Annotated in this window: 114 protein-coding genes, 2 tRNA genes and 1 pseudogene (2 of these 117 running past the window's edge); 43 read left to right on the top strand and 74 right to left on the bottom strand. The window is 52.6% G+C overall.

All coding sequences use genetic code 11. From position 1 onward, the window contains the following. The 4 genes in view from potA to potD are tightly spaced (each overlapping or abutting the next) and all read left to right on the top strand, a layout consistent with a single transcriptional unit that may run on beyond the window. On the top strand, positions 1–797 hold the 3' portion of the coding sequence (gene potA / locus AC07RN_RS01730; RefSeq protein WP_478335788.1) for a spermidine/putrescine ABC transporter ATP-binding protein PotA. The gene continues 304 nt to the left of window position 1, outside the view; the window shows 797 of its 1,101 coding nt (coding positions 305–1,101); the start codon falls outside the window, past its left edge; it ends in the stop codon at positions 795–797. Beyond that, on the top strand, positions 781–1,638 hold the full coding sequence (potB, locus tag AC07RN_RS01735) for a spermidine/putrescine ABC transporter permease PotB (protein ID WP_235135343.1): 858 nt from the start codon (positions 781–783) through the stop codon (positions 1,636–1,638). Before potA ends, potB begins: the two co-directional genes overlap by 17 nt. After that, positions 1,635–2,441: a spermidine/putrescine ABC transporter permease PotC gene (potC, locus tag AC07RN_RS01740; RefSeq protein ID WP_478335423.1), complete on the top strand. Its 807-nt coding sequence runs from the start codon at positions 1,635–1,637 to the stop codon at positions 2,439–2,441. The genes potB and potC overlap by 4 nt, the downstream gene beginning before the upstream one ends. Continuing rightward, positions 2,438–3,484, top strand: coding sequence for a spermidine/putrescine ABC transporter substrate-binding protein PotD (gene potD, locus AC07RN_RS01745; RefSeq protein ID WP_478335424.1), 1,047 nt, complete (start codon positions 2,438–2,440; stop codon positions 3,482–3,484). Before potC ends, potD begins: the two co-directional genes overlap by 4 nt. 46 nt (positions 3,485–3,530) lie before the next feature. Here the strand turns inward: potD and cobB are convergent, their stop codons facing one another. The 5 genes from cobB to lolC are packed head-to-tail and all read right to left on the bottom strand — an operon-like array spanning position 3,531 to position 8,464. After that, entirely contained in the window at positions 3,531–4,352 is an 822-nt protein-coding gene (cobB, locus tag AC07RN_RS01750) for a Sir2 family NAD+-dependent deacetylase (protein ID WP_235135340.1), read from the bottom strand. Between the two features lie 15 nt (positions 4,353–4,367). Next, positions 4,368–5,279 carry an N-acetylglucosamine kinase gene (gene nagK / locus AC07RN_RS01755; protein WP_478335425.1) on the bottom strand — a complete coding sequence of 304 codons (912 nt, stop codon included), beginning with the start codon at positions 5,277–5,279 and terminating at the stop codon, positions 4,368–4,370. A gap of 50 nt (positions 5,280–5,329) precedes the next feature. Continuing rightward, on the bottom strand, positions 5,330–6,571 hold the full coding sequence (gene lolE / locus AC07RN_RS01760; protein ID WP_478335426.1) for a lipoprotein-releasing ABC transporter permease subunit LolE: 1,242 nt from the start codon (positions 6,569–6,571) through the stop codon (positions 5,330–5,332). After that, positions 6,571–7,272, bottom strand: coding sequence for a lipoprotein-releasing ABC transporter ATP-binding protein LolD (gene lolD / locus AC07RN_RS01765; RefSeq protein WP_012017027.1), 702 nt, complete (start codon positions 7,270–7,272; stop codon positions 6,571–6,573). Before lolD ends, lolE begins: the two co-directional genes overlap by 1 nt. After that, positions 7,265–8,464: a lipoprotein-releasing ABC transporter permease subunit LolC gene (gene lolC, locus AC07RN_RS01770; RefSeq protein ID WP_449553480.1), complete on the bottom strand. Its 1,200-nt coding sequence runs from the start codon at positions 8,462–8,464 to the stop codon at positions 7,265–7,267. Before lolC ends, lolD begins: the two co-directional genes overlap by 8 nt. A gap of 268 nt (positions 8,465–8,732) precedes the next feature. On the opposite strand from lolC, the gene AC07RN_RS01775 reads away from it, so the two are divergent. From AC07RN_RS01775 to ldtC, 3 genes are all read left to right on the top strand, one after another. After that, a complete protein-coding gene (locus tag AC07RN_RS01775) occupies positions 8,733–9,806 on the top strand; it encodes an acyltransferase family protein (RefSeq protein WP_478335427.1) in 1,074 nt (357 codons plus the stop codon). 149 nt (positions 9,807–9,955) lie between these two features. Further along, positions 9,956–13,402, top strand: coding sequence for a transcription-repair coupling factor (mfd, locus tag AC07RN_RS01780; RefSeq protein ID WP_478335428.1), 3,447 nt, complete (start codon positions 9,956–9,958; stop codon positions 13,400–13,402). A gap of 153 nt (positions 13,403–13,555) precedes the next feature. Then, on the top strand, positions 13,556–14,512 hold the full coding sequence (gene ldtC, locus AC07RN_RS01785) for a L,D-transpeptidase LdtC (protein WP_419181524.1): 957 nt from the start codon (positions 13,556–13,558) through the stop codon (positions 14,510–14,512). 77 nt (positions 14,513–14,589) lie between these two features. Here the strand turns inward: ldtC and bhsA are convergent, their stop codons facing one another. Then, on the bottom strand, positions 14,590–14,847 hold the full coding sequence (bhsA, locus tag AC07RN_RS01790) for a multiple stress resistance protein BhsA (RefSeq protein ID WP_012017022.1): 258 nt from the start codon (positions 14,845–14,847) through the stop codon (positions 14,590–14,592). Between the two features lie 243 nt (positions 14,848–15,090). Between bhsA and comR the strand changes: the two genes are divergently transcribed. Continuing rightward, positions 15,091–15,726 (top strand): TetR family copper-responsive transcriptional repressor ComR, encoded by a 636-nt coding sequence (gene comR / locus AC07RN_RS01795; protein WP_235135336.1) that lies wholly within the window; start codon positions 15,091–15,093, stop codon positions 15,724–15,726. A 481-nt stretch (positions 15,727–16,207) separates the two neighbouring features. On the opposite strand, the gene AC07RN_RS01800 is transcribed toward comR, so the two are convergent. The 8 genes from AC07RN_RS01800 to hinT form a co-directional block, all read right to left on the bottom strand. Further along, positions 16,208–16,747, bottom strand: coding sequence for a glycine zipper 2TM domain-containing protein (locus tag AC07RN_RS01800; protein WP_041689373.1), 540 nt, complete (start codon positions 16,745–16,747; stop codon positions 16,208–16,210). Between the two features lie 191 nt (positions 16,748–16,938). After that, entirely contained in the window at positions 16,939–18,243 is a 1,305-nt protein-coding gene (locus AC07RN_RS01805; RefSeq protein ID WP_449553483.1) for an NAD(P)/FAD-dependent oxidoreductase, read from the bottom strand. Between the two features lie 235 nt (positions 18,244–18,478). Further along, positions 18,479–19,021: an alpha/beta hydrolase YcfP gene (gene ycfP / locus AC07RN_RS01810; protein WP_012017018.1), complete on the bottom strand. Its 543-nt coding sequence runs from the start codon at positions 19,019–19,021 to the stop codon at positions 18,479–18,481. 33 nt (positions 19,022–19,054) lie between these two features. Continuing rightward, complete coding sequence (gene nagZ, locus AC07RN_RS01815) at positions 19,055–20,080, bottom strand: beta-N-acetylhexosaminidase (protein WP_478335429.1); 1,026 nt, start codon at positions 20,078–20,080, stop codon at positions 19,055–19,057. 11 nt (positions 20,081–20,091) lie between these two features. Continuing rightward, positions 20,092–20,916 carry a thiamine kinase gene (gene thiK / locus AC07RN_RS01820; protein WP_478335430.1) on the bottom strand — a complete coding sequence of 275 codons (825 nt, stop codon included), beginning with the start codon at positions 20,914–20,916 and terminating at the stop codon, positions 20,092–20,094. Further along, complete coding sequence (gene lpoB / locus AC07RN_RS01825) at positions 20,897–21,544, bottom strand: penicillin-binding protein activator LpoB (RefSeq protein ID WP_478335789.1); 648 nt, start codon at positions 21,542–21,544, stop codon at positions 20,897–20,899. Before lpoB ends, thiK begins: the two co-directional genes overlap by 20 nt. Before the next feature lie 13 nt (positions 21,545–21,557). Next, positions 21,558–21,932: a YcfL family putative periplasmic lipoprotein gene (locus AC07RN_RS01830; protein ID WP_478335431.1), complete on the bottom strand. Its 375-nt coding sequence runs from the start codon at positions 21,930–21,932 to the stop codon at positions 21,558–21,560. 1 nt (position 21,933) lies between these two features. Beyond that, positions 21,934–22,293: a purine nucleoside phosphoramidase gene (gene hinT, locus AC07RN_RS01835; protein WP_133630532.1), complete on the bottom strand. Its 360-nt coding sequence runs from the start codon at positions 22,291–22,293 to the stop codon at positions 21,934–21,936. 353 nt (positions 22,294–22,646) lie between these two features. Between hinT and fhuE the strand changes: the two genes are divergently transcribed. Further along, positions 22,647–24,833 (top strand): ferric-rhodotorulic acid/ferric-coprogen receptor FhuE, encoded by a 2,187-nt coding sequence (gene fhuE, locus AC07RN_RS01840; RefSeq protein WP_478335790.1) that lies wholly within the window; start codon positions 22,647–22,649, stop codon positions 24,831–24,833. A 99-nt stretch (positions 24,834–24,932) separates the two neighbouring features. Here the strand turns inward: fhuE and ptsG are convergent, their stop codons facing one another. The 14 genes from ptsG to yceD form a co-directional block, all read right to left on the bottom strand. After that, entirely contained in the window at positions 24,933–26,366 is a 1,434-nt protein-coding gene (gene ptsG / locus AC07RN_RS01845; RefSeq protein WP_407436708.1) for a PTS glucose transporter subunit IIBC, read from the bottom strand. A 297-nt stretch (positions 26,367–26,663) separates the two neighbouring features. Further along, the gene (locus AC07RN_RS01850; RefSeq protein ID WP_478335432.1) at positions 26,664–27,458 is read right to left on the bottom strand and encodes a metal-dependent hydrolase; all 795 of its coding nucleotides are present in this window, start codon (positions 27,456–27,458) and stop codon (positions 26,664–26,666) included. Between the two features lie 10 nt (positions 27,459–27,468). After that, complete coding sequence (gene holB / locus AC07RN_RS01855) at positions 27,469–28,473, bottom strand: DNA polymerase III subunit delta' (protein WP_478335433.1); 1,005 nt, start codon at positions 28,471–28,473, stop codon at positions 27,469–27,471. Then, on the bottom strand, positions 28,470–29,111 hold the full coding sequence (tmk, locus tag AC07RN_RS01860; RefSeq protein WP_012017008.1) for a dTMP kinase: 642 nt from the start codon (positions 29,109–29,111) through the stop codon (positions 28,470–28,472). The genes holB and tmk overlap by 4 nt, the downstream gene beginning before the upstream one ends. Continuing rightward, a complete protein-coding gene (yceG, locus tag AC07RN_RS01865; RefSeq protein ID WP_478335434.1) occupies positions 29,101–30,123 on the bottom strand; it encodes a cell division protein YceG in 1,023 nt (340 codons plus the stop codon). Before yceG ends, tmk begins: the two co-directional genes overlap by 11 nt. Next, a complete protein-coding gene (gene pabC, locus AC07RN_RS01870) occupies positions 30,120–30,935 on the bottom strand; it encodes an aminodeoxychorismate lyase (protein ID WP_478335435.1) in 816 nt (271 codons plus the stop codon). Before pabC ends, yceG begins: the two co-directional genes overlap by 4 nt. Positions 30,936–31,058: 123 nt before the next feature. Further along, positions 31,059–32,300, bottom strand: a complete 1,242-nt coding sequence (fabF, locus tag AC07RN_RS01875) for a beta-ketoacyl-ACP synthase II (RefSeq protein ID WP_012017005.1) — start codon at positions 32,298–32,300, stop codon at positions 31,059–31,061. Between the two features lie 91 nt (positions 32,301–32,391). Then, on the bottom strand, positions 32,392–32,628 hold the full coding sequence (gene acpP / locus AC07RN_RS01880) for an acyl carrier protein (RefSeq protein ID WP_003857954.1): 237 nt from the start codon (positions 32,626–32,628) through the stop codon (positions 32,392–32,394). Between the two features lie 277 nt (positions 32,629–32,905). Next, positions 32,906–33,640 (bottom strand): 3-oxoacyl-ACP reductase FabG, encoded by a 735-nt coding sequence (gene fabG / locus AC07RN_RS01885; RefSeq protein WP_012017004.1) that lies wholly within the window; start codon positions 33,638–33,640, stop codon positions 32,906–32,908. A 12-nt stretch (positions 33,641–33,652) separates the two neighbouring features. Beyond that, positions 33,653–34,582 (bottom strand): ACP S-malonyltransferase, encoded by a 930-nt coding sequence (fabD, locus tag AC07RN_RS01890; RefSeq protein WP_012017003.1) that lies wholly within the window; start codon positions 34,580–34,582, stop codon positions 33,653–33,655. A gap of 13 nt (positions 34,583–34,595) precedes the next feature. Next, positions 34,596–35,549: a beta-ketoacyl-ACP synthase III gene (locus tag AC07RN_RS01895; protein WP_478335436.1), complete on the bottom strand. Its 954-nt coding sequence runs from the start codon at positions 35,547–35,549 to the stop codon at positions 34,596–34,598. Between the two features lie 6 nt (positions 35,550–35,555). Further along, on the bottom strand, positions 35,556–36,590 hold the full coding sequence (gene plsX / locus AC07RN_RS01900; RefSeq protein WP_190275375.1) for a phosphate acyltransferase PlsX: 1,035 nt from the start codon (positions 36,588–36,590) through the stop codon (positions 35,556–35,558). Positions 36,591–36,669: 79 nt separating this feature from the next. Then, positions 36,670–36,843, bottom strand: coding sequence for a 50S ribosomal protein L32 (gene rpmF, locus AC07RN_RS01905; protein ID WP_012017000.1), 174 nt, complete (start codon positions 36,841–36,843; stop codon positions 36,670–36,672). A gap of 16 nt (positions 36,844–36,859) precedes the next feature. Further along, positions 36,860–37,381, bottom strand: a complete 522-nt coding sequence (gene yceD / locus AC07RN_RS01910) for a 23S rRNA accumulation protein YceD (RefSeq protein WP_012016999.1) — start codon at positions 37,379–37,381, stop codon at positions 36,860–36,862. Between the two features lie 140 nt (positions 37,382–37,521). Between yceD and AC07RN_RS01915 the strand changes: the two genes are divergently transcribed. Further along, positions 37,522–38,106: a Maf family protein gene (locus tag AC07RN_RS01915; RefSeq protein ID WP_478335437.1), complete on the top strand. Its 585-nt coding sequence runs from the start codon at positions 37,522–37,524 to the stop codon at positions 38,104–38,106. 58 nt (positions 38,107–38,164) lie between these two features. Here AC07RN_RS01915 and rluC read toward each other — a convergent pair whose 3' ends face one another. Then, positions 38,165–39,112, bottom strand: coding sequence for a 23S rRNA pseudouridine(955/2504/2580) synthase RluC (gene rluC, locus AC07RN_RS01920; protein WP_012016997.1), 948 nt, complete (start codon positions 39,110–39,112; stop codon positions 38,165–38,167). Positions 39,113–39,681: 569 nt separating this feature from the next. On the opposite strand from rluC, the gene rne reads away from it, so the two are divergent. Next, entirely contained in the window at positions 39,682–42,837 is a 3,156-nt protein-coding gene (gene rne / locus AC07RN_RS01925) for a ribonuclease E (RefSeq protein WP_478335438.1), read from the top strand. 57 nt (positions 42,838–42,894) lie between these two features. On the opposite strand, the gene AC07RN_RS01930 is transcribed toward rne, so the two are convergent. Continuing rightward, positions 42,895–43,827 carry a LysR family transcriptional regulator gene (locus AC07RN_RS01930; RefSeq protein WP_478335439.1) on the bottom strand — a complete coding sequence of 311 codons (933 nt, stop codon included), beginning with the start codon at positions 43,825–43,827 and terminating at the stop codon, positions 42,895–42,897. A gap of 109 nt (positions 43,828–43,936) precedes the next feature. Between AC07RN_RS01930 and AC07RN_RS01935 the strand changes: the two genes are divergently transcribed. Then, on the top strand, positions 43,937–45,148 hold the full coding sequence (locus tag AC07RN_RS01935; protein WP_478335440.1) for an MFS transporter: 1,212 nt from the start codon (positions 43,937–43,939) through the stop codon (positions 45,146–45,148). Positions 45,149–45,228: 80 nt separating this feature from the next. Here the strand turns inward: AC07RN_RS01935 and flgL are convergent, their stop codons facing one another. From flgL to flgB, 11 genes are all read right to left on the bottom strand, one after another. Further along, positions 45,229–46,182 carry a flagellar hook-associated protein FlgL gene (gene flgL / locus AC07RN_RS01940; RefSeq protein ID WP_478335441.1) on the bottom strand — a complete coding sequence of 318 codons (954 nt, stop codon included), beginning with the start codon at positions 46,180–46,182 and terminating at the stop codon, positions 45,229–45,231. 14 nt (positions 46,183–46,196) lie between these two features. Further along, the gene (gene flgK, locus AC07RN_RS01945) at positions 46,197–47,837 is read right to left on the bottom strand and encodes a flagellar hook-associated protein FlgK (protein ID WP_478335442.1); all 1,641 of its coding nucleotides are present in this window, start codon (positions 47,835–47,837) and stop codon (positions 46,197–46,199) included. A 73-nt stretch (positions 47,838–47,910) separates the two neighbouring features. After that, a complete protein-coding gene (flgJ, locus tag AC07RN_RS01950) occupies positions 47,911–48,864 on the bottom strand; it encodes a flagellar assembly peptidoglycan hydrolase FlgJ (protein ID WP_235135321.1) in 954 nt (317 codons plus the stop codon). Beyond that, positions 48,864–49,961 carry a flagellar basal body P-ring protein FlgI gene (locus tag AC07RN_RS01955; RefSeq protein ID WP_059178320.1) on the bottom strand — a complete coding sequence of 366 codons (1,098 nt, stop codon included), beginning with the start codon at positions 49,959–49,961 and terminating at the stop codon, positions 48,864–48,866. The genes flgJ and AC07RN_RS01955 overlap by 1 nt, the downstream gene beginning before the upstream one ends. 12 nt (positions 49,962–49,973) lie before the next feature. Then, the gene (flgH, locus tag AC07RN_RS01960; protein ID WP_041689369.1) at positions 49,974–50,672 is read right to left on the bottom strand and encodes a flagellar basal body L-ring protein FlgH; all 699 of its coding nucleotides are present in this window, start codon (positions 50,670–50,672) and stop codon (positions 49,974–49,976) included. Between the two features lie 57 nt (positions 50,673–50,729). After that, a complete protein-coding gene (gene flgG / locus AC07RN_RS01965) occupies positions 50,730–51,512 on the bottom strand; it encodes a flagellar basal-body rod protein FlgG (RefSeq protein WP_012016988.1) in 783 nt (260 codons plus the stop codon). Positions 51,513–51,523: 11 nt separating this feature from the next. Beyond that, positions 51,524–52,279: a flagellar basal body rod protein FlgF gene (locus tag AC07RN_RS01970; protein WP_012016987.1), complete on the bottom strand. Its 756-nt coding sequence runs from the start codon at positions 52,277–52,279 to the stop codon at positions 51,524–51,526. Between the two features lie 20 nt (positions 52,280–52,299). Next, complete coding sequence (gene flgE, locus AC07RN_RS01975; protein WP_478335443.1) at positions 52,300–53,514, bottom strand: flagellar hook protein FlgE; 1,215 nt, start codon at positions 53,512–53,514, stop codon at positions 52,300–52,302. A 26-nt stretch (positions 53,515–53,540) separates the two neighbouring features. Next, complete coding sequence (gene flgD, locus AC07RN_RS01980) at positions 53,541–54,251, bottom strand: flagellar hook assembly protein FlgD (protein ID WP_478335444.1); 711 nt, start codon at positions 54,249–54,251, stop codon at positions 53,541–53,543. 11 nt (positions 54,252–54,262) lie between these two features. Continuing rightward, positions 54,263–54,667 (bottom strand): flagellar basal body rod protein FlgC, encoded by a 405-nt coding sequence (gene flgC / locus AC07RN_RS01985; RefSeq protein ID WP_059178325.1) that lies wholly within the window; start codon positions 54,665–54,667, stop codon positions 54,263–54,265. 3 nt (positions 54,668–54,670) lie between these two features. After that, a complete protein-coding gene (flgB, locus tag AC07RN_RS01990; RefSeq protein WP_478335445.1) occupies positions 54,671–55,087 on the bottom strand; it encodes a flagellar basal body rod protein FlgB in 417 nt (138 codons plus the stop codon). A 158-nt stretch (positions 55,088–55,245) separates the two neighbouring features. Here flgB and flgA point away from each other — a divergent pair, with 158 nt between their 5' ends. From flgA to flgN, 3 genes are all read left to right on the top strand, one after another. Continuing rightward, positions 55,246–55,905 (top strand): flagellar basal body P-ring formation chaperone FlgA, encoded by a 660-nt coding sequence (gene flgA / locus AC07RN_RS01995; protein WP_012016982.1) that lies wholly within the window; start codon positions 55,246–55,248, stop codon positions 55,903–55,905. A gap of 92 nt (positions 55,906–55,997) precedes the next feature. Continuing rightward, positions 55,998–56,297, top strand: coding sequence for a flagellar biosynthesis anti-sigma factor FlgM (flgM, locus tag AC07RN_RS02000; RefSeq protein WP_041689368.1), 300 nt, complete (start codon positions 55,998–56,000; stop codon positions 56,295–56,297). A 4-nt stretch (positions 56,298–56,301) separates the two neighbouring features. After that, positions 56,302–56,724 carry a flagella biosynthesis chaperone FlgN gene (gene flgN / locus AC07RN_RS02005; protein ID WP_012016980.1) on the top strand — a complete coding sequence of 141 codons (423 nt, stop codon included), beginning with the start codon at positions 56,302–56,304 and terminating at the stop codon, positions 56,722–56,724. Between the two features lie 59 nt (positions 56,725–56,783). Here the strand turns inward: flgN and murJ are convergent, their stop codons facing one another. The 4 genes from murJ to rimJ all read right to left on the bottom strand — a co-directional run bounded on the left by murJ (position 56,784) and on the right by rimJ (position 60,611). After that, positions 56,784–58,319 (bottom strand): murein biosynthesis integral membrane protein MurJ, encoded by a 1,536-nt coding sequence (gene murJ / locus AC07RN_RS02010; protein WP_012016979.1) that lies wholly within the window; start codon positions 58,317–58,319, stop codon positions 56,784–56,786. A 121-nt stretch (positions 58,320–58,440) separates the two neighbouring features. Next, positions 58,441–59,364: a Gfo/Idh/MocA family protein gene (locus tag AC07RN_RS02015; RefSeq protein WP_478335446.1), complete on the bottom strand. Its 924-nt coding sequence runs from the start codon at positions 59,362–59,364 to the stop codon at positions 58,441–58,443. Between the two features lie 2 nt (positions 59,365–59,366). After that, positions 59,367–60,017: a YceH family protein gene (locus AC07RN_RS02020; RefSeq protein WP_235135314.1), complete on the bottom strand. Its 651-nt coding sequence runs from the start codon at positions 60,015–60,017 to the stop codon at positions 59,367–59,369. Positions 60,018–60,026: 9 nt separating this feature from the next. Beyond that, positions 60,027–60,611, bottom strand: a complete 585-nt coding sequence (rimJ, locus tag AC07RN_RS02025) for a ribosomal protein S5-alanine N-acetyltransferase (RefSeq protein WP_012016976.1) — start codon at positions 60,609–60,611, stop codon at positions 60,027–60,029. A 307-nt stretch (positions 60,612–60,918) separates the two neighbouring features. Here rimJ and mdtH point away from each other — a divergent pair, with 307 nt between their 5' ends. From mdtH to AC07RN_RS02075, 10 genes are all read left to right on the top strand, one after another. Continuing rightward, positions 60,919–62,127: a multidrug efflux MFS transporter MdtH gene (gene mdtH / locus AC07RN_RS02030; RefSeq protein ID WP_449553502.1), complete on the top strand. Its 1,209-nt coding sequence runs from the start codon at positions 60,919–60,921 to the stop codon at positions 62,125–62,127. Positions 62,128–62,189: 62 nt separating this feature from the next. Then, entirely contained in the window at positions 62,190–62,837 is a 648-nt protein-coding gene (grxB, locus tag AC07RN_RS02035) for a glutaredoxin 2 (protein ID WP_012016974.1), read from the top strand. 126 nt (positions 62,838–62,963) lie between these two features. Next, a complete protein-coding gene (locus AC07RN_RS02040) occupies positions 62,964–63,524 on the top strand; it encodes a lipoprotein (protein WP_012016973.1) in 561 nt (186 codons plus the stop codon). A gap of 143 nt (positions 63,525–63,667) precedes the next feature. Next, the gene (pyrC, locus tag AC07RN_RS02045) at positions 63,668–64,714 is read left to right on the top strand and encodes a dihydroorotase (protein WP_478335447.1); all 1,047 of its coding nucleotides are present in this window, start codon (positions 63,668–63,670) and stop codon (positions 64,712–64,714) included. A gap of 74 nt (positions 64,715–64,788) precedes the next feature. Then, positions 64,789–65,034, top strand: a complete 246-nt coding sequence (dinI, locus tag AC07RN_RS02050) for a DNA damage-inducible protein I (RefSeq protein WP_186754099.1) — start codon at positions 64,789–64,791, stop codon at positions 65,032–65,034. A gap of 269 nt (positions 65,035–65,303) precedes the next feature. After that, positions 65,304–65,558: a biofilm formation regulator BssS gene (gene bssS / locus AC07RN_RS02055; RefSeq protein ID WP_012016970.1), complete on the top strand. Its 255-nt coding sequence runs from the start codon at positions 65,304–65,306 to the stop codon at positions 65,556–65,558. A gap of 115 nt (positions 65,559–65,673) precedes the next feature. Beyond that, positions 65,674–66,792, top strand: coding sequence for an N-methyl-L-tryptophan oxidase (gene solA / locus AC07RN_RS02060; RefSeq protein ID WP_478335448.1), 1,119 nt, complete (start codon positions 65,674–65,676; stop codon positions 66,790–66,792). A 58-nt stretch (positions 66,793–66,850) separates the two neighbouring features. Further along, positions 66,851–66,964 carry a YceO family protein gene (locus AC07RN_RS02065; RefSeq protein ID WP_012016968.1) on the top strand — a complete coding sequence of 38 codons (114 nt, stop codon included), beginning with the start codon at positions 66,851–66,853 and terminating at the stop codon, positions 66,962–66,964. Between the two features lie 261 nt (positions 66,965–67,225). Beyond that, positions 67,226–67,792 (top strand): cytochrome b, encoded by a 567-nt coding sequence (locus tag AC07RN_RS02070; RefSeq protein WP_478335449.1) that lies wholly within the window; start codon positions 67,226–67,228, stop codon positions 67,790–67,792. Position 67,793: 1 nt separating this feature from the next. Beyond that, a complete protein-coding gene (locus AC07RN_RS02075; RefSeq protein WP_012016966.1) occupies positions 67,794–68,372 on the top strand; it encodes a YceI family protein in 579 nt (192 codons plus the stop codon). Positions 68,373–68,414: 42 nt separating this feature from the next. Here AC07RN_RS02075 and trhO read toward each other — a convergent pair whose 3' ends face one another. Then, the gene (gene trhO / locus AC07RN_RS02080) at positions 68,415–69,464 is read right to left on the bottom strand and encodes an oxygen-dependent tRNA uridine(34) hydroxylase TrhO (RefSeq protein ID WP_012016965.1); all 1,050 of its coding nucleotides are present in this window, start codon (positions 69,462–69,464) and stop codon (positions 68,415–68,417) included. A 219-nt stretch (positions 69,465–69,683) separates the two neighbouring features. On the opposite strand from trhO, the gene AC07RN_RS02085 reads away from it, so the two are divergent. Both AC07RN_RS02085 and AC07RN_RS02090 read left to right on the top strand, forming a co-directional pair. Further along, complete coding sequence (locus AC07RN_RS02085) at positions 69,684–70,610, top strand: Kdo(2)-lipid IV(A) acyltransferase (protein WP_478335450.1); 927 nt, start codon at positions 69,684–69,686, stop codon at positions 70,608–70,610. 179 nt (positions 70,611–70,789) lie between these two features. Then, on the top strand, positions 70,790–71,164 hold the full coding sequence (locus AC07RN_RS02090; protein ID WP_012016963.1) for a MysB family protein: 375 nt from the start codon (positions 70,790–70,792) through the stop codon (positions 71,162–71,164). A gap of 7 nt (positions 71,165–71,171) precedes the next feature. Here the strand turns inward: AC07RN_RS02090 and AC07RN_RS02095 are convergent, their stop codons facing one another. The 3 genes from AC07RN_RS02095 to mdoG are packed head-to-tail and all read right to left on the bottom strand — an operon-like array spanning position 71,172 to position 75,511. Further along, on the bottom strand, positions 71,172–71,399 hold the full coding sequence (locus AC07RN_RS02095; RefSeq protein WP_012016962.1) for a YceK/YidQ family lipoprotein: 228 nt from the start codon (positions 71,397–71,399) through the stop codon (positions 71,172–71,174). A gap of 55 nt (positions 71,400–71,454) precedes the next feature. Continuing rightward, complete coding sequence (gene mdoH, locus AC07RN_RS02100; protein WP_012016961.1) at positions 71,455–73,983, bottom strand: glucans biosynthesis glucosyltransferase MdoH; 2,529 nt, start codon at positions 73,981–73,983, stop codon at positions 71,455–71,457. Continuing rightward, positions 73,976–75,511: a glucans biosynthesis protein MdoG gene (gene mdoG, locus AC07RN_RS02105; protein ID WP_150099567.1), complete on the bottom strand. Its 1,536-nt coding sequence runs from the start codon at positions 75,509–75,511 to the stop codon at positions 73,976–73,978. The genes mdoH and mdoG overlap by 8 nt, the downstream gene beginning before the upstream one ends. A gap of 273 nt (positions 75,512–75,784) precedes the next feature. Here mdoG and mdoC point away from each other — a divergent pair, with 273 nt between their 5' ends. Then, positions 75,785–76,942 (top strand): glucans biosynthesis protein MdoC, encoded by a 1,158-nt coding sequence (gene mdoC, locus AC07RN_RS02110; RefSeq protein WP_478335451.1) that lies wholly within the window; start codon positions 75,785–75,787, stop codon positions 76,940–76,942. Positions 76,943–76,970: 28 nt separating this feature from the next. Here the strand turns inward: mdoC and AC07RN_RS02115 are convergent, their stop codons facing one another. The 6 genes from AC07RN_RS02115 to csgB form a co-directional block, all read right to left on the bottom strand. Continuing rightward, a complete protein-coding gene (locus AC07RN_RS02115) occupies positions 76,971–78,455 on the bottom strand; it encodes a phospholipase D family protein (protein WP_478335791.1) in 1,485 nt (494 codons plus the stop codon). Next, positions 78,391–78,933, bottom strand: coding sequence for an O-acetyl-ADP-ribose deacetylase (gene ymdB, locus AC07RN_RS02120; RefSeq protein ID WP_235135304.1), 543 nt, complete (start codon positions 78,931–78,933; stop codon positions 78,391–78,393). Before ymdB ends, AC07RN_RS02115 begins: the two co-directional genes overlap by 65 nt. 104 nt (positions 78,934–79,037) lie before the next feature. Beyond that, positions 79,038–79,358 carry a type 1 fimbrial protein gene (locus AC07RN_RS02125; protein WP_478335452.1) on the bottom strand — a complete coding sequence of 107 codons (321 nt, stop codon included), beginning with the start codon at positions 79,356–79,358 and terminating at the stop codon, positions 79,038–79,040. Positions 79,359–79,474: 116 nt separating this feature from the next. Next, positions 79,475–79,798, bottom strand: a complete 324-nt coding sequence (csgC, locus tag AC07RN_RS02130) for a curli assembly chaperone CsgC (protein WP_235135302.1) — start codon at positions 79,796–79,798, stop codon at positions 79,475–79,477. 60 nt (positions 79,799–79,858) lie between these two features. After that, positions 79,859–80,308: a curli major subunit CsgA gene (gene csgA, locus AC07RN_RS02135; protein ID WP_012016954.1), complete on the bottom strand. Its 450-nt coding sequence runs from the start codon at positions 80,306–80,308 to the stop codon at positions 79,859–79,861. Positions 80,309–80,347: 39 nt separating this feature from the next. Continuing rightward, the gene (gene csgB / locus AC07RN_RS02140) at positions 80,348–80,803 is read right to left on the bottom strand and encodes a curli minor subunit CsgB (RefSeq protein ID WP_012016953.1); all 456 of its coding nucleotides are present in this window, start codon (positions 80,801–80,803) and stop codon (positions 80,348–80,350) included. Between the two features lie 743 nt (positions 80,804–81,546). Here csgB and csgD point away from each other — a divergent pair. From csgD to csgG, 4 genes are read left to right on the top strand one after another with little or no spacing between them, the layout of a single operon-like run. After that, the gene (csgD, locus tag AC07RN_RS02145; RefSeq protein ID WP_407436639.1) at positions 81,547–82,197 is read left to right on the top strand and encodes a biofilm master transcriptional regulator CsgD; all 651 of its coding nucleotides are present in this window, start codon (positions 81,547–81,549) and stop codon (positions 82,195–82,197) included. Between the two features lie 4 nt (positions 82,198–82,201). Beyond that, entirely contained in the window at positions 82,202–82,591 is a 390-nt protein-coding gene (gene csgE / locus AC07RN_RS02150; RefSeq protein ID WP_012016951.1) for a curli production assembly/transport protein CsgE, read from the top strand. 25 nt (positions 82,592–82,616) lie between these two features. Further along, complete coding sequence (csgF, locus tag AC07RN_RS02155) at positions 82,617–83,033, top strand: curli production assembly/transport protein CsgF (protein ID WP_478335453.1); 417 nt, start codon at positions 82,617–82,619, stop codon at positions 83,031–83,033. Between the two features lie 26 nt (positions 83,034–83,059). Continuing rightward, positions 83,060–83,893, top strand: coding sequence for a curli production assembly/transport protein CsgG (gene csgG, locus AC07RN_RS02160; RefSeq protein WP_012016949.1), 834 nt, complete (start codon positions 83,060–83,062; stop codon positions 83,891–83,893). A gap of 51 nt (positions 83,894–83,944) precedes the next feature. Here the strand turns inward: csgG and AC07RN_RS02165 are convergent, their stop codons facing one another. The 4 genes from AC07RN_RS02165 to ghrA all read right to left on the bottom strand — a co-directional run bounded on the left by AC07RN_RS02165 (position 83,945) and on the right by ghrA (position 86,870). After that, positions 83,945–84,427, bottom strand: coding sequence for a DUF1097 domain-containing protein (locus tag AC07RN_RS02165; RefSeq protein ID WP_478335454.1), 483 nt, complete (start codon positions 84,425–84,427; stop codon positions 83,945–83,947). A 96-nt stretch (positions 84,428–84,523) separates the two neighbouring features. Beyond that, positions 84,524–85,078 (bottom strand): TorD/DmsD family molecular chaperone, encoded by a 555-nt coding sequence (locus tag AC07RN_RS02170; RefSeq protein ID WP_012016947.1) that lies wholly within the window; start codon positions 85,076–85,078, stop codon positions 84,524–84,526. Positions 85,079–85,098: 20 nt separating this feature from the next. Beyond that, a complete protein-coding gene (locus tag AC07RN_RS02175) occupies positions 85,099–85,836 on the bottom strand; it encodes a PHP domain-containing protein (protein ID WP_478335455.1) in 738 nt (245 codons plus the stop codon). A 95-nt stretch (positions 85,837–85,931) separates the two neighbouring features. After that, positions 85,932–86,870 (bottom strand): glyoxylate/hydroxypyruvate reductase GhrA, encoded by a 939-nt coding sequence (gene ghrA, locus AC07RN_RS02180; RefSeq protein WP_478335456.1) that lies wholly within the window; start codon positions 86,868–86,870, stop codon positions 85,932–85,934. Positions 86,871–87,102: 232 nt separating this feature from the next. Here ghrA and AC07RN_RS02185 point away from each other — a divergent pair. Both AC07RN_RS02185 and AC07RN_RS02190 read left to right on the top strand, forming a co-directional pair. Further along, positions 87,103–87,190 (top strand) — tRNA-Ser (locus tag AC07RN_RS02185). A gap of 229 nt (positions 87,191–87,419) precedes the next feature. After that, positions 87,420–87,507: transfer RNA gene (locus AC07RN_RS02190), tRNA-Ser, on the top strand. Between the two features lie 130 nt (positions 87,508–87,637). On the opposite strand, the gene phoH is transcribed toward AC07RN_RS02190, so the two are convergent. From phoH to efeU, 4 genes are all read right to left on the bottom strand, one after another. Beyond that, positions 87,638–88,426, bottom strand: a complete 789-nt coding sequence (gene phoH, locus AC07RN_RS02195; RefSeq protein ID WP_041689363.1) for a phosphate starvation-inducible protein PhoH — start codon at positions 88,424–88,426, stop codon at positions 87,638–87,640. Positions 88,427–88,927: 501 nt separating this feature from the next. After that, positions 88,928–90,211, bottom strand: coding sequence for an iron uptake transporter deferrochelatase/peroxidase subunit (gene efeB, locus AC07RN_RS02200; protein ID WP_478335457.1), 1,284 nt, complete (start codon positions 90,209–90,211; stop codon positions 88,928–88,930). Between the two features lie 5 nt (positions 90,212–90,216). Further along, positions 90,217–91,344: an iron uptake system protein EfeO gene (gene efeO / locus AC07RN_RS02205; protein ID WP_449553512.1), complete on the bottom strand. Its 1,128-nt coding sequence runs from the start codon at positions 91,342–91,344 to the stop codon at positions 90,217–90,219. A 53-nt stretch (positions 91,345–91,397) separates the two neighbouring features. After that, positions 91,398–92,231, bottom strand: a complete 834-nt coding sequence (gene efeU, locus AC07RN_RS02210) for an iron uptake transporter permease EfeU (protein WP_012016941.1) — start codon at positions 92,229–92,231, stop codon at positions 91,398–91,400. Between the two features lie 251 nt (positions 92,232–92,482). On the opposite strand from efeU, the gene AC07RN_RS02215 reads away from it, so the two are divergent. Beyond that, positions 92,483–93,667, top strand: coding sequence for a NupC/NupG family nucleoside CNT transporter (locus AC07RN_RS02215; protein WP_012016940.1), 1,185 nt, complete (start codon positions 92,483–92,485; stop codon positions 93,665–93,667). Positions 93,668–93,697: 30 nt separating this feature from the next. Here AC07RN_RS02215 and AC07RN_RS02220 read toward each other — a convergent pair whose 3' ends face one another. After that, positions 93,698–94,117 carry a DUF3574 domain-containing protein gene (locus AC07RN_RS02220; RefSeq protein WP_478335458.1) on the bottom strand — a complete coding sequence of 140 codons (420 nt, stop codon included), beginning with the start codon at positions 94,115–94,117 and terminating at the stop codon, positions 93,698–93,700. A gap of 131 nt (positions 94,118–94,248) precedes the next feature. Further along, complete coding sequence (gene putP / locus AC07RN_RS02225; protein WP_235135293.1) at positions 94,249–95,757, bottom strand: sodium/proline symporter PutP; 1,509 nt, start codon at positions 95,755–95,757, stop codon at positions 94,249–94,251. A 423-nt stretch (positions 95,758–96,180) separates the two neighbouring features. Here putP and putA point away from each other — a divergent pair, with 423 nt between their 5' ends. After that, the gene (putA, locus tag AC07RN_RS02230) at positions 96,181–100,143 is read left to right on the top strand and encodes a trifunctional transcriptional regulator/proline dehydrogenase/L-glutamate gamma-semialdehyde dehydrogenase (protein WP_478335459.1); all 3,963 of its coding nucleotides are present in this window, start codon (positions 96,181–96,183) and stop codon (positions 100,141–100,143) included. Positions 100,144–100,193: 50 nt separating this feature from the next. Continuing rightward, positions 100,194–100,589: a lysozyme inhibitor LprI family protein gene (locus AC07RN_RS02235; RefSeq protein ID WP_012016936.1), complete on the top strand. Its 396-nt coding sequence runs from the start codon at positions 100,194–100,196 to the stop codon at positions 100,587–100,589. Here AC07RN_RS02235 and rutR read toward each other — a convergent pair. From rutR to AC07RN_RS02250, 3 genes are all read right to left on the bottom strand, one after another. Further along, positions 100,586–101,224: an HTH-type transcriptional regulator RutR gene (gene rutR / locus AC07RN_RS02240; protein WP_012016935.1), complete on the bottom strand. Its 639-nt coding sequence runs from the start codon at positions 101,222–101,224 to the stop codon at positions 100,586–100,588. The genes AC07RN_RS02235 and rutR overlap by 4 nt on opposite strands. 375 nt (positions 101,225–101,599) lie before the next feature. Next, entirely contained in the window at positions 101,600–102,094 is a 495-nt protein-coding gene (locus AC07RN_RS02245; RefSeq protein WP_235135291.1) for a surface-adhesin E family protein, read from the bottom strand. Then, positions 102,091–102,714: a hypothetical protein gene (locus AC07RN_RS02250; protein ID WP_041689362.1), complete on the bottom strand. Its 624-nt coding sequence runs from the start codon at positions 102,712–102,714 to the stop codon at positions 102,091–102,093. The genes AC07RN_RS02245 and AC07RN_RS02250 overlap by 4 nt, the downstream gene beginning before the upstream one ends. Positions 102,715–103,092: 378 nt before the next feature. Here AC07RN_RS02250 and AC07RN_RS02255 point away from each other — a divergent pair, with 378 nt between their 5' ends. The 3 genes from AC07RN_RS02255 (at position 103,093) to AC07RN_RS02265 (ending at position 106,383) form a co-directional block, all read left to right on the top strand. Next, entirely contained in the window at positions 103,093–103,539 is a 447-nt protein-coding gene (locus tag AC07RN_RS02255) for a hypothetical protein (protein ID WP_478335460.1), read from the top strand. 403 nt (positions 103,540–103,942) lie between these two features. Beyond that, positions 103,943–104,437 (top strand): putative pterin-binding protein, encoded by a 495-nt coding sequence (locus AC07RN_RS02260; RefSeq protein WP_012016931.1) that lies wholly within the window; start codon positions 103,943–103,945, stop codon positions 104,435–104,437. Positions 104,438–104,454: 17 nt separating this feature from the next. Further along, positions 104,455–106,383 (top strand): putative bifunctional diguanylate cyclase/phosphodiesterase, encoded by a 1,929-nt coding sequence (locus AC07RN_RS02265; RefSeq protein WP_478335461.1) that lies wholly within the window; start codon positions 104,455–104,457, stop codon positions 106,381–106,383. A gap of 177 nt (positions 106,384–106,560) precedes the next feature. Here AC07RN_RS02265 and catA read toward each other — a convergent pair whose 3' ends face one another. Both catA and AC07RN_RS02275 read right to left on the bottom strand, forming a co-directional pair. Continuing rightward, entirely contained in the window at positions 106,561–107,238 is a 678-nt protein-coding gene (gene catA, locus AC07RN_RS02270) for a type A chloramphenicol O-acetyltransferase (RefSeq protein WP_478335462.1), read from the bottom strand. Between the two features lie 255 nt (positions 107,239–107,493). Next, a complete protein-coding gene (locus AC07RN_RS02275; RefSeq protein WP_478335463.1) occupies positions 107,494–108,516 on the bottom strand; it encodes an AraC family transcriptional regulator in 1,023 nt (340 codons plus the stop codon). 61 nt (positions 108,517–108,577) lie between these two features. Here AC07RN_RS02275 and AC07RN_RS02280 point away from each other — a divergent pair, with 61 nt between their 5' ends. Beyond that, positions 108,578–109,780 (top strand): MFS transporter, encoded by a 1,203-nt coding sequence (locus AC07RN_RS02280; protein ID WP_478335464.1) that lies wholly within the window; start codon positions 108,578–108,580, stop codon positions 109,778–109,780. Between the two features lie 239 nt (positions 109,781–110,019). On the opposite strand, the gene AC07RN_RS02285 is transcribed toward AC07RN_RS02280, so the two are convergent. The 4 genes and pseudogenes from AC07RN_RS02285 to AC07RN_RS02300 all read right to left on the bottom strand — a co-directional run. Continuing rightward, positions 110,020–110,895: an SMP-30/gluconolactonase/LRE family protein gene (locus AC07RN_RS02285; RefSeq protein ID WP_478335465.1), complete on the bottom strand. Its 876-nt coding sequence runs from the start codon at positions 110,893–110,895 to the stop codon at positions 110,020–110,022. 1 nt (position 110,896) lies between these two features. Next, positions 110,897–111,736 (bottom strand): SDR family NAD(P)-dependent oxidoreductase, encoded by an 840-nt coding sequence (locus tag AC07RN_RS02290; RefSeq protein WP_478335792.1) that lies wholly within the window; start codon positions 111,734–111,736, stop codon positions 110,897–110,899. Positions 111,737–111,857: 121 nt separating this feature from the next. After that, the gene (locus AC07RN_RS02295; protein ID WP_478335466.1) at positions 111,858–112,769 is read right to left on the bottom strand and encodes a LysR family transcriptional regulator; all 912 of its coding nucleotides are present in this window, start codon (positions 112,767–112,769) and stop codon (positions 111,858–111,860) included. 156 nt (positions 112,770–112,925) lie between these two features. Beyond that, positions 112,926–113,417: pseudogene (locus tag AC07RN_RS02300) on the bottom strand (autotransporter outer membrane beta-barrel domain-containing protein); the annotation flags it as partial. Positions 113,418–113,786: 369 nt separating this feature from the next. On the opposite strand from AC07RN_RS02300, the gene rutA reads away from it, so the two are divergent. Next, complete coding sequence (gene rutA, locus AC07RN_RS02305) at positions 113,787–114,878, top strand: pyrimidine utilization protein A (RefSeq protein WP_449553526.1); 1,092 nt, start codon at positions 113,787–113,789, stop codon at positions 114,876–114,878. Further along, positions 114,878–115,343: the 5' portion of a pyrimidine utilization protein B gene (gene rutB, locus AC07RN_RS02310; RefSeq protein ID WP_012016921.1), read on the top strand. It continues 227 nt past the right edge of the window; the window shows 466 of its 693 coding nt (coding positions 1–466); its start codon is at positions 114,878–114,880; its stop codon lies off the right edge, out of view. The genes rutA and rutB overlap by 1 nt, the downstream gene beginning before the upstream one ends.

The following is a 115,343-nucleotide window of genomic DNA, read 5'->3' on the forward strand; positions in this document are numbered from 1 at the left end:
TGCGCATGCAAAAAACGCCAAACGAGCAGATTACCCCACGCGTCAACGATGCGCTGCGCATGGTTCAGCTAGACGAATTCGCCCAACGCAAACCCCATCAGCTCTCCGGCGGCCAGCAGCAGCGCGTGGCTATCGCTCGTGCGGTGGTGAATAAACCACGTCTTCTGCTGCTGGATGAATCCCTCTCCGCGCTGGATTACAAGCTGCGCAAACAGATGCAAAACGAACTCAAAGCGCTACAGCGCAAGCTTGGCATCACCTTTGTGTTTGTCACGCACGATCAGGAAGAAGCGCTGACCATGTCGGATCGGATCGTGGTGATGCGCGACGGCAAAATCGAGCAGGACGGCACCCCGCGTGAAATTTACGAAGAGCCTAAAAACCTGTTTGTCGCCAGTTTTATTGGTGAGATCAATATCTTTGATGCGACCGTCATTGAGCGTCTGGATGAGCAACGCGTCCGCGCCAACGTAGAAGGCCTCGCGTGCAATATCACCGTCAACTTCCCGGTGGAGAAAGGCCAGAAGCTGAACGTCATGTTGCGCCCGGAAGATCTGCGCGTAGATGAAATTCATGACAGCACTGACGTCGAAGGGCTTATCGGTTATATCCGCGAGCGCAACTACAAAGGCATGACGCTGGAATCGGTGGTTGAACTGGAAAGCGGCAAAATGGTGTTCGTCAGTGAATTCTTCAACGAAGACGATCCGGACTTTGACCACCCGCTCGATCAAAAAATGGTCGTGAACTGGGTAGAAAGCTGGGAGGTCGTACTGGCTGATGAAGAACACAAGTAAATTCCAGAATGTGGTGATCGCCACGATCGTGGGCTGGCTTGTGTTGTTTGTATTTCTGCCCAACCTGATGATCATCGCCACCAGTTTTTTGACCCGCGACGACACCGATTTTGTCAAACTGGTCTTTACGCTGGATAACTACGCGCGCCTGCTGGACCCACTCTATTTTGAAGTGTTGCTCCACTCGCTCAATATGGCGGTCATTGCTACGCTTGCCTGCCTGGCGCTGGGCTATCCCTTCGCCTGGTTTCTGGCGCGTTTACCGCAAAAAGTGCGTCCGCTGCTGCTGTTTTTGCTGATAGTTCCCTTCTGGACCAACTCGCTGATCCGCATTTATGGTCTGAAAATATTCCTGAGCACCAAAGGCTATCTGAACGAGTTTTTGCTGTGGTTGGGCGTGATTGATACGCCGATTCGCATCATGTTTACGCCCAGCGCGGTGATCATTGGCCTGGTCTATATCTTGCTGCCGTTCATGGTTATGCCACTCTATTCCAGCATTGAGAAACTCGACAGACCGCTGCTGGAGGCTGCGAAAGATTTAGGTGCCAACAAGTTTCAGACATTTATTCGCATCATCCTTCCGCTGACGATGCCGGGCATTATCGCGGGCTGTTTGCTGGTGATGCTGCCTGCGATGGGGCTGTTTTATGTTTCTGATCTGATGGGTGGCGCGAAAAATCTGCTGATCGGTAACGTGATAAAAAGCCAGTTCCTGAATATTCGCGACTGGCCGTTCGGTTCCGCCACCAGTATCACGCTGACGGTGGTGATGGGGCTTATGCTGCTGGTTTACTGGCGCGCGTCCCGCTGGCTGAACAAAAAGGGAGATCTTGAATGACCAGTCGTCTGCTGCGCGGCGGTTTTATGACCGTCATTTACGCGTATCTCTACATCCCGATTATCATTTTGATCGTTAACTCATTTAACAGTTCGCGTTTCGGCATTAACTGGCAGGGCTTTACGACAAAATGGTACAGCCTGCTGATGAACAACGACAGCCTGTTGCAGGCGGCGCAACACTCCCTGACGATGGCGATCGTCTCCGCGACCTTTGCGACGCTGATCGGATCGCTTACCGCCGTGGCGCTGTATCGCTACCGTTTTCGCGGCAAGCCTTTCGTCAGCGGCATGTTATTTGTGGTGATGATGTCGCCCGATATCGTCATGGCTATTTCACTGCTGGTGCTGTTTATGCTGCTCGGCGTCCAGCTTGGGTTCTGGTCGCTGCTGTTTTCTCACATCACTTTTTGCCTGCCGTTTGTGGTGGTGACGGTGTACTCACGGCTCAAAGGCTTTGATGTGCGGATGCTCGAAGCGGCCAAAGATCTGGGCGCGAGCGAACTCACCATTCTGCGCAAAATCATTCTGCCGCTGGCAATGCCTGCGGTGGCCGCCGGGTGGCTGCTGAGCTTCACCCTGTCGATGGACGACGTGGTGGTCTCTTCATTCGTCACCGGGCCGGGGTATGAAATTCTGCCGTTGAAAATCTATTCCATGGTCAAAGTCGGCGTCTCGCCCGAGGTGAACGCGCTGGCAACCATTCTGCTACTGTTATCGCTGGTTCTGGTCATCGCCAGTCAGCTCATTGCTCGTGATAAAACCAGGAGCTTTAAGGCTCACCACTCAGGGGACGTTAAATGATGAAATGGTCACGCCACCTGCTCGCGGCAGGCGCACTTGCCATGAGCATGAGCGCTGCGCATGCGGACGACAGCAAAACGCTCTACTTCTATAACTGGACTGAATACGTGCCGCCAGGTCTGCTGGAACAGTTCACCAAAGAGACCGGCATCAAGGTTATCTATTCGACCTACGAATCGAACGAAACCATGTATGCCAAGCTCAAAACCTATAAAGACGGCGCTTACGATCTGGTGGTGCCGTCGACCTATTTCGTCGACAAAATGCGCAAAGAGGGCATGATCCAGAAGATCGATAAAACGAAGCTCACCAACTTCAATAACCTCGATCCGGAGATGCTCAACAAACCGTTCGACCCGAACAATGACTACTCCATCCCGTATATCTGGGGTGCAACGGCAATCGGCGTGAACAGCGATGAGATTGACCCCAAAACGGTGACAAGCTGGGCCGATCTCTGGAAACCGGAATACAAAGGCAGCCTGCTGTTGACCGACGACGCTCGCGAAGTGTTCCAGATGGCGCTGCGTAAACTGGGTTTTTCCGGTAATACGACTGACCCGAAAGAGATCGACGCGGCGTATAACGAGCTGAAAAAGCTGATGCCAAACGTGGCGGCGTTTAACTCCGACAACCCGGCAAACCCGTACATGGAAGGCGAAGTGAATCTGGGGATGGTGTGGAACGGGTCGGCGTACGTTGCGCGTCAAGCCGGGACGCCGCTGCAGGTGGTGTGGCCGAAAGAAGGCGGGATCTTCTGGATGGACAGCTTGTCGATTCCGGCAAACGCTAAAAACGTCGACGGGGCGATGAAGTTAATTAACTTCCTGCTGCGCCCGGACGTAGCAAAACAGGTGGCAGAAACCATTGGTTATCCGACGCCAAACCTTGCCGCTCGCAAACTGCTTAGCCCGGAAGTGGCAAACGATAAGTCACTGTATCCCGACGCGGTGACTATCAAAAAAGGCGAATGGCAGAATGATGTGGGCGACGCGAGCCGCCTTTATGAAGACTATTATCAGAAGCTGAAGGCGGGCCGCTGAGGTAGCCACATTTTCCCTCTCCCAACCGGGAGAGGGAATTGCGTGTTCATAACCCTTTCAGCAACTTCTCTACAAAATCGGGCACCACTGCGCTCGCCAGACCGTATTGTTTTTCTTCAAATTCGCTGCCAACCTGACTCGGTTCCAGATTAAGCTCAACCGTGTGCGCCCCGTGCAGTTTCGCCTCATGCACAAACCCAGCCGCGGGATAGACATGCCCGGACGTGCCGATGGCAATGAAAATATCGGCCATCGCCAGCGCACTGTAGATATCGTCCATCCCCAACGGCATTTCGCCGAACCACACCACATGCGGGCGCAGCGGTGACGGGAACTGGCAGCAGTGACACTTGTCATCCGGCGTGATATCACCGGTCCAGTCAAGCACCTGCCCGCTCCACGCACAGCGGACTTTCAGCAGTTCACCGTGCATATGGATAATGTTGCGGTTACCGGCGCGCTCATGCAGGTTGTCGATATTCTGCGTGACCAACAGAAAACGATCGCCCAGCTCCTGCTCCAGTTTTGCCAGCGCCAAATGTGCCGCGTTTGGTGCAATCTCGGGCGACTGTAACTGACGGCGGCGAGCGTTATAAAACGCCTGCACCAGCGCGGGGTCGCGCGCGAAACCTTCCGGCGTCGCGACGTCTTCCACGCGGTGCTCTTCCCACAAACCGTCTGCAGCACGGAAAGTACGAATGCCGGACTCAGCGGAGATACCCGCGCCGGTCAGCACGACCACTCTTGGTTTTTCCATTCCTTCAGGCATCACTCTGTCTCTGAAAAAAATTCGCTGGCGTAAGCGCTCACGCAAGCGACGTTTAGTTTTGCGAAAACGGGTGAGTCGATGTGACCGGCGCGACAGCATAATAACCTCGTATAACTAGCGGGTGAGATGAAGGAACGCCGCACCGCGCATTCCCCCGGCGTCGCCATGACGCGCACGTTCAATACGTGGCACACGAGCCACCGGCAACAAATGCCGCGGCAAACGCCCGGACAGCTGCTCGGTGATCGCCGAAAAGTTGGATAATCCACCGCCTATCACCAGCAAATCGGGATCGACAATCGTCATAATATTGCCTAAACACACCGCCAGCAGATCCAGATAGCGCTCAACGTGTTCCCGCGCCTGTTCATCCCCCTGCTCCCACAGAGTGATGATTTCAGGAGCCTCAATTTTCTGATGATAGAAGTGTTCATATAGCCATGCAAACCCACGGCCCGAAAGATAATTCTCGATACACCCGTGTTGCCCGCAACCGCAGCGCGTTAGCGGGAAATCGCGCCCCACCACTTCCAGCGCATCCACCGGCAGGCGAATGTGACCAAACTCGCCGGTAATATAGCTGCGACCAGTAATCGGTTTGCCATCAACAATAATGCCACCGCCCACACCCGTGCCCAGGATCAATCCCATTACCAATGGATACGCGCGGAACTCATCGTCCCAGGCTTCTGAAAGGGCAAAACAGTTAGCGTCGTTGTCGAGCCGGACGTCTCGATCGAGAAGTGCAGACAGGTCGGCGCGCAGCGGTTTACCGCTGGCGGCAGGCACGTTGGCGGCATAAAGCGTGCCGTCATCGGTTTCTGGCATACCGGGAATGCCGATGCCAACCGAGCCCTTCACGCCAAAGCGGGTATCCGCTTGCGCCACCAGCGTGGCAATGGCAGTTAAAAATTCATCGTAGCTTTCGCGCGGTGTGGGAACGCGGGTTTCCCACTGCAATTTGAGATGTTCATCAAACACGCCGAGCGCAATTTTGGTGCCGCCAATATCAAATCCATAATACATAACGCATTCCTCTTTTGATCTGGCGGCAAAGCTCACCCGATCATGACAAATTACTGGCCACTTAATACCCTCGCCGGATCAATTCGGCTTGCGCGACGCGCCGGATACCAGCTTGCCAGCAGACTCAGTAAAAGTGCTGTAACCAGCACATAAATAACGTCCAGCCAATGCAATTCAGAAGGCAGGAAGTCAATAAAATAGATGTCGCCTGACAGGAACTGGTGTCCGATCAGCTTTTCGATGCCGTTGATAATCGGCGTCAGCTGTAGCGAAACGACCACACCAATCACCACGCCGCAAAGGCTACCAAACAGGCCCGCGAGCAGACCGTACCAGACGAAAATAGCGCGAATAAGACCGTCTTTTGCCCCCAGCGTACGCAGCACTGCGATATCGCTGCTCTTGTCTTTCACCGCCATCACCAGAGTGGACACGATGTTGAAGCAGGCAACGCCAATCACCAGCACCATCGCCAGATACATAATGGCGCGGATCATCTGGATATCGCGGTACATATAGCCGTAAGTGCCTATCCAGCTCTTGATGTAAACGTAGTTATTGGTGACGCCACCGGCATCGCGCACCAGTTTATTAGCGTTAAATACATCATTCACTTTGATGGCGATACCCGTCACGCTGTCGCCCATATCCAGATATTGACGCGCGTCATCCAGAGGCACCATGGCGAAACTGTGATCGAGCTGACCGCTCAACTGTAAAATACCGGTCACATGCAAACGCACACGTTTGGGCTGCTGGAGCTTATGGTCGGCGCTGGCGTTCGGGATCATGATTGACACCCAGTCGCCTTGCTTCACCTTCAGCGCATCGGCAACACCTTTACCGATAATGATTTGCTGATCGCCCGCCTTAAAGCCCGCCCATGCGCCGTTTTGCACAAACTGCGGCAACGCGCTCAGACGCTCTTCCTGCTGCGGATTCACGCCCTTGACCTGAATAGCGCGCAGGTTTGCCCCGCTCTCAACCAGTCCGGTGAAGTTGATGTAAGGCGCAGCGGCGGCAATGCCCGGCACTTTTTCAATTTTGGTCAGCGCGTCATTCCAGTTATTCCACGGCTGATTAACCGGCTCGATTTCACCGTGTGGAACGACGGCCAGAATGCGGTTATTAAGCTCACGCTCAAAGCCGTTCATCGCGCTTAAACCGACGATAAGCACCGCGACGCCCAAGGCAATGCCCACGGTAGAAATCACGGAAATCAACGACACCATGCCACCGCGACGGCCTCGGCTAAAGCGTAAACCGATCAGTAAGGATAACGACGACGCCATTACTCGGCTCCCATCAGGGTCATTTCCGTCGTCAGACGTCCGTCGCGCATCTCAAGCTGGCGACTCATCCGCCCTGCCAGTTGCAGGTCGTGCGTCACCACCAGAAATGCGGTGCCCTGCGACGCGTTCAGCTCGCCAAGCAGCTGGAAAATGCTGTCAGCATTACGCGCATCCAGGTTACCGGTCGGTTCATCGGCCAATACCAGACGCGGGTTATTGACCAGCGCACGGGCAATGGCGACGCGCTGACGTTCCCCGCCGGATAGCTCGGAAGGACGGTGATTCCCGCGGTGTGCAAGCCCCACGGCTTTCAGCATGTCGCTGGCGCGCGTGTTAATTTCAGCCGGTTTCTTTTTGCCAATCAGCAAAGGCATCGCGACGTTTTCCAGCGCGGTGAAGTCTGGTAGCAAATGGTGGAACTGATAGATAAAGCCCAGCTCACGGTTACGCAGATCGGCTTTCGCCGTCGAAGACATCGAACTCAACGGCGTACCGGAGAAAATCACATCGCCAGACGTCGGCGTATCCAGCCCGCCAAGCAGGTGCAGCAGCGTACTTTTGCCGGAGCCTGAGCTGCCAACAATCGCCATCATCTCGCCTTCGCCCACGCTGAAGCTGACTTCATGCAGCACGTCCGTCTGCACGTTGCCTTCCTGATAGCGTTTGGACAGGTTGTCGCATTGCAACAGGATCTTATTCATAACGTAAAGCCTCAGCGGGTTGAGTGGCGGCAGCGCGCCATGAAGGATAAAGCGTAGAAAGCAGCGCGATCGCCATAGCGACCAGCGCGATACCAACGACCTGCAACGGCTCGATAGCGACCGGCAGCGCCGCGCCGTCGAGCAGAATTCCGATAATCGGCATCAAATTATTTAACTGGCTGGCAAGCAGCGTCCCGAGCACCGCACCGAGCAGCGCACCGATAATCCCGGCACTCGCCCCCTGGACCATAAACACCGCCATAATCTGGCGCGGCGTTAGCCCTTGCGTTTGAAGAATCGCAACTTCGCCCTGTTTTTCCATCACCATCAGACCCAGCGAGGTGATGATATTAAACGCGGCGACGGCGACGATCAGGCTCAGCAGTAGCCCCATCATGTTCTTTTCCATGCGCACAGCCTGGAACAGCTCGCCTTTGCGCTCGCGCCAGTCCTGCCATTTGGTGCCTTCAGGTAATTTTTGCTCGCTCAGCACGTCCACTTTCAGCGGTTCGTTGAGCCACAGACGCCAGCCGGTGATGTTGCCCAGCGGATAACGCATCAGGCGCGACGCATCCTGAATGTTGACCAGCATCTGATAGCCATCGACTTCGCTGTTGGCGGCAAACGTGCCGATCACGTTGAACAAGCGTTGGCTTGGCAAGCGGCCCATCGGGGTAAACTGGCTGGCAGACGGCACCATCACGCGCAGCTGGTCGCCACGGTTGACGCCAAGCTGCCCGGCAAGCTGTTCGCCCAGAATCACGTTGTATTGACCCGGTGCCAGATCGGTCTGTTTGACGTTCACCAGATACGGCGTAAGCGGATCTTTTTGCGCCGGGTCGATGCCCAGCATCACGCCCACCGAGACGCTGCGCGCGCTTTGCAGCACCACATCGCCGGTCGTCAGCGGCGCAATACGATTCACGCCTTGCAGTTTCACCGCGCTTTCAGGTAACTGTTGCGGATTAATCGATCCGTTAGTCGAAGAGAGAACCGCCTGTGGCATCAGCCCCAGGATGTTGTTTTGCAGCTCGCGCTCGAAGCCATTCATTACGGAAAGTACCGTCACCAGCGCCATTACGCCAAGCGTAATGCCGATAGTGGAAAGCCAGGAGACAAAGCGACCGAAGCGGTCCGCGGCGCGCCCACGCATGTAACGTAAGCCTATGAAGAGTGCGACAGGTTGATACATGAAATCCGTCTGGTTGCTGATAGCAGACCCACGAGTATATAAGCGAATCCGTTAAGCGTAAATGACTGATACCGTAAGCTTTGGTAATGAATTTTCCGAAAAAACAAGAAAAATCAGAACGCTACTCGCAGATATGCACATCATTCCATCACCTTCACCCTCCACCTTTTCCGAAAATGACCCGGATACAGACTCTTACTGATTACATCCCCTGCCCGTTCGCCCAGGATCGACGTTTCGTTTATGGCAAAACAGGTATCCGTTACCGATGAAACAAAAAGCATTATGGATTAATCAGATAAAAGGATTGTGCATCTGTCTGGTCGTGATTTACCACTCGGTCATCACTTTTTACCCTCATCTCGACGGGCTGCAACATCCGCTCTCCGGCCTGCTCGCCAAATGCTGGGTCTACTTCAATCTCTATCTCGCGCCGTTTCGCATGCCGGTGTTTTTCTTTATTTCGGGTTATTTAATTCGCCGCTATATCGATGACGTTGGCTGGCGCACGAGCCTGGATAAAAGGATCTGGAGCATCGTCTGGGTGCTGGCCCTGTGGGGGATATTGCAATGGCAGGCGATAAGCCACATCAATGACTGGCTGGCGCCGGAGCGCGAGCTCTCGACGTCGTCCAACGCCGCCTACGCGGATTCGTTCGCCGGTTTTATTCGCGGCATGCTCACCGCCAGCACCAGTCTTTGGTATCTGTACGCGCTAATCGTCTACTTCACGCTGTGTAAAATGCTGAGCCGCTGGAAGCTGCCGATGCTCGCCCTGCTGGTGCTGGCAAGCGTGGCGATTAACTTCCTACCGCTGCCGTGGTGGGGAATGAACAGCGTGGTGCGCAATATGATCTACTACAGCCTGGGCGCATGGTATGGCGCGCAGCTGATGGCGTGGATGAAAGACATGACCATGCGTCGTTACTGGCTGCCCATTATGGCCTTTGGTGCCGTTTCGGTGGTGCTATGGTTTGCTAACGTTCCGCTGCTGCTTTCGTTGCTGTCGATTCTGCTGATCATGAAACTTTTCTACAGCCTTGAGCAGCGTTACGCCGTGCATCCCAATAATCTGCTGAATGTTGTCGGTTCAAACACGATTGCCATTTACGCTACGCATCGGATCCTGATTGAAATATTCAGCCTCGTGCTGATTGCCGAACTCAACGCCGCGTACTGGCCGGTGTGGGCAGAGCTGTCGCTTATTCTAGTGTATCCGTTTATCAGCCTGTTGGTGTGTACGCTGATTGGATTAGGTGCGCGCAAAGCCTCCAGCGCGCTGTTTGGTGATGTATTCTTCACGCCTCCGGCACGTCTCGCCCCCGCGCAACCCGCGCGCTAACGCCCTTCTGCCCCCTTCATCGGGGGCAAATTTTCGCTCTGTGCGGTTCCAGTTTGCTAATGTAAAACGATCAAGGATAATAAAGACATTGCGTATCAGTGATATGCCCCAATACTGTTGGTATATCCATAAGAGATCCTGAAAGAGCCATGCCTGAACAATATCGTTATTCCTTGCCCGGCAAAGCGGGCGACCAACGTCAGCTAGGTGAACTGACGGGTGCAGCCTGCGCCACGCTCGTGGCGGAGATCGCTGAGCGCCATGCGGGTCCGGTGGTCCTGGTAGCCCCGGATATGCAAAACGCATTGCGTCTGCACGACGAAATTCGCCAGTTTACCGACAGTCTGGTCTTTAACCTGGCCGACTGGGAAACGCTGCCTTACGACAGCTTCTCCCCGCACCAGGAGATCATCTCCTCGCGTCTGTCGACGCTGTATCAGTTGCCTACCATGCAGCGCGGCGTATTAATTGTCCCAGTGAATACGTTGATGCAGCGCGTGTGTCCGCACAGCTATCTGCACGGTCACGCGCTGGTGATGAAAAAAGGTGAACGGTTATCGCGCGACGCCCTGCGTTCGCAGCTGGATAGCGCCGGTTATCGCCATGTCGATCAGGTGATGGAGCACGGCGAATACGCCACGCGCGGTGCGCTGTTGGATCTGTATCCGATGGGCAGTGACCAGCCGTATCGCCTGGATTTCTTCGACGATGAAATCGACAGTCTGCGCGTGTTTGACGCCGATACCCAGCGCACGCTGGAGGAAGTCGATGCCATCAATTTACTGCCTGCGCATGAATTCCCAACGGATAAAACCGCCATCGAGCTGTTCCGCAGCCAGTGGCGCGACAAGTTTGATGTGAAGCGCGACGCCGAACATATTTACCAGCAGGTGAGCAAAGGCACGCTGCCTGCGGGGATTGAATACTGGCAGCCGCTGTTCTTTAGCGAGCCACTTCCCGCGCTGTTCAGCTATTTCCCGGCGAAAACGCTGATTGTGAACACCGGCGATCTGGAATCCAGTGCAACCCGTTTTGAAAACGAAACCCGTGCGCGATTCGAAAACCGTGGCGTTGATCCGATGCGCCCCCTGCTGCCACCGGAACAGCTTTGGCTACGCACCGACGCGCTGTTTTCAGAACTCAAAAAATGGCCGCGCGTGCAGCTCAAAACGGAAAATCTGCCTGAGAAAGCCGCCAATACCAATCTCGGATTCGAGAAACTGCCCGATCTTTCCGTTCAGGCGCAGCAAAAATCGCCGCTGGATAATCTGCGCAAGTTCCTGGAATCCTTCACCGGTCCGGTGATTTTCTCGGTCGAGAGTGAAGGCCGCCGTGAAGCGCTGGGCGAACTGCTCGCGCGAATCAAAGTGTCGCCAAAACGCATTTTACGCCTCGACGAAGCGACCGATGCCGGGCGCTACCTGATGATTGGTGCGGCTGAGCATGGATTCATCGACACGCTGAATAATCGCGCGCTGATTTGTGAAAGCGATCTGCTCGGCGAGCGCGTGGCGCGCCGTCGTCAGGACAGCCGTCGCACCATTAACCCGGATACGCTGATTCGCAACCTGGCGGAGCTGCACGTGGGCCAGCCGATCGTGCATCTCGAGCACGGCGTGGGGCGTTACGCGGGAATGACCACGCTGGAAACGGGCGGCATTACTGGCGAATACCTGATGCTCACCTATTCCGGCGATGCCAAACTCTATGTTCCGGTGTCTTCGCTGCATCTGATTAGCCGTTATGCGGGTGGTGCAGAAGAGAACGCCCCGCTGCACAGACTGGGCGGTGATGTCTGGGCGCGCGCGCGTCAGAAAGCTGCCGAAAAAGTCCGCGATGTGGCAGCAGAATTACTGGATATTTACGCCCAGCGTGCCGCGAAATCGGGCTACGCGTTCAAGCACGATAAAGAACAATATCAATTGTTCTGCGACAGTTTCCCGTTTGAAACCACGCCCGATCAAGCGCAGGCGATTAACGCCGTGCTGAGTGATATGTGCCAGCCGCTGGCGATGGATCGTCTGGTGTGCGGCGACGTGGGCTTCGGGAAAACCGAAGTCGCGATGCGCGCCACCTTCCTGGCGGTCGAAAATAACAAACAGGTCGCAGTGCTGGTGCCGACCACGCTGCTCGCCCAGCAGCACTACGACAACTTCCGCGATCGCTTCGCCAACTGGCCGGTGCGGATCGAGATGCTGTCACGTTTTCGCAGTGCCAAAGAGCAAACACAGATCCTGGAACAGGCCCGCGAAGGCAAAATCGATATCCTGATCGGCACCCATAAACTGCTGCAAAGCGACGTGAAGTGGAAAGATTTGGGCCTGCTGATCGTCGATGAAGAACACCGCTTCGGCGTGCGCCATAAAGAGCGCATCAAAGCGATGCGCGCGGACGTGGATATTCTGACCCTCACCGCGACGCCGATCCCGCGTACCCTGAATATGGCGATGAGCGGCATGCGCGATCTGTCGATTATCGCCACGCCACCGGCGCGTCGTCTGGCGGTGAAAACGTTTGTCCGCGAGTACGATAGCCTGGTGGTTCGCGAGGCTATTCTGCGTGAAGTGCTGCGTGGCGGGCAGGTTTATTATCTCTTTAACGATGTCGAAAACATTCAGAAAACCGCCGATAAACTGGCTGAACTGGTGCCGGAGGCCCGCATTGCCATCGGTCATGGGCAGATGCGCGAGCGCGAGCTGGAACGGGTGATGAACGATTTCCACCACCAGCGTTTTAACGTGCTGGTGTGTACCACGATTATTGAAACCGGCATCGACATTCCGACGGCGAACACCATCGTTATTGAACGTGCGGATCACTTCGGTCTGGCGCAGCTTCATCAGTTGCGCGGTCGCGTTGGGCGCTCGCATCATCAGGCCTACGCATGGCTGATGACCCCGCATCCGAAAGCGATGACCACCGATGCGCAAAAACGTCTTGAAGCCATCGCCTCGCTGGAAGATTTGGGAGCAGGTTTCGCGCTGGCGACACACGATCTCGAGATCCGTGGCGCAGGCGAATTGCTGGGTGAAGATCAGAGCGGATCCATGGAAACCATCGGTTTCTCGTTGTACATGGAGCTGCTGGAAAATGCCGTTGATGCGTTGAAAGCCGGACGCGAGCCGTCGCTTGAGGATCTCACGAGCCAGCAAACGGAGGTCGAACTGCGCATGCCATCCCTGTTGCCGGACGATTTTATCCCGGACGTCAACACGCGCCTGTCGTTCTATAAGCGAATTGCCAGCGCCAAAAAAGAGTCTGAGCTTGAAGAAATCAAGGTTGAGCTCATTGACCGCTTTGGTTTGCTGCCGGATCCGGCGCGTAACCTGCTCGACATCGCCCGACTGCGTCAGCAGGCGCAGAAGCTGGGTATCCGCAAGCTTGAAGGGAATGAGAAAGGCGGGACGGTTGAATTTGCTGAGAAAAACCATGTCGATCCGATGTGGCTGATCGGTTTGTTGCAGAAGCAACCACAGCATTTCCGCCTGGATGGCCCGACGCGTCTGAAGTTTATGCAGGAACTGGCCGACCGGAAAACCCGCATGGAATGGGTGCGCAACTTTATGCGTCAACTGGAAGAAAACACGGTAGCGTAGTGACGTTTATGCCCCGGTAACGCCAGTTATCGGGGCCTGATATTTACACAATCTTTGCAATCCCCCTGCGTTTCCCGACACATGCATTCGCCATAATTATCAATTAACTATTTCGCAACAATAGCCCTACTATTACTATGGATTTTGGTGATAATGATGACCTTGCGTTTAACTCGCTGGATAACCTTTTTTGCGCTGGCGGCGGCGGTGGCGATTGCCCTTCCCGCTCGCGCCAACACCTGGCCTTTACCGCCTGCCGGCAGCCGTTTGGTCGGTGAGAATAAATTTCACGTCGTGGAAAATGATGGTGGATCGCTTGAAGCGATTGCGAAAAAATATAACGTCGGCTTTCTGGCTTTGCTGCAGGCAAACCCAGGCGTTGATCCTTACGTGCCGCGCGCAGGCAGCGTGCTGACGATTCCGCTGCAAACGCTTTTGCCCGACGCGCCGCGTGAAGGGCTGGTGATCAACCTTGCGGAATTGCGCCTCTACTATTACCCGCCGGGTAAAAAAGAGGTGACGGTTTACCCGATCGGCATCGGTCAGTTAGGCGGCGATACCTTAACGCCAACCATGGTGACGACGGTGTCGGATAAACGCGCGAATCCAACCTGGACGCCGACGGCGAATATCCGTGCGCGCTATAAAGCACAGGGGATTGATTTGCCCGCTGTCGTGCCAGCAGGCCCCGACAATCCGATGGGCCATCATGCCATTCGTCTGGCGGCCTACGGCGGCGTCTATTTGCTGCACGGAACCAATGCTGATTTTGGGATTGGGATGCGCGTGAGCTCAGGCTGTATTCGCCTGCGCGATGGCGATATCGAAACCCTTTTCCGGGTGATTACGCCGGGGACGAAGGTCAATATTTTGAACACGCCGATTAAAGTGTCGGAAGAGCCGGGCGGAAAACGTCTGGTTGAAATCCACCAGCCGCTGTCAAAAAATATCGGTGACGATCCGCAAACGCTGCCGATTGTGCTGAACGCCGCTATGCAAACGTTCAAAGCCAGCGCCGATAGCGCGGTGATGGAAAGAGCGATGGAGATTCGCTCAGGAATGCCGGTGGATGTGACGCCACATCCCGGTATGACTCAGCAATCGCTTTAAAGAGCGAACAAAAAAAGGCCCCGCAGTGATGCGGGGCCTTTTTTATTGCAGTGGCAAATATGAGGGTTTCGCCAGGCTTATTTATAAATAACAGCAGTACCGTGCAGGGTGTTCGGGCCAGTCACTGACGTGATGCGGAAAGATTTCGCACCCATTTCTTCTGCTTTTTGCGCCAGTTGGTCTTCCAGTGAACCCAGGTTGGTCCCTGCGTTAGCAGAAATAGTGCCCACTTTTTGCTGGTCAACTGGAGTCGATTGCACTTCAACGGCCGCGAAGCTTGCGAAAGAGAGTGAGCTTAAGAAAGCAGCAGCAATCAGGGTTTTTACGTTTTTCATGATGAGTAGCCTTTAGCAGATGATTAGGAGGTCGTAAGTTAATTACTTAACGATCGATAGGTAAATGATAGATGTGATCTGCATCACACGTCAACACTATTTTATAATGATCGTTAAATTAATTTAAAACCTCATATTAATCATATTCATATGATTAATTTATTTTTATCAAATCAGTGCTGGTCGCCACTGGCTATTATTTTTATAATGGTCATTCAATAAACCAACCGAGGTACAACGGCTATGACAACCGACATCACGAGTTGCGCTAAAAAAAGCCGTGGCCGACCGAAGGTGTTCGACAGGGATGCGGCGCTTGATAAGGCCATGACACTTTTCTGGCAGCACGGCTATGAAGCCACGTCTTTATCCGATCTGGTCGAAGCCACTGGCGCGAAAGCCCCTACGCTGTACGCAGAATTTACGAATAAAGAAGGTCTGTTCCGTGCGGTGCTGGATCGCTATATCACCCGTTTTGCGGCCAAACATGAGGCACAGCTTTTCTGCGAAGAGAAGACGGTTGAACAGGCTTTAGAGGATTATTTCGCAACGGTGGCCGCATGCTTCACCAGCAAAGATACGCCAGCGGGTTGTTTTATGATCAACACTTCCGCCACGCTCGCGGCCTCCTCGAAAGAGATCGCCAATACCGTGAAGTCGCGCCATGCCATGCAGGAAGAGACGCTGGGTGCGTTTTTACGCCAACGTCAGGCGCGGGGCGAGATCCCCGCGCATTGTGATACGGCAGAATTGACTCAATTCCTGAGCTGTATTCTGCAGGGAATGTCGATCAGCGCACGTGAAGGCGCGGACATTGAAAAGCTGCAAAAAATCACTCATACCACGTTGCGGCTCTGGCCTGAGCTGCTCAAAAGCTGAATATATCGTCAGAAATCAGATTTGGCCTGTTGAACAATAGGTCAAATCTATCTCCAAAAACGCCTCGTTTGCTACGCTTAAATGGTGATTATTGTGCTGCTAATGATTAGCGGCCATTAAATGGAGAGTCGTTCACGTCATGAAGACGCTAATAACCGTAGCTATACCCTTTCCCAGCCGATGCGGCGGCACATTATTTTTGTCTATGACAAAGGCGCTTTCTGACTGTACACATGCGGAAGGAAAATAAAGATGATTTTGCTATTACCATTATTCAAAGTGCTAATAGTAATTACATTGTTATTTGGTCTGTGGATTGTATGTGGTGGTTCAGTGCTGTTTGCATTTATCTCAGTGCTGATTACAGGATTTTTGCTTCTGCGCCAGCATCATGAATTTGACCTTTAACAACTGTTTTTACAGCAAAAAAAGGCTCCTCAGCCTGAGCGCGTGAGGAGCCAAATTCAAAGAACTGCTTTTTTCACACCTTGTTATTCAAAACCAGCTGGCCATTGCCATCCAGTGGAATTTGGGTGCCGGGATCTTTATCCATTCGGATTTTGCCCTGCTGATCGCCAATCTTATAGGTCACATCGTAACCCAGCATTTTTTCTGACTTATCGTAGACAGTTTTACAACGCTGCTGCGTGGTGGTGTAGGTATCTCCGTCCTGCATCGCGCCCTGGACTTGATTCCCTGCATAACCGCCGCCTAATGCTCCGACGACCGTGGCAACATCTTTCCCGCGTCCCCCGCCAAACTGATGACCAATCACACCACCGGCAACAGCTCCCAGAACTGAACCTGCGATGCGGTTTTCATCCTGTACCGGACGACGATGAGTAACGGCCACGTTGCGGCACTCTTGACGAGGCGTTTTTACGGATTCTTTAATCGGTGTTGCTGAAACAACTTGTGCGTACTGCGGGCCACGCTCAAACACGTTAAGACTGGCAACCGCCGCCACGCCGAGCGCAGCAGCCACGCCAATCCCTATACCCGCCAACATTGATTTATTCACGGGACTTCCTCCTTTGTTGCTGTTAGTAACAATTTTGCAATCAAAGAAAGACTTCGCCAATCAGAATAAGGATCAAAAACAGAGGGGTTGAGCGACCAGGAATACGTTTCAGAGAACTCCTAGGCTCTCAGGGGGATATGACAGGACGATATGCTAAAAACCCCCTCCGGTGGGACCGAAGGGGGGTGAGATTAATGCAGCTTAAGACGGGGGCGAATCACGCGGTTAATGCTGCCCACCAGCATCATCAAGCCGGTTTTGAAATAACCGTGCAGCGCGACCTGATGCATGCGGTACAGCGAGATATACACGAAGCGCGCAATACGTCCTTCAACCATCATGGAGCCGCGCATCAGGTTACCCATCAGGCTGCCCACGGTTGAGAAGTTCGACAGGGAAACCAGCGAGCCATGGTCTTTGTAAACGTATGACTTCATGGCTTTGCCCTTCGTCTGCGCCAGGATGTTATGCAGCGCCAGGCTTGCCATCTGGTGAGCCGCCTGCGCACGCGGCGGTACAAATCCACCTTCAGGGCGGGCACAAGAGGCGCAGTCACCAATCGCAAAGATGTTCGGATCGCGCGTGGTTTGCAGCGTCGGTTCAACGACGAGCTGGTTGATGCGGTTCGTTTCCAGGCCACCAATCTCTTTCATAAAATCAGGCGCTTTGATACCCGCAGCCCAAACCATCAGATCCGCTTGAATGTATTCACCATCTTTGGTGTGCAGACCGCCAGCGTCAGCACTGGTGACCATGGTTTGCGTCAGAACACGCACGCCCATTTTGGTCAACTCGCTGTGCGCAGCGCCCGAAATACGCGGTGGCAATGCAGGCAGAATACGTTCGCCAGCTTCGACCAGCGTGACGTTCAGCGCATCATTGGTCAATCCTTTGTAACCATAGCTGTGCAGCTGTTTCACCGCATTGTGCAGTTCAGCAGACAGTTCAACGCCCGTCGCCCCGCCGCCCACAATGGCGATATTGACTTTGCCATTCGCGCCAAGGTTATTGGAGTATTTCAGGAACAGATTGAGCATTTCCTGGTGGAAACGACGCGCCTGATGCGGGTTGTCCAGGAAGATGCAGTGATCTTTCACACCCGGCGTATTGAAGTCGTTAGAGGTACTGCCCAGCGCCATCACCAGCGTGTCATAAGGCAGTTTGCGCTCAGGCACCAGCAGTTCACCTTTCTCATCACGCAGCTCAGCTAGAGTAATGGTTTTGCTCTCACGGTTGATATCCATCACCGAGCCCAATTGGAACTGGAAATCATGATTACGCGCGTGCGCCAGATAGCTTAGGGCATCCACACCTTCATCCAGTGAACCGGTTGCCACTTCGTGCAGCAGCGGTTTCCACAGATGGCTGTGGTTACGATCGACCAGCGTAATTTTGGCTTTTTTACCACGACCCAGCTTTTTACCGAGTTGTGTTGCCAGCTCCAGCCCACCTGCGCCGCCGCCTACAATCACTATCTTTTTCAATGGCGTAGTCAATGTGACCCCCTCAAATTATTAACCAATTGTTAATTAAAAGTTATAAAAATAACTCTTATTTAACAACAGGTTACAGCACTGAAACCATTCATCGGTATTGAGAATAACACGCAAGGCGCATTGGTCATACCAAAATTGATATGAATCAAGTTTTGCCGGTTTAAATTTGAACAATTGTAGCAAAGACAAAGCCCGGCAAGCTTGCGCCGCCGGGCCAGAGAATCTTCAGAAAGGGTTAACCCAGAGTCTTGAAGGCTTTGATACGCTGTAGATGCGGGGAGATGTTTTTGAATTTGTGGGTCTGCTCTTCATCCCACACAATTTCATAATAATGGTGCAAAAACTCTGCCGCGCGATGGCTGTTTAACGCCTCATCCTGTCGGGAGAGGATCGCAAGGCAGCGATCGCGGTTTTTCTCGCGGAAATTACTGACGCATTTTGTGGCGATATCCGCATACTCTTCAGGGCGGTCGATTTTACCTTCCATGTTCTCTTCAGGGAACAGATTCGGATTGAAGACGACCTGGCGAATATCGCAGAGAAAACCGATGCGTTCTGCCCAATAGCCGCCGAGACCGACACCACAAATCAGCGGGCGCTCGTCGACGTTGAGCTGCAGCATCTTGTCCACTTCTTTGAGCAAATGCTGCATGTCATGCTTCGGATGGCGCGTACTGTAGCTAATCAGCCGCACGTCCGGATCGATAAACTGCAGTTGCAGCACTTTCTCATGGTTACCAGGACTGTTCGAGTCAAAACCGTGCAAATAAATGATCATCGTTTCCTCGCCACACTACGTCTTCCGGGATGGTTATTGGCCCGCTTTGTGTGCCTGCCAGCGCTCATTGAGTGCTTCGAGCTGCGCATTCACCGCTTTCCAGCGAGCGCTGCTCATCAGCTCCTGACGGCTAAATGAACCTTTATGATACAATTGTGTAACACGTTCAGCATTGATCGGCGACAGGTTATCTAACACGCTCACCGCACCTTTACGATTATTGCAGACGAGGATCATATCGCAACCTGCATCCAGCGACGCTTGTCCGCGCTCCGCGTAGCTACCCATGATTGCCGCCCCTTCCATCGACAAATCGTCAGAGAAGATCACGCCGTTAAAACCCAGCTCTTTGCGCAGCACCGTTTGCAGCCAGTGCGATGAACCGCTGGCCGGGCGCGGATCGACATCACTGTAAATCACATGCGCTGGCATGATGGCATCGAGTTTGTTATCGGTAATCAGGGATCGGAACACCGACATATCTTTGGCGCGAATCTCCGCTTCCGGACGCGGATCGCGCGGGGTCTCTTTGTGCGAATCTGCGGTGACCGCACCGTGCCCAGGGAAATGCTTCCCGGTCGTTTTCATCCCGGCATCATGCATGCCGTCAATAAAGCGCGTCGCCATCGCCAGAGCGATATTCGGATCTTCATGATATGAACGCTCACCAATCGCGGCGCTGATATGACCCACATCCAGCACCGGCGCAAAGCTGATGTCGATGTCCATGGCAATCATTTCGCTCGCCATTAACCAGCCCGCGTCTTGTGCCAGATTGCCGCCCTCTTCTATTCCCATCAACGCAGCGAATGATTGCGCGGCAGGCAAGCGGGTAAATCCGTCACGAAAACGCTGCACGCGACCGCCTTCCTGATCTACTGCCACCACAAGGTGATTGCGCGATGCCGCGCGGATTTGGCGGACTAGTTCGCGCAACTGTTCTGGATCGTGATAGTTGCGGGTAAACAGAATCAAGCCACCCACCAGCGGATGCGCCAGAATCTCGCGCTCTTCCGCATCCAGTTCATACCCTTCGACATCCAACATTACTGGACCCACACGAACCTCTCTTATCCTTTAGTTTGTAACTGTCGCCAGGCATCATCTGCCAGCGCAATAAATGGTTTGTCGCCCGACTGGCTAAAGCGAAGTTCGTACCAGCCCGCCATCAGCATCAGTATCCAGGGCCGCCAGCGTTTCACCTGCTGCTCCAGCGCAGAGACGTGCATATTCGCTGTTTGCGCATAGGCTCGAATCAGCGCCAGCCGGGCATCTTCCGTGGGAGCCCAGACCGCTGCCAGCTCCAGCGCCACATCACCGTCACCGGCATACTCCCAGTCAATCAACCTTTCGCCCGTTCGGGTATGCACGATATTTCCGGCGTGAACATCCATATGCAATGGTGTCAACCGTAACGGCTGCGGTTCGCCGCACTTACGCAACCTCTTTAGCATTGCCAGCCAGAAAGGTGAATGCCTGCCAGGCGCCGCCTGCTGCCAGTAATAATCGAGCAGCGGCAAAAGCGATATACGCCAGCCCAGGCGCGGTTGACGATGCAGATGATACAGCATGCCCGCGAGCGTTGGTGCATCGGGAAGCGCTGATTTAATGTCACCCGCAAGATACTCAACGGCCATCCAGCCATGCTTGAAGAAGCATGGCTCCGGCACGACATCCGAGGGAAGCCGCTTCAGGGCACGATATTGACGACGAAATTGAAAAGCGGGCGCTGCCACATCATAATGCTGACGCAAAACCAGACGGTTTTCGCCCGCTTCGATAATGCAACTCGCGCCGCTAAACCCGGCGTGGGTTTGCGGCGCGATAAGGCGATACGGCGGGAAATAGCGCAAAATGAGGTCTTCGCGCGTGACGTTATTGTTGCGAAACGGCACCTTTACCTGACCAAATAATCTCACCTGTCTGAACCAGCATCAGCTGCATTTGCAGCGCTGGCGTATTCACGTTGCCAGTTGCGTTGGAATACAGAACATATTGAGCTCCAACGTTACGCGCGATACCTATTGCTTTGCTGCGCGAGCCCAGGCTGTCCTGTGGTGAAAGGCCCAGCTGCTGCTTCGCGACGGCCAGCTGCTGCGCGGACACCAGCGTAAATTTGCCGTTATTCGCCAGCGCATTGCGCAAGGTTTCGGTCGCTTCGCCCGCGTTGAGCGTGCCGTTGGTACGGTTATTCACGCTGTCCACCAGCAAGACGCTGCCTGCAGTTACACCCTGCGCCTGCAACATTTTGCCGACCATCGGCTGCATTGCGCCGTTCCAGTCATAATGACGTACGCGTGGCGCAGGCTGCGAGGTTTGATCAGGATGTTCGATCGGGCCTGGCTGCGCAGGCACTGTCGGTACGGACGGCACGGTCGGCACCGGCTGCGTCGGTTGCGCGGGCTGCTCAGTGCCCGGTTTGGCTTCATCGACCGGCGCGGGTTGCTGTTCTGTGCGGGTGATACAGCCCGACAGGAAGAGTGCAAAAGCGGTAACGAGCGCGTAACGGCTCAAATTTTTAATCAAGGTTTACCCCTTACAAATAAAGATACAGTCTGACCTTATGCGCACCCAGATAATTAGCGCTGCCATAAAGTGTAACAGAGGAATTTGCCGGAATAACGGCTATGCGCGGCGCTTCCAGCGGATGCATCTCCAGCCCTCTCACGTCATACCAGAAAAACCGGTAGTGGATGGTGACAGGCTCACGTCTTTCGTTATAGAGCGTGGAGGACGCCGACGGCTGGATTTCACTGAGCGTGAGCGACGGAGATTCTGCGGTGATTCCCGCAGCCAGTACCGACGACTCCATCACCAGCGTCTGTTCATCGCTGACCGGGATCGCGGGACGCGAGCTACAGCCCGCCAACACAATAGCCAATGCCAGAACAGCAATACGCCCTCTTTGCATGTCAAAGACCTTTATGCGCCAGCATCGATCCGAGCGGCCGACCGCCCAGCAGATGCATGTGAATATGATAAACTTCCTGCCCGCCATGACGATTACAGTTCATGATCAGACGGTAACCGTCTTCGGCAATGCCTTCCTGCTCAGCAATTTTCGCAGCTACCGTCAGCATACGGCCTAACGCCACTTCATGCTCGGTTTTCACGTCGTTGACGGTCGGAATCAGAATATTGGGAATAATAAGGATGTGTGTCGGTGCCTGTGGCGAAATGTCGCGGAAAGCCGTGACCAGTTCATCCTGATACACGATATCGGCCGGAATCTCGCGGCGGATAATTTTACTGAAAATGGTTTCTTCAGCCATGACGTTTTCCTTGTGTGTTTAGTCTGGTGTGGCAACCCCGGCAAGAGTCTTATGGCGACCTGTTGCTCTGTGGCACAACACAAGAGTATGAGCGACTTTCTCCTGTCCTTTCAACCTTATCCCTCGATTTCTTTCCTGAGTGCGAATTTACTGCTCGCCGAGTGACCTTTCCTGCCTTTCAGCAGGACTGAAACATAATTTCAAGTGAATTAGTTACATCTGTTTACATGGTGAATTCTAATGCGTATATTTCGCATTTGCATTTTCATGCGCATTTTTAACATAGAAATGACCTCCGACCGTTATCGGGACTGGGGCAGTAAATTCACACTTCACTCAGAAAGGGTTTGATGATGTCTTTCATTAATCACTCCAGGGATGGGCAACGTCAGCCTGTCGCAACACCTACGTTGCTGGCAGCCTGCATTGCTATGGCATTGATGCCTACCGCCAGTTTCGCCGCACCAAACACTGAAGATACGGTCATTGTGGACGGCTCTCAGTCTGGCTCCGCAAATGACGAGCAGGATTACAGCGTAAAAACGACCACCGTTGGCACCAAAATGCAGATGGTGCAGCGCGATATTCCTCAGTCTGTCACCATCGTTAGCGAACAGCGCATGGAAGATCAGCAATTACAAACGCTGGGTGATGTGATGGATAGCACCATGGGTATCAGCAAAAGCACCGCTGACTCCGACCGTAGCAGCTATTACTCACGTGGTTTCCAGATTGATAACTACATGGTTGATGGCATTCCTACCTATTTTGAATCGCGTTGGAACCTGGGCGACGCCCTTTCTGATACTGCGCTCTTTGAACGCGTCGAAGTGGTGCGTGGTGCGAATGGGTTGATGACCGGAACCGGTAACCCTTCTGCGGCGATCAACATGGTGCGTAAACATGCCACCAGCCGTGAGTTCAAAGGCAACGTTTCTGCAGAATACGGTAGCTGGAATAAACAGCGCTATGTCATGGATATGCAAAGCCCGTTGACCGACGATGGCAATGTTCGCGCGCGTATCGTGGCCGGTTATCAGGACAACGACTCCTGGCTTGACCGATACAATCAAAAGAAAACCTTCTTCTCGGGAATTGTTGACGCTGATTTAGGCGAGACAACGTCGTTGTCCGCAGGGTATGAATATCAACGTATCGACGTCAACAACCAGACCTGGGGCGGCTTGCCGCGCTGGAATACCGATGGCAGCGTCAGACATTACGATCGCGCGCACAGCACTGCACCGGACTGGGCTTACAACGATAAAGAATTCAACAAATTCTTTGCGACGGTAAAGCAGCGCTTTGCAGACAACTGGCAAGCCACGCTGAATGCGACCCATACCGAAGCGAAGTTCGACAGCAAAGCCATGTACCTTGACGCCTACGTGGATAAAAGTACCGGCATGCTGGCGGGTCCCTATGTCAATTACGGCCCAGACTATGCTTACGTCGGCGGTACAGGCTGGAACAGCGGCAAGCGTAAAGTTGACGCTGTGGATCTGTTCGCAGATGGTGGTTACGAGCTGTTAAGCCGTCAGCACACCGTGATGTTCGGCGGCAGCTACAGCCGTCAGACCAACCGTTACACCAACTCATGGGCGAACGTTTTCCCTGATGAGCTGGGGAGTTTCTATGATTACGACGGTAATTTCCCGGAGACAAACTGGGGATCACAGAATCTCGCCCAGGATGATAAAACGTACATGAAGTCGCTGTATGCCGCGACCCGTATCTCTCTGGCAGACCCGCTGCACTTGATCCTGGGCGCTCGCTACACCAACTGGCGTGTCGATACCATGACCTACGGCATGGAGAAAAATCACACCACGCCTTACGCTGGTCTGGTCTTCGACATTGACGATAACTGGTCGACTTACGCGAGCTACACCTCTATCTTCCAGCCACAAAATTACCGCGACAGCTCGGGCACATACCTTGCACCTATCACCGGTAATAACTATGAAGTCGGTTTGAAATCTGACTGGATGAACAGCCGTCTGACCACCACCCTGTCCGTGTTCCGCATTGAACAAGATAACGTGGCGCAAAGCACTGGCCGCATGATTCAGGGTTCAACCGATACGGCTTATAAAGGCGTTGATGGGACCGTCAGTAAAGGTGTGGAATTTGAAATCAACGGTGCCCTGACCGATAACTGGCAGATGACCTTTGGTGCAACGCGTTACGTCGCAGAAGATAGCGATGGCAATGCTGTTAACCCGAATCTGCCGCGCACGACGGTTAAACTCTTCACGAGCTACCGTCTGCCAGCACTGCCTGCATTGACCGTTGGCGGTGGAGTCAACTGGCAGAACAGTGTGTACAGCGATGTTGCAACCCCTTATGGCACATGGCGTGCAGAGCAAGGCAGCTACGCGCTGGTGGATTTGTTTACCCGCTACCAGGTCACGAAAAACCTGTCCGTTCAGGGTAATTTGAATAACCTGTTCGATAAAACGTACGATACTAACGTCGAAGGTGCGCTTGTGTATGGTGAGCCACGCAACTTTAGCGTAACGGCCAGCTATCAGTTCTAATCTGTAGAATGAATGCTAAGGGAGCCAATGGGCTCCCTTTTTATTTCGGGCAATAAAAAAGGCAGCCATTCGGCTGCCTTAGTCTCCCCAAATCACCACTTAGTTGCTGCGGATGTACTCATCCATTTCGGTTTTCAGGTTATCGGATTTAGTCCCGAAGATTGCCTGAACACCAGAACCTGCAACAACTACGCCCGCTGCGCCCAATTTCTTGAGACCAGGCTGGTCGACTTTAGCGATATCAGCAACACTGACACGCAGACGAGTGATACACGCGTCAAGGTTAGTGATGTTTTCTTTACCGCCAAATGCCGCAACGAGTGCTGGAGCCATTTCGCCGGTCGCAGTCGCTTTCACGTCGTCAGACGCATCTTCACGACCTGGCGTTTTCAGGTCCAGTGCTTTGATCAGCACACGGAAGATGGTGTAGTACGCCACTGCGTAGCACGCACCGACGATAGGGAACAGCCACAGCTTGCTGCTGTTACCAGACAGAACGATGAAGTCGATCAGACCGTGCGAGAACGAGGTACCGTCACGCATACCCAACAGGATACAGATTGGGAACGCCAGGCCAGCCAGAACCGCGTGGATGAAGTACAGGATCGGCGCAACGAACATGAAGGAGAACTCGATCGGCTCGGTGATACCGGTCAGGAACGAGGTCAACGCTGCGGAAATCATGATACCGCCCACTTTTGCACGGTTCTCTGGTTTAGCAGAGTGCCAGATAGCAATCGCAGCAGCCGGCAGACCGTACATTTTAAACAGGAAGCCGCCAGACAGTTTGCCTGCAGTTGGGTCACCTGCCATATAACGTGGGATATCGCCGTGGAATACCTGACCTGCAGCGTTGGTGTATTCACCAATCTGCATCTGGAAAGGAACGTTCCAGATGTGGTGCAGACCAAACGGCACCAGGCAGCGCTCAACGAAACCGTAGATACCGAACGCGACAACCGGGTTCTGGTATGCAGCCCACTGAGAGAAGGTCTGGATCGCGGAACCAATCGGTGGCCAGATGAAGGACAGGATCACACCGGTGAAAATCGCTGCCAGACCAGAAATGATTGGTACGAAACGCTTGCCCGCGAAGAAGCCCAGATATTCTGGCAGCTTGATGCGATAGAAACGGTTGAACATATAGGCTGCAATGGCACCCGAGATGATACCGCCGAGAACACCGGTATCAGCCAGGTGTTTCGCTGCGATTTCTTCAGCAGGTAAATGCAGTACCAGCGGCGCAACCACAGCCATGGTTTTCACCATAATGCCGTAAGCCACAACGGAGGCCAGAGCGGATACACCGTCGTTATTGGTGAAGCCCAGAGCGACACCGATCGCGAAGATCAGCGGCATGTTAGCAAAAACAGAACCGCCTGCTTCGGCCATCACGTGAGAGACTACGGCTGGCAGCCAGCTGAAGTTTGCAGAACCGACGCCCAGCAGGATACCTGCGATAGGCAGTACGGATACTGGCAGCATCAGCGATTTACCGACCTTTTGCAGGTTAGCAAATGCATTCTTAAACATATTGAGAGTGCTCCTGAGTATTTGTGCTTTTTTTTACGCTTTCACGCATGGACACGGGGGGAGAACCGCGCCGTGGACAGGACATCTAAGCGCCCTTTATTTATTACACAGGGTAAAATAAATCCCTGCGACTTTGTTTGACGGCTATCACGTTTCAGCTTATGACGATCGAAAAACTTGCAGTTATTTACAAAAAGCATGTCCAGATATGTCAAAAAACACTGTCACCGCCCCAAATAAGGCGGTGAACTTTACTCGCTTTGTTTATTAATTACGAGCCTAAAAAAAACAGGTGTTTCAACGAGATTGCAGGCGGGCGGGGTCGATGTGGAACAGGCTGGCAAAGTTGTCCGTAGTGGTGCGTGCCAGCTCTTCAAGGCTGACACCCTTCAGTACGGCCATATACTCAGCCACATCTCTCGTCATGGCTGGCTGATTTTCTTTACCGCGATGCGGCACTGGTGCCAGGTATGGAGAGTCTGTTTCCACCAGAATACGGTCGAGAGGCACATAACGCGCAGCATCACGCAGTTGCTCAGCGTTACGGAACGTCACGATGCCCGAAAACGAGATATAAAAACCTAAATCAAGCAGCTTACCCGCCGTTTCTCTGTCTTCTGTGAAACAGTGTAGTACGCCACCGCAATCCGTCACTTTTTCTTCCTGAAGGATAGCCAGTGTGTCTGCCCGCGCATCGCGGGTATGCACGATAACCGGTTTGTTCAACTCGCGTCCGATGCGGATGTGATGGCGAAACGACTCTTGCTGACGCGGTTTAGTTTCGGGCGTGTAAAAATAATCCAGCCCGGTTTCACCCATCGCCACCACGCCCTCTTCCGCGGCCATACGACGCAAGTCTTCTACGTCGTACTCTTCATCCTGATTCAACGGATGCACGCCGCAGGAGAAAACAACGTTATCGCGCTCGCCGACCAGATCGCGCATGGAGCGGTATCCTGGTAACGTGGTGGCGACCGCTAGACAAAATTTCACATCGCGAGCAGCGGCTTTTTCAAGCACGTCATCCACGTTTTTATGCAGCGATTGATAATCCAGGCCATCAAGATGGCAGTGTGAGTCGACTAAAAACATAATGTCTCTCTCAGAGATGGGAAGCAGGCAGCAGCGCGCCGGGTTGTAGGTAACGTTCGATACGCAGTAACAGATCGGTGAGCACCAATTCACGATTGAGCCCTGTGACCGTTAACAGCTGTTCGCGACACGCGCAAATGTCATGAAGAATGGCGCGCAATTTCGCACCAGGAAGTTGATTTGCCAGCGTGTTCACCAGCGGCCAGACATCGGCGTTGCTCAGAAGTGAGGCGCTTTGCTGGAGTTTTAGCGCGTCCAGAAGTAAGGATGCCAACCAGTGCAATCGCGCCGTGGCTTGATCGTGATTCAGGGTACTGGCGAGACTTAGCCAGTCACGGGTGTCCAGAGCATGGCTGAAGGCTTTACAGAGTTGCTCACGCTGGGCCCAGCTCTCTTTTTGCAGCAGTTCTAACGCCGCAGCGGGTGCGCCACTGCTCAATCTTAGCGCCGTTAATGCGGCATCTTGTGACACCGTCACTTCTCGCTCAAGCCAGGTCAATGCCCATGATTCTGAGGGGGCGGCAAGGTGATGCAGGCGGCAACGACTGCGAAGCGTTGCCAGCAATCGACCGGGTTCGCGGCATGACATAAAGAACCAGGTTTTTTCGGGCGGCTCTTCCAGCGTTTTTAACAACGCGTTTGCGGCCGCCTCGGTCAGCAAAGCCGCATCTTTGAGCCAGACGACTTTCGCACCGCTCAGCCTGGCGTGCTCGTAAAGTTTCTCGCTGACTTCACGCACGGCATCAATACCCAGCGAACTCTTACCCTTTTCAGGTTCCAGGGTGTAGTAATCTGGATGCGTGCCTGCCTGCATCAACTGGCAGCCACGGCACTTCCCACAGCTTTTATGCCCTTCTGGCTTCTGACACATTAAAAAACGCGTCAGCGCATAAATGAGGGCGTCGTCACCCATACCGGGTAACGCCTGAATCAGTAGCGCATGATGCCCCCGACCGGCCTGATAGCTGCTTATCAGCTGATCAAAGTGCGGACGCAACCATGGATACCATTTCATGCCTGTTGCTCCTGTAACCATGCGGTGATGGTTTCTCGAATAGAGCGCGTGACACCCTCAAGAGATTGCGTGGCGTCAATCGTACGAATCGAGTCATCCTGCGCGGCCAATTCTAAATAGCGCGCACGGGTGCGATTAAAGAAGTCCAAAGACTCCTGTTCGATACGATCCAGCTCACCGCGTGCACGGGCGCGCTTCAGACCCACTTCTGGGGTCACATCCAGATAAAGCGTCAGGTTTGGGCGGAAATCACCCAGCACGGCATTACGCAGTGTCGCCAGCATCTGTTGATCAATGCCCCGTCCACCGCCCTGATAAGCCTGCGTGGATAAATCATGGCGATCCCCAATCACCCACTGCCCTTCCGCCAGCGCGGGTTTAATCACCGTTTCAACCAGCTGTACGCGCGCAGCGTAAAACATCAGCACTTCGGCTTTCACATCGATCACTTCGTCGCCAACTGATTTGATATCCAGCACCAGGCTTCTGAGCTTCTCGGCCAGTTGAGTGCCACCCGGTTCGCGGGTGAAAACCATCTGCTCGATGCCGAGTTCTTTTAGTGTGTCCACCACCACATTACGTGCGGTAGTTTTCCCGGCGCCTTCCAGCCCCTCAATGACGATGTAATTACTGCGCATTTTTTTCCTTAAGTGCTTTCAGATAGTCCTGAACCGAGCGATTGTGACTCACCAGGTTGGTGTTAAAGGTGTGCCCACCTTTTCCATCGGCCACAAAGTAGAGATACGGTGTTTTTGCCGGATGCGCCGCTGCATCAAGAGATGCCTGGCTCGGCGTGGCAATCGGCCCAGGCGGTAAGCCGCTAATCACGTAAGTATTATACGCGGTTGGCGTCTCCAGATCCTTACGCGAGATCTTGCCCTTATAGTCTTCGCCCATACCATAAATCACCGTCGGGTCGGTTTGCAGACGCATGCCGATGCGCAGGCGATTGATAAACACCGACGCGACCTGATCGCGTTCACGTGCGACAGCGGTCTCTTTTTCAACGATTGACGCCATGGTCACAAACTGATTTTTATCCTGATATGGCAGCCCTTCCGCGCGCCCTTCCCAGGCTTTATCAACGGCCGTCACCATTTTGGCGTGCGCACGTTTCAGGATAGCCACATCGGTTGTTCCGGCGGTATACATCCAGGTGTCGGGCCAGAACCAGCCTTCAACCCATTCTGGATGTTCCAGTTTGAGGACCTCCGCAACCGTTGCGTAGCTGTCATCTTTCAGCGTATGGCTGATATAGGGCGCGTCGCGGAGCTGTTTCAGGTAGTCACTCAGACGCATACCTTCCACGAATCGCAGCGGGAATTGCGCCTCTTTTCCACTCTCCAGCAGTTCCAGCATGTCCCTGACCGTCATACCCGGCGTGAAGCGATAGGTCCCGGCCTTAAAGTGTGACAACTCCGGCTCAATACGCAGCAGCCACTGGAATACGCGCGGACGGTTAATCACTTTGTCGCTGTAAAGTTGCTCACCCAGCGCCAAACGCCCGGTTCCCGCTTTCAACGTGAATACCGTCTCTTCTTTAATCAGGATTTTGCTGTCCGCCATCTGACGAACCTTCCACATCCCTACCCCGCCTGCGATACCCAGCACAACGATAAGCAGGAGGACAAAGCGCAACATTTTTTTCATGACGATTTCACTTGCTCACACAGTGGGGCTAAGAATGAGTACAACTCACGCGACGACCAGTAGCGTTCACCGTAACCACGGACGGGTACGACGGGCATCAACGCATTGCAAATGACCACCTCGTCGGCGGCCAAAAGTGCTTCTACGCCTGCGTTAATTTCGACAACGCGAAAGCCAGCATATGCCAGCTGCTGCATACAATACTGCCGCATGATGCCATTGACGCCGGCCTGATCGACCTTCGGCGTCAGCACCTCATTCCCTTTGCGCCAGAGTAAATTGGCCGCACAGCATTCCGTAATGAACCCTTCACTGTCAAGAACCAGAGCTTCATCTGCCGCTGACTGTTCAAGATGAGTACGGATTAAGACCTGCTCAAGCCGATTGAGATGCTTGATTCCCGCCAGCATGGGATTACGACCGAGTCGCACAGGACTCAATGCTAAGGTGATGCCTTCCCGGCGCCAGGCGTCATAATGTGTAGGATAATCAGAAACTGAGAGAATACGCGTCGGCTGATGACAGCTGGCCCCGCTGTATCCACGTCCCCCGCTGCCGCGGCTAATAATCACTTTCAGAACACCCTGCTCATTTCCCAGGGCCATTTCACGTATTTCGTGCTGGAGTTCGGCCCACTGTTCGAAAGGGATCAGCAGTTTTTCACATGCGCTCTGCAAACGCTGGAGATGCGCGGCCAGAAAACAAACCTCACCGCTGACAATGCGCGCTGTCGTAAAACAGCCATCGCCAAACTGGATCGCCCTGTCGTTTGCGGGAAGATAATCCTGCTTGTGGCCATTAATGAAGAACATGGTCGCTCCTTTTGCATGACCAAATAGTTTGGCAGGACGAATAATGCAGAACAAGGGAAAAAAACCGAATAAAAAAGGCCCGACAAGCGGACCTTTTCATTTAACGCAATCGGGAAGCGGGCTTCAGATCTTTTTAAAGATCAGAGAGCCATTCGTGCCGCCGAATCCGAAGGAGTTACACAGCGTATACTCCAGGCCAGTAACCTGACGTGCTTCGTGCGGTACGAAATCCAGGTCGCAACCTTCATCTGGATTATCCAGGTTAATGGTTGGCGGAACAGCCTGATCGCGCAATGCCAGGATGGAGTAGATTGACTCTACCGCACCCGCTGCGCCCAACAGGTGACCGGTCATGGATTTGGTTGAGCTCACCATAATACGACTTGCTGCCTCACCAAAGACTGATTTAACCGCCTGCGTTTCGGCTTTATCGCCAGCAGGTGTCGAGGTGCCGTGAGCGTTCACATAGCCAATCTGGCCTGGTTCGATACCAGCATCGCGAATAGCATTAACCATTGCCAGGGCAGCACCTGCACCATCTTCCGGTGGTGAGGTCATGTGATAAGCATCACTGCTCATGCCGAAGCCAATGATCTCAGCATAAATTTTCGCGCCGCGCTTTTTCGCGTGTTCATACTCTTCGAGTACGATCATGCCAGCACCGTCACCCAGAACAAAACCATCACGGTCTTTGTCCCATGGACGACTTGCCGCCTGAGGATTATCGTTACGGGTAGACAGCGCACGCGCTGCACCGAAACCACCCACACCCAGCGGGGTACTCGCTTTTTCAGCACCACCCGCAACCATTGCGTCGGCATCACCGTAAGCGATGATACGCGCAGCCTGACCGATGTTATGCACACCAGAAGTACAGGCAGTTGCGATAGAAATGCTTGGGCCACGCAGGCCAAACATGATGGTCAGGTGACCAGCCACCATGTTAACAATCGTGGACGGAACGAAGAATGGGCTGATCTTACGTGGACCACCATTGACCAAAGAGGTATGGTTTTCCTCGATCAGACCAAGACCGCCAATCCCGGAGCCAATAGCGGCACCAATACGGGTAGCGTTCTCTTCCGTTATTTCAAGGCCAGAATCCTGCATGGCCTGAACGCCAGCGACAATTCCATATTGAATGAAGGCATCCATCTTGCGCTGTTCTTTGCGCGAGATAAATTCTTCACAGTTAAAATCCTTTACTAAGCCAGCAAATTTCGTTGCGTAGGCGCTAGTATCGAAATGGTCGATTAGGCTGATGCCGCTCTGACCGGCAAGGAGAGCTTTCCAGGTGGACTCTACGGTATTGCCGACAGGAGACAACATGCCAAGTCCGGTCACAACTACACGACGCTTAGACACGTATGTCCTCCAGGGAGGGATAAAAAAAGAGATTGGTGGGAATGAAAAAGATAAAACTCAGGCGGTCGAATGACCGCCTGGAGATGTTCACTTACGCCTGGTGACCGTTGATGTAATCAATGGCAGCCTGAACGGTGGTGATTTTCTCAGCTTCTTCGTCCGGAATCTCAGTATCAAACTCTTCTTCCAGAGCCATTACCAGCTCAACGGTGTCAAGAGAATCTGCGCCCAGGTCTTCAACAAAGGAAGCGGAGTTCACAACTTCTTCCTGCTTAACGCCCAGCTGCTCGCCGATAATTTTCTTAACGCGTTCTTCGATAGTGCTCATACTCTTAAATTTCCTATCAAAACTCGCTTTCGCGATGGTTTTCGTAGTGTATAAAATGTTGAAAAATTTGCAACTAAATCCCGGCAGGTCTTACCACGATTTTACGTTATTTTGCGGCCTTTCGCCCTAATAACGCAAATTTTTTTCTACACTTCTTCATTCAGGCCGGCTCTTAGTTGGCAGCGCCGTCTAATCCCGGTCACATCGTAATCTATGCACTTGGTCCTATCGGCCTTGCCGCCTTGATCCAACCTGAATGATTTTGTGTAGCTCGCGGTTAAACCATGTACATCCCGCCGTTGACGTGGAGGGTTTCACCAGTGATGTAACCCGCTTCGTCAGAGGCTAAAAATGCCACCGCACTGGCGATTTCATTTGGGGAGCCTAAACGCCCCGCAGGAACTGCCGCCAGCGTACCCGCACGCTGATCATCAGTCAGCGCACGCGTCATGTCCGTTTCAATAAAGCCCGGAGCAACAACGTTAACAGTAATGCCGCGAGACGCAATTTCGCGCGCCAACGACTTACTGAAACCAATCAGACCCGCTTTCGCCGCAGCGTAGTTGGCCTGACCAGCATTTCCCATGGTACCGACCACAGAACCAATAGTGATAATGCGACCATAACGCTTTTTCATCATAGCGCGCATTACCGCTTTTGACAGACGGAATACTGATGACAGGTTGGTTTCGATAATATCGTCCCACTCATCATCTTTCATTCGCATCAGAAGGTTGTCACGAGTGATACCGGCATTATTTACCAGAATATCAACTTCGCCAAACTCTGCGCGAATATTTCCCAGAACAGATTCGATAGATGCAGGATCGGTCACATTCAGTACCAGACCTTTACCATTTGCACCTAAGTATTCGCTGATGGCTTGAGCGCCATTTTCACTGGTGGCTGTACCAATGACTTTCGCGCCACGCGCGACAAGTGTTTCAGCAATTGCACGTCCGATACCGCGGCTTGCGCCCGTTACCAGCGCGATTTTTCCTTCAAAACTCATGGTGTTCCTCTTTTATTGCGAGAGTGCCGCTGACAGCGCTTCCGGCTCGTTAATAGCCGATGCAGTCATTGTATCAACAATACGTTTTGTCAGACCGGTCAGGACTTTGCCTGGACCAGCTTCAAAGAGATGCTCAACGCCCTGTGAGGCCATGAACTCAACAGTTTTGGTCCACTGCACTGGGCTATAAAGCTGGCGAACAAGCGCATCGCGAATCGCTTCGGGTGCTGTTTCGCATTTCACATCAACATTGTTCACAACAGGAACAGTAGGTGCGTTAAACGTTATTTTTTCGAGTTCTGCCGCCAGCTTAAAGGCAGCTGGCTTCATCAACGCGCAATGAGACGGAACGCTGACAGGCAATGGCAACGCACGCTTAGCGCCCGCAGCTTTACAAGCGGCGCCAGCGCGCTCAACAGCTTCTTTATTCCCGGCGATCACAACCTGGCCCGGCGAGTTAAAGTTCACCGGTGAAACAACCTGACCTTCTGCTGATTCTTCACACGCTTTAGCAATAGAAGCATCATCCAGACCGATAATCGCTGACATTGCGCCCGTGCCTTCCGGCACCGCTTCCTGCATGAATCTGCCACGCATTTCGACCAGACGTACGGCATCAGCAAACGCAATGACACCCGCACAAACCAGCGCGGAGTATTCACCCAAGCTATGACCCGCTAACAGCGCTGGGGTTTTACCGCCCTGCTGCTGCCATACACGCCATAACGCCACTGACGCTGTCAGTAACGCAGGTTGTGTTTGCCAGGTCTTATTCAGCTCTTCTGCTGGCCCTTGTTGAGTCAACGCCCAAAGATCATAACCCAGAGCATCAGAAGCTTCACGAAAAGTCTCTTCGATAACAGGGTTGCTTGCCGCTAAATCAGACAACATCCCAACCGCCTGAGAACCTTGGCCTGGGAACACAAAAGCAAATTGCGTCATTTTTAATCCTTAATTAGAAACGAACCAGCGCGGAGCCCCAGGTAAAACCGCCACCAAAAGCTTCAAGCAAGACCAGTTGGCCTCGTTTAATTCGTCCATCACGTACCGCTTCGTCAAATGCGCAAGGTACGGACGCCGCAGAGGTATTGCCGTGGCGATCGAGCGTCACAACAACATTATCCATCGACATGCCCAGCTTTTTGGCCGTGGCACTGATAATACGCAGGTTAGCCTGATGCGGAACCAGCCAGTCGAGCGCGGAACGTTCAAGATTGTTCGCCGCCAGCGTTTCATCGACAATGTGAGCCAGTTCCGTCACGGCAACCTTAAACACTTCATTGCCTGCCATCGTCAGGAAGATCGAATTGTCCGGGTTAACACGATCGGCATTTGGTAGCATCAGCAGCTCACCATAACTCCCGTCAGCATGTAAATGCGTCGAGATAATGCCCTGCTCTTCTGACTGACCCAGCAGGACTGCGCCCGCGCCATCGCCAAAAATAATAATCGTGCCGCGATCTTCTGGGTTGCAGGTCCGCGCCAGCACATCTGCGCCAATCACTAACGCATATTTTACTGCCCCCGATTTCACATACTGATCGGCGATACTGAGTGCATAAGTGAAGCCAGCACACGCGGCAGCCACGTCAAACGCAGGGCAGCCCTTGATGCCCATCATGCCCTGAATCTGGCACGCTGCGCTCGGGAAAGCGTGAGTCGAAGAGGTGGTCGCGACAATGATCAACCCGATCTCTTCTTTATCCACGCCGGCCATTTCCAGCGCACGAAGGCCAGCTTCATAGCCCATGGTGGAAACTGTTTCATCAGGCGCGGCGATACGGCGTTCACGGATACCTGTACGTGTGACAATCCACTCGTCAGAGGTATCGACCATTTTTTCCAGATCGGCGTTAGTTCGCACTTGTTTGGGCAGAAAACTGCCGGTACCTAAAATCTTCGTATACATGTACGCTCAGTCACTTTTTGCTAATACAGATTCCAGGCGAGCGGCAATCCGCTGTGGGACTTGTCGCTGCACCGCCTGCACTGCCTGTTCAATGGCGACGGTAAACGCTCGCTGATTGGCCGCACCGTGGCTCTTAATCACCGTGCCGCGCAATCCTAACAGACAGGCGCCATTATACTGGTCGGGGTTGAGGTGACTGAATCGCCGCGTCAGACTCTTTTGTAACCAACGCTTCAATAAAATCAGCCACCAGGCCGTTTTTTTCCCCTCCCCCTGCGATTTGAGCAGGGAAAGGAACATTCTCACGACCCCTTCCATCGTTTTTAACGTCACGTTGCCAGTGAACCCATCACACACCAGAACATCGGTCTTACCCGTCAATAATTCATTAGCTTCAAGATAGCCAATATAGTTAATCGACGGCGCGGATTTTAGCAATTCTGCGGCTTCACGAATGCTATCCAGACCTTTTGTTTCTTCTTCACCGATGTTCAGCAACGCGACTCGGGGATTCGAAATCCCCACAACTTCTTCCGCTAATACCGACCCCATGATGGCAAACTGGGCCAGCATTGTACTATCACAATCGACGTTGGCACCCAGATCGAGCACCACCGTTTTGCCCTTTTGCTGGTGGGGCAATACCGTCACCAACGCCGGACGCTCAATCCCCTGAATGGGCTTGAGCATTAATTTCGCCAGCCCCATTAGCGCACCGGTGTTACCCGCGCTAACACAGGCTTCTGCCCGCCCTTCTTTTACCAGCTCCAGCGCAATTCGCATTGACGTTCCGCGGCTGTTGCGGATCGCATGCGATGGCCGAGCATCACTGGCAATAACTGACTGCGCAGGAATAATCTGCAGACGTGAACGTTGTTCAAAGTCAGCTTTTGCAAGTAATGGCGTGATTGTGTCGGGATTACCGACTAAAAGAAGTGTGAGTTGCGAATTAGAGTTCAGTGCCTGCAATGCTGCAGGCACTGTCACGGAAGGCCCAAAATCTCCTCCCATGACATCTAACGCCAGGGTTAGACGTGTCAAGGTATCATCGCTGCCCGGTTTGGCGTTTCCCCAGTTTCCTGGGGAAATCCTCACTAAGCTTCATCACGCTTGCGCGTGATTACTTAGTGATAACCTTGCGGCCGCGGTAGAAACCGTCAGCAGTGATGTGGTGACGCAGGTGTTTCTCACCAGAAGTCTGGTCTACAGACAGGCTGGTAACTGCAGTCAGCGCGTCATGGGAACGACGCATGCCACGTTTGGAACGGGTTGGTTTATTCTGTTGTACGGCCATGGACCTTACTCCTTAATTACTTACGCTTTAAACTGGCTAATACGGCAAATGGGTTTGGCTTTTGCGCTTCATCAGGCAATTCACCAAAGACCATGTCCGCCTCGGACACTTCACAGTGTTCAGAATCATGCACCGGAACTACTGGCAAGGCGAGGATGATTTCATCTTCAACCAATGCAAGCAGATCGATTTCACCGAATTCGTTAACCTCAATCGGCTCATACGCTTCCGGGAGTGCTCCAGCCTGTTCGTCTGAACGAACCGGACTGAAACAATACGTTGTGTGAACATGACGTATAAACGGTTTCCCGCAACGCTGACATTCGAGCGTTACCGTTACCTTTGCATCACCGGTTAAAACGGCAAGGCGCTGGTTATCGATATCGAACGACATGGAGCATTCTACATCAGTATCCACACTGACCACAGATTCGGCGATACGCTCAGCCTGATCGGGGGTATAAATACCTTGGTAATCGAGGCGTTTTTGAGCCGTACGAACCGGATCAAGAGTCAGGGGTAATTTTACCTTTTGCATAGGGCGCGCATATTAACTTTGTAACGTCATAGAGTCAAAGAAAAAGGCAACCACAGCTGCCTTTTGCCAATTATTCGCACACATTGCGGCCTGTAGTTTAAAATGGCTGGCATCGATACGCTATATCTGGTGAAAAAAATATGCAGAATCTCGTACTTGCTTCCACTTCGCCTTACCGACGTGCGCTGCTTGAAAAGCTGGGTGTTCCCTTCGAGTGTGCGGCGCCTGTCACTGACGAAACGCCACAACCTGCTGAATCGCCACGCCATTTGGTTTTGCGTCTGGCGCAGGAAAAAGCGCAAAGTCTCGCCATGCGCTATCCCAATCATCTGATTATAGGTTCCGATCAGGTTTGCGTGTTGGACGGTGAAATTACCGGTAAACCCCACACCGAAGAAAACGCCCGCCTGCAATTAATGAAAGCACGCGGAACTATTGTCACCTTTTATACTGGCCTGGCACTCTACAACTCTGCCACCGGCCATCTGCAGACAGAATGCGAACCTTTCGATGTGCATTTCCGCCATCTGAGCGAACAAGAAATCGAGGATTATGTCCGCAGAGAGCGCCCGTTGAATTGCGCTGGGAGTTTCAAAAGTGAAGGCTTAGGGATTGCGCTATTTGAAAAACTGGATGGTCGCGACCCGAATGCGTTGATTGGCTTACCGCTGATTGCGCTTTGCCAGATGCTGCGACGTGAGGATGCTAACCCGTTGATGGCGTGATAGGGCAAGTGGCGCTGCACTGTTACTTGAAAAACAGCGTAGCGCCACCGGCATGATACTACCCGCGCAGAATCTTTAGACAACGCTTGAGCTGATTGTCAAGCGGCGCTTCTACGCGCATCTCTTCGCCCGTGCCTGGATGGGTGAATTTCAACGCGGCAGCGTGAAGGAACAAACGCGATAATCCGGTGCCAGCCAGTTGTTTATCAAACTCACGATCGCCATAACGATCGTCAAACGCGATCGGATGACCGGCATGAAGAGTATGCACGCGAATCTGGTGCGTACGCCCCGTGACAGGACTGCAGCGTACCAGAGTGCAAAATTCGTAACGCTCTTCGACTTTAAAACGTGTTTCCGAGGGCTTGCCTTCGCTGTTGACGCGAACGATACGCTCACCGCTTTGCAAAATATTTTTCAGCAGCGGCGCTTGCACCACTTTCACATGGGACTGCCATTGGCCACGCACCAGCGCCAGATAATCTTTTTGCATCCCTTTCTCACGCAGTTGCTCATGCAACGAACGTAACGCGGAACGTTTTTTCGCCACCAGCAACACGCCAGATGTATCGCGATCAAGGCGATGGACCAGTTCCAGGAAACGGGCTTCCGGTCGCAACGCGCGCAAACCTTCAATAACGCCAAAGCTTAACCCGCTACCGCCGTGTACCGCTGTACCCGAAGGTTTGTTCAGCACCAGGATATGGTCGTCTTCATATAAAATGGCATTAGTCAGCGCCGCCACTTTATTGAGATGCGGCGATACCGCTTCTTCTTCGCGTTCAGCGACACGCACTGGCGGGATACGCACTTCATCACCGGCTTCCAGTTTGTATTCCGGCTTCACGCGTTTTTTGTTCACTCGCACCTCGCCTTTGCGCAGGATGCGATAAATCATACTCTTTGGCACACCTTTCAACTGGGTGCGTAAAAAGTTATCGATTCGTTGCCCCGCTTCGTCATCAGCGATAGCAACCATTTTTACGGATGGAGTCTCTGTTTTCATGGTTGGCGATTCTAAATATCGTCAGGCATTAGCGCCACTCATTTTTATGTGCTTATATTTACTTTTAATCAGCCTGCTCTCTCTCGACGCAATCGATTTGGTGGTTATTAAACCAATCATCACTTTGAAGTGAAGAAACTGTGAGTAACCGGGTGATAATTGGTAAAAGTCATCTTGCTATAACTGGGTTAGCAATGGAATAATGAAGTCGTTTTCCGTGTTAAATCCGGGTTTTGTAAGGATAACGACGGAATGACCAATTTTGTCTGACCGATCATCAACGCAGCAATGGCGTAAGACGTATTGATCTTTCAGACAGTTAGCGGGCTGCGGGTTGCAGTACTTACCGGTAAATGGAATCTTCTCTGGAGAGTTCTCCCAGGCTGTTCCCCTGATAATTGCGCTGTATTTCCTTATGAAAAACAGGCAACCGACACTTTGCGCCTCTTAAACGAGCGACAACCGTGAGGTTGGCGACGTCACAGTCACGAGGCCATCGGTTCATACCCCGGAAAGCGTCACCTTGCCCGCAGCTTAGTCGTCAATGTAAGAATAATGAGTAAGTTACGATGAAAAGAATGTTAATCAACGCAACTCAGCAAGAAGAGCTGCGTGTCGCCCTTGTGGATGGGCAGCGCCTGTACGATCTGGATATCGAAAGTCCTGGACACGAACAGAAAAAAGCGAACATTTACAAAGGCAAAATCACCCGTATTGAACCAAGCCTGGAGGCCGCTTTCGTCGATTACGGCGCTGAGCGTCACGGTTTCCTTCCTCTGAAAGAAATTGCCCGCGAATATTTCCCTGCCAACTATAACTCCCACGGTCGTCCGAACATCAAAGATGTGCTGCGCGAAGGCCAGGAAGTCATTGTTCAGATTGATAAAGAAGAACGCGGCAACAAAGGTGCTGCGCTGACAACCTTTATCAGTCTGGCGGGTAGTTATCTGGTACTGATGCCAAACAACCCGCGAGCGGGTGGTATCTCTCGCCGTATTGAAGGCGACGATCGTACCGAGCTGAAAGAAGCGTTGGCCAGTCTTGAATTGCCTGATGGCATGGGTCTGATTGTCCGTACTGCGGGTGTCGGTAAATCTGCCGAAGCGTTGCAGTGGGACTTAGGATTCCGTCTGAAGCACTGGGAAGCCATCCAGAAAGCTGCAGAAAGCCGTCCGGCTCCGTTCCTGATTCACCAGGAAAGTAACGTTATCGTTCGTGCTTTCCGTGATTATCTGCGTCAGGACATCGGTGAGATTCTGATTGATAACCCGAAAGTGCTTGAGCTGGCTCGCCAGCACATCGCCGCACTGGGTCGTCCAGATTTCACCAGCAAAATCAAACTGTACACGGGTGAAATCCCGCTGTTCAGCCACTACCAGATCGAATCGCAGATTGAGTCCGCCTTCCAGCGTGAAGTGCGCCTTCCTTCTGGCGGTTCCATCGTTATCGATTCGACCGAAGCACTGACCGCTATCGATATCAACTCCGCACGCGCAACTCGCGGCGGCGATATCGAAGAAACCGCGTTCAACACCAACCTTGAAGCAGCAGATGAAATTGCACGTCAACTTCGTCTGCGCGACCTCGGTGGCCTGATCGTTATCGACTTCATCGACATGACGCCAGTGCGCCACCAACGCGCTGTAGAAAACCGTCTGCGTGATGCGGTTCGTCAGGATCGCGCCCGTATCCAGATCAGCCATATTTCTCGCTTTGGTCTTCTGGAGATGTCACGTCAGCGCCTGAGTCCTTCGCTGGGTGAATCAAGCCACCACGTCTGCCCGCGCTGTAGCGGTACAGGCACCGTGCGTGACAACGAATCACTTGCACTCTCCATTCTGCGTCTCATCGAAGAAGAAGCGCTGAAAGAGAACACCAAAGAAGTTCACGCTATTGTTCCGGTTCCTGTGGCCTCTTACCTGCTGAACGAAAAACGCGAAGCAGTCAGTGCCATTGAATCCCGCCAGGCTGGCGTGCGTTGCATCATCGTTCCAAACGATCAGATGCAAACTCCACACTACTCCGTGCTTCGCGTACGCAAAGGTGAAGAGACATCGACGCTGAGCTACCTGCTGCCGAAACTGCACGAAGAAGAGATGGCGATGCCTTCTGATGAAGAGCCAGCGGAGCGTAAACTCCCTGAGCAGCCAGCATTGGCCACCTTCATCATGCCGGAAGCACCTCCGGCACCTTCTGAGCAGGAAGCGACCGTTAAACCTGCAGTGCAGAAATCTGAAACTGAAGCTCGCGTGACGTCTTCAGAACCGGGTCTGCTGGGTCGTATCTTCAGCGCGCTGAAGAAAATGTTCGCGGGTGAAGAAGCTCAGCCTGAAGAGCCGAAAGCGGCTCCGAAAGAAGAGAAACAAGAGCGTCCGCAGCAGGACCGTCGTAAGCGTCAGAACAATCGCCGCGATCGTAACGACCGCCGTGACAACCGCGATAATCGTGATAACCGCGACAACCGCGACAACCGTGATAATCGTTCTGAAAACAACGAAGGTCGTGAAGCGCGCGAAGACAATCGTCGCAACCGTCGCGAAAAACCGCAACAGAATGCGGAAGATCGTGAAATCCGCCAGCCAGCGGGCGATGAGTCTGAAAAATCCAGACAGCGTGACGAGCAGCAGCCACGTCGTGAGCGTAACCGTCGTCGTAATGACGATAAGCGCCAGGCGCAGCAGGAAGTTAAAGCCGTTACTCTTGAAGAGCCAGTTGTCCAGGAAGCTGAGCAGGAAGAACGCGTCCAGGTCATGCCGCGTCGTAAGCAGCGCCAACTGTCGCAGAAAGTTCGTTTCGAATCTGAACAAACTGAAGCTGCAACGACCGCTGTGAGCGAACCTGCTGTTGAAGAAACGCAGAACACGCAACTGGCAAAACTGGATCTTCCTGCTGTCGTTGAACCAACACATGAGCAAGACGATAGTGCGGAAGCCCGTGATAACAATGGTATGCCACGTCGTTCCCGTCGCTCTCCGCGCCACCTGCGCGTGAGCGGTCAGCGTCGTCGTCGCTATCGTGACGAGCGTTACCCGACGCAGTCACCGATGCCAATGACCGTTGCCTGCGTGTCGCCAGAAATGGCTTCCGGTAAAGTGTGGATCCGCTATCCGATTGCCCGTCCTCAGGATCAGCAATTTGAAGAGCAGACTGCAGTTGAAACCGTTGAGCCAATGGTCGCTGCGCCAGTTGCAGTTGAAGAAGTGCAACACGTCGTGGCTGAGCCGCAGACGGTTGAAACGGTTGAAGTTGAAACCACGCATCCGGAAGTGATCGCAGCGCCGGTTGATGCTCAACCTCAGGTTATCGCGCAAGAAGATACTGCTGTTGCTGAGCAAATCGCTGAAGCCGCTGAACCTGCAACGCCAACTGACACGTTTGTGGAACAGCCTGCTGTTGCCGAAGTGAAAGCAGAGGTAGTGGCAGACGTGGAAGCTGAAGCCGTGGCAGATGTTGTCGCTGAAGCTGAACAACCTGCGCCTGCCGTCGTTGCAGAGCAGTCTGTTGTTGAAGTGAAGCCACAGCCAGCTGCACCTGCTGTTGTCGGTAATCACTACGCGACAGCGCCGATGACGCGTGCTCCGGCACCGGAATATCAGCCAGAAGCGCCACGTCAGAGTGACTGGGTGCGTCCTGCGTTCGATTTCGAAGGTAAAGGTTCTGCGGGTGGCCATAGCGCTACTCATCAGGCAACGGCGCCGGCAACGCGTCCGCAGTCTGCTGAGTAATTCGCAGCCCTAATGAAAAGCCGACCTCATGGTCGGCTTTTTTATTGCCTGAAACGGCTAAGCGAGTGGTTTTCGCATACCCGCCATCTGTGGCATGACCTCTCGCATCATCTCCAGAAATCGTCTTAATCGTGCCGGATAATAACGCGACCACGGATAAACCAGGTGCACCGGCAAAGGGGCGGGTTGCCAGTCAGGCAAAAGATGAACCAGCCTTCCCTGGCGAATATCCTCTTCCACCGTCCAGCTTGACACCGCTGCCACACCCAGTCCCATCAGCGCAGTGTTTCGCGCGACATACAAGCTGTCGGTGCTCAGGCGAGGCGAAATAGCGACGCGCGTCGGCTCTATAACCCCTCCTTTGAATAGCTCAATATGCTGATGATAAAAAGTGCTGAGCGCCACCCACGGCAACGCGCTGAGATCGTCGGGATGCACTGGCGTAGCAAACTGCGCCAGCAGCGCTGGAGACACAACAACGCTTCGGGGAACTTCGGCTAGCAAGACGGATACCGTGGCAGGATCGACTTCGGCTCCCACGCGAATCGCACAGTCGATATCATCGCTGAGAAAATCAACCGATCTGTCATTGAGTTTCCACTCGATTGAGAGCTGTGGGTAGCGGGTCAAAAACTGCATTAACGGTGGCAACAGCTGTTCCTGACCAAACGCATGCGGCGCGCGTACGCGTAAAACCCCCACCGGCTCATCTTCGGCTTGACCCACTTCATCTTCCAGCGCCAGCCAGCTGTCGAGCACCCGCCTTGCATGGTGATAGCAGCGCTCGCCGTCGTCGGTTAATTTCATTGCGTGGGTGGTGCGAAGCAACAGGCGGACGCCGAGCAGCGTTTCCAGGGACTGCAAGCGCCGACTGACGGTCGCCTGTGTGGTGTCGAGCTGTCTTGCCGCAGCCGAAAGCGAACCCGACTCCACAATGCGAATAAATGTACGCATCAGCTCCACTCTATCTATACGCTCAGTTCTTTTCATTTTGTTCGTGGCTATACGTTATACGTATAAATGTTTTACCACCCTACTGGCTACCGCCTCAAGCGGGATTGCGCAAAAATAGCCTCATTCCATGAATGAGGTACACCCAATGAACGCAGCCATCGCTACACAGACCAGCCGCTGGACTATTTTTATCCTCGCCATCGGCGCAGGTTTCAGCGTCGCATCAATTTACTATGCACAACCGCTTTTGCCTCTGATGGGGGCAGATCTCCATCTGAGTATCGCTGGCATGGGGCTGGTCCCCACATTAACGCAAGCGGGCTACGCGCTGGGTATTCTGTTCCTGCTTCCCCTTGGCGACAGACACGACCGCCGCGCATTAATCCTTTTCAAAAGTGCGGCGCTGACGCTGTTTCTTCTCGGATGCAGCCTGACTGAACAGCTTCACTCGTTACTGTTCACCAGCTTGCTGATCGGCATGGCCGCGACTATGGCGCAAGATATCGTTCCTGCGGCAGCCATTCTCGCACCGGAAGGGAAGCAGGGTAAAACTGTCGGTACCGTGATGACCGGTTTACTCCTGGGCATTCTCCTGTCTCGTACCGTCAGCGGTGTGGTTGGTGAAGCGTTCGGCTGGCGCGTGATGTATCAGCTGGCGGCAGGGAGCATCGCGATTATCGGCGTAGTGATGTGGGCTGTCTTACCGCGCTTTGCGATTCATTCCACGCTGAGCTACCCGGCATTGCTGCGTTCGATGGAACATCTGTGGCGTCGCTATCCTGCCCTGCGTCGTGCCGCACTTGCACAAGGATTTTTGTCGATTGCCTTTAGCGCTTTCTGGTCAACGCTGGCGGTCATGCTGTTAGATCGCTATCACCTTGGTAGCGCGGTGGCCGGTGGATACGGGATTGCAGGCGCAGCAGGTGCGTTAGCCGCTCCCTTGGCGGGCGGTCTGGCGGACAGACTCGGTGCGGGCAAAGTGACGCAACTGGGCGCGGCGCTGGTGACCGTATCCTTCGCACTGATGTTTTTAATGCCAGCGCTGGGTACCAGCGGACAGTTAATCCTGATTGCGGTCTCCGCCGTAGGCTTTGATCTCGGTCTGCAGTCAAGCCTGGTTGCACACCAGAATCTGGTTTACAGCCTCGAACCGCAGGCCCGTGGACGTCTCAATGCACTGTTGTTCACGGTTATCTTTATCGGCATGGCGCTTGGCTCAGCGCTAGGAAGCAAAGTGTACGCGATGGTAGGCTGGCCCGGCGTGGTAGCACTGGCAACGGCGTGTGGCGCAGTAGCACTGCTGATCCGCTTGATTGAAAGTGCGCGAGTGGTTGCTGTTCAGGCACAAAATAGATAAAAAAAAGCCCAATCCGGAGTTCCGGGTTGGGCAGACAAAACATGTCCAGTTTCAAGACATGTTCTAAGAGGTCAATTTTGTTATCTGTTCAGCTGGAACAGAGACATTCCCTGCATATCCGTAAACGCTTTATACGAAGCCTGGAGCGCCGCTTGCTGCATGGTGTAAGACGAAATCGCCGCGTTCCAGTCAACATCAACCAGGTCGCTCATCTGCTTCGTCTGACCCAGCGCACGATCTACACCCAATGAATCCAGCGTATCGAGTTCATTTAGCTTCGTTCCGACGTCTGCAACGACAGTCAGCACGTTATTCTGGGTGTTTTTAATTCCGACAGCGGCGGTATCCAGCGCCAGTTTCTGCGTGGCAGCGGCACCTGAATCCGTGTCAACTGGCACCTTCAACGCGGCAATAGCGCTGTCGAGAATTTTAAACATATTTGGCTCACCATAACCGCCGCCCGGGACTTCCTGCGCGTTACTGGTGATGCTTTCGAAGATTTGATTACCGGTATGGCTGATAGCCATGGTGCGTGCCGAATCCACTTGCTGTGTGATGGATTCAGTTCCGCCGGTGTACATCCCCGTCGCCGAGTCGAACGGTGCAGTTTCCGTCTTGTAGCCCGCGAAAATAAAACGACCGTTACCGTCAGTCGAGTTAGCCAGGTTCATCAGCTGGTCGCGGATACCCTGCAAATCGGCCGCCAAAGAAAGACGGTCATCATCGCTCAGCGTACCGTTACCGGCATAAACGATTTTTTCCTGGGCACTGGAGATCGCCGTGTTGACCTGACCTAACACGTTATCTTCCAGGGAGACCTTCTGTTTCGCAAAGGTACGTCCGAGTTTGTACTGTTCGTTTTGCGATTGCGCCTGAGAAAGCACGATGGCCTGCGAGGAGGCAATCGCATCGTCCGAAGGACGGTTAACGCGTTTACCGGTGGACATTTGTTCACCGTAGTTCAGCCACTTGCTCTGGGATTCTGTAATCCCACGCATGTTCTGCTGATACATCATTTGGGTGCTAATGCGCATTGTTTACCTCGGCCTTAGCGAATATTAATAATGGCGTCGAAAAGCGTGCTCGCCGTTTGCAGAACCTGGGCATTCGCCAGGTAATACTGCTGGAAACGCTGCAAATTGCCGTACTCTTCATCAAGATTCACGCCAGAAATCGACTGCTGTTGATTGCTAAGCTGTGTCACCACGTTGGCTTTAGTCGCGCTGCTGGTCTTCAGTGAAGCCGTCTGGCTACCCACTGTACTGACCAACGAGGCATAGGCATCGTTAAAGCTTTTATTCCCACCAACAGTCTTGCTGTTTTGCAGTTCAAGCAGCGCCTTACCGTTACGGTTATCACTCTCACCCGCCGTCGCGTCAGAAGCCATAGCCAGTTTGGATTCATCTTTGATCAGAAGTTCCATATTGACGATGGTGTCGACGACCGGCTTAACCACAAAGCTGTCTTTATTAGCCGCTGCACCGCTGACGTTAATTTTAACGCCATCAAATGTCATATCGCCGCTACCATCTGGCGTTGCGGTGAAGGTGGTTTTGTCTGACAGACGCGTCACGGTCCAGTTGGAACCGTTGTATTCCAGTTTGTAGTCGGTCGCCTGAACCTTGGAGCTGTCATCAATGGTGGCTGTAACGGCCGCACTTCCGGTGTTTTTGGCATTTTCCATGACGGCTGGCGAGCCGAAGTTGAACAGTTTTCCGCCTGCATCATGATTGGCATCAAACCCTTTCTCATGCTGCTGGTTCATGGCATCGGCAAACGCAAGCGCCATCTGATTAAGGTTATTACGCGTCTTATCCAGATCTTCATTACGGAAAGTAATCAAGCCGCCCAACGAGCCGGTATTCAGCGCTTTATCAGGGATCTCAACATTACCTGCCGCGGGATCGACATACGCCACGGTCATGCGTGAAGGATCGGCACTTGATGGAATAGCCGCCAGCTTATTGGCCGCGCTACCCTGTACCAGGGTGTAGCCGTTACCGAATGAAACGTTGTAAGTGCCACTGTCCTGCACCGCGACTTCAACACCAACAATCTGGTTCAGCTCGCTGACCAGTTGATCGCGCTGATCGAGCAGATTGTTCGGAGAAGCCCCTGCGCCCACACCGGTCAGACGTGAAATCTGGTCGTTGAGGTTAGCAATCTGCGTCGCGTAGGAGTTGATCTGATCAACGCTGGTCGCAATCGCAGTGTTAACCTGCTTATCCTGGTCGCGCAGATATTGATCGGTCACCTTAAACTGATTGACCAGACCATCGGCTTTTCCAAGCACAGTCTGGCGCGCAGCGGGATCTTCTGCGTTGCTGACCAGCGTTTGCAGGCTGGTAAAGAAGCTCTGCAACGTCGCAGAAAGGGAGTTCGTGGTATCAGACAACACGTCGTCAATTTTTGACATCTGCTGATAACGCGTGGTCAACCCGCTGCCTTGGTTCTGCGCAGCGCGCAGCTGATTGGTGATGAACGCATCGTATTCACGCTGCACGCCGTTAACGTACACGCCATTACCGACCCAACCGCCGCCCGTCAACGTACTGTTTGCTGCACCCAGCACGGTGGTCTGACGGGTATAACCTGCCACGTTATAGCTGGAAATGTTATTACTGACTGTATTCAGTGAGGCCTGAGCCGCACTGAGGCCACTCATAGCGCTGTTAATCAAACTGGACATTGAGGTTCCTTTTAAACTTTCAGACACGGGTCCTGATAAGGATTATCGACAGCCGTAGCACAAACTTGAGTCTTTAGAATAAATTTTCGAGATCGTTGCTATAGGCTTTGCTGACCTTCTCGCCCATGGATTTAAGCTGTTGAATCATGTTCGTCAGTTTATGGGCATATTGCGGATCGGTCGCATAGCCTGCGTTTTGCAATGCCTGTGCGCCCTGCTCTGCCGTTGCGGCGTTGGTGACGGCCGCATAGCGCGGATTTCGGCTCAACATACTCACATAATCTGATAAAGCTTCGAGATAAGAGCTGTAGACGCGGAATTTGGCTTTGATCTTAACCGCCGCGCCGTTTTCATATTCTGTCGTCGTGATTTCTGTCGTCGGGCCTTTCCAGCCAGAAGAGGCTTTAACACCAAAAATGTTAAAGCTCGGCTCGCCATTTTCGCGGCGAATCTGTCGCTGGCCCCATCCGGATTCGAGCGCTGCCTGCGCCAGAATCAGGTGATGTGGAACCCCACTCTGTTCACTGGCCAGACGCGCTGGTAGCGACAGTTGGGCGAGGAAATCTTTACTGTCGCCGGAGAGCGCCTCATCGTTACTTTCTGCAGGCTTCGGCATCGCCTTACGCACCATCTGCGTGAGCGCCTGGTTCTGATAGGTTGTCACCGTTTCCAGGTCAAACTTCATCGGAACCTGCTGCGCCTGCTCTTCGGGTTGAATCCCCTGAGCCGCCTGCATCTGTTTCACAATCATATCGGCGAGGCCAAGCCCCTTCCCGGACGTCATTTGCTGAGCAACCTGCTGGTCATACATGCTGGTGTAGAGGCGCGTTGAATCGCTGCTGAACATCCCGTCTTTGGGTAACGTTTCGCGCATGCTTTTCAACATCATCTGCACAAACATCCCTTCCACCTGGCGGGCTACCGGGCGGAGGTTAGCCGCCTGGTCTTGTCCTGCTTTGGTTTTCAGTTCGTTGAGCGACTGGGCATCCCAGGCCGCACTTGCCATAAGTTTGCTATCGCTCAGCATTAGATGATTTCCAGTTTGGCGCGCAGACAGCCCGCACTTTGCATGGACTGCAAAATCGACATCAAATCCATCGGTGTCGCACCCAGCGCATTCAGGGCACGCACAACGTTGTTCAGATTGGCGCTCGAACGCACGGTTTGCAGTGAACCACCGCTCTGGCGCATATCAATCTGCGTTTGTGGCGTGACGACAGTCTGTCCACCACCAAATGGCGTATCCGGCTGGCTGACTTGCGCCGAACGGTTCACGCTGATGGAGAGGTTACCCTGCGCCACGGCACAGCTATCCAGCGTCACTTCGCGGTTCATCACCACCGAACCCGTACGCGAGTTGATGATCACTTTGGCATCCTGAAGCGGAACGTTAACTTCCATATTCTGGATATCCGCCAGCATGCGCACCTGATTGCTGCTGCCGCTGGAGGTACGGATCTGCACGGTACGCGCATCCAGCGCCGTCGCGCTGCCGTAGCCACGGCTGCGGTTGATAGTGTCGGCAATCTGCTGCGCCATCGTGAAGTCTTCATTATTCAGTTGAAGATTGATGGTGTCGCCTGCGCCAAACTGGGTCGGCAGTTCACGTTCGATAATCGCACCGTTCGTGATACGACCGCCGTTCAGCTGGTTGACCTGCACGCTGCTGCCGCCTGCTGATGCACCCGCACCGCCGACAAGAATGTTGCCCTGCGCCAGTGCATAAACCTGGCTATCGACCCCTTTCAAAGGGGTCATCAGCAACGTCCCGCCGCGCAGACTTTTCGCGTTACCCATAGAGGAAACCACCACATCGATGGTTTGGCCCTGTCGGGCAAACGCCGGGTAAGAGGCGGTGATCATAACGGCCGCTACGTTTTTCAGCTGCATGTTTGTCCCGGTCGGTACCGTAATACCGAGCTGGGAAAGCATGTTATTCAAACTTTGCGTGGTGAAAGGCGTCTGGGTGGTCTGATCGCCCGTGCCGTCCAGGCCGACGACCAGGCCGTAGCCGATCAGTGAGTTTGCTCGTACGCCCTGTACACTGGTGAGATCGCGAATGCGGTCGGCCTGGGCGAACGTCGCCACGAGTACCAACACCATTCCGAAAAGGGATTTAAACATAGGTCACCTTGCTTACATCGGCGATAAATTAAGGAAGAAACGTTGCAGCCAGCCCATATTCTGCGCTTCATTGATATAGCCGTTTCCGACGTACTCAATACGCGCATCCGCCACCTGAGTGGACGGCACGGTGTTGCTGCCACTGATGGTGCGAGGGTTAACCACACCGGAGAAGCGAATGAACTCAGTGCCCTGATTGATGGCGATCTGTTTTTCACCCACAACATGTAAATTGCCGTTAGCCAGAACCTGGTCAACTGTTACAGTCAGCGTTCCGCTGAAGGTATTGCTGGCATTTGCGCCACCTTTACCATTAAAGCTATTGCCGCCAGATGCTTCGACATCGGCGCGGGCATTACCAAACAGGCCCTGCAGATAGCGTGGAACGGTATCAAAGCCAAAATTGGTTTTTCCATCGCGGCTGGCGTTTGCCGAGGAGCTTTTGCTCGCACTAACGTTTTCCTGCAGCTGGATTGTCAACGTATCGCCAATGTTACGTGGGCGGCGATCTTCAAACAGCGGCTGGTAGCCATAGTTAATAGGCTGTGCGGTCTGGAAAATAGAACCGTTCACCACAGGCGTAGGGCCTGGGATCGGTTGGGCGGTAGTCGCACCCTGCACCAAAGGTTTCGACGGGATCAAGGCGCAACCGCTGAGGGTTACGGCCAGAACAGTCACTATTGGATAACGAAACGCCGCGTTTTTTTGCATTACCTTCATCTTCGAAAACAGGGGTCCGATGCAGCGTTTACCGCACCGGACTACCCCTTAGAGTTGCGTCAGTTTCTGCAGCATCTGGTCGGTCGTCGACACTGCTTTACTGTTAATTTCATACGCGCGTTGAACCTGGATCATATTCACCAGCTCTTCCGCCACGTTGACGTTAGACGTTTCTACATAACCCTGATACAGCAAACCTGAGCCGTTCAGGCCAGGCGTACTTTCGTTAGGTGCACCCGAGGACTGGGTTTCTGTGTAGAGGTTTTCACCAATGCTTTCCAGACCGGTGTCGTTCATAAAGGTCGTCAGGTTAAGCTGGCCAACCTGAACAGGCGCAGCCTGCCCCTGTTGCGTCACGCTCACCACGCCATCACGTCCGATGGTAATGCTCAGGGAGTTAGCCGGAATGGTGATCGCAGGCTGAACCTGGAAGCCGCCCGCCGTCACCAGCTGACCATTCTGATCGACCTGGAAAGAACCGTCGCGCGTATACGCCGAGGTGCCATCAGGCAACTGCACCTGGAAGAAACCCTGGCCTTTAATGGCAACGTCTTTGCTGTTGTTGGTCTGAGAGAGGTTACCCTGGCTGTGCAGACGTTCGGTCGCAACCGGACGCACGCCTGTACCAATCTGCAGGCCTGACGGCAGCGTTGTCTGCTCAGACGACTGCGCGCCCGGCTGACGAATGGTTTGATAAAGCAAATCTTCGAACACGGCACGCTGACGCTTGAAACCATTGGTGCTGACGTTCGCCAGGTTGTTGGCGATGACATCCATGTTGGTTTGCTGTGCATCAAGACCCGTTTTCGCGATCCATAAAGAGCTGATCATAAGAAATCCTGTTAACTCATAGACAGCAGTTGGTTAGCACGTCCGGCGTTTTCATCAACGCTGGTGATAACCTTCATTTGCATTTCGAAACGACGCGCGCTGGCAATCATATCGGTCATGGCGGCAACCGGTTTAACGTTACTGCCTTCCAGAACGCCAGACATGATGCGGATGCTCGGATCGGGCTGCAATGTCGCACCACGTGCGGCCAGTGCCGAAGCGCTGGTACGGAACAGTCCGTCATCACCGCGCGTCACTTCATTGCCTTCCGCTTTCACCAGCTTCAGTTTGCCAACCGGTGCCACGGTATTCGGCGGATCGCCTGGGTTCAGGGCTGAAATGGTCCCGTCTGCCGCGATGGTAATTTCCGAACCTTCCGGCACCGTCAGTGGACCCGACTCGCCAATGACTGGGTGACCCTGAATCGTCAACTGTCCGGTGGAATCGACCTGGATATTACCGTTACGGGTATACCCTTCCGAACCGTCAGCCGCTTGCACCGCCAGCCAACCATCCTGCTGGAGCGCCACGTCCAGCGGCCGTGAGGTGTAATCCATTTGGCCAGGCGTCATATCGGCACCCGGCGTAGAGGCGATAACCAACGTACGCGTTGGCAGCGTCAGCCCTTCGACCGGGACCGCGCGCATCGCATTAAGCTGCGCACGGAAGCCCGGTGTAGAGGCATTCGCCAGGTTACTGGCGGTCACAGCCTGCTGATTCAGCGTCTGACTGGCTGCGCCCATCGCGGTATATATTGCGTGATCCATTACATCATCCCGTTAGACGATTAACGCAGGTTGACCAGCGTGTTGAGGATCTGATCCTGGGTTTTGATGGTCTGCGCGTTCGACTGGTAGTTACGCTGCGCGACAATCATGTTCACCAGTTCTTTACTCAGATCCACGTTCGACGCTTCCAGTGCACCGTTGGTCAACGAACCAAAGTTACCGGTTCCTGCTGTACCCAGCAGCGCCACGCCGGAAGACTGCGTTGCCGTCCAGACGTTATCACCTTCGGATTTCAGGCCTTCGTTGTTGGCGAAGTTTGCCAGCACGATCTGACCCAGAACCTGATTCTGTTCGTTAGAGTAGTTACCCATCACGGTGCCGTCATCGTTGATCTGGTAGCTCACCAGATCGCCCGGCTTGTAGCCGTTCTGGTTGGTTGCCACGATGTTGTTCGCACCGGTGTTCTGCTGCATAGAGTTAGCAAAGCTCAGTGCAAATGTCGCAGGGGTGGCACCTGGAATGGTCCCCGTTGTCACGTTAATCTGACCGCCTGCAGTCAACACACCGCTAGCATTGAAGGTCAACGTGGTTGCCAGTGTTGCTGCGCTACCCGGTACGCTCGCATCCTGGGAGTAAACCTTCCAGCTGTTCGCGGCAGTGTCTTTGACATAGAACAGATTCATGTTGTGCGCATTACCCTGGCTATCATAGACAGTCACGGTGCCTTTCTTGTTGTAAGAATCCGGGTCGGAGGTATCTGCAACATTAAAGGCTTTTGACGGAGCGGCATCCGTTGAGTTCAGGTTAATCTGCTGCGAAGCGGTGGTGGTGGACTTTGCCGCCATCAGCGTATTCGGAATAGAAATTGCCTGTGGGTTTGCGCCGGTCTGGATGGTCGGTGGCGTACCTGCAACCGGATAGCCCGTTAACTGCAGGCCCTGCATGTTGACGATGTTACGGTTTTCGTCCAGCTTGAACTGGCCGTTACGGCTGTAAAAAACAGAACCGTTGGCATCAACCATACGGAAGAAACCGTTCTGGCTGATGGCAACGTCCAGTCCACGACCGGTATTGGTCGTTGTGCCGTCGTTAAAGTCCTGGGTGATACCTGCAACTTTTACACCCAGACCGACTTTGGAACCGGCGAACATATCGGCGAAAGACGCAGTACCGGATTTGAAACCATAGGTCGCGGAGTTGGCAATGTTGTTGCCAATGACGTCCAGGTTGGTGGCTGCGGCATTCAGGCCGCTGACCGCTTGTGAAAAGGCCATGAGTTACTCCTGATAAGTATTAAGGCTTAAATAATCTGCCGAACTTCGTCGAGCGTAGTGGTACCAGAAGTACCCAAATCCAGTTTGTTGCCGTCACTGCCGCGCGTCACGCCCTGAACCAGCGCGAACTTGAGCGGCTGAGCCACGAGCTGATTTGCACCATTGCTGGCGGAAATGGCAACGCTGTAAGAACCGTTTGGCGCGGTGGTACCGTCAGTCAATTTGCCATCCCAACTAAAGGTATGGACGCCAGCTTTAAGCTCACCGATATCGATGACGCGAACAGCGACGCCATCTTTGTTAGTGATTGTGGCGGTGACTTTATCGGCAGTCTGCTGCAACTCAACGCCAAACGGCGTTGTAGTGGTGACGCTGTTGCCTTCGGTGGTGCTGGTCCCTGCCAGGATAGTGGTCCCTGGGATCATCACACCGTGGCCAATCAGGTTACTGGCTTGCAGTGACTGGCTATCATTAAGCTGACCCGACACTGAGCCGAGCGTGGTGTTTAGCTTCTCGATACCACTCACGGTACTGATCTGCGCAAGCTGCGTGGTCAGTTCGTTATTTTGCATCGGGTTGGTCGGATCCTGGTTCTTCAGCTGTGCAACCAGCAGCGTCAAAAAGCTGCCTTGCAGATCGGATGCGCTGTTTCCCGTCAGGGATTTAGAACCGCTGGTACTGCTGGTGCCTGCGACGCCGGAGTTAGTCGGGTCATTCACGTTGACGGCAATGGACATTCGTGTCTCCTTTACTGGCCGAGAGTGAGCGTTTTGAGCATCATGCTCTTGACGGTATTGAGCACTTCGACGTTCGCCTGATAGCTGCGGGAAGCGGACATGGTGTTCACCATCTCGCCGACGACGTCGACGTTTGGCATTTTGACGTAACCGTTCGCATCAGCCAGCGGATTGCCCGGCTCATACACCAGTTTGTCCGGTGCCTGACTCTCAACCACACTGGAGACTTTCACGCCACCGGTTGCCGCGCCCGGCGCAGCATCGACCTGAAAGACGACCTGTTTCGCACGATAAGGCTGACCATCTGGTCCGGTCACGCTGTCGGCGTTCGCCATGTTACTGGCGGCAACGTTCAGACGCTGGGACTGGGCGGTCAACGCCGAACCGGCGATATCAAAAATATTCAGTAAGGCCATGAATTAGTTGCCTCCCTGCAGAACGCTCTGCATGCTTCTAATCTGTCCGCCGAGAACGGTCAGGCCCGTCTGATATTTCAGGCTGTTATCGGCAAACTGGGTGCGTTCCCGGTCCATATCAACGGTGTTGCCGTCAAGGGATGGCTGATCGGGAATGCGGTAAAGTAAATCGGTAGATGGGGCAGTCATTGCCTGAGCGGGGATATGACGCGAAGACGTCAATGCCAGGGCAACACCGGTCCCTTCCGCGCGGCCACGATCCATCACTTTTTTAAGCTCACTGGAAAAATCCATATCGCGCGCCTGATACCCTGGGGTATCCGCGTTCGCGATGTTGCTGGCCAACACTTCTTGCCGCTGAGCGCGCAGGTTGAGCGCTTCCTGTTGAAAACGTAACGAGGCGTCGAGTTTATCGAGCATGTCTTCTCCGCTGATGGCGAAATTTCAGCATGTAGCTTAAAACTCAACCCGTACACCTTATCGACGGAATACACGCAAAATGCGTCGCTATTTGTCGCGTTGAAGAAAAAGCGTACGGGGTAGAATCGTCTCAAATCCAGGAACCGTGGGAATGTGTGATGCTGTCGTTCAAAAGTGGCTTAGCCGCGACCCTCTTACTTTTAAGTCCTCTGACGCAGGCTCAGGATCTGAATGCCCAGTTAACGGCGTTTTTTGCCCAGCGTCTGGCCGGCTTTAGTGATGAGGTAACGGTGACCGTCCGCACGCAGCCCAATCTCCTGCCCTCCTGCGATCAGCCTGCACTCAGCATCAGTGGCACCACAAAACTGTGGGGCAATGTGAACGTGCTGGCGCGCTGTAACAATGAAAAACGCTTTTTACAGGTGAACGTGCAGGCGACAGGCAACTATGTCGTCGCCGCCCAGCCCATTGCCCGCGGTAGCGTGTTGCAGACGACCAGCGTGGAATTAAAACGCGGTCGACTGGATCAGCTCCCGCCGCGCACTATGCTTGATATTAATCAGGCGCAAGACTCCGTTAGCCTGCGCGATTTAGCGCCAGGACAAGCGATACAACTGTCGATGTTGCGTCAGGCATGGCGCGTAAAAGCAGGACAACGCGTCATGGTGATCGCCAACGGAGACGGGTTTAGTGTCAACAGCGAAGGCCAGGCGTTGAACAACGCAGCCGTCGCTCAAAATGCTCGCGTGAGGATGTCCTCTGGTCAGGTTGTAAGCGGAACCGTCGGATCTGATGGGATTATTCTGATTAACCTATAATCTTTTTAAAGATTTCACGGCACCTGCCGATAAATAATTTACAAATGATAATGTCAGGCGCCAACGCCGCGAACCTCTATGAGGACAACACTATGAGCATTGATCGTACATCGCCCCTGAAACCGGTTAGCACTGTACAACCTCGTGAAACGAATGACGCGCCAGTACTGAAAGCACGCGCCGAAAAATCGTCCACGGCGAGCAGCACCAGCGCCAGCGTCACCCTGAGTGATGGGCAGTCAAAACTGATGCAGCCTGCGACAAATGATATCAACGTCGAACGTGTCGAATCGCTGAAAGCGGCTATTCGTAACGGCGAATTGAAGATGGACACCAGCAAAATTGCTGATGCATTGCTTCAGGAAACGCAGAGCTTCTTACAGAGTAAATAACCGTATGAGTCGACTGTCAGAAATATTGGATCAGATGACGGTAGTCCTGAACGATCTGAAGACGGTAATGGATGCCGAACAGCAGCAGCTGTCCATGGGACATTTTACCGGTAGCGCTTTGCAGCGTATTACTGAAGATAAAAGCTCGCTGTTGGCCACCCTGGATTACCTGGAACAACAGCGTCGTGCGGAGCAAGACCCGCGACGTAGCGCGAATGATGATATCGCTGAGCGCTGGCAGACTATTACTGAGAAAACTCAGCACCTTCGCGATCTCAACCAGCATAACGGCTGGTTGTTGGAGGGGCAGATTGAACGCAATCAGCAGGCGCTCGAGGTGTTAAAACCTCATCAGGAGCCTGGACTGTATGGCGCTAATGGCCAGACGGCCAGCTCGCGCGGCGGTGGTAAAAAGATTTCGATTTAATCGCCATCGCGATTAGACAGACGACGGGGAGCACCAGCAGGTGACTCCCCTTTCGTCGCTTATACTGTTCGGCGGGCGAACTCTTTCACTTTAAAACCGAGTACCGCCAGCGTGGCGAAATAGGCCGCCATTCCCACCACCACCACCGCCATCAGGCGCAGCAGACGGAACAGCATGGTGCCATTTGACCATTCAGGCATCACGTACATCATCCCCACTAGCGCTGCAGCCATCACCAGAACCGCAATCACCAGACGAATCAGGAAGCTCATCCAGCCCGGCTGCGGCGTGAAGATGTTTTGCTTACGCAATTGCCAGTACAGCAAACCTGCGTTCAGGCATGCGCCAAGACCAATCGACAGCGACAAACCGGCGTGTTTCAGCGGACCGATAAAGATCAGGTTCATCACCTGCGTCAGGATAAGCGTCACGATGGCGATTTTGACCGGCGTTTTAATGTCCTGACGGGAGTAGAAGCCCGGGGCTAACACTTTCACGACGATCAGCCCCATCAGACCCACGGAATACGCCACTAATGCGCGCTGGGTCATCAGGGCATCAAACGCGCTGAATTTCCCATACTGGAATAATGAGACGGTCAGCGGTTTTGCCAAGATGCCCAGCGCGACCGCACTGGGCAACGCCAGCAAAAAGCACAGGCGTAAGCCCCAGTCCATCAGGCGGCAATACTCATCATGATTTCCGCTGGCAAAGCTTCGGGAAAGCGACGGCAGTAAAATGGTTCCCAGCGCCACGCCCAGCACACCAGACGGAAACTCCATCAGACGGTCGGCGTAATACATCCATGACACCGAACCCGACACCAGGAACGAGGCAAAAATGGTGTTGATAATCAGGGAAATCTGGCTCACAGAAACGCCGAGAATCGCCGGTCCCATCTGCTTGATAACGCGCATCGCACCTGCATCGCGGAAGTTAATGCGCGGCAGCACCAGCATGCCGATTTTTTTCAGATGCGGAAGTTGATAAGCCAGCTGCAGCACACCGCCGACAGTAACCGCCCACGCTAGCGCCAGCACGGGAGGGTTAAAGTGCGGTGCGGCAAACAGGGCAAAACCAATCATGCTGACGTTCAAAAACGTCGGCGCGAACGCCGGGACTGAAAATCGGTTCCAGGTGTTGAGGATCGCTCCCACCAGCGAGGCCAGTGAAATCAGCAGAATATAAGGAAAGGTGATGCGCAACAGTTGCGAGGTCAGGGCAAATTTATCCGCCGTGTCGGCAAAGCCTGGCGCAGTCACCATGATGACCCACGGAGCAGCCAGCATCCCGACGACCGTCACGATCGCCAGCGCCAGCGTCAGCAAGCCCGAAACATAGGAGACAAACACGCGAGTGGCGTCTTCACCCTGCTTGCTTTTGTACTCTGCCAGGATCGGGACAAACGCCTGGGAAAATGCGCCTTCTGCGAAAATACGGCGCAGAAGATTGGGTAATTTGAATGCCACAAAAAAGGCGTCGGTTGCCATGCCTGCACCAAAGACCCTTGCCACTATCGCGTCGCGGGCAAAACCCAGTACGCGAGAAAACATGGTCATCGAGCTGACGGCTGCCAGCGATTTTAATAAGTTCATTAACGTGAATTTCCACTACCACACGGCAAAACGCCTGCAAAGCAGGCGTTAAAAGAAGCGCTTAGTCTACCCGTATTTATGCGAATTACTATCCGCAGATGTGACGGGGATTAAACCGTTTTCATTCGGTCATTGCCTCGCGCCAGAGCTTTTCAATGATGCGCTGGGCCATGATCGCCTGTTCACCCGAGGTTTCAGGAACCGTCTGATTTTGTACGCACTCAATGAAGTGACGCGCACATCCGGCGAAGCCGCGCTGCTCGAGCGTACTTTGCCAGCTGGCAGTTGGACGGGTTATCACGCCGCTGCCCTTTTCTTCACGCCATTCCCGCATATCGGTGATGTCATACAACGCACCATCCGTTACGGCCTGCACCGATTCACACTGGCTGCCCGCGCGACGATGCATGCTGGTCGTCACCTGCACATGGTCAACAGAAAAATGGTGTTCGGCATAAACCATCGCACCGTGCCCGTTGGTTTGCAGCGTGCCGCTGTTGAGTTGGGCGTTACCGCCCGCCAGCCACAGCGCGGTGTCGATCACATGAAGATAGTCGTCCAGCAGCGTAAAGCGCATATCATTCGGACCGATACTGTCGGTGCGATGCTTATCCATACGCAGCGACGCAGCGCTGCCCAACTGCGCTTTCAAATCCTGATAGACCGGCGAGAAACGACGGTTAAACCCGACCATGAGCGTCAGGTTTTTACGCGCGGCCAGCTCAATGAGGCGCTCTGCGTCCGACACATTTTCCGCCAGTGGCTTATCCACGCAAACATGCACGCCTGCGTTTAACAGTGCAGTGACCACCTGATAATGCGAAGCTGTCGAGGTGTGGACAAACACCGCATCGCACTCGCGCGCCAGATCGAGCAGAGAAACGGCGTAGGGCATCCGCCAGGTCTCACAAATTTGCAGGGCTTTCACCCGCGTGGGAGACCATGCTCCCGCCAGCGTCCAGTCCGATGCGGCACCCAAAACGGGTAGCCACGCTTTTTGCGCGATTCCGCCCAGCCCGACAACGCCAATGCGTAGTTTTGTCATGGTTATTCTCCTAAATGTGCCAGCAAGGAATCCAGGCGCTGTTTTAGCTCAGCGACTTCCGTTTCGAGCGCGTCAACGCGGGCGGCCAGCGATTCGTCCTCTACGGGTGACACGGCTTCCGCCACGTTGATCAACGTTTCAACATCGCCACTAAATAAATGCATAAAGCGACTTTCACGTTTACCCGGCTCGCGTGGCAGACGCATGACAAACGGGCCGTCTTCGCGCGAGGCGAGATTTTCCAGCGTCTGTTCCACCTCCTGCATATCGCTAAATTCATGCATTCGCGAGGCGCGAGATCGCAATTCACCCGGCGTTTGTGCGCCGCGTAACAGTAACGTGGTGACGATCGCGACTTCAGCGGAACTGAACTTGAGGTCGCCAAACTCGGAATTACAAAAACGCTGCTCGTATTTGGTGACGCGATTGCCGAATCCGCTGACGGTGCGCAGATAATGGCGTTTTACCAGCGCATCCAGATGATCCTGGACATCGTGTTCGCTCAGGTTGAGCACCGGCTCGCGGTTGGATTTTTGATTACAAGCCAGGGTGACGGCATTTACCGACAGCGGATATTGCTCCGGTGTCGTCACCTGTTTTTCCAGCAGACAGCCAATGACGCGCGCTTCCGTAGCAGTTAACTGATATTTCATCTTTTATCCTTATCGACCTGCGGTCCATTCTTTGGTGGTTAACGCCGTCAGCACGTGGTCACGCCACTCGCCGTCGATCAGCAAATACGATTTTGCGTACCCTTCTTTTTCAAATCCCAGACGCGCCAGCAGATCGCCGCTGCGCTGATTGTGCGGCATGTAATTGGCCATAATGCGATGAATATGCTGGGTTCGCTGCATGTAGCGAATGGCGGAGGTTAGCGCTTCAAACATCAGTCCCTGCCCTTGCCATTTTTGACCAATAGAATAGCCGAGATAGCAGGCGTGGAACGATCCGCGCACCACGTTGGAAAAATTGGCGATCCCGATGATTTCTTTTTCTTCAGGGTCCAGGAGCGCGAAATAAAAAGCCGTTCCCTGCTTATGAAACTCGGCAATCATATTCAGACGTGCCTGCCAGCCAGAAGGAAAGCAGTGGCTTTCATCTCTTACGGGTTCCCAGGGTTTTAAAAACTGGCGATTTTCGGCGTAATAATCCGCCAGACGCCAGGCATCACGCTCATGCACCAGACGAACGACCAATCGGTCTGTTGTCAGGCGCACTTTTGGCACGTTACTACGGTAGCCAAACATCGATACCACTCCTTCCCGTCACTTCAGCCCTATTACCCGTTAGCTTTACTATACCTGCGCCTGTGCCTTCTGTGAAAACAGTGACATACCATTTTTCGTTGAATTCACAAAATTCGATGAAAAAGCTGAATCAAACCACCCTTTTGATAAAAAAATATTGTCGCAAGCAGGGGTGGGAAAACGCACGTCAACACCGCAGAATATTAGCGTGCTCACCTTTCTCTACACCGACCTATTCAAACTGCATCACGGCGTGGCTCACGCAGCGGCAGCCTGAAGACTCTGTGTACTTTTCCCTGGAGGGAAAATGTCCCGCGTATCACAGGCTCGTAATCTCGGTAAATATTTCCTGCTCGTCGATAACATGCTGGTTGTGTTGGGCTTTTTCGTCGTGTTCCCGCTGATATCCATTCGTTTTGTCGATCAAATGGGCTGGGCGGCGTTAATGGTCGGGATTGCGCTGGGGTTGCGGCAATTTGTGCAACAGGGGCTTGGCGTTTTTGGTGGAGCGATTGCCGATCGCTTCGGCGCAAAACCGATGATTGTCACCGGTATGCTGCTGCGCGCGGCGGGTTTTGCCACCATGGGTATTGCGCACGATCCCTGGCTGCTGTGGTTTTCCTGTTTTCTCTCCGGTCTCGGCGGCACGCTGTTTGATCCACCGCGAACCGCACTGGTGGTGAAATTAATTCGTCCGCGACAGCGCGGCCGTTTTTTCTCGTTGCTGATGATGCAGGACAGCGCGGGCGCAGTCATCGGTGCGCTGCTGGGCAGCTGGCTGCTGCAGTATGATTTCCGCCTGGTCTGTGCGACGGGTGCCGCGCTGTTTATCCTTTGCGCTGCGTTTAATGCCTGGCTGCTGCCGGCCTGGAAACTCTCGACGGTCAAAGCGCCGGTGCGGGAAGGGCTGGGCCGCGTCATGGCCGATAAGCGTTTTGTCACGTATGTGCTGACGCTGACGGGCTATTACATGCTGGCCGTACAGGTGATGCTGATGCTGCCGATTATGGTGAACGACATTGCGGGCTCGCCTGCCGCCGTGAAGTGGATGTATGCCATCGAAGCCTGCCTGTCACTTACTCTGCTCTACCCTATTGCTCGCTGGAGCGAAAAGCGTTTTCGTCTGGAACATCGCCTCATGGCCGGCCTACTGGTCATGACTCTTAGCATGATGCCCATCGGTTTAGTGAGCAGCGTGCAACAGCTCTTTGTGCTGATTTGTACCTTTTATATCGGCTCAATCATTGCTGAACCCGCCCGCGAAACGCTCGGTGCCGGGCTTGCAGACCCACGCGCGCGTGGCAGCTATATGGGGTTCAGCCGCCTCGGTCTGGCGCTGGGTGGCGCGCTTGGATATGCCGGTGGCGGCTGGTTATTTGATTCCGGTAAGGCCATGAATCAACCAGAATTACCCTGGGTAATGCTCGGCGTCGTGGGCTTTATTACCCTCATTGCACTGTGGTGGCAATTTAGCCCGAAGCGAAGCGCGAGCGGTATGCTTGAGCCAGGGGCTTGATTTGAAACATGCTTTTTTCTCGGCCATAATAAAAACTGTTGGTCACAAAATGGAGGAGAAACGTGAAGCTCTATATCTACGATCACTGTCCGTTCTGTCTGAAAGCCCGAATGATTTTCGGCCTGAAGAATCTCCCGGTCGAGTTAGTCACGCTGTTGAGCGATGACGAAGAGACGCCCACCCGCATGATTGGCAAGAAAATGGCGCCGATCCTGCAAAAAGACGACAGCCGCTATCTCCCCGAAAGCATGGACATCGTCCACTATGTCGACAAACTTGATGGTGCTCCCTTGCTCACCGGTAAACGCAATCCGGCCATCGAGGAGTGGCTACGAAAAGTGAACGGCTACGTTAATCGCCTGCTCATTCCACGTTTTGCCACTGGCGCTTTTGATGAATTTGCCACGCCGCAGGCACGAGCCTATTTCGTCGAGAAAAAAGAGGCTGCCATCGGTAATTTTGCCGAACACCTCTCCCACTCGCCGGGGCTTATCAAAAACATCAGTGACGATTTGCGCGCGCTGGATAAGCTAATCGTGAAGCCGAATGCCGTGAATGGCGAACTGTCAGAGGATGATATTCACCTGTTCCCATTGCTGCGTAATTTGACGCTGGTGGCTGGAATTAGCTGGCCGTCGCGCGTAACCGATTACCGCGACAATATGGCGAAGCAGACGCAAATCAATCTGCTTTCGTCGCAGGCGATATAACGTTCCCAGGGCGGGAACCCTCTCCCGCCCTCTTCCATTATCAGTTTTTTCTGCTGGTCTCATGGATATCACCCTGACATACTGACGCGTCAGGACAGAAGCGCCGAAATCATGTTGAGGAACCCCATGAAAAAGATTGTCATTGCTGCTGCGTTTGTTATCAGCGGCCTGCTGGTGGGCTGTAACCAGCTTACGCAGTACTCCGTCAGCGAGCAGGAAATTAATCAGGCGCTGGAAAAACATAACAACTTCTCGAAAGATATTGGTGTGCCCGGCGTTGCCGATGCCCATATCGTCCTGAATCAGTTGGTCAGCCAGATTGGACGCGAAGAGCCCAACAAGGTGACACTGTCAGGTGATGCAAAACTGGATATGAACTCGTTGTTCGGCAGCCAGAAAGCGAATATCAAGCTGAAGCTCAAAGCATTGCCGGTCTTCAATAAAGAAAAAGGGGCAATTTATCTGCAGGAGATGGAGATCGTCGATGCCGACGTCACGCCGGAAAAAATGAAGCCGGTTCTCCAGACGCTGATGCCCTATCTGAACCAGTCTCTGCGTAATTATTTCAACCAGCAGCCAGCCTATGTTCTCAGCGAAGACAAGAGCAAGGGTGAAGCGTTAGCCAGGAAATATGCCAAAGGCATTGAAGTGAAACCGGGCGAAATCATTATCCCGTTCACCAATTAATCTCTGAGAGCGCCGATGGCGCTCTTTTTTTTGCGCGCTTGTTTTACGGAAATGTGTGCAAACGAAAACGTTTACGCATATGATTTGTGTCCGGCAAAAACAGCCATCCTTATGACTGATTCCTGATAAGCCGGAGCATATCAATGACTGCACAACCCCAGGTTCTGAAAATCCGCCGCCCTGACGACTGGCATATCCATCTGCGCGATGGCGATATGCTTAAAACCGTCGTGCCCTATACCAGCGAACTCTATGGCCGCGCGATTGTCATGCCTAACCTGGCTCCCCCAGTCACCACCGTCGATGCGGCTATTGCCTATCGCCAGCGCATCCTCGATGCGGTTCCGGCGGACCACGATTTTACCCCGCTGATGACCTGCTACCTTACCGACTCGCTCGACCCGAATGAAGTCAAACGCGGATTCAACGAAGGTGTCTTCACAGCGGCTAAGCTGTATCCCGCCAATGCCACCACCAACTCCAGCCATGGTGTCACCAGTATTGATGCCATCATGCCTGTGCTGGAACGCATGGAAAAACTGGGGATGCCGCTGCTGGTTCACGGCGAAGTGACGCATGCTGAAATTGATATTTTCGATCGCGAAGCGCGTTTCATCGAAACCGTCATGGAACCGCTTCGTCAACGCCTTCAAGGCCTGAAAGTGGTGTTTGAGCATATTACAACCAAAGATGCCGCGGAATACGTGCGCGACGGTAATGAGTTGCTCGCCGCGACGATCACCCCGCAGCACCTGATGTTTAACCGCAACCACATGCTGGTCGGCGGTGTGCGTCCGCATCTGTATTGCCTGCCGATCCTCAAGCGTAACATCCATCAACAGGCCTTACGTGAGCTGGTCGCCAGTGGGTTTACCCGTGCGTTCCTGGGGACGGACTCGGCTCCGCATGCGCGTCATCGTAAAGAGGCTAGCTGTGGCTGTGCAGGCTGTTTCAACGCCCCTACCGCACTGGCAAGCTATGCCACGGTCTTTGACGAGATGGGCGCGCTTGAACATTTCGAAGCTTTCGCCTCCATCAATGGCCCACGCTTCTACGGCCTGCCGCTCAACGAAACCTTTATCGAACTGGAACGCAAAGAGAGTCAGGTTGAGGAATCTATCGCGCTAACAGATGACACCCTGATCCCGTTCCTGGCGGGTGAAACCGTTCACTGGACGGTTAAGCGCTAAATATTTATCGCCCCCTGTTGTAACCTTTGCGATATGACTGTATAAATAAACAGTACATTACACAGGGGGCAATTATGCGTATTGAAGTTACCATCGCCAAAACAACCGTTTTGCCTGCTGGCGCGCTCGATGCGTTGGCGGGTGAGTTATCCCGTCGTATCAATGACAATTTCCCCGACCAGGGCGGAGCCGTCACCGTGCGCTACGCCACAGCCAATAATCTCTCCGTCATGGGTGCGGCAAAAGACGATAAAGAACGCATTACCGAGATTCTCCAGGAAACCTGGGAAAGCGCCGACGACTGGTTTATCACAGATTAATATTGCTCCCTCATTGTTTTTCTTTGCCGGGTCGCCCCGGCTTTTTTTCATCTCATTTAAATAAGTTCAAATTAATTGCCTATCTTCTTAAAAATTCGTGAATAAGATGGCGTTTTAATGTTCAAACATTCTTAAAAAACGCAAAAATGTGTTGCGACCTGTTTATTTCACCTGCATAACCCGTATTTATTGATATACTGAAATTGCTTCAGAAAAACACGCATTGAACCTCACAGCCGTTGTCTTTAAACACGCATTAAGGGGTTATGATGGAAAAGAATAATGAAGTCATTCAGACCCATCCACTTGTTGGTTGGGACATCAGCACTGTAGATAGCTATGATGCTCTGATGCTGCGTTTGCACTACCAGACCCCGAATCAACCAGACCGCGACGACGCGGAAATTGGACAGACGCTGTGGCTCACCACGGACGTTGCACGTCAATTTATTTCTATTTTAGAAGCAGGCATTGCAAAAATAGAATCTGGCGATTACCAGGAAAATGAGTATCGTCGGCATTAAATATGCCCAACATTCACTCAACAGGCACCCATGTGGTGCCTCATTTATTTCACCCTTGTATAAGCCTGCCATATTAATTACTCTGCAAACCAAAGTACTGGTTTAAGAGACCCTCATGAAATACGACTTGATTATTTTAGGCAGCGGCTCCGTGGGTTCTGCGGCGGGATATTACGCTACGCAAGCAGGCCTTAACGTGTTGATGATCGATGCCCATATGCCTCCTCACAAAGAAGGCAGCCATCATGGTGATACCCGTCTCATTCGCCACGCCTATGGCGAAGGGGAACGCTATGTTCCGCTGGTGCTGCGTGCTCAAACGCTCTGGGATGAGTTGGCTGCGCTCAATGAAGAGCCTATTTTTGAGCGTACCGGTGTCGTTAATCTTGGACCTGCCCATTCCGAATTTTTGGCCAACGTTGAACAGAGCGCACGACAGTTTAATCTGAACGTTGAACGTCTCGACGCGAATGCCATCATGAAACGCTGGCCAGAGATTGCGGTTCCTGAGGATTATATCGGCCTGTTTGAGGCAGAGTCAGGCGTGCTGCATTGCGAAACCGCCATCAAAACCTGGATTTCTCTTGCTGAACAAGCGGGCTGCGCGCAATTGTTCAACTGCCCGGTGACCGCTGTTCATCACCATGATGACGGCGTATCGGTCGATACGCCGGAAGGCCAATATACGGCTTCTCGCCTGCTGGTAAGCGCGGGCACGTGGGTGACAAAGCTGATTCCCGATCTGCCTGTCCAGCCGGTGCGCAAGGTCTTTTCCTGGTTCCAGGCCGATGGCCGTTTCAGTACGCAGAATAAATTCCCTGCATTCACCGGTGAGCTGCCGAACGGCGATCAGTTCTACGGGTTCCCATCGGAAAAAGATGCGCTCAAAATTGGCAAACATAACGGCGGGCAGATCATTCACTCACCGGATGAGCGCAAACCCTTTGGCGACTATCCGAGCGATGGTTCTGAAGCCTTTAATTTCTTACGCCATATCCTGCCGGGAATTGGCGGTCTGCTGTATGGCGCGGCCTGTACTTACGATAACACCCCCGATGAGGATTTTATCATCGACACGTTACCGGGCCACGACAACACACTCCTCATTACAGGCTTGAGCGGACACGGCTTTAAATTCGCTTCCGTGCTGGGTGAGATTGCAGCCCAATTTGCCCAAGGTATTACTCCGCCGTTTGATCTCACGCCGTTCTCGCTTACACGTTTTCGCGGATAATATCCATCTTAAGGCTCCGGTTATTGGGGCCTTTATTTTTGACTGCTGTCGGGGAAATATGCGCAGGATCTTTGATTATCTGATCAACAATATTAGAGAGCATTTTATGCTCTATATATTGCTCTGGTCTCTGCTGGCACTCATAGACATTATCTATATTGTATTTTTTTGAAAACACTGGCTGACCTTAATTGACAATACTCTATAAAAGCTGAATTTATAAGCAAATTATTTGAATACCCACACCTACACCATCAACCAATAAAATCAGCACAAAGTGCCATTTAACACGAAGCTTTTGAATTACTTACCGCAAACCCATTCAATTAAACTGAAATACAATAAATTAAAATCCTTATTCCTAAATATCAGTTGCATTAATGTTTTCCACACGCCATTTTGAGCCTTCATTTAATAGATAATGGTCGTCATTATGCAACTGCGTAATTCTTCTGCACGCTACGGATTAATTTCCATGCTGCTGCACTGGGGCATTGCACTCGCGGTTTACGCGATGTTTGGTCTTGGCCTGTGGATGGTGACGCTGAGCTATTACGACGGCTGGTATCATCAGGCACCCGAGCTGCATAAAAGCATCGGTATTCTGCTGATGATGGCGCTCGTGATTCGCGTTATCTGGCGACATATTTCGCGTCCTCCTTCCGCACCCAAAAGCCATAGCACGCTGACTCGGGTGACTGCGGCGGGAGCGCATATAGCGCTGTATTCGATCCTGTTTGCCATTTTCATCAGCGGATACCTGATTTCTACCGCGGACGGCAAACCCATCAGCGTATTTGGTCTTTTCGACGTCCCGGCCACGCTGAGCGATGCCGGTTCACAGGCCGATCTAGCCGGTCAGATACATTTGTGGCTTGCCTGGTGTGTCGTTATTTTATCCGCCCTTCACGGCCTTGCGGCCCTCAAACACCATTTCATCGATAAAGACGATACGCTCAAGCGCATGCTTGGCCGCTCGTCTGTAGACTCTGGAGCATAAAATGAAAAAACGCCTGCTGGGTATCGCATTGGGTTCACTGTTATTCACCACCGGTTCTGCCGTTGCTGCCGATTACAAAATTGATAAAGAGGGCCAGCATGCCTTCGTCAATTTCCGTATTCAGCACCTCGGATACAGCTGGTTGTATGGCACGTTTAAAGATTTTGATGGTTCGTTTACCTTTGACGAAAAAAATCCCGCCGCCGATAAAGTGAATGTCACGATTAATACCAACAGTCTGGACACCAACCATGCTGAGCGCGACAAACATCTGCGCAGCGCTGAATTCCTGAACGTCGCTAAATTCCCGCAGGCGACATTCGCCTCAACGGAAGTCAAAAAAGACGGTGAAGACCTGGATATTACCGGCAACCTGACGCTCAATGGCGTCACCAAACCTGTGACTCTGGAAGCTAAGTTAATCGGCCAGGGTGATGACCCATGGGGCGGTAAACGTGCGGGCTTTGAAGCATCGGGCAAAATTCGTCTGAAGGACTTCAATATCACGACCGATTTAGGTCCGGCATCGCAAGAAGTGGATTTGATTATTTCTGTGGAAGGCGTGCAGCAAAAGTCATAATGAAAAATCCCGGTCGCACGCTGCGACCGGGACGTTAACGCGTTATTCCGGGTCAGGAATACCGAGTTTGGTATTCAGCCGTCCGCGCGATTTATTGAAGATCTTATTCCCGTTTTCGCGACCAGCACGACGACGGCGTTGTTCCTCTTCAGGCAACACGCTTTCCTCGCTGCACAGCTCACTGCAACAACCCCTGAACTTTTCTGCACACGTCGGGCACTGAATAAACAGCAGGTGACAGCCGTCGTTTTTGCAGTTGGTATGAGTATCACACGGCGTTCCGCACTGATGGCAATGCGCGATAATATCCTCAGAAATACGCTCACCCATACGCTCATCAAAGACAAAGTTCTTACCAATAAAGCGTACCGGTAGACCTTGCTCGCGCGCACGACGCGCATACTCGATGATCCCGCCTTCGATATGCCAGACTTTATTGAACCCACTGTGCTTCATCCAGGCACTGGCTTTTTCACAGCGGATCCCACCGGTGCAGTACATAATGATTTTTTTATCTTTATGTTCCTGCATCATCTCGACGGCTTTCGGCAACTGTTCACGGAACGTATCAGCCGGGATTTCCAGCGCGTTCTCGAAATGGCCCACTTCGTATTCGTAGTGATTTCGCATATCGATAAACACGGCGTCAGGATCGTCCAGCATGGCGTTCACTTCTGCCGCTTTGAGGTACTCGCCCACATCGCTGGCATTGAACGTTGGATCGTCAATGCCGTCCGCCACGATACGCTCACGTACTTTCATACGCAGTACCCAGAACGATTTACCGTCATCATCGAGCGCGATGTTGAGACGCACGTTGTTCAACGCCGGATCAAAACTGTAGAGAAAATCGCGGAAAGCACTGACTTTGCTTTCTGGCACGCTGATCTGCGCGTTGATGCCCTCATGAGCGAGATAAACACGCCCAAACACATTCAGCGACTCAAAGGCTTTGTAGAGCGCGTCACGGGTTTCCTGAGGCTCAGCAATGGAAAAATACTTATAGAACGAGATCGTTATACGCGGCTCAGTTTCGGCCAGCATGCGTTCTTTTAACGTCTCATTCGAAATGCGGTTGTGTAACACTGGCATGGTGTACGGTTCCTGCAATCGTTAAGAAATGAAAATCGGCGGCATCATATAGCAAACAATGCGAATTTACATCCCCACATTTTGCGCTACATTTCTCTCATTCAAATTATAAAGCAGCAACATTTGCTGCTTCCGCCCCCATTTTGGGCCATTCATTTTGGTTATGTATTTAAAAAATGCGAGAATAATGGTCAAAGGACGATGTAAAACAGGAGTGATATGACCCACTTACCCAAATTTTCTGCTGCACTGCTGCATCCTCGATACTGGTTAACCTGGTTCGGCGTCGGTCTTCTCTGGTTACTGATTCAGCTGCCCTACCCGCTGCTCTACCGTTTAGGATGCGGCCTGGGGCATTTCGCCCACCGTTTTATGAAGCGGCGCGTTAGAATCACGCATCGCAATCTGGAGCTGTGTTTTCCTGAAATGGGCGAGCCCGAGCGCCAGGTGCTTCTCAAAAAGAATTTCGAATCCGTCGGCATGGGCCTGATCGAAACAGGGATGGCCTGGTTTTGGTCGGATAAACGCATGGCGCGCTGGTTCGACGTCGCGGGCACAGGCATGGAGCCGGTGCATCAACTCCAGGCGCAAAAAACGGGCGTGTTGCTGATTGGCATTCACTTTCTGACGCTTGAAATCGGCGCGCGCATGTTTGGAATGCAGGCGCCGGGTATCGGCGTTTATCGCCCCAATGACAATCCGGTGATAGATCTGCTGCAAACATGGGGGCGTATGCGCTCCAATAAGCAAATGATCGACCGTAAAGATCTCAAGGGCATGATCAGAGCACTCAAAAATGGCGAAGTGCTCTGGTACGCGCCGGATCACGACTACGGCCGCCGCTCCAGCGTTTTTGTTCCGTTTTTCGCAGTCGATCAGGCTGCGACCACAACGGGAACCTGGATGCTGGCGAAGATGTCGAAAGCCGCGGTGGTTCCCTTCGTCCCACGGCGAAAACCTGACGGGAAAGGCTATGAGCTGATCATGCTTGAGCCAGAATATTCGCCGCCGATCGACGATGCGGAAACAACCGCCAGGTGGATGAATGGCGTGATAGAGAAATGCATTATGCTCGCTCCGGAGCAATACATGTGGCTGCATCGCCGCTTCAAAACCCGCCCTGAAGGGATGCCTTCTCGCTACTGAGCAGGACCGCTTTACCCCGCCTAAATTTTCGTACACAGACAGCCGGGCACCCACCATGGTGCCTGGCATCGTCTGCATAAGACATCCGCGTGACAACTTATTGGCGCATTCATACTTGCAAAACCAGAGAATCAGCTATTCTTTCCCTGAATGCCATTGAGAATCACAGGGAGACACCGATGACTATGTACGCCACGCTGGAAGAAGCTATTGATGCCGCTCGCGAAGAGTTTCTCGCGAACAACCCTGGTATTGAGGCGGAAGATGCAGATGTGCAACAACTCAACATTCAGAAGTATGTGCTTCAGGATGGGGACATCATGTGGCAGGTAGAGTTTTTCGCTGATGAGGGAAGCGACGGCGAATGTTTGCCGGTGCTGAGTGGTGAAGCGGCACAGGCCGTTTTTGACAATGATTTTGATGAGATCGAACTGCGTCAGGAATGGCTTGAAGAAAACACTCTTCACGAGTGGGATGAGGGCGAATTTCAGCTTGAACCACCGCTGGACACTGAAGAGGGACAAACCGCAGCGGATGAGTGGGACGAGCGGTGATCAGGCGTTACTCATAAGGTCCGTGCTGTGCATCGATGGGCAGTAATAGCGTGTCAAAAACCAGCGAAAAGGGTAAATCGAGAACCGTCAAGTAACGCCATGCGGAATCGCGGACATCCCATTTCACGCCGGGATAGTATTGATTTCCATGCCCCTGACCGGGGATCGTTCGACTGATAATACTGCCGCACCCGCTGAGCAGCAGCGACATTATGACCACAATGACTATTCTCATTTACACCTCATATAAAAAAATACCGGCCGCGGCCGGTATTTTTATTTCGCTTGGCTTACTTCGACTTTATCGCCAGCGGATTCAGCTTTATCGTCGAGTAGTAGTTCACCCAGGACGAGTATCTCTCAGGCGCTGACCAGACGCGGTAGTGCAAGCGCGCCATGGTAATTGGATCGCTCAACAGGACCAGACGACGATCGCGGTTCAGTTTTTCCGGCGTTTCGTTCAGCGCTTGCTCAACGTGGCGATCGCGAGCGATCTCCAGCACCTGGCTTGCACGGTGGCGTGCGGTTGCCATTGCCGTTGCGAGGGCGTTAAACGATGGATTGAACACGGCATGAATAAAGCCATCATCCAACGAGCGGCTGCGGTTCAGCACCAGATATTTGTCGGTATCCACCAGCACCTGCGGCGGCGAATACTCTTCTGGAATGAGGAACAGCTTCCAGCGTTTGGTGCGTAATCCCATCGTCGAGCGACTGGAGATTACGGAAACAAACGGCGACAGAATCAGCGAGAACACAATCGGTGCCAGCCAGAACAGGAAGCGTAAATCCAGCCACGCCATCCCTGCGGCCCACACCAGACCGAGCAACATCTGCGAACCATGACGCTTAAAGGCTTCGCTCCACGGTGTGGAGTCATCATCACGCTGCGGTGAGTTCCATACCACTTCCCAACCGAGGAACGCGCTGACCACAAATACGGTGTGGAACAGCATGCGCACCGGCGCCAGCAGCACGGAGAACAGCACTTCGAGCAGCAGTGAAAGCGTCACGCGGCAGAACCCACCGTACTCTTTCGACCCTTTGCACCAGATGAGAATAATGCTCAGCAGTTTCGGCAGGAACAGTAAGATCATCGTTGACGCAAACAGAGCAATCGCCAACTCCGGACGCCACTGCGGCCATACCGGGAACAGCTGGCGCGGTTGCAGGAAGTACTGCGGTTCAGTCAAGGCATGCACGACCTGTAAAGCGGTCGATAAGGCCAGGAACATAAACCACAGCGGCGCAGACAGATAGGACATCACGCCCGTCAGGAATACCGCGCGGTGAACCGGGTGCATCCCTTTCACGAGGAACAGACGGAAGTTCATCAGGTTGCCGTGACACCAGCGACGGTCGCGTTTCAGCTCGTCGAGCAAGTTTGGCGGCAGCTCTTCATAAGAACCCGGCAGATCGTAAGCAATCCACACCCCCCAACCCGCACGACGCATCAGCGCAGCTTCAACGAAGTCATGCGACAGGATAGAGCCCGCGAATGAGCCCTCACCCGGCAGCGGCGCGAGCGCACAGTGTTCAATGAACGGCTGAACGCGGATAATCGCGTTGTGACCCCAATAGTGGGACTCACCCAACTGCCAGAAGTGCAGACCGGCGGTAAACAGCGGACCGTACACGCGCGTCGCAAACTGCTGGCAGCGCGCATAAAGCGTATCCATACCCGAGGCTTTTGGCGACGACTGGATGATACCCGCATTCGGGTTCGCTTCCATCAGACGCACCAGACCCGTCAGACACTCACCCGTCATCACGGAGTCAGCATCCAGCACCACCATATAGCTATACTGGTTGCCCCAGCGACGGCAGAAGTCATCGATGTTGCCGCTTTTGCGCTTAACGCGACGGCGACGACGACGGTAGAAAATCTGCCCTTCGCCCTGCACTTCCGCGATAAGTTCCATCCACGCTTTTTGCTCAGCAACGCAGATATCGGGGTTGTAGCTGTCGCTCAGGATGTAAACGTCAAAATGCGCCGCGTTGCCGGTCGCCTTTACAGACTCCCAGGTCGCACGCAAACCCGCAAATACGCGGTCAACGTCTTCGTTACAAATAGGCATAATCAGCGCAGTGCGGTGCTCTGGGTTTAAGGCTTCATCCCCCACCGTTGACGCAGAAATACTGTATTTATCACGCCCCATCAGCAGTTGCAGGAAGCCCATCAGCGCGGTCCAGAAACCGGCCGAAACCCAACAGAACAGAACCGCGAACAGCAGCAAAATTCCACTTTGCAGAATGTACGGCAGCAGTTGCATGAACGACACCCATACATCCTGCCCGAACATATCGGCCGGATTGATCAGCGCCCAGCCCTGATAAGGCAGGATGGTCTTCATGTACCAGGTTGCGACAACGGTCTGCGCCAGCGTCAACAGCAGCAAGGTATAGCGGCGGATAGTCCCGACGGTACGCCATTTCTGCTCAGATGCCTGCTGTTCTTTGGTCAGACGAGACAGGTAGCGCGGCGCGACTTCGCGACCGCGCAGACGATCCCAAAAACGACCGACCGGGTTAGTACGCCACGGATCCGGAAACATCGAAGAACGCGTAGCTTTTGGCATAGCCTGAAGCTGCGTGCGTCCCTCATCGTCCTTGATCAGTTGGCCTTCTGCCAGCGAGTCCGGCCATGCCTGCTCCAGACGCGCTTTGACTGAACCCAGCGGCGTATCATCATCACGAGAAAACGGATGATGTTCGCCATCCAGCGCGGTGTGAACCGCGCGGATGTCGCTCTTAGGCAGTGCCGCTTTCTCAATGTCCGTCAGCGGCAGGGCATCAATGTATTCAGTTGTATTATTCATTAGCAGGTAACTGATAGCTCCAGGTTTCGCTGAGCGGCTGATCGGCATTGACCAGCGCAGCGCGCATTTCAGTGGTCTGTTTTGGATCTTTCACTTTCACGCGCAGGGTTAAGCGCCACCCTTTGGTTACTGGGTTATAACGTACGGAGCTTTCCGCGATCTCGCCATTATCACCAATGCTGGTTTGCGCAGTCACAGGGGTGTCCGGCGCCAGTTTTTTCATGTCCTGACCCGTGAAGTCCACCACAAACGCGACGGTACCATCAGGTTGACGAATAAGATTTGACTGCTTCACGTCACCCGTAGAGCGACGCGTCTGCATCACATACGCGTTGTCCGGCGCATGCAATTTGTCTTCATCGCGGCTAAAGGTGATGGTGTAGTTGAAGTTCATCTCTTTGCCGGCCTCAGGAAGCTGATCCGGAGCCCAGTAAGCGACGATGTTGTCATTGGTTTCGTCGTTGGTTGGAATTTCAACCAGCTCGACTTTTCCTTTACCCCAGTCACCTTTTGGCGTGACCCACGCGCTTGGACGCAGATCGTAACGATCGTCGAGATCTTCAAAGCGGGAGAACTGACGGCCGCGCTGGAGTAAACCAAAGCCCTGCGGGTTTTCCATTGCGAAGCTGCTGACAGCCAGGTGTTTCGGGTTGTTCAGCGGACGCCAAATCCACTCGCCGTTACCGGCAAGAATAGAAAGACCGTTTGAATCATGCAGTTCCGGGCGGAAATTCGTTGCCGGAGAAGGCTGATTTGGCCCAAACAGGAACATGCTGGTTAATGGTGCAACACCCAGTTTGCCCACTTTGTCACGCAGGTAGACTTTCGACTGCACGTCAATAACGGAGTCACGGCCCGGCATAATGACGAAGCGGTAAGCGCCCGTCGCACGCGGGGAGTCGAGCAGTGCATAGATGGTCAGGCGTTTATCCGTTGGTTTTGGACGTTCGATCCAGAACTCACGGAAACGCGGGAATTCTTCGCCAGATGGCAGAGCCGTATCAATCGCCAGACCGCGCGCAGACAGACCGTAAACCTGGCCGGAGCCAATCACACGGAAATAGCTGGCACCCAGCATGCTGACGATTTCGTCGTTTTTATCTTTGCTGTTGATTGGATAAAGAACTTTAAAGCCTGCGAAACCCAGGTCTTTCACGGTGTCTTTATCGTGCTTCACATCGCCAAAATTAAAATAGTCCGGGCTGTATTTGATCTTACGTACCGCGGTTGCCGTTACTTCATTGATGGCAACCGGCGTGTCGAAATACATACCCTGGTGATAAAATTCAAGCTTGAACGGGGTTTTTATATTGTTCCAGTACGCTTTATCGTGATTAAACTGGATCTGCTGATAGTCCGCGTATTTCATGTCGCGGAAAACGGAGGGCAGGTTACTTTTCGGCGCTTCGTAGCCCTTATCAGCCATCGATTTAGCCTGTTTTGCGACGTCGTCGATGGAAAAAGACCATGCTGACGAGGTATACAGGGACAACAACACTGCCGCACCCAACCAACGCATTTTCATCATTTTTGATTTATGTTTCATAATAAGTAAGCACTTCCCCCTTTGTGTGCTTAATTCGATCCGATCCATTTTACTGGAAATTCAGGCAATCCGACAACATTATCACCGCTTTGTTCAGCGCACCGGCTCATGGATTAAGCAAGTGGAAGACCCTCGTTCCACTTTGCGTGCTTATCCTGGAGACAGAGGTGTCGGTCTTGGTGTAGGGTTGGCTTCGAATGTAACCACTATTAGTCTTATGGATAAGGCGAAAAGTCTGAGAATGCGCAACGTTATATGATCACTGCACCCACTCAACGTGAATACTTCCTCGACTCCATCCGGGCATGGTTAATGCTTTTGGGGATCCCGTTCCACATTTCACTGATTTACTCGAGCCACACCTGGCATGTAAACAGTATAGAGCCCTCATGGTGGCTGACACTGTTTAACGATTTTATTCACTCATTCCGAATGCAGGTGTTCTTCGTGATATCGGGCTATTTTTCCTACATGCTGTTTCTGCGTTATCCGCTGAAACGCTGGTGGAAAGTGCGCGTCGAGCGCGTCGGTATCCCCCTGCTCACCGCCATTCCGCTGCTGACGCTGCCTCAGTTTATGATGCTGCAGTATGTAAAAGGCAAAGCGGACAACTGGCAGAATCTGAGCGTGTACGAAAAATATAACACCCTGGCCTGGGAGTTGATTTCACATCTCTGGTTCTTGCTAGTGCTGGTGGTTATGACCACGGTGAGCCTGTGGATCTTCAGCCGCTTGCGCCGCCAGTTAAGCCGTCACGCGGAAGACCATTTCTCAACCATCACCTTTACCAGGCTTTCCGTTATCTTCCTGATGCTAGGAATTGCTTACGGCGCGATACGCCGCACGCTGTTTATGGTTTATCCGCCTATTCTCAGCGACGGGCTGTTTAATTTTGTGGTGATGCAAACCCTGTTTTACATTCCATTCTTTATGCTGGGTGCGCTGGCCTTTATTTCGCCGAAGCTAAAAGCCCTGTTCATCACCCCATCACCGTGGTGCACCGTCGGCTCTGCGCTGGCTTTCACCGCGTATTTGCTGAATCAAAAATACGGCAGCGGCGATGCGTGGATGTATGAGACCGAAAGCGTGATTACGATGTTGTTGGGGCTGTGGATGGTGAACGTGGTGTTTGCGCTCGGCCATCGTCTGCTGAATTTCAAATCGAAACGCGTGACCTATTTCGTTAACGCGTCTCTGTTTATCTATGTGGTCCACCATCCGCTGACGCTCTTTTTTGGTGCATACATCACGCCGCATATCGCCTCAAACACGCTGGGATTCTTCACCGGCCTGGTGTTTGTGGTGGGCATCGCCATTGTGCTGTATGAAATTCATCTGCGGATCCCGCTGCTGCGTTTCCTGTTTTCAGGCAAACCGCAGAACAAAGCGGAAAACCTCAACGCCACGCAATAATTCTCTGCGCGCCGGGTCTTCGGCGCGCTTACAGCAGCCACTCAACGGGTAACCACCAGGCCAGACGCACCAAAACGCGCTGCCAGAATCGGGTTGATGGCTCTTTCTTCAACACAATCTCCTGTCCGTCTTTGTGCTCAATCCAGTTCAAGCGCCCCGTGTTATCAAGCCGAATTTGCCATGCCTCCTGCATCCGGGTTTTCAGGAAGCGTCGATGGATAATCTGCGCCAGCGTTTCGCTTTCAATCACAAATCCCATTTCGGTATTGAGCATGGTGGATCGCGGGTCAAAATTCAGCGAACCAATAAACACTTTCTGACCATCAATACTGAACGTTTTGGCATGGAGACTGGAACCGGAGTTCCCCGTCAATCCGCGATCGTGTAGTCCCGGCACGAAATCCTGAGTCGGTTTGAGTTCATACAACTCAATACCGTGTCGCAGCAGTTTTTTTCGCCAGCGCGCATAGCCCGCATGAACCACGGCTACATCGTTGGCCGCCAGCGAATTTGTGAGGATCGCGACCTTGACACCTTTACGCACCATTTGCAGCAGCAGCGCAACGCCTGCCCGAGTGGGGACAAAATAAGAGGAGATAATATCAATTTGTTCGACCGGCGAACCCATCACATCCAGTAAACGCTGCGGCAGAAGGGAGTGACGCTTTGCTCGTCCCAGCCCTTTACGCGGATCGTCGCTGAGTAAACGGGTTTTTGCCCAAATCAGCGGCAAATCACGCGCCTCAAGCTGGGTGATGAACTGGCTGGACTCCAGCTTATTCAAATAACGTTGGGTTATCTCGTTCTGATACCATTCGTTCGGTGGCTGGATCCGTGCTTCAATTTCCGCTTCCGACAGTTCCAGAACCTGCTTTAGGGTGGAAACGCACGCGCTGTCCCAGTAACGTTCAAAGTCATCGGAAACATCCGCCACAACCGGCCCCACCGCCATCACATCCAGATCGGAAAAGAGCGGCGCGTCCCCTGCCCCGAAGTAGGCATCGCCAACATTTCGGCCGCCAATAATAGTGACTTCACCATCGACGGTGAAACTTTTATTGTGCATACGGCGGTTGAGTCGCGCGAAGTCGGTGAGATACCCCAGCGAGCGGAGCGTCCTGAAAGAGAAGGGATTGAATAGCCGTACATCAATATTTTGATGCGAATCGAGCAGACGTAAAATGGCGTCCAGCCCTTGGGTATTGTTATCGTCAAGCAGAAGCCGGACGCGCACCCCACGCGTCGCCGCCGACAGCAAGACGGAAAACAACAGCCGCCCGGACATGTCGTCTTCCCAGATGTAATACTGCACATCTAAGGTTTTTTCCGCCATTTCCGCCAGCCGGTAGCGGCAAGCGAAAGCGTCCAGGCTGTCGTCCAGGGGGAGAAGACCACATAGCCCCGGGTGTTCCGCGCTGACAGGCGCGATAGCACGCCCGAGCCGCGTTTTATGCGTCGGGGGTAAGTCCTCGTTGGATAAGGAGTCGCTGGTAAAGCTGGGCATTTTCTTCATCATAACAGACAAAGTATACCCGCTCCGGCAGAGGCTTGCGGGTGAGGAATTCTGAAACTGTATCCACCGCTATTTCTGCCGCAGCCGCTTTGGGATATCCGTAAACGCCAGTGCTGATGGCCGGGAAGGCCAGCGTTTTATACCCATTCGCGGCAGCCAGACGCAGGCAGTTAAGATAGGCATCCTGTAACGTCCTTGCTTCGTGGTTTTCGCCCCCTTGCCAGACAGGCCCAACCGCATGAATGATCGCTTTGGCAGGAAGATCGCCCGCGATTGTAATGACCGCATGTCCTGGCGCACATTCGCCCTGTTGCTGGCGCACCGTTTTGCAGGCTTCTAACAGTTGCGGTCCGGCCGCGCGATGAATGGCACCGTCGACCCCACCGCCACCCATTAATGATGGATTGGCTGCATTGACGATGACGTCAACATCCATCGTAGTGATATCCCCAACAACAACTTCGATTTGCGGCTTCATATCCATTCCTCGACTACCCGTCTTTTAGTCAGTGTATAGCACGGGAATGTGGCGAAAAAGGAATTGATCAGAAAAGCCCCCGCCACGGGACGGAGGGCTTTGGCTTAGCGATAGTCAATTTGCACAACGGCCAATGACTTTTCTGGATTGATATATTTCATGCTGACTCTGGCGGTATCTGGATTCACGTTGCGACCGCTAATGGCATCCTGATAGCTCACTTGAGTCGTTTGCATCTGCCCGTCTTTAGGACAGGAAAGCGCAAACTGCTGCTTTTGCGGTGTGATTTCACACGGATTCTCGACAATCATCCCACGGAAATGAATAACACCGCCGTTAACGAGACTTGCCGAAAATGCCGGTATTAGAGCAGATGAAAGCATCATCCCCACACCTAACATCATTTTTACGCTGAACGCGACCATGGATTGGTTCCTCAATGAGAAATCATCCTTGAGGGTGTCGTGCATTCCTTATTAACAGCATAGAGAGATTCATTAGGAACCGCCAAATTATCCAATGTATTGATTTCGTGAATATTTCATTCAGACGTCGGCCACTGTTGCGATAAATGCAGCGATTTCCCATCAGAAACGGTAACAACAATTTTGACCGAGTCCTGAGGGGAGATATTTAAACTGAGACGGGACAAATCAATGGCTTGATTAGCCGGAAGAGAAAGCGTATTTCGCTGACTTGAAGTACTCTGCCCTCCTCCCCCTTGTCGGGAAGAGGTGATTTGAACCTGACAGACACAAGGCTCGGACAACGTCACCTGGGGAATAATGGTCGTCATGTCCCCATTTTGTGTGGTTTTAAATGTAATTTGGCTGGAGAGCGCAGCGAGGATCAGAAGGGTATGCATGATTAACTCCCGAAAAAAAACAGGGCAAAGGCCCTGTTTTTTTGTAGCACAGAGTGCGTATTAGTACTGATGCGCAGTGGCGTTGTTGCCGAAACCAACCTGAGTAACAGACACAGTTGAGCCAGATGCGGTCTGGTCTACTGCTGCGCCGTTGCCGCCGCCGAACTGTTTAACAGTCATAGTAGAATCTTTGCCATTCCACTGATCGAGGGTTGCGCTGTTACCGAAGCCATGCTGCACCAGTTCAATGGAGCTGTCATCAGAACCTTGGCCAACATCAGCACCGTTACCGCCACCGTGCTGAGAAATAGACAGTACAGAATCTTTAGCATTAGATTGCAGAGCAACAGCTGAGTTGCCGCCACCGGTCTGGTAAATGCTCAGAGTTGAGTTAGGACCGCTATTACCGCCACCCCAACCACCACCGTGGCCGTATTGTGGAATTGCACCAGCCAGAGCACTGCCAGAAACTACGATTGCTGCGATTGCTGCCACTTTGAAAAGTTTCATGGTAAACCCCCATCGGATTGATTTAAGTCGTCGAAATAGTTAGCGTTGAATAACGCGAATAGCCATTTGCGACTGTCTCTGAACAACAACTGCTGTTTTTTGCGTACCATACTGCGTAATACTCGCTCTGTTACCCGAACCTTTCTGAATAATCATCGCGGTATTACCAAAAGCACCCTGCTGAATACTTGCATCATTCCCGTTGCCGGTCTGATCAATATAAGCAAGGTTATAAGTCCCTGATTGATCAACTTTCGCTCTATTGCTCCCCCCTTCCTGAGAAACAACGGACAGTAATTTTGAACCGCCCTGACGAACTTCTGCGTTATTACCCACGCCTTGTTGACCAATAATGGCTGCCTGATTATATGAAGACTTACTTATTTCATTAACCGCGAAGTTGTATTCCGAATTTGCCAAATCCGGACCTGCCGCGATTGATAACCCAGGCGCACCCAGTAATGTAAACATCATAAATAACGTTCTGTTTTTCATGTTGTCACCTGGACCTGGCTAAATAAACACCTCGGTGTTAACGCGATTCGTTTTTTGTTAACGCCGCGTTACGATGAAGAGTATGTCTTTCGAAACAATTTAAATATCTCACCCGCGAGTGTTATTTTTATTTAAAGGGTCACCTCAAAGTATTAATTAATGCTGAAATATGCTGACGCCAGCGTGACTTAGTATTTTTTATAAATATTCGGGTAAAATACTTGCGTACACTTCAGGAGCTTTCCCCGCCTCGCATCATCGGCTCTCGTCCTTACGGAAGGATGTCACATGACTCACTCGTCACAACTCACTCGATTTCTTAAGAGCATTCCGATCACAAAGGAAGTCGTAGACTTTCTCACAAACTCATACCTGAAAAGTCAGCAATATTAATAACTAATATATCTATAAATCAATAAGATATAATAATTTGTATGATTTTTAAAATATGTGCAGAAGAATTAACATGTACAACTTTTTTATCATATCGAAACATTTTTCAGGCCTTAAATTCACAATTTAATATTGATTTTTACATCCTGTTACACCATTAACACTTGATTTAAAAATCGTAATAGCTAGATTGAAATCAGCAGTACGGAGTATTTTTTAATATTTACCTCTCTCTTGAGGTTATGTTCAGATTCTACACACAGCAGTGCAACATCTGTCAGTACCTCTGGTGTCCCCTTACCTATTTCAAGGGGACGGGTGCCAGGTGTTATAAAAAGTGGGGTTTCATCATGTTTAATGAAGTCCATAGTTTACAAGGTCATACATTATTGTTGATCACCAAGCCTTCCTTACAAGCGACAGCGTTATTACAGCATTTGAAGCAATCTCTGTGCTTGAATGGGAAACTGCATAATATTCAACGTTCTTTCGATGATATTGTTCCTGGCAGCATCATTCTTTTCGACATGATGGAAGCCGATAAAAAGCTGATTCATTACTGGCAAGATAACTTAAGCAGGAAAAACAATAATATCCGCGCGCTATTATTGAATACCCCTGATGAATATCCTTTCCGGGATATTGAAAGCTGGCCGCATATTAATGGCGTCTTTTACGTCACTGAAGACGAGACGCGTGTGGTAGAAGGGCTGCAGGGTATTTTGCGTGGAGAGTGCTACTTTTCCCAAAAGCTTGCCAGCTATCTCATTACCCACTCCGGAAATTATCGCTATAACAGTTCAGAATCCGCGCTGCTCACGCACCGTGAAAAAGAGATCCTGAATAAATTACGCATCGGTTCTTCAAATATTGAAATCGCCCGTTCTTTATTTATCAGCGAAAATACCGTTAAGACGCATCTCTATAATCTTTTCAAGAAGATAGCTGTTAAAAATAGGACTCAGGCTGTTTCATGGGCAAACGATAACCTCAGGCGTTAATAACATGAAACGCACGTTGAGTTGGGTAGCGGCGGCGGGTTTTCTGCTTGCTGCGGGGAATCTTCACGCTGTTGAAGTGGAAGTTCCCGGATTGTTAACTGACCACACCGTCTCATCTATCGGCCACGATTTTTACCGAGCGTTTAGCGACAAATGGGAAAGTGATTATCCAGGCAACTTAACAATCAATGAGCGTCCCAGTGCTCGATGGGGAAGCTGGATCACAATAACGATTAATCAGGACGTTATTTACCAGACCTTTTTATTCCCGACGAAACGAGACTTTGATCAAAACGTAAGTTTTGCACTGGCACAGACCGAAGATGCGGTAAATCGCCTGCAAATCGACAAGGCTCTTCTGAGCACTGGCGATTTAGCAAAAGATGAATTCTGACGACGAATAATATCCGGAGGCTGTAATGCGTCTCGCACACACAGTGATTTCATTAATGCTGATTGCTCCACTGAGCTGGGCCGGGAGTATGACTTTCCAGTTCCGCAACCCTAACTTTGGCGGCAATCCGAATAACGGGGCATTCATGCTGAATGAAGCCCAGGCTCAAAACTCCTATAAAGATCCCAGTTTTAAAGACGATTTCGGCATCGAAACGCCTTCTGCACTGGATAACTTTACTCAGGCTATTCAGTCGCAAATATTAGGCGGCTTATTAACGAATATTAATACCGGTAAACCAGGTCGGATGGTGACCAATGATTTTATCGTCGATATCGCAAATAAAGATGGGCAACTGCAGTTGAATGTCACCGACCGGAAAACGGGTAAAACATCCACAATCCAGGTTTCCGGTCTGGCCAATAATTCAGCTGACTTTTAAACAACATCGAAATAAGGACAATACTCATGCAGCGCTTTCTGATTCTTGTTGCAGTGTGCTTATTGAGCGGTTGTTTAACTGCTCCGCCCAAAGAAGCCGCGAAACCAACATTAATGCCTCGGGCCCAAAGTTATCGTGATTTAACGCATTTGCCGATGCCAACAGGCAAGATCTTTGTCTCGGTATATAACATTCAGGATGAAACCGGTCAGTTTAAACCGTATCCGGCAAGTAACTTCTCCACCGCTGTACCGCAAAGTGCCACCGCGATGCTGGTCACTGCGCTTAAGGACTCACGCTGGTTTATTCCTCTGGAACGCCAGGGACTGCAAAACCTGCTGAATGAACGCAAAATCATTCGCGCAGCCCAGGAAAATGGGACCGCAGGCGTGAATAACCGCACGCCATTGCAATCGCTCGTGGCGGCTAACGTGATGGTTGAAGGGTCCATTATCGGGTATGAAAGTAATGTGAAATCGGGCGGTGTCGGGGCACGTTATTTTGGTATCGGTGCTGACACGCAATACCAACTCGACCAGATTGCCGTCAACCTGCGTGTGGTCAACGTGAGCACGGGTGAGGTGTTGTCATCGGTGACCACCAGCAAAACCATTCTCTCGTATGAGGTTCAGGCTGGTGTGTTCCGCTTCATCGACTATCAACGACTGCTGGAAGGTGAAATTGGCTACACCTCGAACGAACCGGTCATGATGTGCCTGATGTCGGCCATCGAAACAGGGGTTATTTTCCTGATTAATGACGGTATCGATCGCGGCTTGTGGGACCTGCAGAATAAAAATGAAGTGAAAAATGACATTCTGGTGAAATACCGCGAAATGTCCGTGCCTCCTGAATCTTGATTCCTGATTCAGAAGCGCAAAAGAAAAGCGAGACCCGAGAGTCTCGCTTTTTTATTTGCTTAATACGGTGACGTTTTGCGCCCTTTCTCGTCGCGCAGCCAGCCAAAGCCCGCTGTTCTTCATGGCGTAACCAAACACCAAGCCCAGTAGCAAAGACGGGACAATCATTTTCCAGTCGCCCTGACCGGCAAACGTCGCGCATGCGCCAATAAAGGTTCCAGGAACGAATGACAGCAACAGGTGCTTCGCCTGGATGCACATCAAAAATGCCACCGCGCCCGTCATCATATAGCCCACGATCTCAAGATGCGGTGCCAGTGCGCTGCCCTTCATGATAATGAGTGCCCACACCACGCCGCTCGTCATGGTAGATCCGGAGATAAACAGCCCTTTAAGCCCGCCCTGTGGGCAAGCGAAATAGGCCGTACAGCCGAGGAATCCCGCCCAACTGAGTAAGCCAAGGGACACAGCCACCCATCCCCAGAGTCCGGAGAGAATGCCTGTCGTGATTGCGATAGAAAGGAGTATGTTCATGGCGCGCATCTTATCAGATACGCGGCCACGAAATGGGATCATGAGCACATTTTATGCAAACCAAAATGTACTGTTACATTTGAAATGTGACGAGTGTCACTCTTCATTCTCTTCCTGTAATTCATCCCACATGGCCGACACGGCATCGCGGGTCAATGGGGCCATCGTCCGCCAGAAAGGCGACGTGGCATGCGCTTCGATTTTGCCCAGGAAAGCGCCGCACCATGGCAGCAGATAATCAGCGAACAGCGTTTCAAGTGCTTCGCTTTCATCTTCCCCGGCGTGATCTTCAATCCAGGACGCGGCCAACAACAGGGTGCCAATATGATCGGCAGGCGCATCCGTCAGCGGCATTCCACGCTCGGACAGAAACGCGCGCACTTCAGCTTCCGTTGCGCCCTCTTCCCATGCGGAACGATACGGCGATACGCGACACTCTTCGCCAACAAACAGGGCGTTGTAGTCCGCCGCGATCTGCTGCATATCACAGCTTTTTTGCAGACGCTCTAGCTGCTCATCCTGCTCCAGAGGCCAGTTTTCCGCGAGCTTGCCTTCGCGAATCAGCGTAAAGAGCGGCACCAGCAGCGGATCCTGCGGCTGACGGTAGTACAAGGTGCCCAGTACGCGGCAAAGGATTGAAAACTCGTTCATTTCATTTTTCCATTACAATATTAAAGGTCTGCAAATTCAGGGATATGAGGCATACCGCGCGACTCAAGGAAATCGAGCATGCGGCGCGGCGTGACGTTAAGAATTCTCTCTTCCGGGAACCCCACCTCATCCAGCACTTTCCGACACTCGGTAAACTCACCCAGCGTAAACGCCGTGTGGGAATCAGAACCCAGCGCAACCATTCCGCCTGCATCGCGTACTGCCGCTGCGACGGCACGACAGTTCGCTTCACTCCCCATTCGGGAGTGCGTAAAGGAGGAGTTGTTGATTTCCAATGCCACACGGTGTTTGGCCGCCGCTTGCGCCACGGCCTGAATGTCGATAGGGAATTTAGGGTTACCGGGATGGCTAATAATGTGCACGTTGCCGCTGGCAATCGTCGCAATCATTGCCTGAGTATGGGTGTCCTTATCCTGCGGCGGGAACACCGGCTCATGAAAACCGGCGATAATCATATCCAGAGACGTCAGCATCGGGCCAGTACAGTCGATTTCACCGTCCGTATTTTTAATATTGGCCTCGATACCACGCAGTATCCCAACGCCATCAACCAGACGTGGCCAGATCCGCATATTCACAAAATGCCAGTAGTGCGGCGCATCAGCCATATCAGGACCGTGATCCGTAATGGCGAAAAGTTTAATACCTTTCAACCGGGCTTGCGCGATGTAGTCATGGAGGGTGCTGTAAGCATGGGTACTGGCGACGGTGTGCATATGCAGGTCAACGGGATACATCGGTCTCTCCTCTGATGTTTTACCAAAGGATAGCAGGAATGGGGGGTGAATATTAGCAAAAACCCGGCCAGTGCCGGGTTTGACTCACGCCGGAATCAGTAGCCGAGCTGTCTGTTGACCTGCCCGGTGGCCGCTTTCCCCTGCTCCAGATGCTCAATGGTGCGGGCAATATACGCCACGGCTTCTGCTGGACGCGTCACTGCCGCGATATGCGGGGTCATTGCCACGCGCGGGTGCGCCCACAGCGGGCTTTCGACCGGCAACGGCTCACGGCTGTAGACATCCAGCATAGCGCCCTTGAGCTTGCCCGTATTCAGGGTATCAATAAGATCCTCCTCAATCACATGAACGCCGCGCGCCAGGTTCATCAAATAGCTTTCATCCGCCAGCTGATTGAGCAGCCCTTTATTGATAATTCCCACGGTTTCTGCCGTGTTCGGCAGCAGGTTAATCAGCACGCGCGTACCCTTTAAAAAAGCCGGAAGTTCGTCCGCCCCAGCGAAACTTTGCACACCAGGATACGTTTTGCGGCTGCGGCTCCAGCAACGCAGCGGAAATCCCCACGGTGCGAGCGCTTCAGCGACCTTCGAGCCCAGCACCCCGGCACCCAAAATACCGATGGTAAAATCTTCACGCTGATAATCAGCCAGCGGCTCCCAGTGTGATTTCTGTTTGAGCGCCTGATAATCATCAAAACGGCGGAACCAGTGCAGCACCTGGCTGACGGCATATTCCTGCATTTGCTGACCCATACCGGTGTCTTCGAGTCGGAACAGGGGAATATGTTCTGGCAGCATTTCCGGATGGGCTTTCAGTTTACTCAGAATCGAATCGACACCCGCCCCAAGGGCAAACACTGCTTTCAGGTCGCGCCCCTGCAACATCTCGACTGGCGGATGCCAGACTAACGCGTAATCGGCATGTTCATTATCGCCGCGCTTCCACTCACGAACGCGTGCGCCAGGCAGGGCTGCCGTCATCGCGTTGATCCAGTAAGGGGTATCAAACGTCGGGTGATAAAAGATGATATCCATAATGACTCCTGCCTTTTATTTCGCTGTTTTATGTGCATTTTCAACTGGATTGCCAGCATAACAAATTTATCTGGAAACTGCGTTGCTGATAAAAGAGACGCTTTCAGCACATTCAGGAATCATGTTGCTTAAAGTTTGTCTCAACACGCTAATTAACTGAAAAAGTTGATTGACGGCAGTTCGGCTTTTCCTTACATTAGCGCCCGTCCCAGCAGCAACGGGATGACAATACGGTGAGGTGTCCGAGTGGCTGAAGGAGCACGCCTGGAAAGTGTGTATACGGCAACGTATCGAGGGTTCGAACCCCTCTCTCACCGCCATATTTGAAGAAAAGCTCGCATAAAAATGCGGGCTTTTTTTTTCGTCTGTCGAAACCCTGTTTCACGCGCCCCTGGCCCACATTCTCCTTAATTGACGCTAACCTATTCGTGAGAGTGATTATTGCTTAACCGAACAGCCGCCCATGCGCAAAATAAGCTTGACCGTTTTCGCGCAACTCCCTATAGTAGCGCCCCGTTGCCCCCTCGCGGTAAGGCAGCAGAACAATACGGTGAGGTGTCCGAGTGGCTGAAGGAGCACGCCTGGAAAGTGTGTATACGGCAACGTATCGAGGGTTCGAACCCCTCTCTCACCGCCATATTTAAAGAAGAGCCCGCATGAAAATGCGGGCTTTTTTTCGTCTGTTGTTTGTCAGAATGAGTTTGCCACAACACCTTGCCCACAAAAAACAAAGCCCGGTTTCCCGGGCCTTGAGAGCAATCGCACACTCAATAATAGGCGTTTAAGGTATGCTGGCAGAGCGCCGAGCGCACGCAGTCGTCTTTGGTAAAACGCACCACGCCCACCATATCGTCTTCAACAAAACGTGACATTGCGTCGCTCAGGCCAGACTTCACGCCCGACGGCAAATCGCATTGGGTGATATCGCCATTGACGATTACCGTCACATTTTCCCCGAGGCGCGTTAAAAACATCTTCATTTGCGCAGCAGTCACGTTCTGAGCCTCGTCAAGAATCACGACCGCATTTTCAAATGTACGTCCGCGCATATAGGCGAACGGCGCGATTTCCACCTTGCCAATCTCTGGTCGCAGGCAGTACTGCATAAAAGAGGCACCCAGTCGTTTCACCAGCACGTCATAGACGGGTCGGAAATACGGGGCAAACTTCTCTGATATATCGCCGGGCAAGAAACCGAGATCTTCATCGGCCTGCAATACCGGACGGGTGACGATAATTCTGTCCACATCCTTATGAATCAGAGCCTCCGCCGCCTTAGCAGCACTAATCCAGGTTTTCCCGCATCCGGCTTCACCGGTGGCGAAGATCAGCTGTTTACTCTCGATAGCATTCAGGTAGTGCGCCTGAGCTTCATTACGCGCTTCAATAGGTGAATGATCGCGGCTGTCCCGCGCCATGCCAATTGCTTCTACGCCACTCATCTGCACAAGCGAGGTGACCGATTCTTCTTCACGCTGTTTATGGCTACGTGAATCCCGTCTCAGCACACGTTTTGCTTCGCGACGAGCTTTGATCACTGCTTTTTGTCTTCCCATGGATAGCACCTTGAGTTGTTGGTATTCATCACACGCATCGCCGTTGGCGACGCGATCAGGCGAACGAACATCTGAAGTTTGGCTTCCTTGTAAGCCATTGCTTGCCTTTTTGGATGACACACACGTACGGCTATGCGCACCGCGCTGTATGTCGGAAAAGTCAGGGTGATGCGTTGGGGAGGAGAATTTTGTGGTGAAGAAATCGCTGCCGGAGTCAGGGCCTCCGCGCTGTGTGGTGCGGTTGTGATGTTGCTTATGTCCAGTACAGGACCCAACCATTCGCGATCTCCATAGTGATTCGATATCACTGCCGGGAACTACCGCCGTCTTGTAATAAGTACATCAGGATTTATCATAAATGCAACATTTATTTTACCTGGATGCAACCTAAAGACCACTCCTGCAGTTGAGATGAGTCTCTTACAGGAATATTACAGAAATATAACAGAGGGATAGACATACGAAAAAATAATATCCCCGCGAAGTATCACGGGGATAAATTTACGCTTCGATCAGGCCTTGGGCGAGGTATGCACTTTCACCGCGAACGCCTGGCAGGGCAAAGAAATAGCCGCCGCCGATAGGTTTTATGTACTCTTCCAGCGCTTCGCCGTTTAAGCGTTTCTGCACCGTTAAGAAGCCTTTTTCCAGATCGTGCTGATAGCAGACAAACAGCAGCCCCATGTCCAGCTGGCCGGAGTTGGTGACGCCCAGAGAATAGCTGTATCCACGGCGCATCATCAGGTTCGACTGGGTTTCCGGCGTACGCGGGTTGGCCAGACGAATATGGCTGTCCAGCGCAATGGTATCGCCATCAGGGTCGCGCGCATAATCCGGCACGTCATGCTCGTTTTTCATGCCCAGCGGCGCACCGCTTTGTTTGTCACGACCAAAAATCGTCTGCTGCTCTTTGAGCGGCGTACGATCCCAAAACTCAACATGGAACTGGATAATCCGCACCGCCTGATAGCTCCCACCAACGGCCCATGCAGGTTCGCTCTGGTCCGCCGTCGTCCACACCACGCTTTTCATCAACGCCGCGTCAGTGCTATCCGGATTCGCCGTGCCGTCTTTAAAACCAAGCAAGTTAACTGGCGTCTCTTTCCCCTGGCTTCGCGCCGCGTGATCGGAGATAAATCCTTCACGCTTCCAGCGCACGCTGAGTAAATCCGGCGTGTGCTTGATGATGTCGCGCAGGGCATGGATCACCGTATCCTGCGTGTTGGCGCAAATCTGGATCAGCAGATCGCCATGACACAGCGCCGCATCCAGAGAATCATTTGGAAAGCGCGTCATCTTCTGCAGCGTTTTCGGCTTGTGCTTCTCCAGCCCATAGCGAGCGTCAAAGAGCGAGTCGCCGACCGAAACCGTTACGGTCAGATTATCTGGGGCGATAAACGGCCCGAGAATGCCAGAATCCATCGGCGGCATGCGCGGGTTAGGCGTTTCGGGTGCCGGGCCGCCTGCCGTCAGAAACGCGATGCGTTTCGTCAGCACGCGGAACAGACGTTCCAGGTCCGCTTTGTCGCTGGCCAGCGAGTCAAAGGCGACCACCATCATGGCCGCCTGCTGTGGCGTCAAAATCCCACACTGATGCTCGCCGTAAAACGGCTGCGTTTCCATCCGCGCATTGGGGGAGAGCGTACCCGGCGCGCTCTGCGGTTTTGCCGCATGCGCTACCGGGCAGCCGCCAGCCAGCGCGAGCGCACCTCCCAGTGCCCCCACGCCTTTCAGCAATCGACGTCGGGAAGGTTCCGCGACGCCGTACTCTTCTTTCTCGTTCATGATGCTTAGTCCAGACCCAGCACGCCACGCAGCTGAGCCAGATCTTCTGCCAGCGTGGTGATGGGTCCTTTCAATGCGTTGCGATCTGCATCGGTTAACTTGTCGTAGGTTTCATACCCGTCTTTCGTGCGGTATTTCGCCAGAATAGTGTTCACTTTTTTGAAGTTTGCATCCACTTTAGCCAACAGCGCGCTGTTATCTTTTTGCAGCTGTGGACGCAGGAGATCGACAATTTTCTGCGCGCCATCTACGTTGGCCTGGAAGTCCCACAGGTCAGTGTGGCTATAGCGATCTTCTTCGCCGCTGATTTTGCTGGCGGCCACTTCTTCAATCAGACCCGCCGCGCCACCCACCACTTTTGATGGCGGGAAGGCCAGCTCGCTGATGCGTTTTTGCAGATCCAGTACGTCGGTATTGAGCTGCTCAGCGTATTTTTCCATGCCTTTGGTGGAGTTGTCGCCAAACAGCGCTTTCTCAAGACGGTGGAAACCGGTGAATTTCGGATCGGCGGCCTTTTGCTCATAGTCGTCTTCACGGGCGTCAATGCTGCCGTCGAGGTCAGAGAACAGTTCGGCGATCGGCTCGATACGCTCGTAATGCTGACGGGTTGGTGCATACAGGGATTTCGCTTTTTCGATATCGCCCGCTTTCACCGCGTCGGTAAAGGCTTTGGTGCCAGTGACCAGGTCGGCGGTCTCTTTCGTGACGTACTCTTTATACGCCGTGATCGCTGTGCCCAGGCTCAGCAACGCTTCGCCTTTTGCCGCATCAGCTGTCGCTTCACCTTTGACGATCAGCTTGCCTTTCGGGTTAGTCAACAGACCGCAGGTCATGTCGTATTCGCCCGGTTGCAGGTTCGCGGTCATTTTCTGGCTAAAACCGGGAGCGATGTTTTCACGCTCTTCCACAACCATCACGCCTTTGAGGATTTCCCACTCCAGCGCCTTCTGGCTATGGTTTTGAATAATAAATTGCGTTTTACCGCTATTGACGGTGATCGTCATCGGCTCACACTGTTTATCGTTCACGGTGACTTTCACCTGAGGAACATCAGCCGCCTGAGCAGAAAACGCATACGCAAACAGCGCTGCCACACCAACCTGTAACGCACTACGACGAAATTGAATTGCCATGACCCTTCCCTATTAAAAGTATGTTGTAACTACTCGTGTACGCACTGTGCACATCAGGGCGCAGAACGCGACGGCTGAGTGCTGGGGCGTGATGGCATAAAGAACAGCACCAGCGCCGGAATCAGATAGATGAAATACATCGCCACTTCGCTGACGCTCGGGGTTTCCTGATAGCCAAAAATACCTTCGAGCAGCGTCCCGGTCAGCGAATGGGTGGAGAGAATATTGCTGAGATCGAACGCGACGTCCTGGAAATGGTTCCACAGGCCCGCCTCATGGAAAGCACGAATCGCACCCGCCGCCAGACCCGCGGCCACCAGCAGAATAAACAGGCTGGTCCACTTAAAGAACGCGCCCAGATTCAGGCGAATGCCGCCCCAATAAAGCATAAAGCCCAGCACCACGGCGGTTGCCAGGCCCAGCATCGCACCGATTGGCGGCCAGATACCCACATCCTGCTGGAACGCCGCCAACAGGAAGAAGACCGACTCCAGCCCTTCGCGCGCCACGGCGAAAAAGACCATCAGGATCAGCGCCCAACCGTGGCTGTTGCTTTTTTGCAGCGCGTTATCGACCGCCTGCTCCAGTTGAACTTTGACGTTGCGCGACACTTTACGCATCCAGAACACCATCCAGGTGAGGATCACCACGGCGATCGCCGCAACGATGCCTTCGAACAGTTCCTGCTCTTTTTGCGGGAATTCACCGGTGGTTTCGTTGATCAGAATACCCAGACCCAGGCAGAGCGCGACGGCGAGGAAAACGCCAATCCACATCACCCCGATCCAGCGCCCTCGTTGGGTTCGCTTGAGATAGCTGGCGATCAAGCTGACAATCAAGGCCGCTTCAAGACCTTCACGTAACATAATGAGAAATGGAACAAACATGCCGACACCTTAAATGTTTATCGCGGTCAACTGATGCAAAGAAAGGTAAATTCTTGTGATAGTGATTATCATTACGGCACGAATAAACACAAGCGAAATATGCGGGGTTTTGATGACGAGATGTAAATCGCTCGCCTGTTAATAATTTCATTCGTTATCGTTATGTGTATAACTTATAACGTAAATGCCCATTTACGCTTACCCGTCACTATGGCTAAATAAGCGCTTCGATAACCTGCTGAAAATCTAAAATGTATAACTTTGTCCATTTCCTGCTGGCGCTGGTGATTATTCTTGCGCTCGCCTGGCTGGTGAGTTTCGACCGCCGAAAAATTCGTATTCGCTACGTTTTACAGCTTATTGTCATTGAAATTGCACTAGCTTTCTTTTTCCTGCACGCGGAAAGCGGACTCTTCGTGATTAAATATGTCTCCGGATTCTTTGAATCCCTGCTGAAATTCGCAGCAGAAGGAACAAACTTTGTCTTTGGTGGGATGGGTGAAAAAGGACTGGCGTTCATTTTCCTCGGCGTTCTGTGCCCGATTATTTTCATCTCTGCGCTGATTGGTATTCTCCAGCACTGGCGAATTCTGCCGATTTTTATTCGCGTTATCGGCACGCTGCTGTCCAAACTGAACGGCATGGGAAAACTGGAATCGTTTAACGCCGTCAGCTCCCTGATTTTGGGTCAGTCGGAAAACTTTATTGCATATAAAGGTGTGCTGGGCGATCTCTCCTCTCGCCGCCTGTTCACCATGTCTGCTACCGCGATGTCGACAGTTTCGCTATCGATTGTCGGCGCATATATGACCATGCTTGATGCCAAATTTGTGGTCGCTGCGTTAATTCTGAATATGTTCAGCACCTTTATTATTTTGTCGGTCATTAACCCGGCGCGACCAGAAGCCGAACCCGAAATCAAACTGGAAAAACTGCATGAATCTCAGAGTTTCTTTGAGATGCTGGGCGAGTATATTCTGGCTGGTTTTAAAGTGGCGATGATTATTATGGCGATGCTGATCGGCTTTATTGCCATTATTAGCGCCATCAACGCTCTTTTCTCCAGCGTATTTGGCATAAGTTTCCAGCAAATTCTCGGCTACGTATTTTATCCGCTGGCATGGCTGGTGGGCATTCCGCTGAGCGATGCGTTAAATGCGGGCAGTATTATGGCGACGAAACTGGTGGCGAATGAATTTGTGGCGATGATTGAGCTGCAAAAAATAGCCGGTCAAATGACGCCGCGCGGCCTGGGCATTCTGTCGGTCTTCCTGGTCTCCTTTGCCAACTTTGCGTCCATCGGGATTATCGCGGGTGCGATTAAAGGCCTGAATGAGCAGCAAGGAAACGTGGTTTCTCGCTTTGGTTTGCGTCTGGTCTACGGCGCGACGCTGGTGAGCCTGCTGTCGGCAAGCTTCGCCGGATTAGTATTGTAAAAAATAACGGCGGGATTTCCCGCCGTTTTCTTAGAACTGAACGCAGACCGGCTGATCAACGCGCATCACCGATTCCTGTGCAAACCGTGATTTATACACCCCGCGCAAGGCTTCAATATTCTTCTCGCTCTGGGCATCTTTGCCGTGGATCAGCATCAACGCTTTGCTTGGCTCACGCGCCACTTTGCCGTCATTACCCAGCCACTGGCCGCGCGCATCAAACACCGTTAAGCCATCACGAAAACGCGGCGTCACGTCCTGATCGACAAACTGCTGCCACTCCTTACCGGTGATCTGTTCCCCTGCCGGACGGTTCAGCCCGAAATAAAGCGTGGTCTGCTGCATCTGATTATCGGCTTTGCAGGTGGCGTCAGCGGTGCTGTGCGATGGTGCATTGCAGCCTGCCAGCATCAAGAGCGCGGCGGCCATCAGCCCTGTTTTGATTGTCATTCTTCGCTATCCTCATTGTTATAAGCACAGCGATATGAGCGTAAATGGCGGGATTTAGCAAGAGGGATTGAGGGTTTCCCTCTCCCGTTTGGGAGAGGGAGTAAAAACGCCCAGGCGGGAGAGGAATCACATCACTCGGCCTGCAACTTAGACGGCGGTGCCGTATGGTACTGCGCATCCGCTTCGGCAAAGCGTTGTTGCATCGACGCCGACGGTGCTTTGCCCAGCAGGCTGAACACCACGATACCGATACTACCGAAGATAAAGCCTGGAATGATTTCGTACAGGCCCAGCCACGCGAACTGCTTCCAGACGATAACCGTCACCGCACCGATAATCATCCCGGCTAGCGCACCATTACGCGTCATACGTGACCACAGCACGGAGAACAGCACCACCGGGCCAAACGCAGCCCCAAAGCCTGCCCACGCGTAGCTCACCAGACCTAACACGCGGTTCTCCGGGTTAGCGGCCAGTGCGATAGACACAAGCGCTACCACCAGCACCATAAAGCGCCCGACCCACACCAGCTCTTTCTGGCTCGCGCCCTTGCGCAGGAAGGCTTTGTACAGATCTTCCGTAATCGCACTGGAACACACCAGCAGCTGGCAGCTCAGCGTCGACATCACCGCCGCCAGAATGGCAGACAGCAGAATACCGGCAATCCACGGGTTAAACAGAATCTGCGCCAGCTCGATAAACACGCGCTCGGCGTTCTGATTGACCGCTCCCGCCAGCGCCGGGTTGTTGGTGAAGTAGGCGATACCGAAGAAGCCGACGGCACACGCACCGGCCAGACACAGGATCATCCACGTCATACTGATACGACGGGCATGAACGATGGTGTGGTGGGAATCGGCGGCCATGAAACGCGCCAGAATATGCGGCTGACCAAAGTAGCCCAGGCCCCAGCCCATCAGCGAAACAATGGCCACGAAGTTAAGCCCTTTCAGCATATCGACGTTTTCAATGCTCTTCTGTTTGATCACTTCCAGCGAATCACCAAAGCCGCCAACCGTGATAATCACAATCACCGGGGTCAGAATCAGCGCGAAAATCATCAGACTCGCCTGCACGGTATCGGTCCAGCTCACCGCCAGGAAACCGCCAACAAAGGTATAAATAATAGTTGCGGCAGCACCGGCCCACAGCGCCGTTTCGTAGCTCATCCCGAAGGTGCTTTCGAACAGACGCGCACCCGCCACAATGCCAGAGGCACAATAGATGGTGAAGAACAGCAAAATGACCAGCGCGGAGATAATGCGCAGAATGCGGCTTTTATCCTCGAAACGCCCGGTGAAGTAATCCGGCAGCGTCAGCGCATTGTTGTTTAACTCGGTGTGAACGCGCAGGCGCCCCGCCACCAGCTTCCAGTTGACCCATGCGCCCAGCGTCAGGCCAATCGCTATCCAGCTTTCAGAAATCCCCGAGATAAAAATCGCGCCCGGCAGGCCCATCAGCAGCCAGCCGCTCATGTCGGATGCACCCGCAGACAGCGCGGTGACCATCGGCCCTAAACTGCGCCCGCCCAGAATATAATCATCAAAGTTCTTCGTTGATCGCCACGCCAAAAACCCTATCAGGATCATGCCAAAAATATAAACGAGAAATGTCACCAGCATCGGTGTGCTAATAGCCATTCAAATTCTCCAAAATGTCGAGCGACAGCCTTCCGGGCCGCCTTATTATTTCATCACCGGAACGTAGTGACGCGTGTATGTGTTTCTGTTGGGCGCGCGTATCCTGCCGTAAGCGTTCCCCTTTCACAAATGATTTAACACTGCATTTACATCAAATTCATCCCTGGTTTTATACGTCTTTTACAGAGGTTGCACTCGCTCACGCTTTTACGGGTTGCACCTTTTAAAAGTGTTAAGTGCCGCATAAAAACAGGGTTCACACGCAGAATCCAGCACTTTTTTCCAGCTTACCTTCTGTTAACAATTCATTCATTTTTCAGCTTGCAAACCATGTCACATTTAACGCGGTTGCACAAAGTTGCAACATGGTGGATATTTCACGCTAACTACAAAACATTACTACAGCACAACAGGAGTTTTGGCATGGGCATGACCACCATGGGGGTTAAGCTGGATGACGCGACCCGCGAACGGATTAAAAGCGCCGCCACTCGAATTGACCGCACACCGCACTGGTTAATTAAGCAGGCCATTTTTAATTATCTGGAACGTCTGGAAAGTGAAGACGGTTTACCGGAATTGCCTGCCCTGCTGGCCGGAGCGGCCAACGAAAGCGAAGATACGACGCCAGCCGTTGAAGAAATTCATCAACCTTTCCTCGATTTTGCCGAACAGATTCTGCCGCAGTCCGTTAGCCGCGCGGCCATCACCGCCGCGTATCGCCGTGCCGAAACCGACGCCGTCCCAATGCTGCTTGAGCAAGCACGCCTGCCGGAGCCGATTGCCTCGCAGGCGCACAGCCTGGCGTATCAGCTTGCCGACAAACTCCGCAACCAGAAAACCGCGACCGGTCGCGCCGGAATGGTGCAAGGCCTGTTGCAGGAGTTTTCACTGTCTTCGCTGGAAGGCGTGGCGCTGATGTGTCTGGCCGAAGCGCTGCTGCGCATCCCGGATAAAGCCACCCGCGATGCGCTGATCCGCGACAAAATCAGCAACGGCAACTGGCATTCTCACATTGGCCGCAGCCCGTCGCTGTTCGTGAACGCCGCGACCTGGGGCCTGTTGTTTACCGGCAAACTGGTGTCGACCCATAACGAAGCCAATCTCTCGCGCTCCCTGAACCGCATTATCGGTAAAAGCGGCGAACCGCTGATCCGCAAAGGCGTGGACATGGCGATGCGCCTGATGGGCGAACAGTTCGTGACCGGGGAAACCATTTCCGAAGCGTTGGCAAACGCCCGCAAGCTCGAAGATAAAGGGTTCCGCTACTCCTACGATATGCTGGGTGAAGCGGCGCTCACCGCCGCTGATGCGCAGGCTTATATGGTCTCTTATCAACAGGCGATCCACGCGATTGGCAAAGCCTCTAACGGCCGCGGTATCTACGAAGGTCCGGGCATTTCGATCAAGCTTTCTGCCCTGCACCCGCGCTACAGCCGTGCGCAGTATGACCGCGTGATGGACGAACTCTATCCGCGCCTGAAGTCATTAACCCTGCTGGCGCGCCAGTACGACATCGGCATTAACATCGATGCCGAAGAAGCCGATCGTCTGGAAATCTCTCTCGATATGCTGGAAAAGCTGTGCTTCGAGCCAGAGCTGGCGGGCTGGAACGGGATTGGTTTTGTCATCCAGGCCTACCTGAAACGCTGCCCGTTTGTCATTGATTACCTGATTGATTTGGCTTCTCGCAGCCGTCGCCGTCTGATGATCCGTCTGGTGAAAGGCGCATACTGGGACAGCGAAATCAAACGCGCGCAAATGGACGGCCTGGAAGGCTATCCGGTCTACACCCGCAAGGTCTACACCGATGTCTCTTATCTGGCCTGTGCGAAAAAACTGCTTGGCGTGCCGAACCTGATTTACCCGCAGTTCGCCACCCACAACGCCCATACGCTGGCGGCAATTTACAGCCTGGCCGGACAAAACTACTATCCGGGCCAGTACGAATTCCAATGCCTGCACGGCATGGGTGAGCCGCTGTACGAGCAGGTCACCGGCAAAGTGGCGGATGGCAAACTGAACCGTCCGTGCCGCATTTATGCCCCGGTCGGCACGCACGAAACGCTGCTGGCGTATCTGGTGCGCCGTCTGCTCGAGAACGGCGCGAACACCTCGTTCGTGAACCGCATCGCCGACACTACGCTGCCGCTGGATGAGCTGGTTGCGGATCCGGTTCAGGCGGTGGAAAAATTAGCCGCACAGGAAGGCCAAATCGGTCTCCCGCACCCAAAAATCCCTCTGCCGCGCGAGCTATACGGAAAAGATCGCGTCAACTCTGCGGGCTTGGATCTGGCGAACGAACACCGTCTGGCGTCGCTCTCCTCCGCCCTGCTCAACAGCGCGCTGCAAAAATGGCAGGCCAAACCGATTCTTGAGCAACCGGTCGACGCCGGTGAAATGCAGCCGGTTGTTAACCCAGCCGAACCAAAAGATGTCGTCGGATTTGTGCGCGAAGCAACCGAAAGTGAAGTGGAACTGGCGCTGGAAAATGCCGTCAATAACGCGCCTATCTGGTTTGCCACGCCACCGCAGGAGCGTGCGGCGATTCTGGAACGCGCCGCGATCCTGATGGAAGGCCAGATGCAGCAACTGATCGGCATTCTGGTGCGCGAAGCGGGTAAAACCTTCAGCAACGCGATTGCCGAAGTGCGCGAGGCGGTTGATTTCCTGCATTACTATGCGGGCCAGGTGCGCAACGATTTCGATAACGAAACCCACCGCCCGCTCGGTCCAGTGGTCTGTATCAGCCCGTGGAACTTCCCGCTGGCCATTTTCACCGGACAGATCGCGGCCGCGCTGGCCGCCGGTAACAGCGTGCTGGCAAAACCCGCCGAGCAAACCCCGCTGATTGCCGCTCAAGGGATCAACATCCTGCTGGAAGCAGGCGTTCCGCCAGGTGTGGTACAACTTCTGCCAGGCCGTGGCGAAACCGTCGGCGCGAAGCTGACCTTGGATAACCGCGTACGCGGAGTGATGTTTACCGGCTCGACCGAAGTGGCGACGCTGCTGCAACGTAATATCGCGACGCGCCTTGATCCGCAGGGTCGCCCGACACCGCTGATCGCCGAAACCGGCGGGATGAACGCCATGATCGTGGATTCTTCCGCCTTGACCGAACAGGTGGTGGTGGACGTACTGGCCTCGGCGTTCGACAGTGCCGGACAGCGCTGCTCTGCCCTGCGCGTACTGTGCTTGCAGGATGACATCGCTGACCACACGCTGAAAATGCTGCGTGGTGCGATGGCCGAATGCCGTATGGGGAATCCAGGACGCCTGACCACCGATATCGGTCCGGTGATTGATGCCGAAGCCAAAGCCAATATCGAACAGCACATCCAGGCGATGCGCGCCAAAGGCCGTCCAGTCTTCCAGGCGGTTCGTGAAAACAGCGAAGACGCCCGCGAATGGAACACCGGGACATTTATCGCCCCGACGTTGATTGAGCTTTCAAGCTTCGACGAGCTGAAAAAAGAGGTCTTCGGCCCGGTGCTGCACGTGGTGCGCTATAGCCGCAACAACCTTGAAGCGCTGGTGGAACAAATCAACGCCTCCGGCTACGGCTTGACGCTCGGCGTGCACACCCGAATCGACGAAACCATCGCGCAAGTCACCGGCAGTGCGAAAGTCGGGAACCTGTACGTCAACCGCAATATGGTTGGCGCAGTGGTCGGCGTGCAACCGTTTGGCGGTGAAGGGCTATCCGGAACGGGTCCGAAAGCCGGTGGTCCGCTGTATCTGTACCGTCTGCTGGCGAACCGTCCAGAGAACGCGTTGGGCATTACGCTGGCGCGACAGGATGCTGAGCGCCCGGTCGATGCGCAAGTGAAAGCCCTGATTTCGCAGCCGCTGGACGCGCTGGCGAAATGGGCAGAAAAACGCCCGGAACTGCGCGCGTTGTGTCAGCAGTATGGCGAACAGGCGCAGGCCGGTACGCAGCGTCTGCTCCCTGGTCCAACCGGCGAGCGCAACACCTGGACGCTGATGCCGCGCGAGCGCGTGCTGTGCGTCGCTGATAATGAACAGGATACGCTGGTGCAGCTGGCGGCCGCTATGGCGACGGGTTGTGAAGTGCTGTGGCCGGAAGACGGTTTGCACCGCGACCTGGCAAAACAGCTGCCGAAAGAGGTTTCCGGTCGTATTCGCTACGCGAAGCCCGACGTCCTGATTGCCCAGGCCTTTGACGCGGTGATTTACCACGGTGATTCCGACCAGCTACGTGAGTTGTGCGAGCAAGTTGCGGCACGTGACGGTGCGATTGTTTCGGTTCAGGGCTTTGCCCGTGGCGAAACCAATCTGCTGCTGGAGCGTCTGTACGTGGAGCACTCGCTCAGCGTCAACACCGCGGCGGCGGGCGGTAACGCCAGCCTGATGACAATCGGGTAACGCTGTGCTAATAAGGCTCCGGAAACGGGGCCTTTTTTTAGGGTGAAATGATGAAACGATTAATGATAACCGCAGCAGCGTTGCTGTTTAGCGCCAGCGCGCTGGCAGACGATTGCGCCAATGCCAACACGCAGTCCGAGATGAACATATGCGCTGCCCAGCAGTATCAGGCGGCGGATAAAAAACTGAATCAAACGTATCAGGATGCAATGAAGCGCGCCGCAGTCCCTCAGCGCGATCTGCTCAAAAAAGCGCAGCAGGCGTGGATCACCCTGCGTGATGCCGATTGCGCCTTCGCCGCCTCCGGCACGGCGGGCGGCAGCGTTCAGCCGATGATCCTGAATCAATGCCTGGCGGAAAAAACCACTGACCGTGAAGCGTTCCTTGCCTCAATGATGCAGTGTGAAGAAGGCGATTTAAGCTGCCCGCTGCCGCCGGCCAATTAACGCAGGCGAATGCCTTCGATAATCATGCGCTGGACGTTATCGACCGCGCTCTGGAAAAACGCTTCGTCCTGGAGCGTTTTTCCAGTCACCGCTTCGACCTGACTGCCAAAATCCGCGTAGTGCTGGGTCGAGGCCCAAATCATAAAGATGAGGTGATGCGGATCCACCGCCGCCAGCTTGCCGCTCTCCACCCATCCCGCAATAATCGCCGACTTTTCGTCGATCAATTGCTTTAAATCACCGCTCAACTCCGCCTGTAAAAGCGGTGCCCCCTGCAGCATCTCCATGCAAAACAACTTTGAAGCCTGCGGATAATCGCGGGACACCTCGAGTTTGAGCCGAATGTACTCTTTTATCGCCACCAGCGGCGTGAACTCTTCCCGAAACGCCTTCAGCGGTGCGAGCCAGATATCGAGAATTTGTTGCAGCACCGCCACGTAGAGTGCTTCTTTCGAGGGGTAGTAATAGAGCAGATTGGTTTTCGATACGCCCGACAGCTCGGCGACCTGTTCAAGACGGGTGCCATGAATACCGTATTGCGAAAAGGTATCTAGCGCCGCACTCAAAATAGCCTGTTTCTTGGCACTGACCGCTCGCGAGCGTTTACCGGGGGTTTGCACTGCGCCTTGTGTCATCTGCGCTCTCCTTATTGGTTTGCATCAGCATAGCAAAACCGCCGATGACTCACGACCTCTTGCACCGCAATGTACTTGTAGTAGCAAAGAGGAAAGCACTTTAGCAGCGAGAGAAATGATCGGAGGGACGCGGGTGGGTGGATTATTGAGGGTTGCTCTTTAGGCGATTACGTCTGGATTTGCCAGACCTGAGCCGGTTCTGGAAATCATGATGAAGAGCTCACAGCCTTTTGTGACCTTGCCTGTGAGGAGTTATCGGGCTGTCGCAAAGCAGGAACCAGACAAGCGCCCTACTCTTTGATTTATTGCAGATGGCCCGTTATTCATCCAGGCCATCTGCTTCAACATGGACCATCAAGATCCGATTAATGGTAATTAATCCAGGAGCGGTTTGCGGTTTTCTTTCGCCGGCTCTGGCTTAAGTTTTTCAACGGGAATACTGCACATGCTTTCAGCGATTATCCCAAAAAGAGAGTCTTTCGGGTAAGTTTCCCATTGCCCCACATCCAGTCCCGCATGGACAAGATCGCCCTCCGCGAACGGTTTGGAAAAAAGCGAACGTCCCATAACAGCACGCTGGTTTTTGTCGCAGTTAATCACATCGATTGCCCGGGAGCTGGAAACGTAGACGGGCGGATTTTTTATAATCAGTGTCCGCTCAGCGTAGTTATTGATGAAATAAAACCGGCGTAAGTGGCTGTTACCCTGATAAGTTGAAATCACCCTGAAATCGACATACGAGGTAATGCTCTCATCTTCAAGGATTTTTATGAGACCAGCCGGTGCTTTGGCTGGCGTTTGCGGCTGGGGTTTAGTCGTCCCAGTACAACCCGTCAGCATAAGTAATACCATCCACGTTAGCTTTTTCATTTTACTGCCCCACCTGATAAATCAGGTCGTAATGTCTTTAGCATGTCAGGCGTTACATTTCCCTGCACTGAACAGAGCAGTAATGTCCCTTCTTTGCCTTTGCTGAGCATCAGAAGCTTTTCGGCACTTTGTTCTGCCGGAGCAATACCCGACACCGCCTGCGCATTTTGTTCCCAGGCACTTTTTGCGTCTGCTTTAATCATCGTCTGAGAAATATAATCATCTCCAGCCTTAGTCCAGGTTAAATGATCAAGCCTGGACATGACCTCTTCCTGTGATTCTTTGAAAACCAACCCCCAGTAATAGTACTTACCGTAATTGATTTCATTGAGGTTGCTGGTTTGCAGGAAATATCCTGATAGCGTCAAATTTAATTCATGTAGAGGTTGGGCAAACCAGAGGGTGCCATTACCGTCAGCGGGCGCTTTGAACCAGGCCTGAGAGTGCTTGTCGACCGTCAAAGGTGCTACGCGGCTGAGTTTGGCTCGCTGATGATAAATCTCACTGAAAAATGTCGTGTCACAGCGCGTCAGGCTTTGCGTCAACGTATTGGCGTGAAGAGGTAATGTTACCCCTGTCATTCCCAGCATGAACCCAATGGAGCAGATAATTTTACGCATGTAATATCCCTATAATAAAAAAGACGCTATTTTTATCGGCGCACTGCGAGGAGACTTTACGCTTTTTCTTTCTCTCCATTATCAAGCATATTAAAAATATGACCTTGCAGTTATATCCTCCCCTTGCCGCGTATTCCCTTGAGCACTGTACATTCCATAGACATTTAATATCTTCGCAGTGGGACCCTTGTTCAGACCGAATAGCACAGTGGGCATGCAGCGGTTTGTTTCTTATCAATAGAGAGAAGGTCAGCCTGCCCTTTGCCTCATGATGGTTAACGCTGATCTCTTCTAACATGTTGTAATACCCTGAACACCATACGTTTATGAAGTCATAAGCGATGAAATCAGATACCCCAGCGCGCCTGGAGAGGAAAAATGGACAAGTACGCGGAACGACTTACAGGATTTATGCATGCCGTAGGCTGTATGAATGATGCGGCAAACCGCGTGTCTGACTATTACGTGGTGAAACTTGAAGAGAGCGACAGCATGCTGACATCTCTTGCGATATATCACTTGACCATCACAGATAAGTTTCCTGCCGCATACTGGCACCCGCAACTGAAAGCCTGCGATGAAAAAATGTTTATGGAAAAGGTCGCGTCATGGTTTTTTGAGCATCAGGATACTCAGCGACTGCCTTCCTCACTCAAGCAGAACCTGCTCGCCCATTTTCAGGATGGGCTCACTGAAATGGCCGGGAATGCGCAGCTTTATACTCTCATCACCAGCCCACCCGTTTGGTATGGTTCCCTTTACGATGAATTCGTCATTGAGTCACCCTATGGAAGATTCCTCGTCCATTTTAGTTGCCACGACTGACGCCTTTATCACCCTCCTGCGTCAACACACTTTCGCTTAATAATGTGTTTCACGGCCTAATCAGCCCCGGGCAAAATGAGTGCCCTCAGCCGATGCGGTGACATAGCTCGCGTAAAATCCCTCCCGTCTCACAAACAAATAAACCTTTATATCGCTGTGTGTTTATTTGCGCGGAGTAAACAGATGGCTTTTTTTTGCACAGGTACAATGCTGTTTTGAGTAAAACAAATAATGGTATCGACCATGCTTAATGAATATAAAAAGAAAATATTTTTTAACCATTTGATTTTAATGAACTAAAATAGGGTGTAATGATGACATCAAGAATAGCCTTGGCACATATATAAATAGCACTGTAACTAAATTATAATTCTTTAACATCCGGTCGATATACGAGGTCAGAATGCGTTCAATTATCATGCTGTTAAGCTTTGTGCTCTCTACACAGGTCTGGGCGGGTGAGCTTTCCAGACCTACCGGTAAAGTCCTTTTAACACTGTCCGGTAATATCGAAAATACCAATGAAGGTGGAAAAGCCGTTTTTGATCTCGCCAGCCTTGAAAAACTGGGTATGGTCAGTTTTCAGACCACTTCACCCTGGTATGATGGCCGCACAACCTTTACGGGTATTTCACTGCAAAAGCTCATGGATTATGTCGGGGCGAAAGGTTCTGTTGTTAAGGTCATTGCCCTCAATGACTATACCACCGAAATCCCTCTTAGCGACTTTAAGAAATACAACGTGATACTGGCTTTAAAAATCAACGGAGAATATATGCGTGTCCGTGATAAAGGCCCGTTGTTTGTGGTTTACCCCTATGACAGCATGCCTGACCTGGATAATCAGATTTATTATTCACGGTCAGCCTGGCAGGTCAGTAAAATGAATATTGAGTAAGGGGTCAGAAGACCATCATGAACAGAATTCTGGCTGGCATCATTTTTTTCCTTTTTATATCTACCGGGTATATCTCTTTCCTTGTGCATGAAAGGCAGCAAGAGTTACAGAAACTGACTCACTACGCCGCTGCGTGGTCTGCTGCACAGATGGTATCAGAATATTACCGGTTCGAATCGGTGCTTGGTCTTTACACTAGTGACGAGACGATAACGCTGGATGATGTGCGCATGCGTCTCGACATTATGCTCAGCCAGAGCGATTTAATGAAAGAAGGTGATCTGAGGAATTATATCGAAAGTAATAAAGCCTATCATGCGCTTGCGCTACAGCTTGAAAAGAAACTTGAGTATCTGGATATTCATCTTGACAAGATGAACCGCTCAGAGCTCCAGGCGTACCTGAAAACAATGCAGACGCTGGATGCCCCCCTGAGCCGTCTGTCGTCCGGCGCGTTAGACAAAGATATTAACTCAATTAATGACGCCAACCACAAAATCAAAACCCTGTACTATATTTACTCAGCAACGTCTGTATTGCTGATAATAATGAGTGCAATCCTGGGTTTGCTGATATTTTATCAAAACAGAAATATCCAGAAGGCACATCTTCAGGTAAAAAATCTTGCTGAAGAACTGCAGGAATCGAAAGAAAAACTGCAGGTCCAGAATACAAAGCTGGAATATGACGTCTACCACGACTCTCTGACCGAGATGAATAACCGCCATTTTTTTTGGGGCAACTTAAATGAGACCATCGAGAACGCGGTAAAAAGCAATAATACTGTGACTGTGATGTTGTTTGATTTAGATCGATTCAAGGTTGTCAATGATACGTATGGTCATGATGTCGGTGATATGTTATTACGCCAGATATCACAACGTCTGATTTCGATGGGCCTGACGTCCGATACGCTGTATCGTTTAGGCGGTGATGAATTTGCGTTTCTTTCGAGTGGCCTGACGGAAAGCAGTGCCGTTTCACTCGCCCAAAATATATGCGATGCGATCAACCAGCCTTACACTATTTATAATACGATTATCAATATAACCACCAGTGTCGGCATTGTTATCTCAGACACTGAACGCCGCTCGGACTATCTCTATAAATTTGCCGATCTGGCCCTTTATGAAGCCAAAAATGAAGGCGCGGGTAAGATAAAAGTTTTCCGCCAATGGATGTTAGACAAGCTGCAAGAAAGCCGAACCCTTGAGCATGATATGGCACTGGCGTTAGCGAATAAAGAATTCGTGGTTTATTATCAGCCTATTGTTGATTCCTTCACACAGGAAATTTACAGCTATGAAGCCCTTATTCGTTGGATTCACCCTCTAAAAGGCATCCTGTCGCCGGACACCTTTATTCCTGTGGCTGAAAAAACAGGAATGATAAACGAGATGGGGAAATCAATGCTTGAAATGGCCTGCCGGGAAGCCGCTTCCTGGGTAATTCCGGCTAAAATTTCAGTGAATGTCTCTCCTGTCCAATTAAGCAGCAAAGCCTTTGCCGGAATAGTGGTATCTATTCTGAACGAAACGGGACTTTCCGCTGAACGTCTTGAACTGGAAGTGACTGAATCCTCTCTTTTTACTGAGAGCAAAACGCCGATGAATACGCTTAACAGGCTGCGGGCTCTGGGGGTGAAAATATCCATCGATGATTTTGGTACCGGTTATTCTTCTCTTTCGCGCCTCAGCAGACTTGCCTTCGATAAAATCAAAATTGACAAGTCCTTTGTCAATTCGGTATCGACTCAGGAAGACGCCCTTAATATCATCAGGCTCATCACCGGCATGGCGAAATCGCTTAATATGAAGACCGTTGCAGAAGGGGTTGAAACACAGGAGCAACTGGAAAGCCTTCAGGCGCTGGGCTGCGATTTCATACAAGGCTATCTGTTTGGTAAACCTCAGCCTTATATAGATGGGAAAATCAGAAACGGTTGAATATAAAATGTTCTTCCTGTTGGTGAATTCAAGGTTACGGTTTTTCTGACGGGTCCTACACCGGAAAATCTACCCGTGCTTAACGCGATGGGAAAAATAAAGGGGTAGCAAACACCTGTTACCCGCTCTGTTTGCTACCCATTATCAGTAAATGGAGGTTTAAAGACCTCCCACGCATCAAGCATTGAATTCCTCTGACAGGCGCAGTATGTCATCACACATCTCTTGTAACTCATTGAACAGCCTGGCTACATGGAATCCATCGCACACGGAATGATGTACCTGAACAGCGAGAGGCAACAATACTTTTCCGTCTTGTTGGTAATATTTTCCAATAGTGAACATCGGGGCAAAAAAGTTCTGCATGTTAGCCACGTTGATATTAAAACTGGTAAAACTTACCCAAGGAATAGCTGATACGAAAAATACGTTTTCCCGAGACTCTTCCTTTGGCCAATAAGAAAGATTATTCCCATAGCGTGCAACATCTTCTGAATAAACGTCCAGGAAATGATGGATATTGCCGTCGTAGTGACTCCATAACGATGAAAAAGTCTCCGTTTCATTATGAAAAATGGTATAGCTTGGATGAATTTCATTCCATATAACAAGCTCATTATTCTTCATGGCCATACGGAATTCCACATGACTATTTACAATTTTAGAAAGCAGAAAAATAATAGTCGGGTAAAATTTCCAGCCGGATTCCTTTATATGTTTTAGCAGCACGGTAATATCTACCAGGACTGTTTGGTTAATTGTGGATTGAGCAAACGACTGAAACACCTCAAAATGCTCTTTTCTTGCCCAACGAGACAGGTCAACAGGTGTATATTCCAGGGTTGTTGTTTTCATTTCTTAACCTTTGATTGTAAATTATATATCAGATGTTAGTCTATTTTTTATGAATTAAGCAAAGAATTAAGACCCTGCCCATTTTTTATAGAGAACGAATTTTTAAGAGTAGCGTTGCATCGACCCGTTGAACTCACTGCCAGAAGCGGACATTAAGGAAATTGCGATATTTTGAGTAATGAAAAGACGTTTCCACTCAATTTTAATGCTGAGCGCGGCCCCTGCAGCGAATACAGAAAATGATAGATATAACGTTCACTCATTTAATTTATTAACGCTTTTCGCTGAACGTTGCCGCATAGCGCCCGGCGGATATCCATTTATGCGCTTAAAAGCTCTGCTAAATGCTGCCTGTGAGGCATAGCCAAGACGTAAAGCTACCGTGTCGATTGAGATCTTATCGTGAATGATCCAGTGACCAGCGAGGCGCATTCGTACTTCCCTTGCATAGCGCTGGGGGGGTATCCCAATGATTGATGTAAAACGTTCAGCAAAAACAGAACGTGACACATGAGACTGGGCAGCAAGCTCAGCAACAGACCACTCCCGACTGGTATCACGATGGATGGTCAGAATCGCACGGGCAAGCCGCGGATCACGTAGCGCAGCGATAAGGCCAGCGGCTTTCTCGCTGCCGTTTTCGATCCATCCACGCACGATCATGGCAGCAGCCACTTCGGCAAGGCGTGCCAGAATGCCCGCGAAGCCAGCGCGTCCGGAACAGATTTCAAATTTCATGGCGCCTAAAATGGGAACCAGCCCCGGATATATCTTTTCGTTTGCCTCAACCACTATGGCTTGCGGCATCAGTTTACCCAGGCCCTGCATTCCACCTAGATCGAACTCCATACAGCCATAAAACAGAACTGTGCTGGGAGTCGGATGCGTACTGGGGCAGGTATTGATTCCGCTGACGGCCTCGCCTAAAGGCGCAGAGCCTAACGTATCGATATGATGAATTGCACAGCCAACATCCGATATAAGCTGATGCTCCTCACCCTGGGGCATAAATACCATGCTTCCGGCTTTCAGCTCATGAAGCGCACCATCGTTTGTACGAAGCAGCGCCGTTCCCACAGCAATGTAATGAAAATAGGCATGGCCCTGTCTATTGCTAAAACCGATACCAAACTCAGATCCAGTCTGTAAACGGCGGTACTGCACGCCACGCAGGCGCATTTCAAGTAGCAGTTCACTGATGAGTTCGGATGACAGAGCAAAATGTTTATTCACATGTACTTCCGGCGTTTCGGGTAAATAATCAGGATGTAGCATCATAGATCGTCCGGCCTCTCAACTCTAGACTTGGAACCTGAATTTTTCCTGAAAAGAGTGTGTTATGAGAAATGAAGCAACTGAAGCTGTATCCGCGAGTCTGCATAGTTCTGAACCCAAAGAATCAGCATGGATGGCTGTTACTTCCCTAACCATGGGTGTGTTTGGGTTGCTGACTGCAGAATATCTTCCTGCCAGCCTGCTGACACCTATGGCCGCCGATCTTGGTGTGACCGAAGCCCTGGCTGGTCAGGCTGTGACGGTTACAGCAGTGGTGGCACTGTTTGCTGGCCTTATGGTTCCACGCCTGACACGTAATTACGATCGCCGAAATGTCTTGCTTGGTTTTACCGTGCTAATGATTGCTTCCAATCTGCTTGTGGCACTTTCATCGAGCCTGTCAATCGTGCTAGTGATGCGCATTCTGCTGGGTATCGCGCTGGGAGGTTTCTGGAGTATGGCCGCCGCCGTCGCTATGCGGCTGGTCCCTGCTAAAAGCGTTCCGCGTGCACTCTCCATTATTTTTAGCGGTATCGCCGTCGGCACCGTCGTTTCGATTCCACTGGGGAGCTATTTAGGTGGGCTTTACGGCTGGCGAAGCGCTTTTATCGCTGCAACCGCAGTAGGTGTGCTGACACTAATTTTCCAGCTGTTTACGCTTCCTGCTATGGCTCCGCGCAAGATGATGTTAACGGCGTCTGTGATGGATGTGCTTCGTCGCCCAGGCATAGCGATTGGAATGACAGGATGCGTTGTTGCTCATACTGGCCAGTATGCGCTGTTTACCTATATTCGTCCGGCTCTTGAAAACATTACTCACCTTGATGTAGACCATTTATCTTTAATACTGCTTGGATTCGGCGTGGCTAATTTTATCGGGACGCTGCTGGCCGGTTGGCTGATGGAAAGAAGTCTGCGTTTAACCCTGATACTGATGCCGGCACTTGTCGGTCTGGCAGCACTGGGCATGATTTTATTGCCACTGGAAGAAAACGGATTGATATTGTTCGTTGCGTTGTGGGGCATGGCCTTTGGTGGCGTACCCGTGGCGTGGTCAAACTGGGTAGCACGTTCCGTTCCGGATCAGGCTGAAACCGCAGGGGGTATGGTGGTCGCAGCAGTTCAGTCTTCAATTGCTGCTGGTGCTGCGTTGGGAGGTTTACTCTTTAGTATCAGCGGGGTAACAGGAGTTTTCATTACGGCTGGTTGTATAATGTTTCTTGCCACACTTGTTATTGGACTGAAAGTGAAGGTCGCGATGACCTGATCGTTTCGAATATGACCCCGCTTTAAATAATGGCCAGCAGAACCCGATGGCTGGCCTGAATAGAAGCAATGAAACTTCCTACGGCTTTGCGCTTAATATAATGTCAGCTCTTCGCTCACGACCAACCGTGGATGCGCATCGAGAAACTTTGTTCCATTATGTTTGCTGCTGCTACCTTTCGAAAGGCTGCTTCAGCCATTTTCATCGCTAACACAACACGAGATCCTCCTGCCTTTCCGTCACGCTTTGAACAGATATCGTGGATTGCCCGATATTTTGGGAATGATGGCATACAGATCTCCGGCGTTTGGGTATGTAATCAACTCTTGGGGCGTCATCGCGAAACGAGCAGTCGTAATGAATAACGTCCCCAACCCCTTGCCTCCGAAGCAGCAACTGGTAGGCCGCGGAACCGGCATTAGCACACGATCGCTCAGGTGTCCGTAGCGGTCATAGCGTAACAAACATCCGCCATTGAACTGACAGACCCATAAGCCCCCCTCCTTATCCAGCGCGATACCATCAGGACGCCCCAGTTCGGTAGGCGTTTTTATAAATAATCTGACATCTTCTGGCATACCGTGAGCGGTATAGGTCGCCTGAAAAATCGAACATGCAATCGAATCGACAAAAAAGAGGGTATTCCCATCTTCCGACCAGGCAAGCCCATTAGGCAGCGCGATTCCCTGCTGGATTGAATGGACGTTACCGAGGCTATCAAACCGGTACAGAGCGCCGGATTTGCGATCCGGCCCCTCATGCATGAGCCCAGTAATAAAGCGTCCCTGTGGATCGCAGGCTCCGTCGTTAAAACGATAACCTGCGCTATCATGAATTCCGGCATGGATGTGGCTCACGTCTCCGGTCCGGATATCAAGCATGGCAACACTTGCTTTTTCCGTGAAGAGTAGATTGCCTTTATCCGTGAGCGCCAATGCCCCAATGTGTACCGCCGACTCATGAACGATTTCAACCTTTCCATGGGGCAGCAGCACCTTGATCTTTCCGCGAGTGATATCCACGAAATACAGCACACCGTTCTCATCATCCCAGACCGGGCTTTCGCCAAGCTCAGCGCCGATTCTGGCAACATGACGCAGATCGTTATTAGCCATTTCAGGTCTCTTTTATCTGTTGCCATTGGGCGGCAACGTCCGCCACGTTTTCGCATTCAATTCGCTTCAGGTCTGTTGGATAGACCACGCCGGGGTTCTCACAAAAACGTGTTGCGGTAAACTGACCATTGCTGGCTCGGAGGATGTAACCCGTGTCCTGACACAACGGACTCGCCAGGTACAGAACTCCCGGCGCGACCCACTCTGGTTTGAGGTCAGCGGGAGGCTGCGAACTTCCCCACATGCGCGTTCTGGCAACCGGAGAGATGGCGTTCACAAGAATGCCATGCTGTTCGCCTTCCAGGCTCAGGGCATTCATGATACCGACCTGAGCCATCTTGCCTGCAGCATAAGCCACAAGGCCCGACTGGGCATAACGCTGATACATGGCGCGATCGGACGTAGTCAACACAATGCGCGGCGAAGAAGAGTCCTTAAGGTATGGCCAGGCATATTGACTCAACCAGATCGGCGCTCGCAGGTTGATATCGATGGCACGCTCCAGGAAATCCGCATCCAGATCTTCGATAAGTTGATAGTCTACCCAGCCTGCGTTGTGGATCAGGATGTCCAGTTTACCGAACCGCGTGATAGCCAGTTCAATGAGTTCCCTGCAGCCCGTCTCGTTATCCAGGCGTCCGCTATGTGAGATCAACTGCCCGCTGTCGAAACGCAGGGCGCGACAGGCTTCTGCGATCACATCCTCAGTAGCACCTTCTCCAGACCGGTTGGTGCCAAGGTCGCTGATAACAACGCACGCTCCTTGATCTAATAGCGACTGCGCGTATGCCTGTCCCTGCCCTGCGCCGGTAATGATCGCGACCTTGTGTTGCAAAAGCATATCGGTAAGAGGGTATTTATGGCTCATGCTGAATCTCCGTGAACAAGAATGTCACGATGATGGAATGGCACACGCAGCCGGTAAAATATATTATTTATAGGGTAATGAGATCTGGAACGTCTCAATCCACCTTGAGTGTCATAACCCTACGTATCTCTTCGATTAATTTATCCCGGATTATCGACGTCGAGTGCGCATTCCACCCCATTAAGAGTTCCACATGTTTCAGTTCATCCGGAGCATCGACCTCGAGTGGCCTGAATACCACGTCTTCCCGCACCTCATGCGCCAGTGAGGCGGGTAACAGCGCGACGCCGAAGCCGCTGGCAACCAGCGTAACGAGTGTCTGCAGTTGTCGGGCTTGTTGTGAAATGTGAGGTCTGAATCCTGCAGCTTCGCAGAGCTGAATCAGCTGGTCGTGAAACCCCTGCCCCAGGTGGCGTGGTGGCGAAACAAAGTGGTCATTTTGAAGTGCTGCGAGTTTAACGGTTCCACTATCTGCTAAACGGTGTGCGGCAGGCAGAGCGATCACAACAGGCTCACGCAATATGGCGTCAAAACGCAGGCCTGGCGAGGTCCTGCCTGGCGGTCGCATAAATCCAAGATCTGCCCGTCCCTGTTCGAGGGCATCAATCTGTTCCTGGGTCGTGGCCTCTTCCATTGTGAAGGAAACCGCCGGGTAGGCTGCGCGAAAATTTTTCAGGGCGCGTAACAGAGGGACATAACCAGCAAGGCTGATAAAGGTCAGGGTCAAATGACCTTCAATCCCCTGTGACACGCGCCGGGTTTTTTCAACGCCCTCATCGAGAAGACGTAACACGTCTCGCGCTGAGTCGAGAAAAGTCACCCCCGCAGGCGTCAGCGACACGCTGCGATTTGTGCGTTCAAACAGCGAAACACCTATCTCCTGCTCAAGTCTACGAATGGCCTGGCTCAAGGGAGGCTGTGCCATATGAAGACGCTGTGCGGCCCGGTTGAAGTGCAGCTCTTCTGCAACGGCTATGAACTGGGTAAGAAGTCGGGTTTCAATCATGAGATGCTATGGATACCATTATCATGTTTATAAGATCCATAGCATATTACTGATTCACTTACACACTCTCACTGCAGTATCGCCAGGCTTTTCATTCTGAAGACGTCTCTGAGAAGTACAAAACCGGGCTTAAAGGCCCGGTTTTACTAGCGGGAATTACCACTCCCAACGCAAACCAGCATTGACTTGCCAGTTCGTATTAATATCACCGCCTGAAGATTTCTCAAGATCGAGATAGAAGCGAGAGTTGTTGTCTTCTGATAACTGAACATTGGTACCAATACCGTAGTTTATCCAGCTATCTTTCCCATCTCTTTCGTCACCCAAAACAGTGTCTTTGCCTCGAACAGTAATATTACGATCGCCAGCAAACTCGTGTAGGAAGTCTGCTTTCAGATAAATGTCATTGTTGCTATTTTCCTCAAACCGATGTCCTACCCGTACTCCGACGCGACCAATAACACTGTTAACATCGTCTTGATTTACCTTTAACCCACTACTTGTGGTGTAGTTGGCGTTATTAATATGCGTGTATACCAGTTGTCCTTGTGGTTCGCTGAAATTGCCATTCTCTGCTGAAAACTCACGACCATATTCTGCACTCGCGCTCCAGGCTCCATGACTTGTTGAACCATGCCCGATAGATCCAAAAATTATTTGCCGCATCAGCAATCCAAATATCTTCTTTCAGATCGGCAAGTTTGTTGACATTTAAAGCTTCAATATAGTGAGAGCCACAGGGGGCGATCGGTCGGACTGATGGCCCAATGCACATCGCCTTAACGCATCCTGCACCGCCATCGCGCATAACTGCCTGTTTTGCGTGCATCTCTTTTGACCATTCAGTCCACTTTTTTAGCACTCAATTCATCAACTAAGAGTTAACACATTAATAACACTAGCAATTTAAAAACTGGCATCACCTTTGCAAAATCATTCTCACGAGGCTGAACAGGAAATGCAGGATGCAGCGCCACGTCTGACTTTCACCCACATTGAGATGTAGAGAGGTTCGTGATGAAAATTGGCGTATTCGTCCCCATTGGCAACAACGGCTGGTTGATCTCCACGACGGCTCCGCAGTACATGCCGACCTTTGAGCTGAACAAAGCTATCGTGCAGAAAGCCGAGCACTATCATTTCGATTTTGCACTCTCGATGATCAAGCTGCGCGGCTTTGGCGGCAAAACCGAGTTCTGGGATCACAACCTGGAGTCGTTCACCCTAATGGCAGGCCTCGCGGCGGTCACCTCACGTATCCAGATTTACGCCACCGCCGCCACGCTCACCCTGCCCCCGGCGATTGTCGCGCGCATGGCATCTACAATTGATTCCATCTCTGGCGGGCGTTTTGGCGTCAACCTCGTCACCGGCTGGCAAAAACCGGAGTATGACCAGATGGGGATCTGGCCGGGCGATGAATATTTCTCGCGCCGCTACGACTACCTCACCGAGTACGTGCAGGTCCTGCGCGATCTGTGGGGCACGGGCAAAAGCGACTTCAAGGGCGACTACTTCACCATGAACGACTGCCGCGTCAGCCCGCAGCCTTCCACGCCGATGAAGGTGATTTGCGCCGGACAGAGTGACGCGGGGATGGCGTTTTCCGCCCAGCACGCTGACTTTAACTTCTGCTTCGGCAAAGGCGTCAACACGCCTGCTGCCTTCGCCCCAACCGCAGCACGCATGAAAGATGCCGCCGAAAAAACCGGTCGCGACGTGGGATCGTACGTCCTGTTTATGGTCATCGCCGATGAAACCGATGAGGCCGCGCGCGCCAAATGGGAACACTACAAAGCCGGGGCCGACGAAGACGCCCTGAGCTGGCTGACTGAACAGAGCCAAAAAGACACCCGTTCCGGCGCGGACACCAACGTGCGCCAGATGGCAGACCCCACTTCCGCCGTCAACATCAACATGGGCACGCTGGTCGGGTCCTATGCCAGCGTGGCGAAAATGCTCGATGAGGTTGCCAGCGTGCCGGGTGCTGAAGGCGTCCTGCTGACCTTTGATGATTTCCTTCAAGGTGTTGAAACCTTTGGGGAGCGCATTCAGCCGCTGATGCAGTGCCGCTCGCACATCCCAGCCGTGACCCGGGAGGTAGCGTGATGACGACCTTACCCGCACGTCCGGAAGCCATTACCTTTGCACCGCAACACAGCGCGCTGATTGTGGTCGATATGCAAAACGCCTACGCCAGCCAGGGCGGTTATCTGGATCTGGCGGGCTTTGACGTTTCGGCCACCCAACCGGTTATCGCCAACATCAAAACCGCCGTGGCCGCCGCACGCGCCGCAGGCATCCTGATCATCTGGTTTCAAAACGGCTGGGACGATCAATACGTTGAGGCAGGTGGCCCAGGTTCACCCAATTTTCATAAATCAAACGCACTGAAAACCATGCGCAACCGCCCAGAACTGCAGGGCACGCTGCTGGCAAAAGGCGGCTGGGATTATCAACTGGTGGATGAACTTGTCCCGGAGCCGGGCGACATCGTGCTGCCCAAACCGCGCTACAGTGGATTTTTCAACACCCCGCTCGATAGCCTGCTGCGCAGCCGCGGCATTCGCCATC

The sequence above is a fragment of the Lelliottia sp. GFLA7 genome (assembly GCF_056490165.1).

Coding starts and splice junctions, on each gene's coding strand:
- potB (WP_235135343.1), top strand. CDS start 781: ATGAAGAACACAAGTAAATTCCAGAATGTGGTGATCGCCACGATCGTG.
- potC (WP_478335423.1), top strand. CDS start 1,635: ATGACCAGTCGTCTGCTGCGCGGCGGTTTTATGACCGTCATTTACGCG.
- potD (WP_478335424.1), top strand. CDS start 2,438: ATGATGAAATGGTCACGCCACCTGCTCGCGGCAGGCGCACTTGCCATG.
- cobB (WP_235135340.1), bottom strand. CDS start 4,352: ATGCTGTCGCGCCGGTCACATCGACTCACCCGTTTTCGCAAAACTAAA.
- nagK (WP_478335425.1), bottom strand. CDS start 5,279: ATGTATTATGGATTTGATATTGGCGGCACCAAAATTGCGCTCGGCGTG.
- lolE (WP_478335426.1), bottom strand. CDS start 6,571: ATGGCGTCGTCGTTATCCTTACTGATCGGTTTACGCTTTAGCCGAGGC.
- lolD (WP_012017027.1), bottom strand. CDS start 7,272: ATGAATAAGATCCTGTTGCAATGCGACAACCTGTCCAAACGCTATCAG.
- lolC (WP_449553480.1), bottom strand. CDS start 8,464: ATGTATCAACCTGTCGCACTCTTCATAGGCTTACGTTACATGCGTGGG.
- AC07RN_RS01775 (WP_478335427.1), top strand. CDS start 8,733: ATGAAACAAAAAGCATTATGGATTAATCAGATAAAAGGATTGTGCATC.
- mfd (WP_478335428.1), top strand. CDS start 9,956: ATGCCTGAACAATATCGTTATTCCTTGCCCGGCAAAGCGGGCGACCAA.
- ldtC (WP_419181524.1), top strand. CDS start 13,556: ATGATGACCTTGCGTTTAACTCGCTGGATAACCTTTTTTGCGCTGGCG.
- bhsA (WP_012017022.1), bottom strand. CDS start 14,847: ATGAAAAACGTAAAAACCCTGATTGCTGCTGCTTTCTTAAGCTCACTC.
- comR (WP_235135336.1), top strand. CDS start 15,091: ATGACAACCGACATCACGAGTTGCGCTAAAAAAAGCCGTGGCCGACCG.
- ycfP (WP_012017018.1), bottom strand. CDS start 19,021: ATGATCATTTATTTGCACGGTTTTGACTCGAACAGTCCTGGTAACCAT.
- AC07RN_RS01830 (WP_478335431.1), bottom strand. CDS start 21,932: ATGCAAAGAGGGCGTATTGCTGTTCTGGCATTGGCTATTGTGTTGGCG.
- hinT (WP_133630532.1), bottom strand. CDS start 22,293: ATGGCTGAAGAAACCATTTTCAGTAAAATTATCCGCCGCGAGATTCCG.
- fhuE (WP_478335790.1), top strand. CDS start 22,647: ATGTCTTTCATTAATCACTCCAGGGATGGGCAACGTCAGCCTGTCGCA.
- ptsG (WP_407436708.1), bottom strand. CDS start 26,366: ATGTTTAAGAATGCATTTGCTAACCTGCAAAAGGTCGGTAAATCGCTG.
- AC07RN_RS01850 (WP_478335432.1), bottom strand. CDS start 27,458: ATGTTTTTAGTCGACTCACACTGCCATCTTGATGGCCTGGATTATCAA.
- holB (WP_478335433.1), bottom strand. CDS start 28,473: ATGAAATGGTATCCATGGTTGCGTCCGCACTTTGATCAGCTGATAAGC.
- tmk (WP_012017008.1), bottom strand. CDS start 29,111: ATGCGCAGTAATTACATCGTCATTGAGGGGCTGGAAGGCGCCGGGAAA.
- yceG (WP_478335434.1), bottom strand. CDS start 30,123: ATGAAAAAAATGTTGCGCTTTGTCCTCCTGCTTATCGTTGTGCTGGGT.
- pabC (WP_478335435.1), bottom strand. CDS start 30,935: ATGTTCTTCATTAATGGCCACAAGCAGGATTATCTTCCCGCAAACGAC.
- acpP (WP_003857954.1), bottom strand. CDS start 32,628: ATGAGCACTATCGAAGAACGCGTTAAGAAAATTATCGGCGAGCAGCTG.
- fabG (WP_012017004.1), bottom strand. CDS start 33,640: ATGAGTTTTGAAGGAAAAATCGCGCTGGTAACGGGCGCAAGCCGCGGT.
- fabD (WP_012017003.1), bottom strand. CDS start 34,582: ATGACGCAATTTGCTTTTGTGTTCCCAGGCCAAGGTTCTCAGGCGGTT.
- AC07RN_RS01895 (WP_478335436.1), bottom strand. CDS start 35,549: ATGTATACGAAGATTTTAGGTACCGGCAGTTTTCTGCCCAAACAAGTG.
- rpmF (WP_012017000.1), bottom strand. CDS start 36,843: ATGGCCGTACAACAGAATAAACCAACCCGTTCCAAACGTGGCATGCGT.
- yceD (WP_012016999.1), bottom strand. CDS start 37,381: ATGCAAAAGGTAAAATTACCCCTGACTCTTGATCCGGTTCGTACGGCT.
- AC07RN_RS01915 (WP_478335437.1), top strand. CDS start 37,522: ATGCAGAATCTCGTACTTGCTTCCACTTCGCCTTACCGACGTGCGCTG.
- rluC (WP_012016997.1), bottom strand. CDS start 39,112: ATGAAAACAGAGACTCCATCCGTAAAAATGGTTGCTATCGCTGATGAC.
- rne (WP_478335438.1), top strand. CDS start 39,682: ATGAAAAGAATGTTAATCAACGCAACTCAGCAAGAAGAGCTGCGTGTC.
- AC07RN_RS01930 (WP_478335439.1), bottom strand. CDS start 43,827: ATGAAAAGAACTGAGCGTATAGATAGAGTGGAGCTGATGCGTACATTT.
- AC07RN_RS01935 (WP_478335440.1), top strand. CDS start 43,937: ATGAACGCAGCCATCGCTACACAGACCAGCCGCTGGACTATTTTTATC.
- flgL (WP_478335441.1), bottom strand. CDS start 46,182: ATGCGCATTAGCACCCAAATGATGTATCAGCAGAACATGCGTGGGATT.
- flgK (WP_478335442.1), bottom strand. CDS start 47,837: ATGTCCAGTTTGATTAACAGCGCTATGAGTGGCCTCAGTGCGGCTCAG.
- flgJ (WP_235135321.1), bottom strand. CDS start 48,864: ATGCTGAGCGATAGCAAACTTATGGCAAGTGCGGCCTGGGATGCCCAG.
- AC07RN_RS01955 (WP_059178320.1), bottom strand. CDS start 49,961: ATGTTTAAATCCCTTTTCGGAATGGTGTTGGTACTCGTGGCGACGTTC.
- flgH (WP_041689369.1), bottom strand. CDS start 50,672: ATGCAAAAAAACGCGGCGTTTCGTTATCCAATAGTGACTGTTCTGGCC.
- flgG (WP_012016988.1), bottom strand. CDS start 51,512: ATGATCAGCTCTTTATGGATCGCGAAAACGGGTCTTGATGCACAGCAA.
- AC07RN_RS01970 (WP_012016987.1), bottom strand. CDS start 52,279: ATGGATCACGCAATATATACCGCGATGGGCGCAGCCAGTCAGACGCTG.
- flgE (WP_478335443.1), bottom strand. CDS start 53,514: ATGGCCTTTTCACAAGCGGTCAGCGGCCTGAATGCCGCAGCCACCAAC.
- flgD (WP_478335444.1), bottom strand. CDS start 54,251: ATGTCCATTGCCGTCAACGTGAATGACCCGACTAACTCCGGCGTCGCA.
- flgC (WP_059178325.1), bottom strand. CDS start 54,667: ATGGCCTTACTGAATATTTTTGATATCGCCGGTTCGGCGTTGACCGCC.
- flgB (WP_478335445.1), bottom strand. CDS start 55,087: ATGCTCGATAAACTCGACGCCTCGTTACGTTTTCAACAGGAAGCGCTC.
- flgA (WP_012016982.1), top strand. CDS start 55,246: ATGCTGTCGTTCAAAAGTGGCTTAGCCGCGACCCTCTTACTTTTAAGT.
- flgM (WP_041689368.1), top strand. CDS start 55,998: ATGAGCATTGATCGTACATCGCCCCTGAAACCGGTTAGCACTGTACAA.
- flgN (WP_012016980.1), top strand. CDS start 56,302: ATGAGTCGACTGTCAGAAATATTGGATCAGATGACGGTAGTCCTGAAC.
- murJ (WP_012016979.1), bottom strand. CDS start 58,319: ATGAACTTATTAAAATCGCTGGCAGCCGTCAGCTCGATGACCATGTTT.
- AC07RN_RS02015 (WP_478335446.1), bottom strand. CDS start 59,364: ATGACAAAACTACGCATTGGCGTTGTCGGGCTGGGCGGAATCGCGCAA.
- AC07RN_RS02020 (WP_235135314.1), bottom strand. CDS start 60,017: ATGAAATATCAGTTAACTGCTACGGAAGCGCGCGTCATTGGCTGTCTG.
- rimJ (WP_012016976.1), bottom strand. CDS start 60,611: ATGTTTGGCTACCGTAGTAACGTGCCAAAAGTGCGCCTGACAACAGAC.
- mdtH (WP_449553502.1), top strand. CDS start 60,919: ATGTCCCGCGTATCACAGGCTCGTAATCTCGGTAAATATTTCCTGCTC.
- AC07RN_RS02040 (WP_012016973.1), top strand. CDS start 62,964: ATGAAAAAGATTGTCATTGCTGCTGCGTTTGTTATCAGCGGCCTGCTG.
- pyrC (WP_478335447.1), top strand. CDS start 63,668: ATGACTGCACAACCCCAGGTTCTGAAAATCCGCCGCCCTGACGACTGG.
- dinI (WP_186754099.1), top strand. CDS start 64,789: ATGCGTATTGAAGTTACCATCGCCAAAACAACCGTTTTGCCTGCTGGC.
- bssS (WP_012016970.1), top strand. CDS start 65,304: ATGGAAAAGAATAATGAAGTCATTCAGACCCATCCACTTGTTGGTTGG.
- solA (WP_478335448.1), top strand. CDS start 65,674: ATGAAATACGACTTGATTATTTTAGGCAGCGGCTCCGTGGGTTCTGCG.
- AC07RN_RS02065 (WP_012016968.1), top strand. CDS start 66,851: ATGCGCAGGATCTTTGATTATCTGATCAACAATATTAGAGAGCATTTT.
- AC07RN_RS02070 (WP_478335449.1), top strand. CDS start 67,226: ATGCAACTGCGTAATTCTTCTGCACGCTACGGATTAATTTCCATGCTG.
- AC07RN_RS02075 (WP_012016966.1), top strand. CDS start 67,794: ATGAAAAAACGCCTGCTGGGTATCGCATTGGGTTCACTGTTATTCACC.
- trhO (WP_012016965.1), bottom strand. CDS start 69,464: ATGCCAGTGTTACACAACCGCATTTCGAATGAGACGTTAAAAGAACGC.
- AC07RN_RS02085 (WP_478335450.1), top strand. CDS start 69,684: ATGACCCACTTACCCAAATTTTCTGCTGCACTGCTGCATCCTCGATAC.
- AC07RN_RS02090 (WP_012016963.1), top strand. CDS start 70,790: ATGACTATGTACGCCACGCTGGAAGAAGCTATTGATGCCGCTCGCGAA.
- AC07RN_RS02095 (WP_012016962.1), bottom strand. CDS start 71,399: ATGAGAATAGTCATTGTGGTCATAATGTCGCTGCTGCTCAGCGGGTGC.
- mdoH (WP_012016961.1), bottom strand. CDS start 73,983: ATGAATAATACAACTGAATACATTGATGCCCTGCCGCTGACGGACATT.
- mdoG (WP_150099567.1), bottom strand. CDS start 75,511: ATGATGAAAATGCGTTGGTTGGGTGCGGCAGTGTTGTTGTCCCTGTAT.
- mdoC (WP_478335451.1), top strand. CDS start 75,785: ATGATCACTGCACCCACTCAACGTGAATACTTCCTCGACTCCATCCGG.
- AC07RN_RS02115 (WP_478335791.1), bottom strand. CDS start 78,455: ATGAAGAAAATGCCCAGCTTTACCAGCGACTCCTTATCCAACGAGGAC.
- ymdB (WP_235135304.1), bottom strand. CDS start 78,933: ATGAAGCCGCAAATCGAAGTTGTTGTTGGGGATATCACTACGATGGAT.
- AC07RN_RS02125 (WP_478335452.1), bottom strand. CDS start 79,358: ATGGTCGCGTTCAGCGTAAAAATGATGTTAGGTGTGGGGATGATGCTT.
- csgC (WP_235135302.1), bottom strand. CDS start 79,798: ATGCATACCCTTCTGATCCTCGCTGCGCTCTCCAGCCAAATTACATTT.
- csgA (WP_012016954.1), bottom strand. CDS start 80,308: ATGAAACTTTTCAAAGTGGCAGCAATCGCAGCAATCGTAGTTTCTGGC.
- csgB (WP_012016953.1), bottom strand. CDS start 80,803: ATGAAAAACAGAACGTTATTTATGATGTTTACATTACTGGGTGCGCCT.
- csgD (WP_407436639.1), top strand. CDS start 81,547: ATGTTTAATGAAGTCCATAGTTTACAAGGTCATACATTATTGTTGATC.
- csgE (WP_012016951.1), top strand. CDS start 82,202: ATGAAACGCACGTTGAGTTGGGTAGCGGCGGCGGGTTTTCTGCTTGCT.
- csgF (WP_478335453.1), top strand. CDS start 82,617: ATGCGTCTCGCACACACAGTGATTTCATTAATGCTGATTGCTCCACTG.
- csgG (WP_012016949.1), top strand. CDS start 83,060: ATGCAGCGCTTTCTGATTCTTGTTGCAGTGTGCTTATTGAGCGGTTGT.
- AC07RN_RS02165 (WP_478335454.1), bottom strand. CDS start 84,427: ATGAACATACTCCTTTCTATCGCAATCACGACAGGCATTCTCTCCGGA.
- AC07RN_RS02170 (WP_012016947.1), bottom strand. CDS start 85,078: ATGAACGAGTTTTCAATCCTTTGCCGCGTACTGGGCACCTTGTACTAC.
- AC07RN_RS02175 (WP_478335455.1), bottom strand. CDS start 85,836: ATGTATCCCGTTGACCTGCATATGCACACCGTCGCCAGTACCCATGCT.
- ghrA (WP_478335456.1), bottom strand. CDS start 86,870: ATGGATATCATCTTTTATCACCCGACGTTTGATACCCCTTACTGGATC.
- phoH (WP_041689363.1), bottom strand. CDS start 88,426: ATGGGAAGACAAAAAGCAGTGATCAAAGCTCGTCGCGAAGCAAAACGT.
- efeB (WP_478335457.1), bottom strand. CDS start 90,211: ATGAACGAGAAAGAAGAGTACGGCGTCGCGGAACCTTCCCGACGTCGA.
- efeO (WP_449553512.1), bottom strand. CDS start 91,344: ATGGCAATTCAATTTCGTCGTAGTGCGTTACAGGTTGGTGTGGCAGCG.
- efeU (WP_012016941.1), bottom strand. CDS start 92,231: ATGTTTGTTCCATTTCTCATTATGTTACGTGAAGGTCTTGAAGCGGCC.
- AC07RN_RS02215 (WP_012016940.1), top strand. CDS start 92,483: ATGTATAACTTTGTCCATTTCCTGCTGGCGCTGGTGATTATTCTTGCG.
- AC07RN_RS02220 (WP_478335458.1), bottom strand. CDS start 94,117: ATGACAATCAAAACAGGGCTGATGGCCGCCGCGCTCTTGATGCTGGCA.
- putP (WP_235135293.1), bottom strand. CDS start 95,757: ATGGCTATTAGCACACCGATGCTGGTGACATTTCTCGTTTATATTTTT.
- putA (WP_478335459.1), top strand. CDS start 96,181: ATGGGCATGACCACCATGGGGGTTAAGCTGGATGACGCGACCCGCGAA.
- AC07RN_RS02235 (WP_012016936.1), top strand. CDS start 100,194: ATGAAACGATTAATGATAACCGCAGCAGCGTTGCTGTTTAGCGCCAGC.
- rutR (WP_012016935.1), bottom strand. CDS start 101,224: ATGACACAAGGCGCAGTGCAAACCCCCGGTAAACGCTCGCGAGCGGTC.
- AC07RN_RS02245 (WP_235135291.1), bottom strand. CDS start 102,094: ATGAAAAAGCTAACGTGGATGGTATTACTTATGCTGACGGGTTGTACT.
- AC07RN_RS02250 (WP_041689362.1), bottom strand. CDS start 102,714: ATGCGTAAAATTATCTGCTCCATTGGGTTCATGCTGGGAATGACAGGG.
- AC07RN_RS02255 (WP_478335460.1), top strand. CDS start 103,093: ATGGACAAGTACGCGGAACGACTTACAGGATTTATGCATGCCGTAGGC.
- AC07RN_RS02260 (WP_012016931.1), top strand. CDS start 103,943: ATGCGTTCAATTATCATGCTGTTAAGCTTTGTGCTCTCTACACAGGTC.
- AC07RN_RS02265 (WP_478335461.1), top strand. CDS start 104,455: ATGAACAGAATTCTGGCTGGCATCATTTTTTTCCTTTTTATATCTACC.
- catA (WP_478335462.1), bottom strand. CDS start 107,238: ATGAAAACAACAACCCTGGAATATACACCTGTTGACCTGTCTCGTTGG.
- AC07RN_RS02275 (WP_478335463.1), bottom strand. CDS start 108,516: ATGATGCTACATCCTGATTATTTACCCGAAACGCCGGAAGTACATGTG.
- AC07RN_RS02280 (WP_478335464.1), top strand. CDS start 108,578: ATGAGAAATGAAGCAACTGAAGCTGTATCCGCGAGTCTGCATAGTTCT.
- AC07RN_RS02285 (WP_478335465.1), bottom strand. CDS start 110,895: ATGGCTAATAACGATCTGCGTCATGTTGCCAGAATCGGCGCTGAGCTT.
- AC07RN_RS02290 (WP_478335792.1), bottom strand. CDS start 111,736: ATGCTTTTGCAACACAAGGTCGCGATCATTACCGGCGCAGGGCAGGGA.
- AC07RN_RS02295 (WP_478335466.1), bottom strand. CDS start 112,769: ATGATTGAAACCCGACTTCTTACCCAGTTCATAGCCGTTGCAGAAGAG.
- rutA (WP_449553526.1), top strand. CDS start 113,787: ATGAAAATTGGCGTATTCGTCCCCATTGGCAACAACGGCTGGTTGATC.